The sequence below is a fragment of the Roseivivax halodurans JCM 10272 genome (assembly GCF_000521785.1).
Taxonomy (GTDB): domain Bacteria; phylum Pseudomonadota; class Alphaproteobacteria; order Rhodobacterales; family Rhodobacteraceae; genus Roseivivax; species Roseivivax halodurans.
Map to the genome: position 1 here is coordinate 1 of NZ_JALZ01000013.1, position 100,441 is coordinate 100,441.

Sequence of the window (100,441 nt, forward strand, 5' to 3'; positions counted from 1 at the left end):
GGGCCGGGGCCTGAAAGGTCCCGTCCGATCGCCGACATGTGGGTGCGCCTCCGGGCGCACCCGTCTCTTTACAGGGTTCGATGAAGGGGCCGGGTGGTCCGGTCTCTTCCTCTCAACCCTCACCGCAAGCCGATGAAGGCAAGACAATGCAAAGCCAGAACATTCGCATCCGGCTGAAGGCGTTCGACTACCGCGTGCTGGACTCCAGCACGCAGGAGATCGTCAACACCGCAAAGCGGACCGGCGCGGACGTGCGCGGGCCCATCCCGCTGCCGAACAAGATCGAGCGGTTCACCGTTCTCCGCGGTCCGCACGTCAACAAGAAGTCGCGCGACCAGTGGGAGATCCGGACCCACAAGCGTCTTCTCGACATCATCGACCCGACCCCGCAGACCGTGGACGCGCTCATGAAGCTCGACCTCGCCGCCGGCGTCGACGTCGAAATCAAGGTGTAAGGAGGGCAACCAGTTATGCGCTCTGGAATCATCGCCAAGAAGGTCGGCATGACGCGGATCTTCCAGGAGGACGGGAAACAGGTTCCCGTGACCGTCCTTCAACTCGACAAGCTGCAGGTCGTGGCGCAGCGCACCGTGGATTCGCATGGCTATTCGGCCGTGCAACTCGGCTGTGGCGCGATCAAGCCCAAGAACGTCTCGAAGCCGATGCGTGGCCACTTCGCCATCGCCAAGGTCGAGCCCAAGCGCAAGGTCGCGGAATTCCGCGTCGCGCCGGAGAACATGATCGACGTCGGTGAGGAGATCACCGCGGATCATTACTTCGCGGGCCAGTTCGTGGACGTCTGCGGCACCTCGATCGGTAAAGGCTTTGCCGGCGGCATGAAGCGGCACAACTTCCGGGGTCTCGAAGCGACCCACGGCGTGTCGATCTCGCACCGCTCGCACGGCTCCACCGGCCAGTGCCAGGACCCCGGCAAGGTGTTCAAGGGCAAGAAGATGGCCGGCCACATGGGCGCCGTCCGCGTGACCACGCAGAACCTCCAGGTCGTGAAGACGGACGCGGATCGCGGCCTGATCATGATCAAGGGTGCCGTTCCCGGCGCCAAGGGCGGCTGGGTCACCATCAAGGACGCGGTCAAGAAGCCTGCGCCCGAAGGCATCATCCTGCCCGCCGCGCTGAAATCCGCCGCGGACGAAGCCAAGCGTGCCGCCGAGGAAGCTGCAAAGCAGGCCGAGGAAGAGGCACGTCAGGCCGAAGAGGCGCGCCTCGCCGAGGAAGCGGCTCAGCAGGAAGAAGCCCTGAAGGAAGCCGAGGCTGAAATCGCCGAAGAGTCGGCCGACACCGACAATTCGGACGCCGAGAAGAAGGACGGTCAGGCATGAAACTCGACGTGATCAAACTGGACGGCGGCAGCGCCGGGTCGGTGGATCTCGCGGACGAGATCTACGATCTCGAGCCGCGCGCCGACATCCTGCACCGCGTCGTGCGCTGGCAGCGCAACAAGGCGATGCAGGGCACACACTCGACGCTGGGCCGGTCCGAGACCAGCTACTCGACCAAGAAGATCTACCGCCAGAAGGGCACCGGCGGCGCACGCCACGGTGACCGCAATGCGCCGATCTTCCGCAAGGGTGGCATCTACAAGGGCCCGAAGCCGCGGAGCCACGCGCACGACCTTCCCAAGAAGGTGCGCCGGCTCGGCCTCATGCACGCGCTCAGCGCCAAGGCGCGCGAGGGCAACCTCGTCGTGATCGACAGCGCGGAGACCGACGGCAAGACCAAGACGCTCGCGAAGGCCATCAAGGATCTCGGCTGGAAGCGGACGCTGGTCATCGACGGTGCAGAGGTCAACGGCGACTTCGCCCGCGCCGCGGCGAACATCGACGGTCTGGATGTCCTGCCGTCGATGGGCGCGAACGTCTACGACATCCTCAAGCGTGACACCCTGGTGATCACGAAGGCGGGGATCGAAGCTCTGGAGGCCCGGCTGAAATGAGCGCGAAGGCTGAACATTACGACGTGATCCGCAAGCCGGTCATCACCGAGAAGTCGACCATGGCGTCCGAGCACAACGGCGTCGTGTTCGAGGTGGCGATCGACGCGAACAAGCCGCAGATCAAGGAAGCGGTCGAGGCTCTGTTCGGTGTGAAGGTGAAGGCGGTCAACACGCTGATCGCCAAGGGCAAGGTGAAGCGTTTCCGCGGCCAGAAGGGCCGCCGCGCGGACACCAAGAAGGCCTATGTGACGCTCGTCGAGGGCAACACCATCGACGTGACCACCGGCCTCTGATCCGGCCCGGATCGAGACCCTGAAGGGCCCCCGCCCACGGTGGGGGCCTTTCGTTTTTCCGGGCTCCGGAGCAGGCGCAGATCCGCACTGGACGCGGGCCTGCCTCTGCGTTAGAAGCCCGCAGATCACGCGGCTCCGGATTCGCTCCGGGGCCGCGTGGTCATTTACCACCGGGCACCTACGGGGGCCTACATCCGAAGGCCGGGCCTCGCGCCGCGGCCGACCACATAGGCGGACGCCCCGACCGGGGGCGGGTCGCTGCTGACAACGGAAGACAGAAAGCATGGCACTCAAGTCGTACAAGCCGACGACGCCGGGCCAGCGCGGGCTGGTGCTGATCGACCGTTCGGAGCTGTATAAGGGACGTCCCGTCAAGAGCCTCACCGAGGGTCTGACGAAGAAGGGCGGCCGGAACAACACCGGACGGATCACGATGCGCCGCCGCGGCGGAGGGGCAAAGCGCCTCTACCGGATCGTGGACTTCAAGCGGAACAAGTTCGACGTCCAGGGCACCGTCGCCCGGATCGAATACGACCCCAACCGCACGGCCTTCATCGCACTGATCCAGTACGATGACGGCGAGCAGGCCTACATCCTCGCCCCCCAGCGCCTCGCCATCGGCGACCGCGTGATCTCGGGCAAGAAGGCCGACATCAAGCCGGGCAACGCGATGCCGTTCTCCGGCATGCCGATCGGTACGATCGTGCACAACATCGAGCTGAAGCCCGGCAAGGGCGGTCAGATCGCACGCGCTGCAGGCACCTATGCCCAGTTCGTCGGCCGCGACGGCGGCTACGCGCAGGTCCGCCTGTCCTCGGGCGAGCTGCGGATGGTCCGCCAGGAATGCATGGCGACCGTCGGTGCTGTGTCGAACCCCGACAACAGCAACCAGAACTTCGGCAAGGCCGGCCGCATGCGCCATCTCGGCAAGCGTCCGCATGTCCGCGGCGTCGTGATGAACCCGATCGACCACCCGCATGGTGGTGGTGAGGGCCGGACCTCGGGTGGCCGCCACCCGGTGACGCCGTGGGGCAAGCCCACCAAGGGTCACCGCACGCGGAACACCAACAAGGGCTCGCAAAAGCTCATCATTCGCTCGCGTCACGCTCGGAAGAAGGGTCGCTAAACCATGACACGTTCCGTCTGGAAGGGTCCGTTCGTCGACGCCTACGTCCTGAAGAAGGCCGAGGCAGCGCGCGAATCGGGCCGCAATGAAGTCATCAAGATCTGGTCGCGTCGCTCGACCATCCTGCCGCAATTCGTCGGCCTCACCTTCGGCGTCTACAACGGCCACAAGCATGTGCCCGTGAACGTCTCCGAGGACATGATCGGCCAGAAGTTCGGTGAATACTCGCCCACCCGCACCTATTACGGGCACTCGGCGGACAAGAAAGCGAAGAGGAAATAAGCCATGGGCAAGGATAAGAATCCCCGCCGCGTGGCGGACAACGAGGCGATGGCCAAGCTGCGCATGCTGCGCACCAGCCCGCAGAAGCTGAACCTCGTCGCTGCCCTCATTCGCGGCAAGAAGGTGGATCGCGCGCTGAACGATCTGACCTTCTCGAAGAAGCGCATCTCCGATGACGTGAAGAAGTGCCTTCAGTCCGCCATCGCCAATGCCGAGAACAACCACGGTCTGGACGTCGACGAGCTGATCGTCGCAGAGGCCTATGTCGGCAAGAACCTGGTGATGAAGCGCGGACGTCCGCGGGCGCGTGGCCGGTTCGGCAAGATCCTGAAGCCGTTCTCGGAAATCACCATTCTGGTGCGTCAGGTCGAGGAGCAAGCCTAATGGGTAACAAAGTCAATCCGATCGGCATGCGCCTCCAGGTCAACCGCACCTGGGACAGCCGCTGGTACGCCGACACCAAGGACTACGGCAACCTGCTGCTCGAGGATCTCAAGATCCGCGAGTTCATTCACAAGGAATGCAAGCAGGCCGGCATCGCGCGCGTGATCATCGAGCGCCCGCACAAGAAGTGCCGTGTCACGATCCATGCCGCCCGCCCGGGCGTCATCATCGGCAAGAAGGGCGCGGACATCGAGACGCTGCGCAAGAAGGTCGGCAGCATGACTGCGTCCGAGCTTCACCTCAACATCGTCGAGGTGCGCAAGCCCGAGCTCGACGCCACGCTCGTGGGCGAGAACATCGCCCAGCAGCTCGAGCGTCGTGTCTCGTTCCGCCGTGCGATGAAGCGCGCGGTGCAGAACGCGATGCGCATGGGCGCCCAGGGCATCCGTGTGAACCTCGCCGGCCGCCTCGGCGGCGCCGAGATCGCGCGGACCGAGTGGTACCGCGAGGGCCGTGTGCCGCTGCACACGCTGCGCGCCGATATCGACCACGCGTCGATCGAGGCCGCGACGCCCTACGGCATCATCGGGATCAAGGTCTGGATCTTCAAAGGCGAGATCATGGAGCACGATCCCCAGGCTCGCGACCGCAAGAGCCAGGAAATCCAGGACGGACCGGCGCCTCGCGGCGCAGGCGGCCGTCGCTGAGGAGGGCTGAGACATGCTTCAACCCAAGCGTACGAAGTACCGCAAGCAGCAGAAGGGCCGCATCAAGGGCGAAGCCAAAGGCGGCTCGTCCCTGAACTTCGGCTCCTTCGGCCTGAAGGCGACCCAGCCGGAGCGGATCACCGCCCGCCAGATCGAGGCGGCCCGCCGGACCATGACGCGTCACATGAAGCGTCAGGGCCGTGTCTGGATCCGCATCTTCCCGGACGTGCCCGTGTCGGCCAAGCCGATCGAGGTCCGGATGGGTAAAGGTAAGGGTTCGGTCGACCGCTGGGCCTGCAAGGTCAAGCCGGGCCGCGTGATGTTCGAGATCGACGGCGTCAGCGACGAGGTCGCGCGCGAAGCGCTCCGCCTCGCGTCGATGAAGCTGCCGATCAAGACCCGCATCGTGGTCCGCGAAGACTGGTAAGATCGCCGGGGATGCGCCGCATCCCCCGCCAAGACCCAAGGCTTCCGGTGGCGACACCGGGAGCCTTTTTCATGGGGGGCAATCATGACGACCTTCACGGTGATGTTCGAAGGCTCCGGCTTCGCGCTCGAGGCGCCCGAGGGCCTCGCCCGGGGCTTTTTCGTCACCGTCACGCTCGATGCGCCGGATGCCGAGACCGCCGAGGCGCGAGCCCGGCGCGATGTCTACCGGGCGTGGACGGCAGGCGGCTACGACAAGGCGGCGGGCGGCGTCATGCCGGACCTCGCGGTGGACGATCTGCGCCGCGTCGGCCCGCTGCGCGCTCTCTTCACCCGGAAGGGCACGGGAGGGTTCGTCCTCTTCCCCGAGGAGTAAACCCGTTCCGTTCGGCGCGGCCCTGCGATAGTCAGGCGCTGACCCCATCCCTCCGAGAGTTTCCCATGGCCGACATCCGCTCCCTCTTCGCCACCCGCCTCTACCGCGCCCGGCTGGACGCGTTTCAGCCAGAGGTCGATGCGCGCGAGCTCGAGGCCTCGTGCCTCTCGATCGCCGAGGACGACGAGGCCGGGCAGGATTGGTGCGAGCGCGAGGGCTATCCGGGCTACACCTCCTACGCCTCGCTCACGGACCTGCCGTGGCGCTTCCCGATCTTCGCCGATCTGGTAAAGGCGCTCGACAAGCACGTGATGGCCTTCGCCGAGGACGTTCAGTTCGATCTCGGCGACAAGGGCCTCGTGCTCGAGGACGTCTGGATCAACGTCCTGCCCGAGGGCGGCAGCCACGGCAGCCACATCCACCCCCATTCGGTCATCTCCGGCACGACCTATGTCGCGATGCCCGACGGCACCTCCGCGCTCAAGCTCGAGGATCCGCGCCTGCCGATGATGATGGCCGCGCCGACCCGCACGAAGGAATGCCGCGAGGAGCTGAAGAACTTCGTCTACGTCGCGCCCGAAATCGGTGACGTGCTTCTCTGGGAATCCTGGCTGCGCCACGAGGTGCCGATGAACATGGCCGAGGACGACCGCATCTCGGTCAGCTTCAACTACAAATGGGAATGAGCCTGCCGACGAAATAGGCAGTCGCGCCCTGCCTTGCCCGCCATTGCGGCAGGCGATCACGATTTTCATGATCCCGCATTTGCCGTTTCGTAACGAATTCCCGATCTCGTAGCCTTCCGTGGCGTAAAAGCCATCGCGAAACACGCGGGGGAGTTACAATGACCGGCACATCACTCATGCGGAGGGCCGCCGCGCTGGTCCTCATGGCCGCACCGCTGCCGGCGGCGGCGCAGAACATCGAATGGATCGGCACCGTGCCGCTCGTCGAGGAGGCGCGCGAGGGGTTCGAGCTGCGCCTGCGCACCGACAGGGCGGACGACAAGCTCGGGCAGGCGGGCGTCATGCGGGGGATCTGCAACCACTTCCTCCCGGCCGCCGTTCCGCTCGTCAGGGAACGCACCGTGGTGACGAAGCCCGAATTCGTCGCGCTGACCATCGTCACCCGCAGCTGGGAGATGGTGCTCGGCGCCGGCGGAAGGTGGCAGGCGACCTACGACATCGAGGATCTGAGCTGCGGTCGCGAGCAGTCGGCAAGCGCCCGCTGGTCCGGCGATCCGATGTTCCTGACCCGCTAGACGCCCCGAGCCGCAGCGTCTACGGCATATCCGTGCCGCGCCACCCGCGCGCGGCCGATCAGGGCTTGCGTGACGATCCGATATCGGTTACCCGGCCACCTCATCCACGGACTCCACCGGAATCAGGGTGACCCTGCGCCTTCGGCAGGCAGGGGCCCTCCGGTGATGTTGAAGAAAGGGGCGACATGAACGCCAGCGATCTCCGTGACAAGACCCCGGACCAGCTCCGGGACCAGCTTGTCCAGCTCAAGAAAGAGGCCTTCAACCTCCGCTTCCAGCAGGCCACCGGCCAGCTGGAGAACACCGCGCGCATGAAGCTCGTGCGCCGCGATGTGGCGAAGGTGAAGACCATCCTGAACGAAAAGGCGGCCTCGGCCGCCGCGACGACCGAGTAAGGGGACACAGAGTATGCCCAAGCGTATCCTGCAAGGCACCGTGACCTCGACCGCCAACGCCCAGACGGTGACGGTTTCGGTCGAGCGCCGCTTCAAGCACCCGGTGCTTCAGAAGACGATCAAGAAGTCCAAGAAGTACCGCGCCCATGACGAAGGCGAGGCGGCTACGGTCGGCCAGTCCGTCATGATCCGCGAATGCGCGCCCAAGTCCAAGACCAAGCGGTGGGAAGTCATGACCCCCGAGATGATCGAGGAACAGAAGGCGCACCACGCCGAACTCGCCCGCCTCGATCGCGAGCGCGCCGAGGCGCAGAAGGCGGAAACCGCCGAGTAAACCGGATTTCGGGCCCCGCGGGGCCCGGTCATATCAGTCGAAACCCCGGAGAGTTAACCAGAACAGCTCCGGAAGGTCGGGAGAAACCACATGATCCAGATGCAGACCAATCTGGATGTCGCTGACAATTCCGGAGCCCGGAAAGTTCAGTGCATCAAGGTCCTGGGTGGCTCCAAGCGTAAATACGCCTCCGTGGGCGACATCATTGTCGTCTCGGTGAAGGAAGCCATTCCGCGCGGCCGCGTGAAGAAGGGCGATGTCCGCAAGGCCGTCGTCGTGCGCACCGCCAAGGAAGTGCGTCGTGACGATGGCACCGCCATCCGCTTCGACCGCAACGCCGCCGTGATCCTCAACAACAGCAACGAGCCCGTCGGCACCCGTATCTTCGGGCCCGTCGTGCGTGAGCTGCGTGCGAAGAACTTCATGAAGATCATCTCGCTCGCTCCGGAGGTGCTCTGATGGCTGCGAAACTTCGTAAAGGCGACAAGGTCGTCGTCCTTGCCGGCAAGGACAAGGGCAAGGAAGGCACGATCAGTGCCGTCATGCCGAAGGACGGCAAGGCCGTCGTCGACGGCATCAACATGGCCGTGCGTCACCAGCGCCAGACCCAGTCGAACCAGGGCGGCCGCCAGCCGAAGGCTGTGCCGATCGACCTGTCGAACCTCGCGCTCGTCGACAAGAACGGCAAGGCGACCCGCGTCGGCTTCCGCATGGACGGCGACAAGAAGGTCCGTTTTGCCAAGACCACGGGGGATGCGATCGATGCTTGATGAGGCGACCTACACCCCGCGCCTGCGCCAGCAGTTCCGCGAGGAAATCCGTGCCAAGCTCAAGGAAGAGTTCGGCTACACGAACGACATGCAGATCCCCCGGCTCGACAAGATCGTGCTGAACATCGGCTGCGGTGCCGAGGCGGTCCGCGACTCCAAGAAGGCCAAGTCGGCCCAGGAGGACCTGACCAAGATCGCAGGTCAGCACGCCGTCGTGACCAAGGCGAAGAAGTCGATCGCCGGCTTCCGCGTCCGCGAGGAAATGCCGCTCGGCGCGAAGGTGACCCTGCGCGGCGACCGGATGTACGAATTCCTCGACCGGCTGATCACCATCGCCATGCCGCGCATCCGGGACTTCCGGGGCGTCAAGCCGTCCTTCGACGGTCAGGGCAACTTCGCGATGGGCATCAAGGAGCACATCGTCTTCCCCGAGATCGACTTCGACAAGGTCGACGAGGTCTGGGGCATGGACGTCATCATCGCCACCACGGCGGGGACTGACGCCGAGGGCAAGGCGCTCCTGAAGCACTTCAACATGCCGTTCACGAGCTGAAGGGAACCTAGGACATGGCTAAGAAATCCATGGTCGAACGTCAGAGAAAGCGTGAGCGGCTCGTTGCACAATACGCAGCCAAGCGCGCGTCTCTGAAAGAGATCGCAAACGACGAAACCAAACCGATGGAAGAGCGGTTCAAGGCACGCCTGCAGCTCGCAGAACTGCCCCGCAATTCCTCGCCGACGCGGCTCAACAACCGCTGCCAGCTGACCGGGCGTCCGCACGCCTATTACCGCAAGCTGAAAATCAGCCGGATCATGCTGCGCAACCTCGGCAACAAGGGCCTGCTTCCCGGCATGGTCAAGTCGAGCTGGTAAGGAGGGCATGATATGAACGATCCTATCGGCGACATGATCACCCGCATCCGCAACGGCGCCATGCGCGGCAAGTCCACCGTCCGTACCCCGGGCTCCAAGCTTCGTGCCTGGGTTCTCGATGTGCTGGCGGACGAGGGCTATATCCGCGGTTACGAGAAGACGACCGACGAGCGCGGCCACCCGCAGTTCGAGATCTCGCTCAAGTACTACGAGGGAGAGCCGGTCATCCGCGAGCTCAAGCGCGTCTCGCGCCCGGGCCGCCGCGTCTATCTCGGTGTCGACACCATCCCGCAGGTTCGCCAGGGCCTGGGCATCTCGATCGTCTCCACGTCCAAGGGCGTCATGAGCGATCACACTGCCCGTGCCCAGAACGTCGGCGGCGAAGTGCTCTGCACGGTATTCTAAGGAGGCCTGAACATGTCTCGTATTGGTAAAAGACCGGTCGAGCTGCCCTCGGGTGTCTCCGCATCCGTGTCGGGCCAGACCGTCGAGGTCAAAGGCCCCAAGGGCACCAAGACCTTTCACGCGACCGACGACGTCACCATCACGGTCGAGGACGACAAGATCAGCGTGACGCCGCGCGGCAATTCCAAGCGCGCGCGTCAGCAGTGGGGCATGACCCGCACGATCGTCGCCAACCTCGTCCACGGGGTCCAGAACACCTTCAAGAAGGAGCTGGAGATTCAGGGCGTGGGTTACCGGGCGCAGGTTCAGGGCAACATCCTGAAGCTGAACCTCGGCCTGTCGCACGACGTCGACTTCCCCATTCCGGAAGGTGTCACCGTCACGGCAACCAAGCCGACCGAGCTCGTCGTGGAAGGCCACGACTACCAGCAGGTCGGCCAGGTGGCGGCGAACATTCGCGACTGGCGGCGTCCCGAGCCCTACAAGGGCAAGGGCATCCGCTATAAGGGCGAATACATCTTCCAGAAGGAAGGCAAGAAGAAGTAAGGACGGCGAACATGGCTTACAGCAAGAGAGTGCAGTTCCTGAAGCGCCGTCTGCGCGTCCGGAACAAGCTGCGCGCGGTGAACGAGGGGCGGATGCGCCTCTCCGTGCACCGGTCGAACAAGAACCTGCACGTGCAGCTCATCGACGACGTGAACGGTCACACCGTCGCGGCGGCCTCCACGCTCGAGAAGGATCTCGGCGTGGTCGGCAAGAACTCCGTGGAAGCGGCGCAGAAGATCGGCGCGGCGATTGCGGAGCGCGCCAAGAAGGCGGGCGTCGAAGAGGCGTATTTCGACCGCGGTGGGTTCCTCTACCACGGTCGCGTCAAGGCCGTGGCGGATGCCGCGCGCGAGGCGGGCCTCAAGATCTGATATCGGCGCGGCGGGGCATGTCCCCGCCGCCCGTTTTCATGCGCAGGCGGCCTCCGCGCCGCCTCGATGACCGGGGAGCCGCACGCGGCTCACTTCGGTTGGACGATTTGGCGCCCGAGGCGCTGACAGAAAGGAATGCCTGATGGCAGAACGTGACAACAGACGGGGCGGCCGCCGCGACCGCGACGAGGCCCCCGAATTCGCCGATCGCCTGGTTGCGATCAACCGCGTCTCGAAGACCGTGAAGGGTGGTAAGCGCTTCGGCTTCGCCGCGCTCGTGGTCGTGGGCGACCAGAAGGGCCGCGTCGGCTTCGGCAAGGGCAAGGCGAAAGAGGTCCCCGAGGCGATCCGCAAGGCGACCGAGCAGGCGAAGCGCAAGATGATCCGCGTGCCGCTGCGCGAAGGCCGCACGCTGCACCACGACATCGAGGGCCGCCATGGTGCGGGCCGCGTCGTGATGCGGACCGCATCGCAAGGTACCGGGATCATCGCCGGTGGTCCGATGCGCGCCGTTTTCGAGATGCTCGGCGTCCATGACGTCGTGGCGAAGTCGAACGGCTCGCAGAACCCCTACAACATGATCCGCGCCACGCTCGAAGGCCTGACGCGCCAGCAGTCGCCGCGCCACGTCGCGCAGCGTCGCGGCAAGAAGGTCTCGGACATCCTGCCCAAGCGCGAAGAGAACAACCCGCAGGCGGAAGGCGATCACGTCCGCGTGTCGGAGGAGGCGTAACCCATGGCCAAGACCATCGTCGTCAAGCAGATCGGCTCGCCGATCCGCCGCCCCGCCATCCAGCGCCAGACGCTGGTCGGGCTGGGCCTGAACAAGATGCACAAGACCCGCGTGCTCGAGGACACCCCCTCGGTCCGCGGCATGATCCGCAAGATCCCGCACCTCGTCGAGATCGTCGAAGAGCGCGACTAAAGGTCTGACGCCGGCCCGTCCGGCAGGACAAAAGAAACGCCCCCCGGCCGCCGGCTGGGGGGCGTTTTTCGTTGCGGGGCAGGGGGACCACCGTCAGATCGAGACGGTGATCTTCCCGAAATGCGCGCCGCTCTCCTCGTGGCGGAAGGCATCTGCCAGATCGGCCAGCGGGAAACTGCGGTCGAGGATCGGCCGCAGGCCCGTCGTCTCCATCGCGCGCACCATGTCCTTCTGGTGGCTCCGGCTGCCGACGATGAGCCCCTGCAGCTTCTGGTGCTTGGCCATCAGCTTGGCCGTCGGGATCTCGCCCGCACGGCCCGTCAGCACGCCGATCAGCGCCATGTGCCCGCCGATCCGGCAGGCCTCGATCGATTGCGACAGCGTCGCGGGGCCGCCCACTTCGATGACGTGATCGACGCCGCGCCCGCCGGTCTCGCGGGCGATCTCGGCGCCCCAGGCCTCGGTCTCGCGGTAGTTCACCACCGCCGCCGCGCCCATGTCGCGCAGCCGCTCGGCCTTCTCGCCCGAAGACGTGGTGGCAAAGACGCGCGCGCCCATCGCCCGGGCGATCTGCAGCGCGTAGATCGACACGCCCCCGGTGCCGAGCACCAGCACGTCGTCGCCGGCCTTGAGCCCACCATCGACCACCAGCGCGCGCCACGCCGTCAGGCCCGCCGTGGTGATGGTTGCGGCCTCCTCGTGGGACCAGCCGTCGGGGGAGCGCGTGAACGAGGTCGCCGGAGCCACCACGATCTCGCGGGCGAAGCCGTCGATGCCGTCGCCCGGCGTCGTGGTGAAATCCGCGACGGGCGGCGGCCCGTCATGCCAGCCGGGGAAGAAGGTCGAGACGACCGAATCCCCTGGCGCGAATTCGGTCACGCCATCGCCCACCGCCTCGACCTCGCCGGCGCCGTCCGACATCGGGATGCGGCCGTCCTCGCTCGGCATGGCGCCCGAGACGACGCCGTAATCGTGGAAGTTCAGCGACGAGGCGCGGAGGCGCACCCGGATCTCGCCGGGGCCGGGCTGGCCGGGATCGTCCATCTCCGACAGGGCCAGTTTGTCCAGGCCGCCGGGTTTGGCGAGTGTCATCGCCTGCATGATATCTCTCCGTGTCCGCTTTGGGTTGGAGAGGCACGTAACGACAAAAGCCAAGGGTTCAATGCGGGATGCCGCAATGACAGGGGGCGCGCCGCTCGTCGCGGGCGCGCCCCTCATTGGTCAAAGTCGGGTCCGGATCAGGCCGCGCGGCGTGGCCGCGAGCGGCGCGGACGACGACTGGCGGGCTTGCCGCCACCGCCATTTCCGCCGCCACCGCCGCCGCGGCGTTTCTGCGGGGCGCCGCCGCCGCGCGGTGCGGCCCAGGGCTCGCCTCCGCCGACGGGAATGGCCTTGCCCATCACCTTCTCGATGTCGCGCAGCTCGCCCATTTCGGCGGGCGCGCAGAACGCGATCGCGGCGCCGTCACGGCCCGCGCGCGCCGTCCGGCCGATCCGGTGCACGTAATTGTCCGGCACGTTCGGCAGGTCGAAGTTGTAGACGTGGCGCACCTCTGGCACGTCGATGCCGCGCGCGGCGACGTCCGTCGCCACCAGCACCCGCAGGTTGCCGGTGCGGAAGCCCTTGAGCGCCCGGTCGCGCTGACCCTGGCTCTTGTTGCCGTGGATCGACGCCGCGGAGAAGCCCGCCTTGTCCAGCGTCTTCATCAGCCGCTCCGCCCCGTGCTTGGTGCGGGCGAAGACCAGCGCGCTCTCGTCACGATGCTTGTCCAGCATGTCGATCAGCAGTCCGGTCTTGTCGGTCTGCTCGACGAAATGGACGCTCTGGTCGATCTTGTCGGCCGGCTTGCCCGGAGGCGCCGTCTCGATCCGCACCGGGTTGTCGAGATAGGAATTGGCGATCTCGGTCATCAGCTTGGGCATCGTCGCCGAGAACAGCATCGTCTGCCGCTCTTCGGGAAGCCGCGGCAGGATCTTCCGCAGCGCGTGGATGAAGCCCATGTCGAGCATCTGGTCCGCCTCGTCGAGCACGAGATAGCCGGTAAGGTCGAGCCGCACCGCCTTGCGCTCCAGAAGGTCGATCAGCCGGCCCGGGGTCGCGACGAGGATGTCGACGCCCTTCGCGAGGCGCTGCTCCTGACGGTTCAGGGACGCACCGCCCACGACGAGCTCGCAGCGCACCTGCGTGCCGGCCGCATAGGCGCGGAGGTTGTCGAGGATCTGCCCGGCCAGTTCTCGCGTCGGGGCGAGAACGAGCCCGCGCGCCGATTTCGGCGCCGGACGACCCTCCATCCGCAGGATCGCGGACAGAAGGGGAAGGCCGAAGGCGGCCGTCTTGCCGGTGCCGGTCTGGGCGAGGCCCATCACGTCGCGGCCGTTCATGGCCTCGGGAATGGCCTTGGTCTGGATCGGCGTAGGTTCGTTGATGCCCAGATCGGTGAGGTTCTGGGCGAGGCGGGGCGGCAGCCCCAGCATGTCAAAATCCAAAGGATCGTCCTGTCATGTCGCAGGCGCACCGCAGGCGCCGACGAAAATAAAGAGGCGCTGCCCGTGAAGGGGCAGAGCGGTCGCGTTCGGGTTCGCCTGCCGCAGATCGGCGCGCGAACGCGCCGGAGCAGGCATCGGACCCCCGCGTGAATTGGGAACCATGGAGGATGTTCGCGCTGCGCCCGGGACGTCTCGTCCCCTCATGCGGGCGGCACCTGCTCACGCGGCAGGTCTGGCGCTTGTCTGGCACTTAGGGACTGCGCGCCGACATGTCAATCTCCGACGCTCCCCGGCCTTGATCCCGCAGCCCGTGCCGTCTATACGCCTCCGGCGGTCCCATCCGGGGGCCGCGACTCACTCACGTCAAGCCGTGGTCGGCCCGCTTCCGTCGCTCGGGGGCCGCATCCGGCAAGGAGAAGCGACAATGAAACTTCATGAACTGCGCGACAACGACGGCGCGAACAAGAAGGCCAAGCGCATCGGCCGTGGCCCGGGTTCGGGCAAGGGCAAGATGGGCGGCCGTGGTATCAAGGGTCAGAAATCCCGCTCGGGCGTTGCGATCAACGGCTACGAGGGTGGCCAGATGCCGCTCTACCAGCGTCTGCCGAAGCGTGGCTTCAACAAGCCGAACCGCAAGAGCTACGCGGTCGTCAACCTCGGCATGATCGACAAGTTCGTGCTCGCGGGCAAGATCGACGCAGGCCAGCCGGTCACCGAAGAGGTGCTGGTTGCTTCCGGCCTCGTCCGCCGCAAGCTCGACGGCGTGCGCGTCCTCGCGAAGGGCGAGCTCAGCAAGGCGGTGAACCTCGAAGTCACCGGCGCCTCCAAATCCGCGGTCGATGCCGTGGAAAAGGCGGGCGGGTCGCTGAAGCTCACGGGCGCTCAAGCGTCCGAATAAGGAGTTGTGGGCGGCGGCGCCGCCCTTTACATCTCCGGCAAGGTTTCTGGGCGCCGCCCCGAGCAGGACAAGGCTCGCGGGCGGCGTTCGTCTGAAAGAGAAGGGCGCTTCATGGCATCCGCAGTCGAACAGATGGCCGCCAACACGAGCTGGGCGGCTCTGGGCAAGGCCACCGACCTCCGCAACCGCATCCTCTACACGCTGGCTCTGCTGTGCATCTTCCGGCTCGGCACGTTCATTCCCGTTCCGGGGATCGACGGCGTCGCGCTGCGGGACTTCATGGAAGGCGCCCAGGCGGGGATCGGCGGCATCCTGACGATGTTCACCGGCGGCGCCCTCGGGCGCATGGGCATCTTCGCCCTCGGGATCATGCCCTACATCTCGGCCTCGATCATCGTGCAGCTGCTGACCTCGATGGTCCCCTCGCTCGAACAGCTCAAGAAAGAGGGCGAGCAGGGCCGCAAGAAGATCAACCAGTACACCCGCTACGGCACAGTGCTGCTCGCGGTCTTCCAGGCCTACGGGCTTGCGATGTCGCTCGAGGCGGGCGATCTCGCGCACGATCCGGGCTGGTACTTCCGCGCCTCGACCGTGATCACCATCGTCGGCGGCACCATGTTCCTGATGTGGCTGGGCGAGCAGATCACCCAGCGCGGCATCGGCAACGGCATTTCGCTCATCATCTTCGTCGGCATCATCGCCGAGGTGCCCGCAGCGCTGGCGCAGTTCTTCGCCTCCGGCCGGTCCGGCGCGATCAGCCCCGCCGTCATCATCGGTGTCGTCCTCTTCATGGTCGCGACGATCATGTTCGTGGTCTTCATGGAGCGGGCGCTGCGCAAAATCACCATCCAGTATCCGCGCCGCCAGGTCGGGATGAAGATGACAGAGGCGCAGAACAGCCACCTGCCGGTCAAGGTGAACCCCGCGGGCGTGATCCCGGCGATCTTCGCCTCGTCGCTGCTGCTGCTGCCGACGACGATCTCGACCTTCTCGGGCGAGAGCACGGGCCCGGTCATGTCGACCATCATGGCCTATTTCGGCCCGGGCCAGCCGCTCTACCTGCTGTTCTTCGCCGCGATGATCGTGTTCTTCGCCTATTTCTACACCTTCAACGTCTCCTTCAAACCGGACGACGTGGCAGAGAACCTCAAGAACCAGAACGGCTTCGTGCCGGGGATCCGCCCGGGCAAGCGCACCTCCGAATATCTCGAATACGTGGTCAACCGCGTGCTCGTGCTCGGCTCGGGCTATCTCGCGCTCGTCTGCCTGATGCCCGAGATCCTGAGAAACCAGTTCGCCATCCCGTTCTACTTCGGCGGCACCTCGGTGCTCATCGTGGTGAGCGTGACCATGGACACGATCCAGCAGGTCCAGAGCCATCTGCTGGCGCATCAATACGAAGGCCTGATCCAGAAGTCGCAGCTGCGCGGCAAGGGCAAGGGCCGCAAGAAGGGGGGACCGGCTCGCCGATGAACATCATACTGCTTGGACCGCCGGGGGCCGGAAAGGGCACCCAGGCGCGCCATCTCGAAGAGGCGCGCGGCATGACCCAGCTCTCCACGGGCGACATGCTGCGCGAGGCCAAGGACAGCGGCACCGAGATGGGCGAGATCGTCGCCGACGTCATGGCCCGCGGAGAGCTCGTCACCGACGAGATCGTCATCGGGCTCATCCGCGAGAAGCTCGAGGGCGAGAAGACCGAGGGCTTCATCTTCGACGGCTTCCCGCGCACCCTCGCGCAGGCCGATGCGCTCGCCGCCCTCCTCGAGGAGGAAGGCCAGAGTCTCGACGCGGTCGTCGAGATGCGCGTCGACGACGCCGCCTTGGTGGAGCGGATCACCGCCCGGTCGACCTGCGCCAGTTGCGGCGAGGTCTACAATGACATCACCAAGCCGATCCCGCAGGACGGCAAGTGCGAATCGTGTGGCGGGACCGAGTTCAAGCGCCGCTCGGACGACAACGAGGAGAGCCTCAAGCAGCGCCTCCTCGAATACTACAAGAAGACGTCCCCGCTGATCGGCTATTACTACGCCAAGGGTCAGCTCACCTCGATCGACGGCCTCGGCGAGATCGACGAGGTCAAGGCGCGTATCGCGGGCGTTCTCGACGCCTGAGAGGCTGAAGTTCCGGCTGACCCCACGGCAGCCGGAACTTCTCCGCCGGAGCTCCGTTTCCGGGCCTTGACCCGTCACCTGATTCCGATTACCCACCGCCATCTCCACAGGAGAATCGCGTTTGCCGCGCTCACCGAACACGCGGCAGATCACCTGATCGACCTACGGTCCGAGGGCGCGTGCCCAAGGGCCATATGTTGTGAAAAAAGGTTCTGGAGCTACGGAACCGCAACGAGAGGAATATCGACTTGGCACGTATTGCCGGCGTCAACATCCCCACCGCGAAGCGCGTCCCGGTCGCGCTGACCTACATCCACGGTATCGGACCGTCTGCCGCGAAGGACATCTGCGCGGCCGTCAACATCGACGAATCCCGCCGTGTGAACGAGCTGAGCGACGCAGAAGTCGTCGCGATGCGCGAGCACATCGACGCGAACTTCACCGTCGAGGGCGACCTGCGCCGCGAGCGCCAGGTCAACATCAAGCGCCTGATGGATCTCGGCTGCTACCGCGGCCTGCGCCATCGCCGCAATCTCCCGGTGCGCGGACAGCGTACCCACACCAATGCCCGCACCCGCAAAGGCCCCGCAAAGGCCATCGCAGGCAAGAAGAAGTAAGGGAGAGACAGGCAAATGGCACGTGATCCCCGTCGCGGAGGCAAGCGCAAGGTCTCCAAGAACATCGCAGCTGGCGTCGCGCATGTGAACTCCAGCTTCAACAACACCAAGATCCTGATCTCGGACGTGCAGGGCAACGCCATCTCGTGGTCGTCTGCCGGCACCATGGGCTTCAAGGGCTCGCGGAAGTCCACGCCCTACGCCGCTCAGCTCGCCGCAGAAGACGCGGGCAAGAAGGCGCAGGAGCACGGCATGAAGACCCTCGAGGTCGAAGTGCAGGGCCCCGGCTCGGGCCGCGAATCGGCGCTCCGCGCGCTGGCCGCGGTCGGCTTCAACATCACGGCCATCCGTGACGTGACCCCGATCGCCCACAACGGCTGCCGCCCGCCCAAGCGTCGCCGCGTCTGATCGATCTTTGGTTTCGGCCGGGCCCGCGCATTCCGCGTGGGCCCGGCCTTGCCGCTTTAACCTCGGGCGTCTCCGGTCTTTAGGACATGGGACCGGGACAGGAATGGAGGTCTTACATGATCCATAAGAACTGGGCCGAACTCATCAAGCCCACGCAGCTCGAGATCAAGCCGGGCAACGATCCGACGCGTCTCGCGACCTGCGTCGCCGAACCGCTCGAGCGGGGCTTCGGCCTGACGCTCGGCAACGCGCTGCGCCGCGTTCTGCTGTCCTCGCTCCAAGGCGCCGCGATCACATCCGTCCAGATCGACAACGTCCTGCACGAGTTCTCCTCGGTCGCAGGCGTGCGCGAGGACGTGACCGACATCGTCCTGAACCTCAAGGGTGTGTCGCTGCGGATGGAAGTCGAGGGGCCAAAGCGCCTGTCGATCTCCGCCAAGGGCCCGGGCGTCGTCACCGCCGGTGACATCTCCGAGAGCAACGGCATCGAGGTCCTCAACAAGGACCACGTGATCTGCCACCTCGACGAGGGCGCCGACGTGTTCATGGAGCTCACCGTGAACACCGGTAAGGGCTACGTCTCGGCTGACAAGAACAAGCCCGAGGACGCGCCCATCGGCATGATCCCGATCGACGCGATCTACTCGCCGGTCAAGAAGGTCGCCTACGACGTGCAGCCGACCCGCGAGGGCCAGGTGCTCGATTACGACAAGCTGACCCTCAAGGTCGAGACCAACGGCGCGGTCACGCCCGAGGACGCGGTCGCCTACGCGGCCCGCATCCTTCAGGACCAGCTGTCGATCTTCGTCAACTTCGACGAGCCGGAGAGCGCGAGAAGCGACGACGGCGACGACGGCCTCGAGTTCAACCCGCTCCTTCTCAAGAAGGTGGACGAGCTCGAACTGTCGGTCCGCTCGGCGAACTGCCTCAAGAACGACAACATCGTCTATATCGGCGATCTCATCCAGAAGACCGAAGCCGAGATGCTCCGCACCCCGAACTTCGGCCGCAAGTCGCTGAACGAGATCAAAGAAGTCCTCTCGGGCATGGGTCTGCACCTCGGCATGGATGTCGAGGACTGGCCGCCCGACAACATCGAGGACCTCTCGAAGAAGATGGAAGACACGTTCTGATGTCTTTCGGGGGCGGCAATGCCCGCCCCCGCACGATGGGCCAAAGCGCCCCAAGGTGAGCGGTCGCGCAACGCAAGCGGCCGCCGGACAAAGCAAAACACGACTTTAGGAGACGAGACCAATGCGTCACGGACACGGTTACCGCAAACTCAACCGCACCCACGAGCACCGCAAGGCGCTGTGGGCGAACATGGCCGGCTCGCTGATCGAGCACGAGCAGATCAAGACCACGCTGCCCAAGGCGAAGGAGCTTCGCCGCGTGATCGAGAAGCTCGTCACCCTCGGCAAGCGCGGCGATCTGCACGCGCGTCGCCAGGCGGCCGCGCAGCTCAAGCAGGACATCCACGTCGCCAAGCTCTTCGACGTCATCGGCCCTCGCTACGCCGAGCGTTCGGGCGGCTACGTGCGCGTCCTCAAGGCCGGCTTCCGCTACGGCGACATGGCACCCATGGCGATCATCGAATTCGTCGAGCGCGACGTCGATGCCAAGGGCAAGGCCGACCGCGAGCGCGTCGAGGCCGAGGAATCCGCCGAAGGCTGATCCCCCTCACGCATCGCAGACCTTGCGCCCCGCAGCCCCGCTGCGGGGCGTTTTTCGTCTCTAGGGAAGGCCGCGGTCAGCCCTCGTTTCGCTCCCGCCGCAGCTTCGCGAAATAGTCGACTCGCTTCTTCAGGTCCCGCTCGAAGCCGCGCTCCACCGGCGCATAGAACGCCTCGCGCTCCATGTCGTCGGGAAAGTAGTCCTGCCCCGAGAACCCGTCCTCGGCGTCGTGGTCGTAGGCATAATCCTTGCCGTAACCCTGATCCTTCATCAGCGACGTCGGCGCGTTGAGGATGTGCTTGGGCGGCATAAGCGAGCCCGTGGACTTCGCCGCCCGCCGCGCTGCCTTGTAGGCCACGTAAGCCGCGTTCGATTTCGGCGCGAGCGCGAGGTAGACGATCGCCTGCGCCAGCGCCAGCTCGCCCTCGGGCGAGCCCAGCCGCTCGTAGGTGTTCCAGCTCTCGAGGCACATGCCCTGCGCCTGCGGATCGGCGAGCCCGATATCCTCGACCGCCATCCGCGTGATCCGCCGCGCGAGGTAGCGCGGATCCTCCCCGGCTTCGAGCATCCGCGCAAACCAGTAGAGCGCGGCGTCGGGATCGGACCCCCGCACCGATTTGTGCAGCGCGGAGATGAGGTTGTAATGCCCGTCGCCGGACTTGTCGTATTGCGCCGCCCGCCGCATCAGCCGGGTCCGCAGCGCCTCGGTGTCGAGGTCGCCCTCGACGCGCCACGCCGCCACCTGCTCCACGAGGTTGAGAAGCGCCCGGCCGTCGCCGTCCGCCATCTCGATGAGCGCCCGCCGCGCCTGATCGTCGAGCGGCAGCGCCCGGTCCATCTCGGCCTCGGCACGTGAGGCCATGAGCTCTAGCTCCTCGGCCGAGAGCCGCTCCAGCACCAGCACCTGCGCGCGGCTCAGGAGCGCCGCGTTCAGCTCGAAGGACGGGTTCTCCGTGGTCGCCCCGACCAGCAGGATCGTCCCGTCCTCCATATGCGGCAGGAAGCTGTCCTGCTGCGCCTTGTTGAACCGGTGGATCTCGTCGACGAAGAGCAGCGTGCCCTGACCCGTGCGCCGCCGCTGCTTGGCCGCCTCGAACACCTTCTTGAGTTCCGCGACCCCCGAGAAGATCGCGCTGATCTGCACGAAATGCAGCTCGGTCTCGTCGGCCAGCAGCCGCGCGATGGTGGTCTTGCCCACCCCCGGCGGTCCCCAGAAGACGAGGCTCGACAGCGTCCCCGACGCCAGCATCACGCCGAGCGGCCCGTCGGGCCCGATCACCTTCTGCTGCCCGATCACTTCCGTCAGGCGCGTCGGCCGCAGGCGGTCTGCCAGCGGGCGCGGCGCGCGGCCGGCGGGATCGGGCTCACCCGGGGCAGGATCGAAGAGATCGGCCATTCAGACGCGGAACCGCAGCATGACGCGCCTGCCGTCCCGCTCCGCCTCGATGGCGATCCGCGGCAAAGCCGAGCGCAGGGCGGGGCCCACGTCCCGCGGCGCCTCGATGGCGTAGCCGTTGACGCCCGAAATCACGTCGCCCGCCGCAAGCCCGGCCCGCGCACCCCACGGCCCGGGATCGAGCACCACGACCCCCTCGGTCAGAAGCGGCAGCCCCATCTCGGCGATCACCGCGGGGTTCGCATGGGCCACCGTGAGTCCCGGCAGCACCTCGCGCTCGCCGAGACTTACGGTCTCGCGCGCCGGCTCGTCGGGGGCCGCGATCAGCGCAACCTCAATGTCCCGCGTCTCGCCCCGGCGGGCGGCAGTCACCCGGCTCGTCGCTCCGATCCCGCGCACGGAAAGGCGATAGATCATCTCGGCGGGCGTGTTCACCTCGCTGCCGTCCACCGCCTCGATCACCGCGCCCGCCTCGAGCCCCGCCGCCGCGAAGGGGCTCGCGGGATGGATCGCCGAGATCAGCACACCCGCGGGCCGCATCTGCCCGAGACTTTCCGACAGCTCGGCATCGACCGGCTGGCCGGTGAGGCCCGCCCAGGGCCGCGTGAAGGTCTCGTTCCCGGCCTCCGCCTGCGCCACGAACTGCGCGACGAGCGCCGCCGGGATCGCGAAACCGATCCCGTTCGAGCCACCCGACCGCGACAGGATCGAGGTGTTGACCCCGATCAGCCGGCCTTGCGTGTCGATCAACGCACCGCCCGAATTGCCGGGATTGATCGGTGCGTCGGTCTGGACGAAGTAGCCGCGTCCGCCCTCCGACGCCGCGCCCGACCGCGCCAGACCCGACACGATCCCCGACGTCACCGTCTGCCCGACCCCGAACGGATTGCCGATGGCGAGCACCAGCTCGCCGACCGCCACGTCGTCGCTGTCCCGAAGCGGCAGGTGCGGCATATCCTCCGCGCCCTCGAGCCGCAGGATCGCGAGGTCCGCCTCCTCGTCGGCCAGCAGCACGCGCGCCTCGAACTCCCGCCGGTCGTTCAGCACCACCCGGATGTCCTGCGCACCGCCGACGACATGGAAGTTCGAGACCACGATCCCGTCCTCCGACAGGATCACGCCCGAGCCGAGCGAGTTCTGCACCCGCGGCCGCCCGGCGCCGAAGTTCCGGAAGAACTCGCCGAAGAACGGATCCCCGGCGAAGGGCGAGCGGCTCTGCACGACGCGGCTCGCATAGATGTTGACGACCGCCGGCGCGGCCTCCTCGACGAGCGGCGCGAAGGACAGCGAGATCTCCGCCCGGCTCTGGGGCACCCGCTCGTCTGCCACGAGCGCAGCGGGCAGCGCGGAGAGGGGCAGGGCGGCGATCAGAAGGGCGGTCAGCAGGCGCATCGGTCGGAATTCCTCACGCCCCCGGATATGTCCTTCCCGGGGGCCGATGACAAGCGCCGGCGCCCGCCCTCAGATGGCCGCCTTGCGGCTCTCGTCGAGGTAGATCTCGCGCAGGCGCGCAGCGAGCGGACCCGGCGTGCCACCGCCGAGCGCGACGCCGTCGATCTCGACCACGGGCGTCACGAAGGCCGAGGCGGAGGTGATGAATGCCTCGTCCGCGCCCTGCGCTTCCTCGATGGTAAAGGGGCGCTCCTCCACCTTCATCTGCGCCTCGCGGGCAAAGCGCAGCACCGCCGCCCGGGTGATCCCATGCAGGATGTCGGTCGAGAGCTGCCGCGTCACGATCGTGTCGCCCTTGACGATATAGGCGTTGTTCGAGGTTCCTTCCGTCACCGCCCCGTCCTCGACCATCCAGGCATCATCCGCGCCGGCCTTCTTGGCCATCATCTTGCCCATCGACGGATAGAGCAGCTGCACCGTCTTGATGTCGCGACGGCCCCAGCGCTGGTCCTCGATCGAAATGATGCGGATGCCTTCTTTGGCCGCCGGGCTCTCCGCGAGGCCGGGTTTGGACTGGGTAAACAGGACCACCGTCGGCTCGGTCGTCTCTGGATCGGGGAAGACGAAGTCGCGGTCGCCGGGCGCGCCGCGGGTGACCTGCAGGTAGATCAGCCCGTCCTCGATCTCGTTGAGGCGCACCAGCTCGCGGTGGATCTCGAGAAGCTCGTCCCGCCCCATCGGGCTCGGCATGTCGAGCTCGCTGAGCGAGCGGTCCAGCCGCTTGGCGTGGCCGTCGAAATCGATCAGCTTGCCGCCGAGCACGCTGGTCACCTCGTAGACCCCGTCGGCCATCAGGAAGGCGCGGTCGAAGATCGACACCTTGGCTTCGGTTTCGGGCAGGTACTCTCCGTTCACGTAGACGGTGCGCATGACGCTCTCCTCGAAAGTTGTCGCAGACCTCGCCGAAGCGGCGGAGGCGGTCAAGGTCGGTCGATCAGCCCCAAAGCTCGGCCTCGGGCGGGTGCACGCCCGCCTCGTCGAAGCGCAGGGGCGCCTTCCGGTCCTCGGCAAGCAGCAGCGGCCCGTCGAGATCGGTCACCGCCGCGCCCTGCGCCACCAGCACCGCCGGCGCCATGGCCAGCGAGGAGCCGACCATGCAACCGACGAAGATGCCGAAGCCCGCGCGCTCGGCCTCCTGGCGCAGCGCCAGCGCCTCGGTCAGCCCGCCGGTCTTGTCGAGCTTGATGTTGGCGATGTCGTAGAGCCCGGTCAGATGCGCGAGCGAGGCGCGGTCGTGGCAGCTCTCGTCGGCGCAGATCGGCACCGGGCGGTCGAGCCCGCGCAGCGCCTCGTCCTCGCCCGCGGGCAGCGGCTGCTCGACGAGCTCCACCCCGAGACGCTGCAGATGCGGCGCGAGATCGGCATAGACCTCCGCCGTCCAGCCTTCGTTGGCGTCGATGATGATCCGCGATTTCGGCGCGCCCGCGCGCACCGCCTCGAGCCGCGCCATGTCGTCGGGCGTGCCGAGCTTCACCTTCAGGAGCGGCCGCCAGGAATGCTTCGCCGCCGCCTCGCGCATCAGCGGCGCCTCCTGCAGCGACAAAGTGTAGGCGGTGATCTCGGGCCCTGGCTTCGGCAGCCCGGCAAGCTCCCAGACGCGCCGCCCCTCGCGCTTCGCCTCGAGGTCCCAAAGCGCGCAATCGACCGCGTTTCGCGCCGCGCCCGCCGGCAGAAGCTCCTGCAGCGCGGCGCGGTCGAAGCCGTCGGGAAGCCCCGCGATCTCGGCCTCGACGCTTTCCAGCGTCTCGTCGTAGCGCGCGTAGGGCACGCATTCGCCGCGCCCGGTGACGCCGCCTTCGGTCACTGTCACGGTCAGCACCCGTGCCTCGGTGCGGCTGCCGCGGGCGATGGTGAAGGCCTCGGCCAGCGGGAAGACGTCGCGCGTCACCTCGATCTGCATGTCCTGCCCTTCTTCTTGATGAAAATATCCATACTCCGGCGCGGGCCGTCCCGCGCCGGGGCCGGGGTTCAGAGCGCCTGCAGCGCCTCGACGAGCGGTCCGGTTCCGTGGCGGTAGGGGTCGACCGCCGGCAGGCCCATCCGGTCCTCGACCTGCCGCAGATAGGCCTCGGCCTCGCTGTCATCGAGGGCGGCGGTGTTCACCGACACGCCGACGACCTGGCAGCCGGGATTCGGCACGCGGGCGAGTTCCAGCGCCATGTCGCGCAGGGCCTCGAGCGAGGGCAGCGCGTAGCCCGGCAGGCCGCGCATGTGGGTGCGCGTCGGTACGTGGCAGAGGATCAGCGCGTCGGGCTGCCCGCCGTGGATCAGCGCCAGCGTCACGCCCGAATAGGAGACGTGGAAGAGGCTGCCCTGCCCCTCGATCACGTCCCAGTGGTCCTCGTCGTTGTCAGGCGTCAACCATTCGACCGAGCCGGCCATGAAGTCGGCCACCACCGCGTCGAGCGGGATGCCCTCGCCGGTGATCAGGATGCCGGTCTGGCCGGTGGCGCGGAAGGAGGATTTCAGGCCCGCCTTCTTCATGTCGCGGTCGAGCGCGAGCGCGGTGTACATCTTGCCGATCGAGCAATCGGTGCCGACGGCGAGCACGCGCCGGCCTTTCCGCTTCTCACCGGTCGCGATGGGATACTCGACCTCGGGTACGCGCACGTCGTGCAGCGCGCGGCCGGTCTCCTCGGCCTTTGCCTTGAGGTCGGGCTCGTTGCGCAGGAGGTTGTGCAGGCCCGAAGCGAGGTCGAAGCCCTCGTCGAGCGCCGCCAGCAGCACTTCCTTCCAGGCCGCCGAGATCTTGCCGCCGCGGTTGGCGACGCCGATCACCAGCGTCTTGGCCCCGGCCTCCTTCGCCTCGGCGAGCCCCATGTCGGGAAGGCGCATGTCCGCCTTGCAGCCCTCCATGCGGTACTGGCCGACGCAGTTCTCCGGCCTCCAGTCCTTGATCCCCTGCGCCACCTTCGCGGCCAGAGGGTCGGGCGCGTCGCCCAGGAACAGCAGGTACGGTGTCTCGATCATCAAGGGCCTCCGGGTCTGATGCGCGCGAGCCTCGCGCGCCCTTGCCGGGAGTGTGTCGCAAAATGCGCGGGTTTCCAGTGCCAGACGGGACATCCTGCCCGCAAGTCGTGCTGCCGCCGAAGAAATGTGCACCGGAAAGTGGTCTCCCGACACCCGGCCCGCGACGCTGCAGCTGCAGAAAGCCGCTTGATCCGCGGCGCGCACGCTTCTATCCCTCGAGGCGAGCAAAGCGAAACATTATTGCGCGAGGGTTCCATGTCGTTCCGTATCCAGCCCGCCCCGGTGGCCCGTCTGAACCGCTGCCAGCTCTTCGGACCGGGCTCGCGGCCCGCGATCTTCGAGAAGATGGCCGCTTCGGACGCCGACGTGATCAACCTCGACCTCGAGGATTCGGTTGCGCCGGACGACAAGGCCTCCGCCCGCGCCAACATCATCGCCGCGATCGGCGACATCGACTGGGGCGAGAAGACCCTGTCGGTGCGGATCAACGGGCTCGACACGCCGTTCTGGTACCGCGACGTCGTGGACCTCATGGAGCAGGCCGGCGATCGGATCGACCTCATCATGATCCCGAAGGTGGGCAACGCCGCCGACATCTACGCGGTCGACGCTCTGGTGACCGCGATCGAGCGCGCCAAGGGGCGGACGAAACCGCTCGGTTTCGAGGTGATCATCGAGAGCGCGGCGGGCATCTCCCGCGTGGAGGAGATCGCCGCGGCGAGCCCCCGGATGCAGGCGATGAGCCTCGGCGCCGCGGATTTCGCCGCCTCCATGGGCATGGCGACGACCGGCATCGGCGGCACGCAGGAGAATTACTACATGCACCGCGAGGGCGAGCGCTACTGGTCGGACCCCTGGCACTGGGCGCAGGCGGCGATCGTCGCGGCCTGCCGCACGCACGGGGTGCTGCCGGTCGACGGCCCCTTCGGGGATTTCTCTGACGACGAGGGCTTCCGCGCGCAGGCGCGCCGCTCGGCGACGCTCGGCATGGTCGGGAAATGGGCGATCCACCCCAAGCAGGTGACGCTCTGCAACGAGATCTTCACGCCCTCCGAGGAAGCCGTGGGCGAGGCGCGCGAGATCCTCGAGGCGATGGAGGAGGCCAAGAGGCGCGGCGAGGGCGCGACGGTCTACAAGGGCCGCCTCGTCGACATCGCCTCGATCAAGCAGGCCGAGGTCATCGTGCGCCAGGCCGAGATGATCGGCATGTGAGGGGGCCGGGGGCAGGGGGCTCCACCCCCTTCGCCTTGCGGCGAATTCCCCCGGGATATTTCCATCAAGAAGAAGGGGCGGCGTCAGGCCTCGGGCGCGCGGGTGAAGCCGCGGAAGTAGAGGTAGATCGCACCCGAGACCGCCGCGACGAGCGCGGACTTCGCGAGGAAGTCGGGGTGAAGCCCGCCGCCGAGCGCGGCCGAGATCGCCGAGACGAGATCGCCCACCAGCGTCAGCGCCGCGACGAACATCGCCCCGTGCGCGAGCCAGTCGCGCACCGCCGAGCGGCGCAGCGAGCGGTCCGCACGGGCGGCACTGGCCGTGCGCAGGTTCAGCAGCAGGAAGAGCGGCGCGAAGACGACGAGGCTCGCGAGCGCGCTGCGCTCCCGCCAGTCCGACCAGACGAAGGCGTCGGCCGGATCGCCCAGCCAGGCGTCGATCAGCGCGAAGCCCAGATTGACCGCCTGGAAGACCGAGATCGCCAGCGCAACGAACATGAGCCCGTAGACCAACGCCTCGCGCGCCGAGACGGCAGGTCGCGGCCGCGGGACGGGCAGGGGATAGCTGACCTCGGCCCAGTCCGCGAGCGCCTTGCGCGCCTCGCCCTCCGACCAGCCCGCCTGCGTCAGCGCCGCCGTGATCTCGGGCCGCGTGTGGCCCGCCCTCAACGCGTCCGCGACGAAGGCGCCGAGCCGGTCCGAGGCGCGCATCAGCTCTTCGGGCCGACGTTCTCGGCGAAGCTCTTCTCGAAATCCTGCTGCTTTTCGGGCGAGGCGTCGGTCTGGTGCTTCGCCTTCCATTCGGCCATCGGCATGCCGTAGAAGATCTCGCGTGCCTCGTCCTTGCCCATCTCGATGCCGCGCTCCTGCGCCGCCTCCTGGTACCAGCGCGAAAGGCAGTTCCGGCAGAAGCCCGCGAGGTTCATCAGGTCGATGTTCTGAACGTCCGTGCGCTCTTCCATCAGGTGCTGGCGCAGCCGGCGGAAAGCTGCGGCCTCGAGCTCGATGCGGGTCTGGTCGTCCATGGGATCCTCCGTGATGTCGCCTCAGACATCGGACCTGCCGCGTCCGGGTTCAAGACGTCGGCGGGCGACTGGGGGCTTGCATGGGCCCCCGGAAATCGCGCAGGTCTGGGACAATTGCGGTGCGCCACGCGATCGGGCATAAGTCAGGCGAGCCGTTAGCGATAACGGGCACCGATGCCATGCCACCGCCCGCGCGAGTCCGGGCCACGACCGACAGCAGGGGAATTCCATGAGACGGATGCGCAACGTGAAGATCGTGGCCACGCTCGGCCCGGCCTCCTCGACCTACGAGGTCATCCGCGAGCTGCACGAGGCCGGCGCCGACGTGTTCCGCCTCAACATGAGCCACGGCACCCACGAGGATATAGCCGCCCGCCACGCGATCATCCGGCAGGTGGAGCGCGACCTCGATTCGACGATCGCCATCCTCGCCGACCTGCAGGGCCCGAAGCTCCGCGTCGGCACCTTCGCGAACGGCTCCGAGGAGCTCGAGGAGGGCGCGTCCTTCCGGCTCGACACGGACGATGCGCCGGGAGACGCCAACCGCGTGCAGCTCCCCCATCCCGAGATCTTCCAGGTGCTCGAGCCGGGCGCCTCGCTTCTCGTCAACGATGGCAAGATCCGCCTGAAGGTCGAGCAATGCGGCGCCGATTTCGCCGATTGCACCGTGACCGTGGGCGGCACGATCTCGAACCGCAAGGGCGTGAACGTGCCCGACGTGGTGCTGCCGGTGGCGGCGCTGTCGGACAAGGACCGCAAGGATCTCGAGTTCGTCTGCGAGCTCGGCGTCGACTGGCTGGCGCTCTCCTTCGTTCAGCGGGCCGAGGACGTGACTGAGGCGCGCGATCTCGCCCGGGGCCGCGCCGCGATCCTGTCGAAGATCGAGAAGCCCGCAGCGGTCAAGGCGTTCAACTCGATCCTCGAGGTCTCGGACGGGATCATGGTCGCGCGCGGCGATCTCGGCGTCGAGCTGCCGGTGCAGAACGTTCCCCCGATCCAGAAACGCCTCACCCGGATCTGCCGCGCCGCCGCCAAGCCCGTCATCGTCGCGACCCAGATGCTCGAATCGATGATCGAGAGCCCGATGCCCACCCGCGCCGAGGTCTCGGACGTCGCCACCGCGATCTACGAGGGCTCCGACGCGATCATGCTTTCGGCTGAATCGGCCGCTGGGCAGTACCCGATCGAGGCAGTGACGACGATGGACAACGTCGCCCGCGAGGTCGAGAACGACCCCAACTACCGCCAGATCATCAACGCCCAGCGGGGCGCCGTGCGCGAGAGCGTGGCCGACGCCATCGTCGCCGCCGCCCGCGAGATCACCGAGACGACCGACATCAAGGCGATCTGCTGCTACACCCAGACCGGCACCACGGCGCTCCTTATCGCGCGCGAGCGCCCGCCGGTGCCGATCCTCGCGCTCTCGTCGCAGCAGGTCACCGCGCGGCGGCTGGCGCTGTCGTGGGGCACCAATTGCGTCGTCACTGCCGAACTCGACCGCTTCAAGAGCGCGGTGGTCAACGCCGCCCGCGCCGCGCGCAAGCTCGGCTATGCCGGCCCCGAGGACCAGATCGTCGTGACCGCCGGCGTGCCGTTCAACACCACCGGGACCACGAACATCCTCCGCGTCGCCCCCTGCGACGAGCGGCTGATCTTCAACACCGATCCCGAATAGGGCAGGGCTTGCCAAGCGCGGGCCGCTCCGTTAGAGGGGCGGCTCGCACACCTGCGCGGCCGGCCGGATCGGTATGCCGAGTCGCGTTTTCCCGATCTCTGACGACCAGGAGAGAGTCAAATGCCGAAGATGAAGACCAAGTCGAGCGCCAAGAAGCGCTTCAAGGTGACGTCGAGCGGCCGCGTGGTCGCCGCCCAGGCCGGCAAGCAGCACGGCATGATCAAACGTACCAAGAAGTTCATTCGCGATGCCCGCGGCACGACCACGCTGTCGAAGCCGGACGAGAAGATCGCGAAGGGCTTCATGCCCTACGACCGCTGAAGTAGGCCGAGAGGAGTTTAGACCATGTCCCGTACCAAAGGCGGAACCGTCACCCACGCGCGCCACAAGAAGATCACGAAGGCGGCCAAAGGCTACTTCGGTCGGCGCAAGAACACCTTCCGCACCGCCACGCAGGCGGTCGACAAGGCGAACCAGTACGCGACGCGCGACCGCAAGGCGCGCAAGCGCAATTTCCGCGCGCTCTGGATCCAGCGCATCAACGCGGCCGTCCGCACGCATGACGAGACGCTGACCTATTCGCGCTTCGTCAATGGCCTGTCGCTCGCCGGCATCGAGGTCGACCGCAAGGTGCTCGCCGACCTCGCCGTGCACGAGCCTGAGGCCTTCGGCGCGATCGTCGAGAAGGCGAAGGGCGCGCTCGCGGCCTGATCCGCGACACGAGTTTCGAGACTTGCAGAGGGCCGTCCCGCCGGGGCGGCCCTCTTGCGTTGCCGGCGCGGCTTGCAGTGGCCGCGCGCTGCCGCTAGCTAGGCCCCGGCTCACTCCCTGGAGGCATCCGATGGACGATCTGCGCACCACCTATCTCGGCCGTATCGCAGAGGCCGAGGACGAGGCCACGCTCGAGGCGCTCCGCGTCGAGGCGGTGGGCAAGAAGGGCGAGGTGTCCCTCAAGATGCGCGAACTCGGCAAGATGAGTGCCGAGGAACGTCAGGTGATGGGCCCTAAGCTCAATGCCCTCAAGGATGAGATCAACTCCGCGCTCGCCGCCAAGAAGGAGGCGCTCGCCGATTCCGCGCTCGACGAACGGCTCCGCGCCGAATGGCTCGACGTCACGCTCCCCGGCCGGCCGCGCCGCACGGGCACGATCCATCCCGTCAGCCAGGTGACCGAAGAGGTGACGGCGATATTCGCCGACATGGGCTTCGCCGTTGCCGAGGGGCCGCAGATCGACACCGACTGGTACAATTTCGACGCGCTCAACATCCCCTCGCACCACCCCGCGCGGGCCGAGATGGATACGTTCTACATGCACCGCGCAGAGGGCGACGACCGTCCGCCCCACGTGCTGCGCACCCACACCTCGCCGGTCCAGATCCGGCACATGGAAAAGCACGGCGCGCCCTGCCGCATCATCGCCCCGGGCCGCGTCTACCGCGCCGATTACGACCAGACCCACACGCCGATGTTCCACCAGGTCGAGGGGCTCGCGCTCGACCGCGACATCTCGATGGCCAACCTCAAATGGGTGCTCGAGGAGTTCTTCGCCGCCTTCTTCGAGGTCGACGGCATCAAGACCCGGTTCCGCGCCTCGCACTTCCCCTTCACCGAGCCCTCGGCCGAGGTCGACATCCAGTGCTCGTGGGAGGGCGGCCAGCTCAAGATCGGCGAGGGCGACGGCTGGCTCGAGGTTCTTGGCTCCGGCATGGTGCACCCCCACGTCCTGCGCTCTGGCGGCGTCGATCCCGACGAATGGCAGGGCTTCGCCTTCGGCATGGGCATCGACCGCATCGCGATGCTGAAATACGGTATCCCCGACCTCCGCGCCTTCTTCGACAGCGATCTGCGCTGGCTCCGCCACTACGGCTTCCGCAGCCTTGACGTCCCGACCCTGCACGGCGGGCTCTCGTAATCGCGCGGGTGGGACCGGTCCGAGACGACCGGCCCCATGGCCGCGCCCGTCCGGGGGCTGGCCCTGGCTCCGGTAGCCCGGCAGGAAACCTCGAAGCTTCCGAATTCATTTCCCTTTCGACCGACACCGAAAGGGATTGTTGATGAAGCTCTTCCGCCACGAGACCCGCCAGCAGAGCGCCGAGACCCGCCGCCTCTACGCACGCTACGAAGTCGCGCACACGATCGTCGATTTCCTCGCCGCCTTCCTCTTCCTCGTCGGCTCCGTCCTCTTCTTCTGGAAGGCGCTCGAGACCGCCGCGATCTGGTGCTTCGTGATCGGCTCGGTCTTCTTCTGCGTGAAGCCGACCCTCCGCCTTGCCCGCGAGATCCATCTCTGGCGCATCGGCCGGACCGACACTCTCGCCAGGGCCGAAGAGCAGACCATCGGCTGACCCATCCGTGCCGGAAACGCGCCGAAATTCCGTACGAAACACCCCGAATTTTGTAAGTTTCGTACGAAACCCGTCCGCCCTTTCCGTCCCCGTGCCGATCCGGTAGGAGAGCACCGACCCTGTGACGACCCGAGGCGCGCGCGATGAAGTTCACCCTTTCCTGGCTCAAGGATCACCTCGACACGACCGCAAGCGTGGACGAGATCGCAGAGACCCTGACCGACCTCGGCCTCGAGGTGGAAGGCGTTGAAAATCCTGCCGAACGGCTGGGCGCCTTCACCCTCGGCAAGGTCGTCGCCGCCGAAAAGCACCCCGACGCCGACAAGCTCAAGGTCTGCCGGGTGGAGACGGACGAGGGCGAGCAGCAGATCATCTGCGGCGCCCCCAACGCGCGCGAGGGCATCACCGTCGTCGTCGCCAAGCCCGGCACCTATGTGCCCGGAATCGATACCACAATTCAGGTCGGCAAGATCCGCGGCATCGAGAGCTTCGGCATGATGTGCTCGATGCGCGAGATGGAGCTGTCGGACGAGCACGACGGCATCATCGAACTGCCCTCGGGCGACGTCGGGCAGCGCTTCACCGACTGGCTGGCCGAGCACGACCCCGCCAAGGTCGACCCGGTGATCGAGATCGCGATCACGCCCAACCGCCCCGACGCGCTCGGCGTGCGCGGTATCGCCCGCGACCTCGCCGCCCGCGGCCTCGGCACCATGAAGGCACGCGATTGCGATCCCGTGAAGGGCGCGTTCGAGAGTCCCCTCAAGGTCACCATCGACGACGACGCCCGCGACGGCTGCCCGGTCTTCTACGGCCGCCTCATCCGCGGTGTGAAGAACGGTCCCTCGCCCGAGTGGCTGCAGACCGCACTGCGCGCCATCGGCCTGCGTCCCATCTCCTTTCTCGTTGATGTGACGAACTTTTTCACCTTCGACCGCAACCGTCCGCTGCATGTCTTCGACGCCGGCAGGGTGAAGGGAAACCTGCGCGTGCACCTCGCGCAGGGCGGCGAGACGCTTCATGCGCTCGACGAGCGGACCTACACGCTCGAGCCCGGCATGATCGCCATCTCCGACGATGCCGGCGTGCAGAGCCTCGGCGGCATCATGGGCGGCGAGGCGACCGGCGTGACCGAAGAGACGACCGACGTCTTCCTCGAAGCCGCTTTCTTCGATCCGATCCGCACCGCCCATACCGGCCGCGCGCTCAAGATCAACTCGGACGCCCGCTACCGGTTCGAGCGTGGCATCGACCCCGAATGGACCCCGCACGGGATCGAGCACGCGACACGCATGATCCTCGACATCGCCGGGGGCGAGGCCAGCGAAGTCGTTGTGGCGGGCAAGATCCCCGATCATTCCCGCGCCTATCATCTTGATACCGAACGCTGTTCGTCGCTCGTCGGCATGGACATCCCGGCCGAGACCCAACGCGCCACGCTCGAGGCACTCGGCTTCGAGATGGAGGGCGACATGGCGCATGTGCCGTCCTGGCGCCCGGATGTGATGGGCAGTGCGGACCTCGTCGAAGAGGTCGCCCGCATCGCCTCGCTGACGAAGCTCGAGGGCAAGCCGATGCCGCGCCCGAGCCCGGGCGTGCCGAAACCGATCCTCTCGCCCCAGCAGAAGCGCGAGCAGGCGGCACGGCGGACCATGGCGGCGCTCGGCTACAACGAGTGCGTGACCTATTCCTTCATCGACCAGAAGGCGGCCGAGCTCTTCGGCGGCGGCGGGGATGCGACGATGCTCGCCAACCCGATCTCGTCCGAGATGAGCCACATGCGCCCCGCCTTGCTCCCGGGTCTGTTGCAGGCGGCTGCGCGCAACCAGGCGCGTGGCATGTCGGATCTCGCGCTCTTCGAGCTTGGCCACGCCTTCCAGGGCGGCGAGCCGGGTGAGCAACATCAACTGCTTACGGGACTTATTGTCGGCCGGACCGGTCCGAAGGACGTCCACGGCGCTGCGCGCCCGGTCGATCTCTACGACGTGAAGGCCGACGCCGAGGCCGTCCTCGCCGCCATCGGCGCACCGGCCAAGGTGCAGATCCTGCGCGGCGCGTCCGAATGGTGGCACCCGGGCCGCCACGGCATGATCTGCCTCGGGCCCAAGAAGGTGCTTGGCGTCTACGGCGAGATCCATCCCAAGGTGCTGAAAGCGCTGGATGTGAAGGGCCCCGCGGTCGGTTTCACCATCTGGCCCGCCAAAGTGCCCCTGCCCAAGCAGGCCCGCACCACGCGTCCCGCGCTCGATCTCAACGACCTCCAGCCGGTGGAGCGCGACTTTGCCTTCGTGGTGGACGAGAGCGTCGCGGCGCTCGACCTCGTCAACGCGGCGGCGGGTGCGGACAAGGCGCTGATCGAGGATGTGCGCGTCTTCGACGAGTTCGTTGGCGGTAGCCTCGGAGAGGGCAAGAAGTCCCTCGCGATCACCGTGCGGCTGCAGCCGCGCGACGCGACACTCAAGGAGAAGGACATCGAGGCGGTCAGCGCGAAGATCGTCGAGAAGGTCCAGAAAGCGACCGGCGCGACCCTGCGCGGCTGAAGCTTTGGGCGGTGCGGTGCGCCGCCCTACCTTTTCCTGCGGGACATTACGAAAGGGACAGCCATGGGCCTGACCATCTACCTCTCGGGCGAGATCCACACCGACTGGCGCGACCGGATCATCGACGGCGCGCAGGGGCTCGACGTGACGTTCTCCGGCCCGGTGACCGATCATGCGGCTTCCGACGATTGCGGCGTCGCGATCCTCGGGGCCGAGCAGAGCAAGTACTGGCACGACCACAAGGGCGCCATGGTCAACGCGCTGCGCACCCGCAAGGGCATTGCCGACGCCGACATCGTCGTGGTGCGCTTCGGGGACAAGTACAAGCAGTGGAATGCGGCTTTCGACGCGGGCTACGCTTCGGCGCTCGGCAAGAGCCTCGTCATCCTCCAGCCGGAGGACCACGATCACGCGCTGAAGGAAGTCGATGCCGCTGCGCTGGCGGTCGCCCGCGAGCCCGAGCAGGTTGTCGATATCCTGCGCTACGTGCTGACGGGCCAGCTGCCCGGCTGAGCCGGGTCTGACCTTAGTACATCGCCTCGAAGAGCTCGATGGTGACCGCTCCCCCGGCCTCGACGGAAGCGCTCCCGCGGGCGAGAAGCCAGCCATCCGCCCGTTCGAGCCGCGCGACGATCTGCCCGGTCGACGGCATGTCCGCGGGCATCTCGAAGGCGATCTCGGTCGACTTGCCGTCGCTCGAGACGAGCGCAGGCGTCACCGGACCGTCGCCGTCCGTGGCGATCACGAGACGTCCCTCCGGTATGACCTCCCCGCCGGCATAGGTCACCGTGCCGCGAACGTCTCCGGAGCTTGTCATACCGGGTGCCGCGGCCAGCAGGGCGGCAGCAGCGATGCCGGCGATCAGAAAGGTACGGCGGTCGATGGATCGTGCCATGGCGTGCCTCCTGGCATTGAATATTCCGAAGCAGTCTAGCGGCAAATGCCCGGAATTGGAGTGCGGGAGGGCGCGTATCGGCGCCCTCCCGCATGATCCTCAGATGATGAGGAAGTCCGATCCGGACAACCCGAGGCTGGCATCGAGCTCTGCGAATACGATCGCGTCCTCCTCGCCCGATCCGTCGATGTCGAAGGCGAGGCGTCCGTCGCTGGTGTCGTAAAGCAGGCGGTCGTTCGCATCCTGGGCCGTTCCGCTGGCGCTCGAGTGGAACGCGCCGAAGGAGAGCGGCCCCGCGTCTCCGAGCCCCGCGAAGATTTCGCTGTCGAGCAGGATCAGGTCCTCTCCGACCACGAAGTCGCGGATTTCGTCGACATTGCCTTCGCCGATTTCGGTCGAGAAGCGGAAGGAATCCTCTCCCTGACCGCCGCTGAGCAGATCGGCTCCGAGGCCCCCGTCGAGCAGGTCGTTGCCGCTACCACCGAAGAGCCGGTCGGATCCCGCGGTGCCCGGCTCTGCCGGCGCGGGCGGGAACTCGACCGAGACGTTCAGCTTGTAGGTCGAGCCTTCTGGCACCGAGGGGTCGAAATCGCCGGTCGTCGGCGACCACTGCCCCTCGAGGATGTAGTAGGTGCCGGTCTCCTCAACGCTGTAGACGAGGCTCGAATCCCGGTTCGTGGCCGAGCCCGGATCGCCGCCTGCATCGTCGTTCTGCGCCACGATATCTCCGCCGGCGTCGAGCAGGCGGATCCAGCTGTCATGCACGTCCGGATCGGCGATGCCGTCGATGTCGAGCGAGATGACCGTGCCGGCGGCGAGGTCGATCCTGAAGTAGTCGCCTTGGCCGTTGCCGGTCGATTCCACCGTGGTGTGAAGGACTTCCGTCGAGTCGAAGATGTCCGGATCCTCGGTCAGAGAGAAGTTGTCCGAGATATCGTACGCCGTCTCGAGCGTGTTGTTGTCGGCATCGGCCCCGAGGGTGGCATAGCCGCTGCCCAGACCCGGGCGCGGGATCGCCTCCTGCTGATAGGCGAAGTCGCCGAGGAGGGTGTCGTCGCCGCCCGCCCCAAGGAGAACATCGTCGCCGCCCTGACCGGTCAGGACGTTGCCGCTTCCGTCACCGCGCATCCGGTCGTCGAAGGCCGAGCCTGCAAGGTTTTCGATCGAGGTGTAGCGGTCTCCCTCGAGCTTGTTGCTTCGCAGATTGAGCCTCACCCCGCTCTCGGAGGTCGAATAATCCGCGGTGTCGCTCCCGCGCCCGCCTTCGAGCATGTCGGCGCCGCGCCCGCCGGTCAGGGTGTCGTCTCCCATGCCGCCGGAGAGCACGTTGACGCCATCTCCGCCGATCAGATGATCGCCGTAGATGGACCCCACCGCGTTCTCGATATCGACGAGGATGTCGTGACGGATGGTGGTCCCACGCCCGACGATCTGGACTGGTCCGTCCGCGTCGCCGCCCCGGGCCGTGCCTTCCGAGAGGTTGACCGTCACCGCGTCCGAGCTGCCGCTGTAATCCGCGGTATCGTTGCCCTCGCCGCCGTCGATGACATCCTGCCCGGCGCCGCCGATGATCCAGTCGTCGCCGCCTTCGCCGTAGAGCAGGTCGCCGTCGTTGCCGCCATCGAGCGTGTCGTCGCCATCACGTCCACTGAAGACGTCACCGCCGCCGCGCCCGATGAAGTGGTTCGCGTCTGCGGTGCCGATATAGCGGTCGATCCGGTCGTCAGAGCCGATCAGGTTCTCGATGCTGTAGAACCTGTCGCCCGACCCGGTGCCGCCGCTAGCGGTGTTGGTCTCGAGGTTCACGAGCAGCTGGAACGGGCTCTCCTGGCTGTAGTCCACGGTGTCGATGCCCGTGCCGCCCCTGAAGACGTCCTCGCCGTCCTGGCCGTAGAACACGTCGTCCCCGGCGCCGCCGTCGAGCAGATCGTTGCCCGCGCCACCGACGAGGGTGTCGTTGCCCGCGCCGCCGTAGAGCGCGTCGGCCTCGTCGCCGGTTTCGGTCTGGTCCTCGAGATCCTCGACATCGATCGTGTTGTTGATGTCGCGGCTCGCAAGCGTGTCCCGTCCGCCGATGATGTAGTCGTCACCGCCGAAGCCGAAGATGGTCTGGCCGCCCTCGCCGCCGTCGATCGTTTCGCTCGTCGCGTCCCCGAAGACGATCTCGGATGTCGCGGGCGCGCCCGGAACGTCAGTCTCACCGCCGTCGGCAACCGGCTCGCTACCGGACCCCCCGACATAGACGATGTTCTCCACGTTCTCGATCTCGCCGAGGTCGATGCCGTCGGACATCACGATGACCGTGTCGACGCCGCCGTTCACCTCTTCGCGCACGATGTCGTCGGCGCTGTCGACGAAATACGTGTCGTCGCCCGCGTTGCCGGCCATGCTGTCGGCGCCGCCGCGACCATCGAGCACGTTGTCGCCGTCATTGCCGATGAGGACGTCGGCGTAATCGCTGCCGATGCCGGTTTCGATGTAGTACTCGGTCTGGTCGGCGTTGTGCCCTTCGAAGATCGACACGTTGTTGCTGTGGCCGTTCACGCTCGAGAACTTGCCGGCCCGCAGGTCGAGGATCGTTCCCGCGGTCGAGCCCGAAAAGTCGATCGTGTCGTCGCCGCCGGTGTCGTGGATGACGAAGCCGATGTCGCGCTGCATGCCCGATGAGGTGAGCTCGTAGCCGTATTCGGTGCTGTTGAAGCCGTAGACGTTGTCGCCGGTCATCAGGTCGATCGTCTGGTAGGTGCGCTCACCTGTCTCTTCGTCCACCGTCGAGTAGAAGCGGCGGATGACCGCCTCGATATCGGCCATCAGCGGGGTCGTCGCCGACCAGCGCGAATCCTCACCGACATCGATCCCGTCGAAATAGGACATGACGCTGTATTGCTGGCGGTCGTAGGTCCAGGTCGCGTTGTTGAGATAATTGATCTGGACGCCGCCGGGGCCGCTGTAATTGTAGAGGCCGGGATGATTCAGGCCGAATTCGTGCCCGAACTCGTGTACGAAGCTGTCGAAGACGTAGCCGCCGATATCGGTGAGGTTCGGCTCGGTGTCGTGGAAGCGCTGGCCGATGCTGACATAGCGGTTGGACGAGAACGCGCTGCCGTCCGACGGCTCGCCGAGCTCGGGGCTGACGACCTCCATCCACTGGGTCGCGCGGTCAAACGGCTCGTCGTCGATGATCTCGAACTCGAGCGGCGTGACCGAGGACCACATCTGCAGCGCGCCAATGGCTGCTTCCTTGTATTCGGGATGGTCGTTCAGGTCACTCACATTGATCGCCAGCGGCTCGGACGCGATTTCGGGCGTCAGGCTGCGGTTCAACGCGCCGAGATAATCGAGAAAGGCGTCATAGTCCTCGCTCTTGTCGTAAGGGTTCTCGGGCGTCTGGTCATTGACCCACCATTGATCGGGGGATTGGTCGGGTGTGGGCATTCTGTTCAACTCCCTGAAGTGCAACCTATAGTGGTTCCGCGTGGCTTCGTTCCGAGCCCGGCTGGGGCTCAGAGTGATTGAGGATCCGACTGGGATCCCGAAGTGGTACGGATGTGGTCAACTTAAGCGTGACCGATGAGCTCGATCAGGAAAGGCGCGAAGCCTAGAGAAGGCAATGTTTTTGTTTCCAAAAGATAAGTTTATCAATTTGCGGCGAACTCTTGCTGACCATCGTGAACCGTCGGCGGAACAATGCCTAGTTGTATCATAATGGTGTTAGCAAGTACCGAGATTGGGCTTGCGCCACATCTCGGTAATTCTGGAGCTGCAACCCTAAGGAGATTCTTTCAAACCGCCGCCGGGGCGTTCCTCGACCTCGCTGACGTCATGGATGGCCGGGTCGCCCTCCCGGCGGAATGACCGCATGTCAGCCATCTCGCTCGGCTTCGAGGCGGTCCACCACGGCTGATGTCAGGCGCTGCAGATCGTTCAGCTGAGCGAGATAGGGGCAGGGCTCCTCGAGACGCTCCCGCACCGCGCCCATGTCGAAGACGTTCGGCCCGTCGAGGTCCGGAAGTTCGTCCCAGGTGACCGGGACCGCAACCGGCGCGCCTTCGCGTGCCCTCAGCGAATAGGGCGCGATTGCCGTCGCTCCCCGCTCGTTCCTGAGCCAGTCGATGAAGATGCGGCCCTTGCGCTTTGCTTTCGACATGGTGGCCGTGAAGCGGCCCGGTTCGGCCTCGGCCATCACATGCGCCACGGTCTTGGAGAAGGTCTTGACCAGGTCCCAGTCATGGCTGCGATGGAGCGGGAGCCAGACGTGAATGCCCTTGCCGCCGGTCACCATCGCACCGGACGCGAGACCCAGATCGCCCAGCCGATCGCGCAGATCGCAGGCGGCGGAGCGCACGTCGTCCCATCCCAGCCCCTCGTCGGGATCGAGATCGAAGATCAGGCGGTCCGGTCGCTCGAGCTTGTCGACCCGACTGCCCCAGATGTGGAACTCGACAGTGCCCATCTGGGCTGCAGCGACGAATGCTTCCGTTCGCGTTGCGTAGATGTAGGTTCCGGTGCTGCCGCCCGATTCCTCGATCTCGATCTCTTCCAGTGCGTCGGGAAAGCCCTTGCCTGCGTGCTTCTGAAAGAACGTCTCGCCCTCGATGCCCTGGGGCGCGCGAACGAGCGACAGCGGACGGTGCCCGGCGATCTCGGTCAAGCGCTCGCCGACCCGCTCGTAGTGCAGGGCAATGTCGAGCTTGGTGCAGTGCGAGGAGGGAAACACCTCGCGACCTGGGTGAGAGATGCGCACGCCGGCAACCTCGTCCTCACTCTCGGAATTATCCGGTTTCTCGGGTCTCACGTCTTCGGCTCCCTTGTCGGCGCGCGTCCCCTGGTAGGCGCCGTGGCGGACATGTCCGTCTTCCGTGAGTTCGGTGAACTCGACCTCGATCACAGTCTCAGGGGTGACCCAGACCGCATCTTTCGCGATATCCTGCGGCACGTCCTCGAACGGGGGTGTCTTGCGCGTCTTGAACCCCTGAGAGAGCGTTTTGAGATCGTCCTCGGAATAGCCCGTGCCGACGCGCCCTCGGTAGCGGAGGCCGTCCTTGTCCGCCTCGCCGACCAGGAGCGAGGCGAAAGGGCGATCTTTGCCCGAAGGCGTATAGCCACCCACAACGAATTCCTGCCGGTTTACGCATTTGACCTTGCGCCAGGCTTTCGTCCGGGTGCCGGCATAGGGTGCGTCCGCCTTTTTGCTGATGATGCCCTCGGCGCCGGCCTTGCAGGCCGCCTTGAAGATGTCGGCGCCGCCTCCTCGGACCTGATCGGTGAGCCGCAGGGGCCCGGCCTCCGGCACGCCCCGGAAGAGCTTCTCGAGCCGCTCGCGGCGCTCGGTCTGCGGAGCATCGGTCAGGTCCTCCCCGTCGATCTCGAGGGCGTCGAAGCAGAAGTAGACGAGATCACCACCGCTCGAGAGCGCATTTTGCAGCGACGAGAACGGCGACCCCTTCACCTTCGCCGCCATCACCTCTCCGTCGAGCAGGGCGCTGTCGCAAGGCAGAGGGTCGAAAGCCCCGGCGAGAGCGCCGAACTTCTCGGTCCAATCCTTGCCGTTGCGGGTCCAGAGGGTCACGCCGCCCTTGCCGATCGCCGCCAGCGCTCGGTAGCCGTCGAACTTCGTCTCATGCAACCAGGCGTCGCCGGTCGGTGCCTCTGACACCAGGGTGGCGAGTTGCGGCTTGCGGAACTTCGGCGCCTTGCCCGTTCGCTTCGGGGCATCGTCCTTTCTATTTCTGGCTTTGGCGTCTTTTGCGATCTCTTCGAAGGTGCGCCCGGTCGCGACCGACGTTTCGAACTCCGTGGTCAGCGCGCCGGCGCTGTCGCTCGCGTAGTCGTCCTTCTCCTTGATCAGCAGCCACGCCCCATCGCCGCCCTTCTTGAACCGCACGAGTGCCCATCCGCCCCGCATCCGCTCGCCGGCGATGTCCATCTTGAGATTGCCGTCCGACAGCATCTCTTCGACATCGCCGCGCGGCGTCCAGGTGCCCCTGTCCCAGAGCATGACCGTTCCGCCGCCATATTCCTTCTCTGGGATCGTGCCTTCGAAGTCGCCGTAATCCAGCGGATGATCCTCGGTCCGCTGCGCCAGACGCTTGTCGCCGGTGCGTGGACTCGGCCCCTTCGGAACCGCCCAGGACAGAAGCACACCGTCATGTTCGAGCCGCAGATCGTAGTGGAGGGATGAAGCGTCGTGCTTTTGAATCGAGAACCACCGATCGCCGTCACGCGCCCTGCCGCTCGTGCCTTTCGGCTCCGACGTCTTCGAGAAATCGCGACGCGCTTTGTAGTCCTTGAGGCGGTCGGCCATCACGAAGCCTTCTTCTTCGAGGTGGAGGAGCGCGATTTCGACCCGGACTTGCCCTTGGCCTTCGAACTCGAGGACTTGGATGAGCGCGTGGACTTGGACCCGGATCCGCCCTCGGACGTCTCGACGCTCTTACGCAGCGCGCTCATGAGGTCCACGACGTTGTCTCCGTCATTACCGCCATCGTCGCCCGCCTCGACGGTATCGGTCGTCTTGTCCTTGCGCTTTGCGTCGATCAGCTCCTTGAGCGCCTGATGGTAGCTGTCGGTGAAGGCCGACGCGTCGAAGGGTTTGGTCTTCTTGCCGATGAGCTCCCGGGCAAGCTCGAGCATCTCCTCGTCCGCCTTTTCGTCGGCGATCTTGGAGAACATCGGATCGGCGTCCCGGATCTCGTCCTCGTACCGCAGGGTCTCGAGCAGAAGCCCGTCGCCGCAGGGGCGGATCGCCGCGAGGTGCTCCTTGCCGCGCAGGGTGATCTGGCAGAGTGCCGTCTTACCTTCGGCCCGGAGCGCGTCACGGACCACGCGGTACGCGTCTTCGGCAAGCTCGTCCTGCGGCACGATGTAGTAGGGCCGCTCGAAATAGAGAGGTGGTATGTCCCCGCTCTCGACGAACTGGACGAGCTTGAGCGTCTTCGACGTCTCGACCTTCAGCGCGTCGATCTCTTCGGGCTCAAGGAGGATGTACTCGTCCTTGCCGGTCTCGTACCCCTTCACGATCTCGTCCGCATCGACCGGGCCGACGCCCTTCACGGTCTTTTCGTAATGGACGCGCTTGCCCGAAGGTTCGTGGATCTGCCGGAAAGAGATCCGCGCCCCGGACTTGGTCGCAGGATAAACCTCGATGGCGATGGTGACGAGCGACAGCCGAAGCTGCCCCTTCCAAACGGCGCGTGAAGCCATGGCGCGACCCTTTCGATGACCTCTCGCTCAACGCCGAACGGCGGGGCCCGGTTTCCTCGGCGGCAAGCCCGCTCTGCCGCAAAAAACAGACCCGCCGAGACGCGGATGTTTGATTGGTATCAAAGCAGTCAGCGCTTGAACTCGGGCACCCTGCGAAATGAGCACCGATAATGGAGGACAAGGTGAATCAAATGGCACAACTTCCCGAGCCACAGGCCGCGCAGGATCCGGTCAAATGGTGGTCTAGGTCGATCTCGGCCGCACCGCCAATGACGCTGCTCGAGACGTGGATGGACGTGTTCAGCGAGGTGCAGAGCTTTCTTGCCGAGCGCATCCGCGCGGATGTCGCGACGCAGCATGCGCTTCTGCACTGCACCAATCCCGTGGATGCGCAGGTGATCGGGCTGCGTCATCTCCACAAGCTGGCGGAAGACTACCACCGCGGGGCCGGCCGGGTGACGTCGCTCCTGCATGCGGTTCCCGGCGCAGCTTCGGTCCTAGACGAGTGAGCGGAGGACATGGTCCGTCCCTGCATCGGCGCACGCGACCGGCATGACCGTATGACTGCGATTCCCGTCGAGAGAGGCAGACCTCTAGCGCGACACAAGCATGTAAGGGGCGGGCAATGACCTCGATCCTGATCGTCAACGGCCACCCGGACGGTGCGGAGGCTCATTTCTGCGGCGCGCTCGCCGATGCCTATGCAGAGAGCGCGCGGAAGGCAGGACATGCCGTGGCGCGTATCGACGTCGCCGACGATGCGGTGGGCTTCATCCATTCCAAGAGCGAATGGACCAACGGCGATCCGCCCGATTTCGTGACTGCGGCGCAGAAGGCGATCCTGGCCGCGGATCACATCGTCTTCGTGTATCCGCTCTGGCTCGGGACGATGCCGGCCAAGCTCAAGGCCTGGCTCGAACAGGTGCTGCGTCCTGACTTCATCGGCATGTCCGAGGGCGTGACGTTTCCGAAAGGCCTCGCAGGCCGCTCGGCGCGGATTGTGGTGACGATGGGCATGCCCGCGCCGTTCTACCGGCTCTGGTACGGCGCGCATTCCTTGCGGAGTTTCGACCGCAACATCCTGCACTTCGTGGGCATCAAGCCGGTGCGCTGGACATTGTTCGGTATGGTCGAGGGATCGGCCAAGGCACGAAGGCGCGGTCTCTCGCGGATGGCCGCGCTCGGCCGCGCAGGCCGTTAAGGGCGGGACGACCATGTTCGCGATCGGCCCGAGGGATGGACCACTCTTAAGGTGCGTCCCACATTGTTGTCGCCGCGAGGCGGCGCGTTCTAGCTCTGGTCCGTCCTGAGAGTTCCCCAGCCGCGTGCGGATCCCTTGAGACGCGGCCCGCCGCGGCTCTTGCGCGCGAGCGCCGCCGTCTGCGGTGTGGTCGAGCGGGTGAGAGGCGAGGCCTTGAACGCGATCTTCTCGTCTTGCGGAACCGCGGCGCGTGCGCGCAGTCGGATGAGCGCGAAGAGCACCAGAAGCCCATGGGCTCCGCCGGTGATCCAGAAGAGGCTGGAGCTGCCGAGCGAGGTCATGGCAAGGCCTGCGGCGGACGGGCCGACGATGGAACCGAGCCCGAAGACGAAGAGCAACCCGCCCGAGACCTGGAGCCCCGTGCCCTCGGCCGCGTGGTCGTTGGCATGAGCGACGATCACCGGATACATGGAGAAGACCGCCGCTCCGAAGACCGCGGAGGCGATCAGGATGGTCTGTGTCGCGGTAAATATCCCGGCGATGAAGCTGGCATCCGCCACAAGGCCGAGCAGCGCCACGACGATCAGCACGATCCGCCGGTCGAACCGGTCCGACAGCGCGCCAACGGGCACCTGGGCCAGCGCGCCGGCGACAAGAGGCACCGAGGCGAAGATCGCAACCTCGTCGAGTGTCAGACCGAGCCGCGAGGCGTAGACGGCCGCAAGGGCGCCGAACGCTCCGTTCGAGGTGCCAACCATGAAGACCGAGAAGACCGCGATCGGCGAATTCCGCCAGAGTGCCGGCAGGTCGAGGGAGACCGAGGTCAGCGGGGCCGGGGTCTGGGAGGCACTTACCGCGGTCGGCAGAAGGGCGAGGCAATAGACCATGGCCGCGACGACGAAGAACACGAAGCCCGACGGATCGCCGAGCGTCAGGGCAAGCTGCCCGAGCGTCGTCGCGGCGAGGTTCACCATCGTGTAGACGCCGAAGATGCGGCCGCGCGCATTCTTGTCCGCGCGTTCCGACAGCCAGCTCTCGACGATCATGGCGGCCCCGGCGAAGCAGAAGCCCGAAATGCCTCGGGTTGGGATCCACACCCAAGGCGTGAGGAACAGGAGCGACGCCAGCACCGTGATCGCAGCGAGCGCGCACATGGCGCCGAAGGCGCGCACGTGTCCGACGCGGCGCACGAGCCACGGTGTCGCGACGCAGCCCGCGACGTAGCCGATTGCCCAGCCGGTACCGAGAAGGCCGAGCGAGAAGGCGGTGAAGCCTTCGATCTCGCCGCGGATGGGGAGGAGAAGCCCGTTCATCCCCCCGGCGAAGAGCAGAAAGGCTGAGCCGAGAAGGAGGGCGGCGACGGAGGCGAGACTGCGCAGGATCATGGGCGGGGTAGGCGCGTTTCTTGGCGGGGATCGGTGACGGCCGCGTGCCTACTAGGCCTTTCCTTACGCTGGAAGGCTGAATCGCACATTGACGACAGCAGCTGACGGAACTGTGGTCGACGGGTGCAGGAGCGGGGTCTGTGGACCCCGGCCACGCACTCGGGTAAGCGGGGTCGCGACACGAACATGAGGGGCGTTGAGAGACATGTCTGATCCGAATCTTCCCGACATCATCTACACCAAGGTGGACGAGGCGCCCGAGCTGGCGTCGTACTCGCTGCTGCCGATCATCCGCAGCTTCGCGGACGCCGCCGGTGTGAGCATCGGGCTCAAGGACATCTCGCTTGCGGGACGGATCCTCGCGACCTTCCCGGATTACCTGTCCGAGAACCAGCGCCAGTCCGACGACCTCAAGGATCTCGGCCGGATCGTGAAGGAGCCCGAGGCCAACGTCATCAAGCTGCCGAACATTTCGGCCTCCGTCCCGCAGCTTGTCGCCGCGGTGAAGGAGCTGCAGGGGCAGGGCTACGGCATTCCCGACTATCCCGAGGAGCCGTCTTCGGACGAGGAAAAGGAAGTCCGCGCCCGCTACGACACGATCAAGGGCTCGGCGGTGAACCCGGTCCTGCGCGAGGGCAACTCCGACCGCCGCGCCGCCGGGGCCGTGAAGCGCTTCGCGATGAACAATCCCCATTCGATGGGTGAGTGGTCGAGCGACAGCAAGACGCGCGTCGCGTCGATGTCCGGAGGCGATTTCTACTCGAACGAAGTTTCGGCGACCCTCTCCGCGGCCCAGGCAGGCGACGCGAAGATCGAGCACGTGGCCGCCGACGGCACAGTGACCGAGCTCAAGTCCGGCGTGTCCTTTCCCGAAGGCACCGTCGTCGACGCGACCTTCATGAGCGCCAAGAAGCTCGACGCCTTCCTTGCCGAGGAGATCGAGAAGAGCAAAGAAGAGGGCGTCCTCTTCTCGCTGCACATGAAGGCGACGATGATGAAGGTCTCGGACCCGATCATCTTCGGTCACGCGGTGAAGGAGTTCCTCAAACCCGTCTTCGATAAATACGGCGACGAGTTGAAGGCCGCTGGCGTGAACCCGAATTCCGGCATCAAGGACATGCTCGCGCGGCTCGACGACACCGGCAAGGGCGACGAGATCCGCGCCGAGATCGACAAAGTTATGTCCGAGCGTCCGCCGATGTACATGGTCGACAGTGGCAAGGGCATCAGCAACCTGCACGTGCCCTCCGACGTCATCATCGACGCGTCGATGCCCGCGGTGATCCGCGCCGGCGGCAAGGGCTGGGGGCCGGACGACGGGCAGCACGACGTGAATTGCGTGATCCCCGACAATTCCTACGCGCCGGTCTATGACGAGACGATCAAGGTCTTCAAGGAAAGCGGCCAGCTCGACCCGACGACCTGCGGTACGGTGCAGAACATCGGCCTGATGGCGCAGAAGGCCGAGGAATACGGCTCGCACCCGACGACCTTCGAGATCCCGAGCGCAGGCAAGGTGAGGCTGGTGCTTGCCAATGGCGACGTGCTGCACGAGCACGAGGTCGAGGCGGGCGACATCTGGCGGTCGGCCTCGGCCAAGAAGGCACCGATCGAGGACTGGGTGAAGCTCGCCATCGAGCGTCAGAAGGCCGAGGGCTGCGAGGCGATCTTCTGGCTCGACGAAAGCCGCGCGCATGATGCCGAGCTCATCAAGTTCGTGAAGCCGATCCTTGAGGAGAAGGGCGTCGCGGACAAGTTCAAGATCATGGCCCCGCGGGAGGCGACGCGGCAGACCATCGAGACGATCCGGAAGGGTAAAAACTCCATCGCGATCACCGGCAACGTGCTGCGCGACTATCTGACGGATCTTTTCCCGATCCTCGAGCTCGGCACCTCGGCCAAGATGCTCTCGATCGTGAAGCTGATGAATGGCGGCGGGCTCTTCGAGACCGGCGCGGGCGGGTCGGCACCGAAGCACGTCCAGCAGTTGGTGGAAGAGAACCACCTGCGCTGGGATTCTCTCGGGGAGTTCTGTGCGCTCGGCGAGAGCCTCAAATTCCTCGCCGACCAGCGGGGCAACGAGAAGGCGCGAGTGCTCGGCAAGGCAGTCGAGACGGCGACGCAGGGCGTGCTCGACAACGACCGCTCGCCCTCGCGCAAGGTGGGCCAGCCAGACAACCGCGACAGCCATTTCTGGTTCGCGCTCTACTGGGCCGAGGCGCTGGCGGCACAGACCGACGATGCCGACATCGCGGCGCATTTCAAGCCGATCGCCGATGCCATGAAGACCAATGCCGACAAGATCACACAGGAGCTTGCAGAAGCGCAGGGGTCTAAGGCGGATATCGGCGGCTATTACCACCCGGATGCGGACAAGACCGCGAAGGTGATGCGACCGTCGGCGACGCTGAACGATCTGATCGGCTGAACGGCCAGATCGACAAACTGGAAAGGCTCGGCAGATGCGTCGGGCCTTTTTCGTTCGCGCCAGACTTCTTTACCGGTTGTAAACGAATTCAGGGCAGTTTCGGCGCAAGTCGGCCCCGCTGATCCCCCGCACAGGTTCCGCCGATCTCTTCGACACTAGCCTCCTACGGGTCCGACGCAAGTTGGGCCCGCACTCACGGAACGATACGCCAATTTTGGGCGTGCGCTGGCCCGGTCCGTTGTTGAAGCTCGCCCCCTCCGCACGGGAGGAGGTGCTGCCCCGGCCGCTACCACCCAGATACCGAATGACATGCGATGGGACCGGCAATCTACCGGGCCGGTCGCCATGCCGGACCCCGCCCCGTCGCCGAAAGCAGCTCCGTCGACACTATCCGTTTGCGAGCCCTGAAACCTCCGGCTGACAGGTCGTGTCGAGCGCGCGGATGCAGAGTAGCGGCGGGCTGCGACGGGGAACAGCAAGGCACCACGGTGATTCAAGCCGGCACCCCTGAAAATTCAAAGCTTGCCGCAATGGCTGTGAAAACATCCAAGCGCACCGGCGCCGCGCCGCCGGAAGCACTCTTCGGCACGTCCTGGACAGGCAAAGCACGAAAACGTTGACGCACGGATCTTGAATTACTTGCAAACCGTTCTCATTCCAACTTCAGTATTGCGAACCAGTCGCAACAACTCCCGCAGGTGGAACAGAATGCTGAAGATCCGACCGCTCGTCCTGTCGCTGCTCCTAGGATTGCCGGCGGCAGCCGCGCATGCGCAGGACAAGCCGAAGGTGGTGACGACATTCACGGTGATCGCGGACATGGCGCGCAACGTGGCGGGCGGCGAGGCGGAGGTCGTCTCGGTGACCAAGCCCGGCGCCGAAATCCACGGCTACGAGCCGACGCCCGGCGACATCGTCGCGGCGCAGGATGCCGATCTGATCCTCTGGAACGGCCTGAACCTAGAGCTCTGGTTCGAGCAGTTCCTGTCGAATCTCGGCGATGTGCCATCGGCCACGGTCTCGGACGGCATCGCGCCGATCCCGATCGCGGAAGGCGCCTACGAGGGGCAGTCGAACCCGCACGCCTGGATGGGTCTCGACAGCGCGCTCGTCTACGTCGACAACATTGCATCCGCGCTCAGCGAGATCGATCCGGGCAGCGCCGAGGTCTATGCGGCCAACGCCGACGCATACAAGGGCAGGATCAGGGCGACGCTCGAGCCGGTAAGACACCGGATCGCGTCGATCCCCGAAAGCCAGCGCTGGCTCGTCACCTGCGAGGGGGCGTTCTCGTATTTCGCCCGGGATTTCGGGCTGAAGGAGCTCTATCTCTGGCCCATGAACGCCGACCAGGTGGGCACGCCGCAGCAGGTGAGGACCGTCATCGACGGCGTGCGGGAGCATGACGTCCCGGCGGTCTTCTGCGAAAGCACCGTCTCGACCCGTCCGGCCGAGCAGGTAGCGCGCGAAACGGGAGCCGAATTCGGCGGCATCCTCTATGTTGACAGCCTGAGCGAGGAGGGAGGCCCGGTGCCGACCTATCTCGACCTCCTCCGGGTGACCGCGACGACCGTGGCCGACGGGCTCGCATCGCGGGATGGGTCGTGATGCTCGACAGGTTCGCCGATACGGGCCAGGTGCAGGCAGACGAGGGCATCGTCGCGCGGGACGTCGCCGTCACCTACCGCAACGGCCACACCGCGTTGAACGGCACGAGCTTTGCAGTTCCGAAGGGCACGATCACCGCGCTCGTTGGTGTGAACGGCGCGGGCAAGTCCACGCTCTTCAAGGCTATCATGGGGTTCGCGCCCGTGGCGCGCGGAGAGATCCGCCTGCTGGGCATGTCGGTGACCGAGGCGCTCAAGCGCAACCTCGTCGCCTATGTGCCTCAAGCCGAAGAGGTCGACTGGGCCTTTCCGGTCCTCGTCGAGGACGTGGTGATGATGGGCCGCTACGGGCACATGGGCTTTCTGCGGCGGCCGAAGCCCGCGGACCGGGCGGCGGTCGACGTGGCGCTCGAACGCGTGAGCATGTCCGAGTTCCGGCACCGCCAGATCGGCGAGCTGTCGGGCGGGCAGCGTAAGCGCGTCTTTCTGGCGCGGGCCCTGGCGCAGGAGGGGCAGGTGATCCTGCTCGACGAACCCTTCACCGGTGTCGACGTCACAACCGAGGAGCAGATCGTCGCCCTCCTGCGGGATCTGCGGGCGGAAGGTCGCGTGATGCTGGTCTCGACCCACAATCTCGGCTCGGTTCCCGAATTCTGCGACAGGACGGTGCTCGTGAAGGGCACCGTGCTTGCCCATGGCCTCACCCGGGACGTCTTCACCAAGCGCAATCTCGAGGCGGCTTTCGGCGGTGTCCTGCGACAATTCACACTCGGCGGGGAAGCCCTGCACGCGGATCACGACGCGGATGCGCGCTCAGTGTCGATCTTCACGGACGACGAGCGGCCGCTGGTAACTTATGGCGAGCGGCAGCAGACAAGCGGGGACGGATCGTGATCGTCCTTCTGGAGCCCTTCACCTACGGCTACATGACGAACGCGATGTGGGTCTCGGCTCTCGTCGGCGCGGTCTGCGCGTTCCTGTCCGCCTATCTGATGCTGAAGGGATGGTCGCTGATCGGAGACGCGCTGGCCCATTCCGTCGTGCCGGGCGTCGCCGGAGCCTACATGCTCGGACTGCCCTTCGCCCTTGGCGCCTTCATCGCGGGGGGCCTCGCCGCCGGCACGATGCTTGTCCTCTCGGAGCGATCGGGCCTCAAGGTCGACGTGATCATCGGTCTCATCTTCACCGCTTTCTTCGGCCTCGGCCTGTTCCTCGTCTCGCTGAACCCCATGGCGGTCAGCGTGCAGACCATCACCATGGGCAACATCCTCGCGATCACCCCCGCGGACACGCTGCAGCTGGCGATCATCGGGATCGGCTCGCTGGCGGTGCTTCTGCTCAAATGGAAAGATCTTCTTGCGGTATTCTTCGACGAGACGCATGCCCGTTCCATCGGCCTCAGGCCCGGACGGCTCAAGGTCCTGTTCTTCACGCTCCTTTCGCTGGCCGTAGTGGCCGCCATGCAGACCGTGGGTGCCTTCCTCGTCATCGCCATGGTGGTGACGCCGGGGGCGACCGCCTACCTCCTTTGCGACCGTTTCCCGCGGCTTCTCGCGCTCTCGGTTGCGATCGGATCGGGAACGAGTTTCATCGGTGCCTATGCGAGCTTCTTCCTCGACGGCGCGACGGGTGGGATCATCGTCTGTCTGCAGACGCTGATCTTCCTCGCCGCGTTCGTCTTCGCTCCGAAACACGGATTGCTCGCAGCGCGCGCCCGCGCTGCGGATACGCTGGCCCGAACCGCGCCCATGCAGGAGCCCGCGGAATGAGCTTCGATCTCCTCCTGCCGTTTCAATTCCCGTTCATGCAGAACGCCTTTCTGATCGGGCTCATCGTGGCGGTGCCGACGGCGCTCCTGTCCTGCTTCCTTGTCCTCAAGGGTTGGGCCCTGATGGGCGATGCGGTCAGTCACGCGATCCTTCCCGGCGTCGTGCTCGCTTGGATCACCGGTCTGCCGCTGATCCTAGGGGCCTTCGCGGCCGGGATGGGCTGCGCGCTCCTGACGGGCTATCTCGCCGAGAATTCCCGGGTGAAGCGCGACACCGTGATGGGCGTCGTCTTCTCGGGCATGTTCGGTCTCGGGATCGTTCTCTATACCCAGGTGAACACGACCCAGCACCTCGACCATATCCTCTACGGCAACATGCTGGGCGTGGGGCCGCGGGATCTCTGGACAGCGGGGCTCATCTCCGCCGCGGTTGCGCTGGTCCTGCTGCTGAAATGGCGAGACTTTCTGTTGCACGCCTTCGATCCGGCGCAGGCAAAGGCGTCGGGCCTGCCCGTCGCATTCCTGCACTACGCGCTTCTGTCTATCCTGTCCCTCACCGTCGTTGCGACCTTGTCCGCAACGGGCCTCATCCTTGCCGTTGCGCTTCTCATCGCCCCGGGCGCGATCGCGTTCCTGACGGTCCGCAGGTTCGGCGCAATGCTCGCTGTCTCGATTGTCGTTTGCGCCTTGTCGATGTCCGCTGGCACTTACCTGAGCTTCTGGATCGACAGCGCGCCCGCGCCGACGGTCGTGCTGATCCTCACCACGGTCTTCATAGTGGCCTTTGCGCGGCGCCTCTGGGCAACTAAGCGCGCGTCACGCCGGGCCGCGGCCTGATCTCGTCGGCGGCCATTGATTTTCCACATCCTCCGTGGCCGAGAGCGTCCCGCACCCTAGGTCCGTTGCGAAGATTGCACGCACCGTACCGGGGGAGACACACCATGATCCGTACGCCGTTCGCCGCCGCGCTCGCCACATTCGCGTTCGCCGCCCCGCTCCATGCCGACATCGTCGTGTCGTCCAAGATCGACACTGAGGGGGGCCTCCTCGGAAATATCATCGCGCTGGCGCTCGAGGACGCGGATCTGCCTGTGACGCGCCGCCTGCAGCTCGGCGGCACGCAGGTCGTGCGCGAGGCAATCCTGTCGGGCCAGATCGACATCTACCCCGAATACACCGGCAACGCGGCGTTCTTCTTCAACGAGGCCGACAAGGACCTCTGGAAGAACGCAGAGGAGGCTTACGCCCGGGCCAAGGAGCTCGATGCCGAAAACGACGTCACGTGGCTGGAGCCGGCCTCGGCGAACAACACATGGGCAATCGCGGTGACCGGCGACGTGGCCGAGGAGAACGAGCTCTCTACCATGTCCGACTTCGGCGCGTGGGTCTCGGAGGGCGGCGAGGTGAAGCTCGCGGCATCGACCGAATTCGTCTCCTCGCCGGCCGTTCTGCCCGCAATGCAGGAGACCTACGGGTTCGAGCTTTCCGAGGACCAGACCGTGATCCTGTCGGGTGGCGACACCGCCGCGACGATCCAGGCCGCCGCACGCGGCACGTCGGGCGTTAACGCGGCCATGGTCTACGGCACCGATGGAGGCGTCGCGGCAACCGGGCTCAAGGTGATGGAAGACGATCAGGGCGTGCAGCCCGTCTATGAGCCGGCGCCGATCGTGCGGGCCGAGATCCTCGAGGAATATCCGGAGATCGAACAGGTGCTGAACCCGATCTTCACGAGCCTCGACCTTGAAACTCTGCAGGAACTCAACGGTCGCATCCAGGTCGGCGGCGAGCCGTCCGAGGCGGTCGCCCGCGATTACCTGACACAAGCCGGAGTGCTCGACGGATCGTGACCGAGGCAACCATGAAGCGCGCCGCGGGCTCGGTATCGCCGACGGGGCTCCTGTTCGCCGCGATCGGTGGCGCGGGGCTTGCGCTGCCCTTCGTCACCTTTCGCGAGAACCGCATCGTTCTGGGGGAGGGAGTGGCGGCATGGGCAGCCGTCCCGCCCGGTGCCGCGGCCTTCTGTATCGCCGCGATCCTCGGAGGTCTGATCATCGGTCTGGCGACAGATCGGCCCTGGCCGCGCTTCGGAGGCAGCCTCGTCGGCCTCGCCGGGCTTTTGGCACTGCTCTCCGCCTCCGCAGAGGCGCTGCTCGCCGATGCGCTTGACCTCGCGCGTGTTGCGCCCGGGGCAGGCGTCTGGATGCTGCTCCTCGCGCTCACGCTCCTGATGGCAGACGCGCTCTCGGCGCTGAAGCCCGGCCCGTCCGCGCGCGCGGCTATTCTCGTTGTGCTCCTTGGCGCGCTTGCGGCGGTGCTGGCCTCGGGTCTTCTGGCCGATATCTCGACCATGCAGGAATACCGTGCGCGCGCGGCGAGCTTCCGGGCCGAGACGATACGCCATCTCTGGCTTGCATTCGGCTCTCTCGGGGCGGCGGCGCTCATCGGCTTCCCGCTCGGGATCCTGTGCCACCGGCGGGCCTCGCTCCGCGCCGCGACGCTGCCGACATTGAGCCTGCTTCAGACCATCCCGTCGCTGGCGATGTTCGGGATCATGATCCCGATCCTTGGATGGGTGGGTGCGACGGTGCCGGGGGCACGGTCTCTCGGTATCGCCGGTATCGGGTTCGCCCCGGCCTTTGTCGCGCTGCTTCTCTATTCGCTTCTGCCCGTCGTCTCGAACACGGTCGCCGGTCTCGACGCCGTGCCGCGCGCGGCGCAGGAGGCGGCGCGCGGGATGGGCATGACGGTGGCGCAACGTCTGCGCACGGTCGAGTTGCCGCTCGCGCTACCGGTCATGCTGGCGGGCATCCGGATCGTGCTCGTCCAGAATATCGGCCTCGCAGTGATCGCGGGGCTCATCGGCGGCGGGGGCTATGGCACTTTCGTCTTTCAGGGGCTGAACCAGACCGCGACGGACCTCATCCTGCTCGGCGCGCTGCCGACGGTACTGCTCGCCATCGTTGCAGGCGTCGTCATGGACATCCTCGTCGATGCCACCCGAAAGATCCCCGAGGAAAGCGCATGATCGAGATCGACGCACTCACCAAGATCTACGGCGAGACCCGCGCGGTCGACGCGGTGTCGATGACGGTCGAGACCTCCTCGATCACCGCCATCGTCGGCACCTCCGGCTCGGGCAAGACGACGCTCCTGCGTATGGTGAACCGGCTGGTGGAGCCGTCCTCGGGCGAGGTCCGCATTAACGGCGAGCGCACCGCCGACATGGCCCCCTACAAGCTGCGCCGCCGCATCGGCTACGCGATCCAGGGGCACGGGCTCTTCCCGCACCATTCCGTCGGCCGCAACATCGGTGCCGTGCCGCGGCTGCTCGGCTGGTCCAAGAAGGACATCCGCGCGCGCGTGGACGAGCTTCTGGAGCTGTTCGGGATGGAGCCGGACGCCTTCCGCGACCGCTTTCCCCACGAACTCTCGGGCGGTCAGCAGCAGCGCGTCGGCGTCGCCCGTGCGCTCGCGTCCCGACCCGATCTCATGCTGATGGACGAACCCTTCGGTGCACTCGATCCAATCATTCGCGCGCGGGCCCAAGAGGATCTGCGCCGCATCCAGCGCCAGCTCGGCTCGACGATCATGCTCGTCACCCACGACATGGACGAGGCGATCCGGCTCGGCGACCGGGTTGCGGTGATGGATGGGGGCAAACTCGTCCAATACGCCCCTCCCGAGGAGATCGTCTCGCGCCCGGCCTCGGACTTCGTTGCCGAGATGGTTGGCGACAACGAGCGGCCCATCCGCCTGCTCGCGCTGATCCCGGTCGCTGACGCGATGGAGGAGGGAAATGCGGAGGGTCCGGCCGTGGCCGCGACTGCAAGCCTCCGCGATGCGCTCGCGATGGGGCTCTGGTCCGCCCGTGACGCGCTCCCCGTGGAGCGGGATGGCGAGGTGGTCGGACGGGTGACCATGGACGCGATCCGCGCCCGGGCAGAGCGGCCGGAATGACGTCATGGCCCGGTCTTGTCCTGCGCGGTGTCATCCTCGCGCTGGTGGTCGCCCTCGTCACCGTGCCCGAGGCGTTCCGCCCGGTCTTTGCCCCCGTCGCACCGACACCGCAGCAAGCGATCTACACCCGCACCTCGATCCTGTCGCTTGCGATGTCGCATCTCGCGCTTGTCGCCATCGCCTGCGCCGCGGCGACCATCGTGGCGGTCACGCTGGCGATTGCCGTGTCGCGCCCCGGTGGGGCCGCATTCCGACCGCTGTCGCGCACCATCGCCAATGTCGGCCAGACCTTTCCGCCGGTTGCGGTGCTGGCGCTGGCCGTACCCGCTCTTGGCTTCGGGTCAGGGCCGACGCTGGTGGCGCTCTTCCTCTACGGGTTGCTGCCGGTCTTCGAGAACGCCATGACTGCCTTCGCGACGCTGCCTAAGACAACGCTCGACGCCGCCCGCGGCATGGGACTCACCCGGGCGCAGAGGCTATGGCAGGTGGAGCTTCCGCTCGCCCTGCCGGTAATCCTCACGGGCGTGCGGCTGTCGGTCGTGATCTCGCTCGGCACCGCGACGATCGGCTCGACCGTGGCTGCCTCGACGTTGGGAGAGGTCATCATTGCGGGCCTTCTGACCAACAACACCGCCTTCGTTCTGCAGGGCGGCCTGATCGTCGGGCTCTTCGCGGTGTTGATCTACGACGCGTTCGTGCTGCTCGAGGTCTGGCTCGCCCGCAGGACGGGGCGAGCCACAACCCGCTGAGCAGACAAAGTAAAACCCCCGAAGGCATCCGCCCCGGGGGTCGTCATTCTCATCGCTGTTCGGAAGTGCCGCTCCTCAGAGCATGCCTTCGCGCTGCGCCTTCTTGCGTGCCAGTTTACGGGCACGGCGGATCGCTTCGGCCTTCTCGCGCGCTTTCTTCTCAGACGGCTTTTCGAAATGTTGCTTGAGCTTCATTTCACGAAAGACGCCTTCGCGCTGGAGCTTCTTCTTCAGGGCCCGGAGGGCCTGATCGACGTTGTTGTCGCGAACGCTAACCTGCATGTGGTTGTCACCACCTTTCTGAGTTGGAGTTGCAAGGAAATGCAGGAGGTGGCCGTATAGCAAAGCATCGCTAGCTTGTCCAGTGCCCGGCCCGGGCACCCGAAGCGAGGCCAGAGGAGCGAAAGATGACAGAAGATCCGAAGGATGCGCTGATCGATGCGGCGCTGATGCACGTGCCGTTCGACGGCTGGTCCGAGACGACCTTTCGCGCCGCTGCCGAGGATGCCGGGGTCGCGCCCGCCGTGGCGCGCGGACTCTTCCCGAGAGGCGCGGTGGACCTCGCACTCGCTTTCCATGCGCGGGGCGACCGGCGCATGGTGGAGCGGCTCCAGTCCATGTCGCTCGACGGCCTGCGATACCGGGACAAGGTCGCCCGCGCGGTCCGGACCCGGATCGAGGCGAGCGAGGACAGGGAGGCCGTTCGACGCGGCATGACGTTGTTTTCGTTGCCGATGTACGCGGCGGACGGAACGCGGGCGCTGTGGAACACGGCGGATGCGATCTGGACCGCGCTCGGCGACACGTCGGAGGATTTCAACTGGTACACCAAGCGGGCGACGCTCTCGGGGGTCTATTCCTCGACCGTGCTCTATTGGCTGGGGGACGATTCGCCCGGAAGTCACGAGACGTGGTCGTTTCTCGACCGGAGGATCGACGACGTGATGCGGATCGAGACGGCCAAGGCGAGTGTGCGGAAAGTGCCGTTTATGGGAAAGCTGATGGACCTGCCGAACAGGTTCGTCGGGCGGCGTCCGAAGCCGCGGGACGATATTCCCGGGCAGCAGCGGCAGTAAAACTTCCTGATAACAAGCGCATACGGTGGCGCGGTGACGTGACGAGGGTCACGGCTTGTCGGTGTGGCGTGAAAGAGAACGAGGAGACGAGCGGTGAGCGAGACGATGCGAGTGGTGGAAATCAGCCAGTCCGGCGGGCCCGAGGTCCTGAAGCCAGCGGAGCGCGAGATACCGGCTCCGGGTCATGGCCAAGTCCTTATCAAGATTGCCTATTCCGGCGTGAACCGGCCTGATGCGTTGCAGCGGGCGGGGATGTACGCGCCGCCGCCCGAGGCGAGCGATCTGCCCGGGCTCGAGGCGGCGGGAGAGATTGCCGCGGTCGGGCCGGGTGTCGACGATCTCGAGGTCGGAGACGAGGTCTGCGCGCTTCTGCCGGGGGGCGGATACGCCGAGTACGCTGTCACGCCGGCGGCGCATTGTCTGAGCGTTCCCAAGGGGATGGACCTCAAGCTTGCGGCGTGCCTGCCCGAGACGTACTTCACCGTCTGGTCCAACGTCTTCCAGCGCGGACGTCTTCAGGCGGGGGAGACGTTCCTCTGCCACGGCGGCTCGTCGGGGATCGGGACGACGGCGATCCAGCTTGCCCGGCATTTCGGCGCGCGGGTCTTCACCACCGCCGGATCACCCGAGAAATGTACGAAATGTAAGGAACTCGGCGCGGAACGTACGATAAATTACCGCGAAGAGGACTTCGTCGAGGTTCTGAAGGCCGAAGGCGGCGCCAACCTCATCCTCGACATGGTCGGGGGCGGCTACATCAAGCGCAACCTGCAGGCTCTGGCCGTCGAGGGGCGGCTGGTGATGATCGCCTTCCTGTCGGGGCCGAAGGCCGAGATCAATTTCGCGCCGGTGATGGCCAAACGGCAGACGATCACCGGATCGACGCTGCGGCCGCAGAGCGATCTGGCCAAGGCGCGGATCGCCGAGAGCCTCAAGGCGCATGTCTGGCCGCTGCTCGAGGCGGGGACGGTGGGGCCGATCATGGATCTGGAATTCCCGCTCGAGAAGGCGGCGGAGGCCCATGCGCGGATGGAAGGGTCGGACCATATCGGCAAGATCGTTTTGAAGGTCGCGTGAGCGAGGGAGGACAAGACATGGCAAAGACGGTGATCATCGAGGAGCCCGGCGGGCCCGAGGTTCTCAAGGTCGTGGACCGCGAGGTGGGCGAGCCGGGACCGGGCGAGATCCGCATCCGCCACGAGGCCTGCGGACTCAACTACATCGACGTCTACCAGCGCACGGGGCTCTACAAGATGGAGATGCCGCACGCGCTCGGCATGGAGGCGGCGGGCATCGTCGAGGCGGTGGGCGAGGGGGTCACGCATCTCGCGCCCGGCGACCGCGCGGCCTATGCCTCGGCGCCTCCGGGCGCCTATTGCGAGGCGCGGGTGATGCCCGCCACTCAGGTCTGTCCGCTGCCCGAGGCGATCTCCTTCGAGGACGGCGCGGCGATGATGCTCCAGGGCATGACGGTGCAGTACCTCTTTCACCGCACGACGCCCCTCGGGCCCGGCGACACGGTGCTGTTTCACGCCGCGGCGGGCGGCGTCGGGCTCATCGCCTGCCAGTGGGCGAAGTCCGAGGGCATCCGGCTGATCGGGACGGCTGGGACGGACGAGAAATGCCGGCTGGCCGAGGAGCACGGCGCCGATACCTGCATCAACTACCGCGATGCCGACTGGGTGCAGAAGGTGAACGAGCTGACCGATGGCAAGGGCGTGCAGGCGGTCATGGACGGTGTCGGCAAGGACACGTTCATGGGCTCGCTCGACTGCCTCGCGCCGCTCGGCATGATGATGTCCTTCGGCAATGCCTCGGGGCCGGTGCCGCCGTTCGAGATCGCGACGCTCGGCGCGAAGGGGTCGCTCAAGATCACGCGGCCGACGCTCTTCACCCATATCGCCGATCACGAGACCTGTCAGGAGATGGCGCGGATGCTCATGGAGAAGGTCGGCAGCGGTGCGGTGAAGATCCGCGTCGATCAGCGCTTCCCGCTCGACCAGGTGGCGGAGGCGCACCGTGCGCTGGAAGCCCGCAAGACCACCGGCTCGACCATCCTGACGGTCTGAGCGCGGCGGTCACAAGCGCGTCAGCGTGGCTGGCGCGGACGACGGGGCGGGATAAGAAAGGTCCCATGCGACTGATCCGCCTCGTTCTTGCGACCGTTCTGATGGGTGCCCTGCTGCCGTGGGGCGCTCTCGCGCGCGATCTCCCGCCGCAGGCGCGGGCCGTCTCCGTAGCCGCCGAAGACGCCGCGGTCGCCGCCCCCTCGGTGGCGCATGAAAAACGGTGCCGGCTTGCAGGCTCTCTCGGGGCGGCCTGCACCCCGGCGGTCCTGTCCGATCCGGCAAGGGTGGAGGATCCATCGACCTTCGCCCCCGGACATTTCGTGGCGGAGGGTGCCTGGCCGGCCCGGTCGCGCGGCGATGCGCCGCCACGAGATCCGCCCCGCCCGGTCTGAACCCACAATCGCGCGACCGCTCCGGTCGCGCCAGCCGTTCAGACCCTGAAGGATCCCCATATGAACCGTAGAAGCTTTGTCGCGCTCGGCGCGGCGTCGGCCCTTGTCGCCTGCGCCCGTCCCGAGCCCGCCCCCATCCCATCGGTGGCCGAGGCGCCGCCCACCCGAAGCCTGCCCGCGCATTACGGTGCGATAACGGATGAGCCTTTTCCGATTGCGGCGATCGATCCCGCTGCCTTGCCGCCCGAGCACTGGCGGCGCGAGGTCGTAAATCCGTGGCCGGACCGGCCGCGCGGCGACATCGTCGTAGATCCCGACCGGGCGGTGCTGCACTTCGTCGAGAGCCGCGACCGGGCCATGCGCTATTCCTGCAGCGTCGGCGCCCAGGGGTTCGACTGGGAAGGGACCGCGCGGCTGCAATTCCGCCGCGAATGGCCGCGCTGGAAGGTGCCCGAGACCATGATCGCGCGGCAGCCCGAGCTCGAGCCCTATTCGGCCGCGAACGGGGGGATGGATCCGGGCCCGGGCAACCCGCTCGGGGCGCGGGCGCTCTATCTCTTCCGCAACGGCAAGGACACGCTCTACCGGGTGCACGGGGATGCCGTTCCCGAGGAGCTCGGGCACGCCGTGTCGTCGGGCTGCATCCGGATGCTGAACCACGACGTGATCGAGCTCTACGAGCGCGCGGTTCACGGGGCCTCGGTGACGGTGCTGCCGTCGATGCGGCCGAAGGGGATGGCGTCGGTCTACTGACCGGCGGGGCAGGGCGCTCAGCCGAGCGCCCGCCACCCGATGTCGCGGCGGAACATGCCCTCGGGCCAGTCGACCGCATCGACGAGCGCGTAGGCGCGGTCGCGCGCCTCGGTCAGGGTCGTGCCGCGGGCGGTGCAGTTGAGCACGCGGCCGCCCGCAGCGACGACGCGGTCGCCGTCTCTCGCGGTGCCGGCATGGAAGGTGACCTGCCAGCTGTCCTCGGGCAGGTCCCCGAGGCCGCCGATCGCGCTGCCCTTGACGTAGGCGCCGGGATAGCCCTTGGCGGCCATCACCACGGTCATCGCGTGATCCTCGGCCCAGTGCACCCGGGCCTCGGCGAGCCGGCCCTCGGCGCAGGCATGGATGAGGTCGAGCGCCTGCGCGCCGAGCCGCATCATCAGCACCTGGCATTCGGGATCGCCGAAGCGGACGTTGTATTCGACGAGCCGCGGCGCACCGTTCTCGATCATCAGGCCCACGTAGAGCACGCCGGAATAGGGCGTGCCGCGGCGGGCCATCTCGGCCATGGTGGGCTCGACGATCTCGCGGAGCGCGCGGGCCTCGACCTCGGGCGTCATGACGGGGGCCGGGGAATAGGCGCCCATGCCGCCGGTATTCGGCCCGGTGTCGCCCTCGCCGATGCGCTTGTGATCCTGAGCGGTGCCGATCGGCAGGCAGGTCTCGCCGTCGACGAGGACGAAGAACGAGGCCTCCTCGCCGGTCATGAACTCCTCGATCACCACTTCCGCGCCCGCCGAGCCGAGGCTGCCGCCGAACATGTCGTCTATGGCGGCGAGCGCCTGCGCTTTGGTCTCGGCGACGACGACGCCCTTGCCCGCGGCGAGGCCGTCGGCCTTGACGACGATGGGGGCGCCGTGCGCGCGGATGTGGGCGCGGGCGGCCCCAGCGTTGTCGAAGCGGGCATAGGCGGCGGTGGGAGCGCCCACAGCGGCGCAGATCTCCTTGGTGAAGGCCTTGGAGGCCTCGAGTTCCGCGGCGGCGGCGGAGGGGCCGAAGACGAGGAGGCCCGCCTCGCGCAGCCGCTCGCCGACGCCCGCGGCGAGCGGCGCCTCGGGGCCTATGATGACGAGGTCGATGTTGTTCTCGCCAACGAATTCGGCGACCGCGCCGCCATCCTCGATGTCGAGCCGCGCGCAGGTCGCGATCTCGGCGATGCCCGCGTTGCCCGGCGCCACGATCAGCTTGTCGCATTTGGGGTTCTGCAGCGCTGCCCAGGCGAGCGCATGCTCCCGTCCGCCGCCACCGAGGATGAGGATGTTCATGGGGGCCTCCGTCTTGCCTGCGCCCGTCTCCTAGCGGCGGGGGTGGTGCCGCACAAGACGACGTGACCGGCTTTCGCCCCGGCGTCGGCGGCGTTACCCTGCGCGCGAACGGGCGCGGAGGCGACATGGACCTGATCGAGGACGAGGGCGGCAACACGCCCGAATTCACCGTCTCGGAGCTTTCGGGCGCGGTGAAGCGGGTGATCGAGGGCGAGTTCGGTCATGTCCGCATCCGCGGCGAGATCGGACGGGTGTCGCGGCCGCGCTCAGGGCACATCTACCTCGATCTCAAGGACGACCGGTCGGTCATCTCGGGCGTGATGTGGAAGGGCGTCGCCGCGCGCGTCGAGACCCAGCCCGAGGAAGGGCTCGAGGTGATCGCGATCGGGCGGCTGACCACGTTCCCCGGCCAGTCGAAATACCAGATCGTCATCGAGGAGATCCGCCCCGCAGGGCAGGGCGCGCTGATGGCAATGCTGGAGAAGCGCAAGGCGATGCTGGAGGCCGAGGGGCTCTTCGCCCCCGAGCGCAAGCGCCCGCTGCCCTACCTGCCCGAGGTGATCGGTGTGGTGACCTCCCCCTCGGGCGCGGTGATCCGCGACATCCTGCACCGGCTGCGCGAGCGGTTTCCGCGCAAGGTGCTGATCTGGCCGGTGGCGGTGCAGGGCGCGGCCTGCGCGCCGGAGGTCGCGCGCGCCATCGCCGGGTTCAACGCGCTCTCGCCGGGCGGAGCGCTGCCGCGGCCCGACGTGCTGATCGTCGCGCGCGGGGGCGGGTCGGTCGAGGACCTCTGGGGCTTCAACGAGGAGGTGGTGGTCCGCGCCGCCGCTGCGTCGGAGATCCCGCTGATCTCTGCGGTGGGCCACGAGACCGACACGACGCTCATCGACTTCGCCTCCGACCGCCGCGCGCCGACGCCGACGGCCGCGGCCGAGATCGCGGTGCCGGTGCGCCGCGATCTGCTGGCCTGGACCGGCGAGATGCAGGTGCGGATGGCGCGGGCGGCGAATTACCGTCTGGAGGTGCGCGGCCAGCGACTGCGCGACCTCTCCCGCGCGCTGCCGCGGCCCGAGACGCTGCTCGACGCGGCGCGCCAGCGGCTCGACTGGAGCTCCGAGCGGCTGCCCGCGGCGCTTGTCCGCGGCGTGCAGACCCGCAGGCTTGCGCTCACCGAAGCGGCAGGCTCGCTGCGACCCGGATTGCTCCGCGCCCGTGCCACCGAAGGCGCGCGGAGCGTCTCGCAATGGAGCGCGCGCCTCGCTCCCGCGCATCTGCGCCTTGTTGCGGCGAGACGCGAGCGCCTCGGGCGCGTCTCGGACCGGCTCGGCGGACGCGCGATCCGTGCCGAGATCGGGCAGGGCGCGGAGCGGCTTGCAAACCTTTCGCGCAGGCTCGACGCCGTTTTTGCCGAAGGGACACGCACGCAGCGCAGCCGGCTCGACGCGCTCGACCGCCTCCGCGAGACGCTGGGCTATCGCGAGACCTTGCGGAGAGGCTACGCGGTCGTGCGGGGCGACGGACATGTGGTGACCGGAAAGGCCGCGGCCGAGGCCGCTTCGGGCCTCGAGATCGAGTTCCATGACGGCCGTCTGCGCCTCGGCGGCGGCAGCCCGCCGAAGAAGGCGGCACAGAAGGGCAAGGCGCCGGAGCAGGGGTCTCTTTTCTGACGCCGGCTTGCCGGCCGCTGACGTCGAACCGCCTCCGGCGGGAGTATTTTTGCCAAGAAGAAGGAGGGGTGTCCTTTGGCAATGCCACAGGGCAACGTCAGGGTCACGCGTGCCGGAACCTATCGTTCACGCGTGAGAAATCGGAACCGGGTTCCGTGAGTCTCGTTGAGGTCGGACGAAAAAAGAGCCCCGGATGGGGCTCTTAGCTCTTCTTCTTGGCGAAAATACTCCGGGGGTCCGGGGGCAGAGCCCCCGGCCTTCGTTCGGGTCAGGCGGCTTCGGCGCCTGCAGGGGCGAAGCGGCCGTAGAAGGTCTGGTTCTTCTCGGCGAGCTCTCGCAGGAGCGCCGGGCATTCGAAGCGCTTGCCGAACTTTTCAGTGAGCCGGTCGCAGGTCTCCGCCGCGAAGGGCGCGTCGATGATGTCGAGCCACGAGATCGGGCCGCCCGACCACGGCGCGAAGCCCCAGCCAAGGATCGCGCCGACGTCGCCCTCGCGGATGTCGAGGAGGACATTCTCCTCGAGCGCGCGCACGGCTTCCAGCGCCTGCGCGAACAGGAGGCGGTGCTGAACCTCGGTCACGTCGGGTTGCTCGTCCGCGAGTGCGAACTTCTGGCCCAGGCCCTCCCAGAGGCCCTCGCGCTTGCCCTTCTCGTCGTAGGCGTAGAAGCCGGCGTTCGACTTGCGCCCGAGACGGCCCTCGCCCTCCATCCAGAAGATGATCTCGTCGACCGCCTCGTCCGGGTAGTCGTTGCCCATCGCCGCCTTGGTGGCCCGCGCGATCTTGGCGCCGAGGTCGATCGAGGTCTCGTCGACGAGCTGCAGCGGACCGAGCGGCATGCCGACCTGCTTCGCCGCGTTCTCGATCAGCACCGGGTTCACGCCCTCGCCCACCATGCGGATCCCCTCGTTGATGTAGGGGATGATGCAGCGGTTGGCATAGAAGAAGCGCGCGTCGTTCACGACGATCGGCGTCTTGCGGATCTGGCGCACGAAGTCGAGCGCCTTGGCAACGGCCCGGTCGCCGGTCTCGCGGCCCTTGATGATCTCGACCAGCATCATCTTCTCGACGGGCGAGAAGAAGTGGATGCCGATGAACTGCTCCGGACGCTTCGAAGCCTTGGCGAGATCCGTGATCGGCAGGGTCGAGGTGTTGGTGGCGAAGATCGCATCCTCGCCGAGCACCGCCTCGACCTTTTGCGTCATCTCGGCCTTCACCTTCGGGTCCTCGAAGACGGCCTCGACGATCAGGTCGCACGCCTTGAGGTCGTCCACGTTGTCCGTGGGCGTGATGCGGCCCAGCACCTCGTCCTTTTTCTCGGGTGTCGCCTTCTTCTTCTGGATGCCCTTGTCCATGAAGCTCTCGGAATAGGCCTTGCCCTTCTGGGCGTTCTCGACCGACTGGTCGAGCAGGACCACCTCGATCCCGGCCTGAGCCGAGACGAGCGCGATGCCGGCGCCCATCATGCCCGCACCGAGGACGCCGACCTTCTTCACCCGCTCGTCGGCGACATCTGGGCGGTTCGCGCCCTTCTCGAGCGCGCCCTTGTTGATGAAGAGCGAGCGGATCATCGCGCCCGAGGACGGGTTCATCAGCACATGCGTGAACCAGCGCGCCTCGATCTTGAGCGCGGTGTCGAAGGGCACGAGCGCGCCCTCGTAGACCGCCGAGAGCAGCGCCTTGGCCGCCGGGTAGACGCCTTGCGTCTTGCCGTGGACCATCGCGTTCGCGCCGACGAAGGTCATGAAGCCCGCCGGGTGATAGGGCGCGCCGCCGGGCATCTTGTAGCCCTTCTGGTCCCACGGCTTGACGATGTCGGCATCGCCCGCCTTCAGCACCCACTCCTTCGCGGCGCCGACCGGATCGGCCACGACCTCGTCCACGAGGCCGGCCTTCTGCGCCTTGATCGGGTCCTGCGTCTTGCCCTCGAGCAGGAAGGGCGAGGCCGCCATCGCGCCCATCTTGCGCACGAGGCGGGTGGTGCCGCCGCCGCCGGGGAAGATGCCGACCATGATCTCGGGCAGGCCGATCCTGGCCTTGGGATCGGGCGTGACGAAGATGCGGTGGCAGGCGAGCGGCAGCTCGAGCCCGATGCCGAGCGCGGTGCCGGGCAGGGCGGCGGCGATGGGCTTGCCGCCCTTCTGGGTCTTGGGATCCATCCCGGCGAGCTCGATCTTGCGCAGCACGCGGTGCAGGCCCATGACGCCGTCGAAGAGCCCCTGCGCGGGGTTGTCCCCGGCGGCGTCCTTCATCGCGGCGATGGCGTTGAGGTCCATCCCCGCGGCGAAGCTGTCCTTGCCGGAAGTGATGACGATGCCCTTGACCGCGTCGTCGGCGAGCGCGTCGTCGATCAGGCTCTCGAGGTGGTTCCCGGCCTCCATCGAGAGGACGTTCATCGACTTGCCTTCGCAGTCCCAGGTGATCAGAGCGACGCCGTCGGCGCCCTTGTCCATGGTGAAATCGGTCATTGTCTTGATCTCCCTTACACGCGCTCGATGATGGTCGCGGCGCCCATGCCGGAGGCGACGCAGAGCGTGGCGAGGCCGGTCTCGCGGTCCGACCGTTCCATCTCGTCGAGGAGCGTGCCGATGATGATGACGCCCGACGCGCCGAGCGGGTGGCCCATGGCGATGGCGCCGCCGTTCACGTTGAGTTTGCCGTGGTCGACGTCGAAGGCCTGCATGAAGCGCAGCACAACCGACGAGAACGCCTCGTTCACCTCGAAGAGGTCGATGTCGCCGATCTGCATGCCGCTCTCGCGGAGGATCTTCTCGGTCGCGGGCACGGGGCCGGTGAGCATGATCGTGGGGTCGGTGCCGATCTTGGCGGTCGCCCTGATGCGCGCGCGGGGTTTGAGCCCGTGCTTCTCGCCCCATTCCTTCGAGGCGACGATGACGCCGGCGGCGCCGTCGACGATTCCGCTCGAGTTGCCGGCGTGGTGGATGTGGTTGATGCCCGCAAGATGCGGGTATTTCAGCATCGCGATCTTGTCGAAGCCGGGCATGGTCTCGCCCATGTCCTTGAACGAGGGCTTCAGCGCGCCGAGCGACTGCATGTCGGTGCCGGGGCGCATGTATTCGTCGTGATCGAGGATCGGCAGGCCGTTCACGTCGCGCACGGTCAGGATCGACTTGGCGAATCGCCCGTCTTCCCAGGCGGCGGCGGCGCGCTTCTGACTCTCGACGGCAAAGGCGTCGGCGTCGTCGCGGCTGATGCCGTACTCGGTCGCGATGATGTCGGCCGAGATGCCCTGCGGCACGAAGTAGCTCGACATCGCCACCGACGGATCGACGGCGATCGCGGCCCCGTCCGAGCCCATCGCGACGCGGCCCATCATCTCGACGCCGCCGGCGATGTAGGCCTCGCCGGCGCCGCCGCGCACCTGATTGGCGGCAAGGTTCACGGCTTCCATGCCGGAGGCGCAGAAGCGGTTGATCGAGAGGCCCGGGATGCGCTCGTCGAGGTCGGAGGCGAGCACCGCGGTGCGCGCAAGGCAGCCGCCCTGTTCACCGACCTGGGTGGCGTTGCCCCAGATAACGTCCTCGAAATCGTATCCGTTCAGGTCCGAGCGCTCGCGGAGCCCGTTGAGCACCTGCGCCGAGAGCGAGACTGCGGTCACTTCGTGCAGCGCGCCGTCCTTGCGGCCCTTGCCGCGCGGCGTGCGGATGGCGTCGTAGATATAGGCGTCGGTCATGGTGCCTCCTTGGTCAGTTCGCGGGCGCGTCGGCGCGCGGCAGTCATTGCGCGGGCGGGAAGGCCCGCGGCATCAGATCGTAGGGCGACGCCCAGCCGGGCTGCTCGGAGAGCCGCGTCAGCCAGGCGTCGATATGGGGCCAGTCGGTGCGGTCGAAGCCGAAGGGCTCGGGATAGTAGAGATAGCCGCAGCAGGTGAGATCGGCGTTCGTGACGCCGGTTCCGACGATCCAGTCGCGGGGCTCGAGATGTGCGTCGAGCACCTGGTAGGCGCCCTTGAGCCGGTTCCTGGTGAAGTCGATCACCTCTGCCGGGCGCTTCTTCTCGGGCAGGAAGTTCATCAGGAACCGCAGCATGCCCGCCTGGCTCGAGAGCTTGTGGTTGTCCCAGAACTGCCAGCGCAGGATCTCGCGCGACTCTTCCGGGGTCTCGCCGCCGAGGTTGCCGGTCTTTTCCGACAGGTATTGCTGGATTACGGCGGACTGCGTGAGGTGGATGTCGCCGTCGACCAGCACCGGCGCCTCGCCCATCTCGTTGACGTCGCGCCGGTATTCCTCGCCTCGGGTCTCGCCGCTGAAGAAGTCGATGAACACGGGCTCCCAGTCGAGCCGCTGCATCGAGAGCGCGAGCGCAGCCTTGTAGGAATGGCCGGATTCACCGAAGCAGTGCAGCTTGAGCGTCATGCGATGTCCTTTCCGGAGCGCCCGTGGAGTCTTCGGGATGCCTCCGGCGGGAGTATTTTTGCCAAGAAGAAGCGGGGGCGCGGTGTCGCTAAGCACGTCTTAACTTCGAGGGCGCAATCGTACGGATACGGTACAGGCTGGAGAGCCGATGGCCGTCCAAGGAGAAGCCCTGCCGGCCCGCCCGCGTTCCGTTCAAGGGCCGTGCCGGCCGGCGGGGTGGACCGGCTGCTGCCCGCGCTGCACCAACAGGGTTCGATGTCCGGTCCGCCTTCTTCTTGGCAGAAATACTCCCGCCGGAGGCGGCGAGAGATCGCGGGGACGCGCCACGCCGGGGCAGCGTCTCCGGATCGAGCTCTATGGGCATTTATCTTCACCGGCTTGCCCCCTCCCAAAGGTCCTCACCCGAGCTGTCTCGCCAGTCCGGCTCCCTCCTCGGGAAGCCGGACTAGTCGGCCGTAACGAGGCCTGCCGCGGCGAATGTGAGCGGCCCGCGCGGCACCTCTTGCGAGGCTGTCCCGGGCACTCACCGATTGGCACCGCGGTCCCGGAGCCGAGAGTTTCGCCTCGCCCGGGTCTCAAAAGCTCGCCGCGTCGAGCTCCATGACCGGGTCCGCGCCGCTCTCGATCCGCTTCAGGAGCGTTGCGGTCTCGGGCAGCTGGCGGGCCATGTAGTAGCGGCCCGTGGCGAGCTTGGCCTTGTAGAAGGCCTCGTCCGAGGTGCCGCCGTCGAGCGCCGCCTTCGCCGCGATCGCCATCCTGGACCACATCAGGCCGAGGCAGACATGGCCGAAGAGGTGCATGAAGTCGTAGGAGCCCGAGAGCGCGTTGTTGGGCGCCTTCATGCCGTTCTGCATGAAGTACATGCCCGCCGCCTGCAGGTCCTTCGACGCCGTCTTGAGCGGCTCGAAGAATTGCGCGTCGAGCGTCTCGTCCGCGCCCTTGTTCTCGGCGATGAAGCTCTTGACCATGTCGAAGAAGGCCATGACGTGCTTGCCGCCGTCCGCGCCCAGTTTGCGGCCCACGAGGTCGAGCGACTGGATGCCGTTGGTGCCCTCGTAGATCATGGTGATGCGCGCATCGCGGACGAACTGCTCGAGCCCCCATTCCTGGGTGAAGCCCGACCCGCCGAGGGTCTGCTGCGCGAGCACGGTCGTCTCGAAGCCCTTGTCGGTCAGGAAGCCCTTGATGACCGGGGTCAGCAGGGAAATCATGCCCTCGGCCGCCGCGTCCTCGTTGCGGCGGGCGCGGTCGATCATCTGCGCGCCCCAGAAGGCGAAGGCGCGGGCGCCCTCGACGAAGCTCTTCTGGTGCAGCAGGTTCCGGCGCACGTCGGGATGCACGATGATCGGATCGGCCGGGCCGTCCGGGTTCTTCGCGCCGGTCACGTCGCGGCCCTGCAGGCGGTCCTGCGCGAAGGCGAGCGCGTTCTGGTAGGCGACGGCGCCCTGCGCGTAGCCCTGCAGGCCGACGCCGAGGCGGGCCTCGTTCATCATGGTGAACATCGCACGCATGCCCTTGTGCAGCTCGCCGATGAGAAAGCCCTTGGCGCCGTCGTAGTTCATGACGCAGGTGGCGTTGCCGTGGATGCCCATCTTCTCCTCGAGCCCGCCGCAGGAGACGCCGTTGCGCTGGCCGAGGCTGCCGTCCTCGTTGACGAGGAATTTCGGCACGATGAAGAGCGAGATGCCCTTCACGCCTTCGGGGCCGCCGGGGACCTTGGCGAGGACGAGGTGGACGATGTTCTCGCTGAGGTCGTGCTCGCCGGCCGAGATCCAGATCTTTGAGCCGGTGATCGAGTAGCTGCCGTCGTCCTGCGGCTCGGCCTTCGTGCGGATGAGGCCGAGATCGGTGCCGCAATGGGGCTCGGTGAGGTTCATGGTGCCCGACCAGATGCCGTCCACCATGTTGGGCAGATAGGTCTCTTTCTGCTCGTCGGAGCCGTGCGCGTGGATCGCCGCGTAGGCGCCGTGCGTCAGGCCCTGGTACATGTTGAAGGCCATGTTGGAGGAGACGAACATCTCTCCGACGGCGATGTTCAGGACATAAGGCATGCCCTGACCGCCGTATTCGGGATCGGCGTCGAGGCCCATCCAGCCGCCCGCGCGCATCTGCTCGTAGGCGTTCTTGAAGCCTTCCGGCGTGCGCACGACGCCGTTCTCGAGGGTGCAGCCCTGCTTGTCGCCCACCGGGTTGAGCGGCGCGAGGACGTTTTCGGAGAGCTTGCCGGCCTCCTCGAGGATCGCCGCGGTGGTCTCGGCGTCAAGCTCCTCGTAGCCGGGGATATCGGCTTCGTGGATCTTGAGGACCTCGTGCAGGACGAAGCCCATATCCTTCGTGGGGGCGTTGTAGATCGGCATTGTCGTCTCCTCCCTCGGGAACGGCTCTGGTTACTCGGCGGCCCGCTTGGGCTCCTTCAGCGAGGCGAGCATCTTCTCGCCCCACCGCATCTGCTCCTCGAGCTCGGCGATGGCGGTGTCGAGCTCGGTGCGCTGCGCCTTCATGTCGGCGAGACGGCCCTCGGCCACCTCGTAGGTCTTCTCGATCTGCGTCGCCTGCGCATCGCCCATGTGGTAGAGATCCAGAAGCTGGCGGATCTCCTCGAGGCTGAAGCCGAAGCGCTTGCCGCGCAGGATCAGCTTGAGCCGCGCGCGGTCGCGCCGGGTGAAGAGGCGCTTCTGACCCTGACGGATCGGGAAGATCAGCTCCTTGGCTTCGTAGAATCGCAGGGTCCGCGGGGTCACCTCGTAGGCGTCGCACATCTCGCGGATCGTCATGGTGGCGTCGTCGGTCATCTTTTTCCTTGGCTCATTCGCAGCAGGGTCGCAGCGAGATGCAGCACGTGGGTGTGTCCTACAACGGGGCCCGAAGTTGACGTAAGCGATACGTCGCGTCACTCCGTAGTTGACGTAACATCAATCAAGGTAACCTGGGGTCAGGCGACATTTTCTTGATGGGGGAGTCACGTTTTCAGGCCGCGAAGCGGACGCCACAGTGCGGTGCGTCTCGCCGGATTCGGGGGTTATGCCTCGCTCGGGTCTTCCTCGAGCGAGGCGGCGGTTTCATCGCGCAGGGCGCGCAACTCGTCCATGGCGGCATCGAGCTGGCGGCGCTGGTCCTCGAGCTCGCTCATCTGCCGGTCGGCTAGCGCGATCCAGGCGCGCATCTGTGCCTCGGTGCCTTCCTTCTCGTAGATCAGCAGCCATTGGCGGATGTCCTCGAGCTGGAAGCCGAAGCGGCGGCCGCGCATGATCAGGGTCATGCGCGCGATTTCCCGCGGGCCGTAGTAGCGTGACCGGCCGGCCTTCTCGGGCTGCAGGAGCTCGATGTACTCGTAATAGCGCAACGTGCGCGGAGTTACGTCGAACCGTGCGCACATCTCTTTGAAACTGAGGCGTGTCTCGTCGGTCATGTCCGGTTCCGTCAGGGAAGTCGCACCCCATCTATGCGGTCAGGTCGGGCTCGGCAACCACTGCGCGCGGAGCGCTGCCGGTCGGCTCCCCTGAAGCGTGCGGTTACTTGCGCGCCATATTCTGTGCGGAAGGTGGGGCTGCCGTGGTCGATGGCCGCTCCGGGGCTGCTTCGGCGGTGGCTTGCCGGGAGCGTGCCGGCATGGTGAAACGGATCCGAGACTTTCAGGACGTGATGCATGACAGCGGACAAGACCCGGATCGCCCGGCAATTCATCGAGACGATTCCCCATGCGCGCGCGCTCGGCATGACGATCACCGAGATCTCGGACGGATTCGCGCGGATCGAGATGGCCTATGACGAGCGGTTCGTCGGCGATCCGCAGACCGGGGTCATCCATGGCGGCGCGGTCTCGGCGCTGATGGACACCTGCGGCGGCGCCGCGGTAATGAGCCATCCCGAGGCGCCCGCGGGGACGGCGACGATCGATCTGCGCATCGACTACATGCGCGCGGCGGTCCCGGGTCAGACCATCGTGGCGGAGGCGACCTGCTACCATGTCACGCGCTCGGTCGCCTTCGTGCGGGCGACCGCGACCGATGACGACCGCGACCGGCCCGTCGCCACCGCGGCGGGCGCGTTCACCGTGGAGCGCAATTCATGAGCCGCCGTCCGCCCGAACCCGTGCAGGTGATCAAGCAGCGCCGCGATGCAGCTCTCACCGCGCTCGTCGGGGGCGTGCCCTACATCAACTTCCTCGGGATCCGGTTCGACCGGCGCGGCGACGAGCTGACCGGCGTAATGCCCTTCGGCGAGAATCTCATCGGCAATCCGTTCCTGCCGGCGATCCATGGCGGGGTGACGGCTGCGTTCCTCGAGGTGACGGCGCTCATCTCGCTCTCCTATCTCTGGCTCTGGGAAGACGTGGAATCGGGTAAGATCGAGGTGGCGGATCTCGAGGCGGGGCAGCTCCCGCGGCTGCCGAAGACGATCGATTTCACCGTGGATTACCTGCGCTCGGGCCTGCCACGCGATTCCTACGCCCGGGCCCGCGTCACGCGGTCGGGGCGGCGCTACGCGAGCGTTCAGGCCGAGGCGTGGCAGGACAACCGAGACCGGCCCATCGCGCAGGGCGCCGCGCATTTCCTGATGCCGCGCGGCGATGGCTGAGGTCCTGCAAGCCGCGGCGCCGCGGGACATCACCCACGGGCGCGTGCTGAAGATCGCGCTGCCGATCGTGCTGTCGAACGCGACGGTGCCGATCCTCGGCGCGGTCGATACCGGCGTCGTCGGGCAGATGGGCCTCGCGGCACCGATCGGCGCCGTCGGGATCGGCGCGGTGATCCTGTCGGCGATCTACTGGGTCTTCGGGTTCCTGCGCATGGGCACGACGGGCCTTGCCGCGCAGGCGGCGGGGCAGGGCAACAGCGCCGAGGTCGCCGCGATCTTGACGCGCGTGGTGATGATCGGACTCGGCGGCGGCGCGGTGCTGATCGTGCTCCAGCCCCTCCTTTTCTGGGCGGCCTTCGCGATCTCTCCGGCGAGCGCCGAGGTGGAGGATCTGGCTCGCGGTTACATGGCGATCCGGATCTGGTCGGCGCCGGCGGCGATCGCGATCTTCGGTCTGCTCGGCTGGCTGATCGCCAAGGAGCGCACCGGCGCGGTCCTGGTGCTGCAGGTCTGGATGAACGGCGTCAACATCGTGCTCGACCTGTGGTTCGTGCTCGGGCTCGGCTGGGGCGTGAACGGGGTCGCGGTGGCGACGTTCATCGCCGAATGGTCGGGGCTGGTCCTCGGTCTCTGGCTCTGCCGGGCGGCGTTCCGGGTGCCGGACTGGCGCGACTGGGCGCGAGTCTTCGACCGCGAGAAGCTCGTCCGGATGGCGCAGGTCAACACCGACATCCTCGTGCGGTCGCTGCTGCTGCAATCGATCTTCCTGTCGTTCCTGATGTTCGCGTCCGATTTCGGCGACGTGACGCTCGCCTCGACGCAGGTGCTCGTGCAGTTCCTGCAGATCACCGCCTACGGGCTCGACGGCTTCGCCTTTGCCGCCGAGGCCATGGTCGGGCAGGCGCTCGGCGCGCGCGCAATCGTCGCGCTCCGGCGGGCGGCGTGGATGTCGTCGCTCTGGGGGCTGATCGTGAGCGTCGGGCTCGCGGCGTTCTTCTGGGCTTTCGGGCCCTGGATCATCGACGTGATGGCGGACAATGCCGACGTGCAATCCGAGGCGCGGGTGTATCTTCCGTGGATGGTGGCGGCGCCGGTGCTGGGACTGGCCTCGTGGATGCTCGACGGCATCTTCATCGGGGCGACGCGCACCGGCGACATGCGCAACATGATGGTGCTGTCGGCCGCCGGCTACTTCGCCGCCGTCTTCGCGCTGATGCCGGCCTTCGGCATGCACGGGCTCTGGGCGGCGATGAGCCTGTCCTTCGTGTTCCGCGCGATCACCCTCGGGGCCCGCTACCCGGCGCTGGAGCGGGCCGCGCTCTAGAGCGTGTCGAGGGCGCGGGCGAAGGTGGCCGCATCGACGTTGCCGCCCGAGACGGTGACGATGACCGTGTCCGCCTCGAGCGCGTCCCCGTGGAAGAGCGCGGCGGCGAGGGCGACGGCGCCGCCCGGTTCCGCGACGATCTTGAGCCGCTGAAAGGCGAGGGCCATCGCGCGCATCGCCTCGTCATCCGAGACCGCGAGTCCCGGACCGGCAAGCCGCTTCAGGATCGGGAAGGTGAGCTGCCCCGGCGCGGGCGTCAGGATCGCGTCGCAAAGCCCCCGTTCGGGCTGGCCGTGGGGGGTGATCTCACCGCTCGCGAGCGACCGGGCGGTATCGTCGAAGCCCTGTGGTTCCACCGGGCGTACGCGCATTCCCGGGGCGTCCGCCTCGAGCGCGAGAGCGATCCCGGAGGTGAGGCCGCCGCCGCCGCAGCAGACCAGGACCTCGGCGCTCTCGATGCCGAGCGCGCTTGCATCCTCCGCGATCTCGAGACCGGTGGTGCCCTGTCCGGCGATCACCTCCGGGTCGTCGAAGGGTTTGACGAGGGAGAGCCCGCGCTCCTCGGCGAGCCGCGCGCCGAGCGCGTTGCGGTCCTCGGTCGCGCGGTCGTAGAGCACGACCTCGGCGCCGAGGCTGCGGGTGTTGGCGATCTTGAGGGCAGGGGCGTCGGCGGGCATCACGATCACCGCGGGCACGCCGAATTCCTGAGCGGCGCGGGCGACGCCCTGCGCGTGGTTGCCGGAGGAATAGGCGAGAACGCCCCTGGCGCGGACGGCATCGTCCATCGCCGAGAGGGCGGACCGGGCGCCGCGATACTTGAAGCTGCCGGTATGCTGGAGGCATTCGGGCTTTACCAGAACGCGACGGCCCGCGATCTCGTCGAGGAAGGGCGAGGAGAGGAGCGGCGTGCGGCGGGCATGGCCGTCGAGGCGCGCGGCGGCAGCGCGGATGCGGTCGATGTCCATGGGGGTCACTCCGCGCGCAGCATGTCGAGCCAGCGGCCGAGCGCTGTCAGCGCCTCGGGCTCGTCGAGGAAGGGAACGTGGCCGCGGCCCGGGATGGTCGCGGCGATCATGTCGGGGCGGCGCTCCTGCATCTCGGCGAAAGTCGCCTCGCTGAGAAGGTTCGAGTTCGCGCCGCGCAGGGCGCAGAGCGGCAGACCCTTGAGCGCGTCGAAGAGCGGCCAGAGATCGGGCATCGGCTGCGCGCCCGAGTTCAGGACCGCATCGCGCAGGAGCGGGTCGTAGCGGATCGAGAGCCCGTCCGGGCCTTCGCGGTAATGTTTGCGCACCTCGGCGTCCCAGCGCTCGGGCGGGACGTCCTCGAAGCCAGCCATGACCCCGGGCCGCGCCTCGGCGGCCTCGGCATAGCTGGTCCATGTCGGATTGCGGCCGAGATAGCCGCGGATGACCTCCATGCCCTCGTCGGCGATCTCGGGGCCGATGTCGTTGAGGGCGACGCCGCTGATGCGTGGCTTGGCGGTAGCGGCGAGCATCATGGCGATGAGGCCGCCGCGCGAGGTGCCGAGGATCGCGGCCTGCTCGAGCCCGAGATGGTCGAGAAGCTCGACCGCGTCGCGCGCCTCGACGGGGATGGTGTAGGTCTCGTGCGGTCCCCATTCCGATTGCCCGCGGCCGCGATAGTCGAGCCGGATCAGCCGCACGTCCGAAAGGTGCGGGACGAGATAGTCGAAATCGTGGTGGTCGCGGGTGAGGCCGGCGAGGCAGAGAAGCGGCAGGCCCTCGCCCTCGTCGGTGTAGAAGAGCGACAGGCCGTCGGAGGTGGTGAAGTTCGGCATCGGGTGGCTTTCTGGGGAGCGGGACGTCAATCCGCGAGTTCGGGGATCGGGCGGAGGTCGTCGAGGACGTGGCGCGGCCGCGCGGGCAGGCGATCGACGGGCTCGCCGCCGCGATTGGCCCATGCGGTGTCGAAGCCGTAGCCCGCGGCCGAGCCGACGTCCCAGCCATTCGACGACACGAAGAGCACCTCATCGCGCGCGCAGACGAAGCGTTCTTCCACCATGTCGTAGACGCTGTGGTGGGGCTTGTAGACGCCGACGCTGTCGACCGAGAGCACGTCGTCGAGATACTCGCCGAGCCCCGCCGCCTCGACCGAGCCCTGCAGCATCTCGGGATTGCCGTTCGAGAGGATGGCCGTGGTCTTGCCCGCCGCCTTGAGACGCGCGAGGACCTCGGGCACCTCCTCGTAGGCATCGAGTTCCCAGTAGAGCTGCAGCAGCCGCTCGCGCAGCTCGGCGTCGCCCTGCAGGCCGCGGCGCTCGAGCGCCCAGTCGAGCCCGTCCTGCGTGACCTGCCAGAAGCTCACGTATTCGCCGGTGATCTGGCGCAGCCAGGTGTATTGCAGCTGCTTCTGGCGCCAGTCGGCGGCCAGCGCCTGCCAGTGCTCTGCGAGAGCCTCGCGCCCTGGCTCCGAAGCAGCGCCGCGCGCGGCGGCGCCCACGTCGAAGAGCGTGCCGTAGGCGTCGAAGATGCAGGTGGTGATGGCCATGTGCGGTCCTTGCCGGGGGTAGGGTCGGGGCGACACTGGCACGGGCCGCCGCTGTCGGAAAGGGCGGGACTTCCCCCCGGGCCGTGCGGTCTGTAGCAGGACCGGGGCCGAAGGGAGGGCGGAGCATGCAGGACGACACGGAAGGCGAGGTTCTGGCGGTGGTGCGCGCCTCGGCCGCGCGGCGCGTCGTCGGGGTCGGCGCGGTGGCGGCGCTCGGTGTGCTGCTCGTCGCTCTGGCTTTGTCGCAGCCGCTCGGGTTTGCCTGGCGGCTCGGGCTCCTTGCCATGGCGGCGGTGGCGCTCTGGGGCGCGCGGCAAATGCAGATCGCGACGAGAGCGGTGCTCGAGCTGACCCGCGCGGAATTGCGCGAGCGCGGCGGCGAGACGCTCGCGCGGATCGACGAGGTGGCGCGGGTCGACCGCTCGGCCTTTGCAATGAAGCCCTCGAACGGCTTCGTGCTGACGCTCGACCGGCGCCGGGAGCGGGCCTGGCGGCCGGGCCTTTGGTGGCGCCTCGGTCGCAGGGTCGCAGTCGGCGGAGTGACCTCCGGCTCTCAGACGCGGCCGATGGCGGACATCATCGCGGCCCTGACCGCGGAGCGGTGAGCTGCCTCACGAACACCACCACCAGTAGACCTGGCAGACGGAGGGGCCGCCCGGACTGTCGTCAAAACCGCTGTCGCCGCCGGCGCTCGCGGTCTGCTCTTCTTCGGCGCCGAACTTGACCTGCGGCGCGAAGCGGGGGCGGGTGAAGGAATAGGACGCGATCTCGTAGGGCAGAAGTCCCGCCTCGAGCACGGGCGTGTAGTCGCGCCAGGTCTCAACGACGATGACCTGGTCGTTGCGGGCCATCAGCGGCAGCCGGTCCGACATCTGGTTGATGCTGCCCGAGAGCGCCTCGCGCGCACCGCGTGCCTCGCTCCAGACGATTTCGTAGTTCTGGTTGCCCGAGCTCAGCTTTTCGGTCTGCCTGACGACGCTGATCCGGACGTCGCTGCGCTCGGACGTGCTGTCGAGCATCGCCAGTGCGAGGTTGTAGGTCGCGTCGATATAGCTGTCGTCGATCGGGTTGGTCTCGCGCGAGATCATGTCGCCGATCGTGTAGTTGATGCGCTGTTCGAGCGTTTCCTGCCGGCCGACGTCGTGCCAGACCCAGAGCGCCCCCAGGACGAAGAAGAGTCCCGGCATCACGATCACGCTCTCGACGGTGGCGTCGCCCTCGTCGCGCGTCAGGAAGCGGCGGAGTGCGGTGGCGATACGATGTACCATTCCCTGTTCCCCCTCAAAGCGGTTCGTGAACGAAGGCAGCCTTGGCCACCAGGTTGGTATAGCCGTCCACATCCGTCTGCAGATTGGCGCCGAACATGGTCAGTGGCGAGATCGGCTCGTATTTGAAGCACGCCCGGAGCATCATCAGCTCGTTCTCGCGGCCGTAATCGAAGGCGACCTGAGGCAGCACCTCGTCGGACGGGCCACCGTCCGAGCCGCTCTGGGTCGCATCGATGGTCATGTCCTTGCACTGGATCTCGCGCGGCGGCGTCTGCCAGTCGCGAATGTCGAGCCTGACCATCTCGAGCTGCAGCGTCTCCAGGCAATCCGGCAGGATCGTCGCGTGTTCGCAGATCCTCTGCTTGAGCGACTGGCGGTCGTAGGCCGTCCCCGTCCCGAGCCGAACGTCGCGGGTGGTCTTGTCGAGGGCCTGTTCGAGCTGCGTCTCGCGCGCCGTGACGATGCCGATCTCGACGCCCGAGGTCAGCAATCCGAGGAAAGCGGCCGTCCACAGCACTGTCGGGATGGTGACGGATCCGTCGTCCTTCCGGGCAAAGCTCCGGAGGCCTGCGATACATGCGGCGATCATTGGATGAGCCTCAGCTGGTTGATGGCGCGGGCGATCGAGTAGAACGCGGTCTCGATCTCGGTGCCCTCGACACGGAAGAAATGGGCGGGGGACGAGGCGCAGTTCTTCATGACTTCGGCCCCGTGATCCTGCACTTCGAAGCCGATCGACCAGATCACGATGTCCCTTTCCTTGGCGGCGTCGCAGATCCGGCCGAGCAGCTCGTCCCCCTCGCTCTTGCTGTATTTCGGCTCGTAGAAGTACTGGCGCTGGGAGCTGCTGAGATACTGGTTCCGCCACCACGTCGCGTTGTAGAGGTTCCAGTGCTCGTATTCCGACGGTGAATTGTACCATTGCTCGTAGATCCGGTGGGACCTGTCGTGTTCGCCGTCGGTCATCAGCACGATGGTCTTGAGCGTGTTCACGTCGTTCCAGTCCGCCGGGCGACCGGCGAAGACACCGTCGACCTGGCCGTCACCGATCATGCCGTCGATCAACGGTCGGTGCGCGGGGTCGAGCAGGGCCGCCGCCCATTTCATGCCCATGAAGATCGACGTTCCGGCGCGGGGCGTGAACTGCGCGATCTGGCCCTTGAGGGCCTCCGCGTCCTTCGACATCGTCCGGATCCGCTCGTAGGAATATCGGGGGCAGACCGTGTTCTCGACCGTATTCCGGGAGGCGGAATTGTACTGGAAATGCTGCGCCTGCTCGTAGCGGACGGTCATGTCGAAGGCGGTATCGTCGAATTGCGAATTGTCGACTTCGAGGCAATGGGAATAGGGGTGGCGCCAGGCGACGTCGAAACGGCTCGTCAGCTCCGGACCGGCATTGACGTGTTCGGAATAGGGCACGAGCGAGATCGAGATGAGATCCTCGTTCTCATCGGTGAGCACGGTGTCGATGAACGTGTCGGCCGCGGACCTGAGGTTGGCCATCTTGGCGTTCTGGGCCATCGACCCCGATATATCGAGCACGAGGGAGATCTCGACATTCGCGATGCGCTCCTCGGCCCGGCTGCTGGCGGAGGCGTTGAGCGATTGCACGCCGAGAATGCTGGTGAAGTTCGACGCGAGCTCGGTCGAGGCCTCGCCGCTGACGTCCTTGAAGTTGACGCCCTGCTCGGAGGTCACCTTCGTCAACGCGTCCCCGAGGGACATCTTGCTCAGATAGTCCACGACCACGAGATCGGGTTCGACCATCTGTTCGAGGTCGGCGGCGGCGAGGACCGCCCGGTCGAGCGTGTTCTGCAGGTTCGTCCGCTTGTATTCGGCGACCATGTAGTCGATCCCGATCCCGCCGATGGCGACGAGCGAGAGCGCGGTGAAGAGCGCGAAAATCGACATGGAGCCGTCCTCGCTGCGCAGGAAGGAGAAAACGCGCCCCTGTTGGAGCGCCCGGGTCTCACGGGCCGTGCCATGGGGACGTGCGGGGACATGCGTCCGGAGCGTGTTATCGGACATGCCGTACCTTTCTGCCCGGATCCGATCCGGGGGAACTCGAAAAAGCCGTCTTACTCGTCTGTGTTCGGAGGGGCGCGGGGTCAGGTGCCGGCGGAGCCACGACCGATCGGGAGAGACCCCACATATTCAAATCGGCGAAATTGCGTCAGGCGAGTATGGTTTCGATCGGCTAATGTGCGATCTCGTGAACGGTCTCTGCCGGACCCGCCTGATTGTCTTCAAAGCGGCGACGGGAATGTGCCGGACCGAGTCGCGCTCAAAATTTGGGCTTGCGCACGTGTCCCCGACCGGCAGGCGGGCTAGGCTATGACCTGACGGCGGAGGCGACCCCGCAGCCGGCCGCCGGAACAATGACGAGGGACGGGAGCCGAGGAGAGACCATGGTACTGCCGACAAACGAGCCGACGTTCCGCGAGAGCGTGGACATGATGTTCAACCGCGCGGTCAAGCTTTGCGACCTGAGCCCCGGGCTCGAGGAGAAGATCCGGGTCTGCAACGCGACCTACACGGTGCGTTTCGGGGTGCGCCTGCGCGGGTCGATCCACACCTTCACTGGTTACCGCTCGGTGCATTCCGAGCACATGGAACCGGTCAAGGGCGGCATCCGCTTCGCGATGAGCGTGAACCAGGACGAGGTCGAGGCGCTGGCGGCGCTGATGACCTACAAATGCGCGCTGGTCGAGGCGCCGTTCGGCGGCTCGAAGGGCGGTCTGCGCGTCGATCCGCGCGAATGGGACGCCCACGAGCTCGAGCAGATCACCCGGCGCTTCGCCTACGAGCTGATCAAGCGCGACCTCATCCATCCGAGCCAGAACGTGCCCGCGCCGGACATGGGCACGTCGGAGCGCGAGATGGCGTGGATCGCCGACCAGTACAGCCGGATGCACACGACCGATATCAACGCGCGCGCCTGCGTCACCGGCAAGCCGCTCAATTCCGGGGGCATTGCCGGGCGGATCGAGGCGACCGGGCGCGGCGTCCAATATGCGATGCGTGAATTCTTTCGCCATTCCGAGGACGTCGCGACGGCCGGGCTCGAAGGGGGGCTCGACGGCAAGCGGGTCATCGTGCAGGGCCTCGGCAATGTGGGCTACCATGCGGCGAAGTTCCTCAGCGAGGAGGACGGCGCCAAGATCACAGCGGTGATCGAGCGCGACGGGGCGGTCATGAACCCCAAGGGCCTCAACATCGAGGCGGTGCGCGCGCATATCCAGGAGACCGGCGGCGTCGCGGGCTGCCCCGATGCCGATTACACCCAGAACGGCAACGCCGTGCTCGAGCACGAATGCGACATCCTCATTCCCGCGGCCCTCGAGGGCGTGATCAACCTCTCGAACGCGCACGGGATCAAGGCGCGGCTCATCGTCGAGGCGGCGAACGGGCCGGTCACGGCGGGCGCGGACGACATCCTGCGGCAGAAGGGCGTGGTCATCATGCCCGACATGTACGCCAATGCCGGCGGCGTCACGGTGTCCTATTTCGAATGGGTGAAGAACCTCAGCCACATCCGCTTCGGCCGGATGGGACGGCGCCAGGAGGAGGCGCGCCACCAGTTGATCGTCGACGAGCTCGAACGGCTCGACCACTATCTCGGGGGCGCGTGGTCGATGACGCCGGGCTTCAAGGAGAAGTACCTGCGCGGGGCCGACGAGCTCGAGCTCGTGCGCTCGGGCCTCGATGACACGATGCGGATCGCCTACCAGTCGCTGCGCCAGCCGTGGCGCGAGCGCTCGGACGTCACCGATCTGCGGACCTCCGCCTATATGGTGGCCATTCAGCGGGTCGCCGCGTCCTACCGGGCCAAGGGCCTTTGATCCGCGAAACTTCGCCGGTTACCCCCTCGTAGCTTTCACGAAGGCGGTGCCGGCTCTATCTGGTGCCGCAAACCATGACGGAGGATACGTTATGAAGATGATCATTGCCGCGGCACTCGTAGCCGGCGGGCTTTCGGCGGCGCCAGCGCTGGCGCAGGACGAAGAGAAACAGACGGATTGCCAGGCGCAGGCCGATGTCGTCATGCAGGTGGTCGCCAGCCGCTCGGACGGCGCCGATCAGGCGCAGACGGTCGAGGCGGTCCAGAGCAGCCTCAGCGACGAGCGTGCGACCTATGCCCAGGTGGTCCCGGCGATCGCGGACTGGGTCTACACTCTGCCGGAGGACCAGCTCGGGGACGCGGTCGGAGAGAGCTGGATCGAAGCCTGCCTCGAGCGCTGAGCCATGCGCACCACATGTCGCGAAAGGGCGGTTGTCACGGAGTGGCGACCGCCCTTTTTCGTTGAGCAGCAGGTTCATGTGGGGGCGGTGACGGACCGCTCCGCCATTGCTGATCCTCTGCACCTCCCCTGAAAGGCCGCGGAGCTTGAAGACGCGAGCGAGGTCGTCTTGGGGAAGCCACCGAGAGGAAGTGCGGAACCGGATGGTTCCCTAACTCAGCCTTGGCACGGCGCGCGCACTCCCTCGACTCCGCGCGCTGGGCCGCCCATATTTCCGCTCATGAGTCTGCCCCCCGGTTTCCTGGACGAATTGCGCAACCGCACGAGCCTGAGCCAGGTCGTGGGGCGCAAGGTCATGTGGGATCAGCGCAAGTCGCAGCAGGGCAAAGGTGACATGTGGGCACCGTGCCCGTTCCATCAGGAAAAGAGCGCGTCGTTCCACGTCGATGACCGCAAGGGCTTCTACTATTGCTTCGGCTGCCACGCGAAGGGCGACGCGATCTCGTTCATCCGCGAGACCGAGAACGTCGGCTTCATGGAGGCGGTGGAGATCCTCGCAGGCGAGGCGGGCATGCAGATGCCCGCGAAGGACCCGCAGGCCAAGGAAAAGGCCGACCGCCGGACGCAGCTCGCCGAGGTGATGGAGGCCGCGGTGCGGTTCTACCGGATGCAGCTCGGCACCGGCGCGGCGCAGGAGGCGCGGGCCTATCTCGACCGGCGCAAGCTCGGGCCTGCGGCGCGGGATACCTTCGAGATCGGCTTCGCGCCGCCGGGCTGGCAGAGCCTCTTCGACCACCTGACGGGGCAGGGGATCGCGCCAGAGTTGATCATGGCGGCGGGCCTTGCGCGCGAGAGCCAGAAGGGCGGCAAGCCCTACGACGTCTTCCGCCACCGCATCATGTTCCCGATCCGCGACGGGCGGGGGCGGGCGATCGCCTTCGGCGGACGGGCGATGGATCCGGACGACAAGGCGAAATACCTCAACTCGCCCGAGACCGAGCTCTTCGACAAGGGGCGCAACCTCTACAATCTCGCCCCGGCGCGGGAGGCGTCGGGCAAGGGCGCGCCGCTGATCGTAGCCGAGGGCTACATGGACGTGATCGCGCTGTCCGAGGGCGGGTTCCCGGCGGCTGTCGCCCCGCTCGGCACCGCGGTGACGGAGGCGCAGCTGCAGACGCTCTGGCGCGTGTCCGACGAGCCGGTGATCGCGCTCGACGGGGATGCGGCGGGCATCCGCGCCGCCTACCGGGTGATCGACCTCGCGCTGCCGCTCCTCGAGGCGGGGCGGTCCTTGCGCTTTGCGATCATGCCGCCGGGCAAGGACCCGGACGACATCATCCGCGGCGAGGGGCCGGAGGCGATCCGCCGGATCCTCGACGAGGCGGTGCCGACCGTGTCGCTGCTCTGGCGGCGCGAGACGGAAGGGCGGAGTTTCGACACGCCCGAGCGCAAGGCGGCGCTCGACAAGAGCCTGCGGGAGACGGTCAAGCGCATCCCCGACGAGACGCTGCGCTACCATTACGGCGAGGAGATCAAGCATCTGCGCTGGGAGCTGTTCCGTCCGGCGGGGCAGGGCGGGCAGCGCAAGCGCGGCGCGTGGAAGACAGGCTGGAAAGGCGCGAACGCCCCGGCGGTGCCCTCCGCAGAGACCAAGAACTCGCTGCTCGTAACGGGACAGGACCGGGCCGACCAGCTGATTCGCGAGGTCGTGATTCTCGCCGCGCTGATCTCGACGCCGGAAGTGCTGCCGGACTTCGAGGGGCAGGTAGAGGAGATGCCCTGCCTCGATCCGACCCACGCCGCCATGCGCGACGCGCTGCTGCGCATTCGGCCGGCAAACGGCGCCGAGGCGCGGGAGGCGGTCGCGGCGGCGATCGGGGCGGAAGCCCTTGAAACCGCGCTCTCGGCACCTCATCTGGCGATCGTGCCGTGCCTGCGCCGCCCCGGCGACGCCGAGTTCGCCGCCCTCACCATCGGCGAGGAGCTGGCGAAGGTGACGGCGCGCTTCGGACGGCACGCCGCCGAGACAGAGGCGGTCGAGGATCTCGAGGCGCATGGCGACGAGGTCCTGACCTGGCGGCTGCGTCAGGCCTCCGAGGAGTTTGCACGTGCCCAGCGGGCCGTGCGAGAGGACGACATCGAATACGATCTGGGCGACAACGGTGCCCGAATCGACAGAGGCGAGCGCAACGCCTTCGCAGCGCTCATGGACACGATCCGGTTTGACAAGGGGCGTAAATAATCACGTGCCAATGCAATCGGGAAAAGAATCGGGCCCGTCGGGTGTGCGAATCACTTCATCGCGCTATCGATTCGGGTTAGTCGAATCGCCGTTACGCGAACCGGCCCCTCGAGAGGAGAGCTGACTATGGCAGCCAAAGATACCGACGACACCAAGACCGAGGTGCAGGAGGAGGAGGTGTCGCTGGACATGAGCCAGGCCGCGGTCAAGAAGATGATCGCGGAGGCCAAGGAACGCGGCTACATCACCTACGACCAGCTCAACTCGGTCCTGCCGCCGGATCAGGTGTCTTCGGACCAGATCGAGGACGTCATGTCGATGCTCTCGGAGATGGGCATCCAGGTCACCGAGGAAGAGGAAGACGGGGACGACGACGACCAGAACAAGGGGTCGACCGACCTCGTTCAGACGTCGTCGAACAAGGATGTCGCGGTCTCTTCGGGCGGCAGCGAGAAGCTCGACCGCACCGACGATCCGGTTCGCATGTACCTGCGCGAGATGGGCTCGGTGGAGCTTCTGTCCCGCGAAGGCGAGATCGCCATCGCCAAGCGCATCGAGGCCGGCCGCAACACCATGATCGCAGGCCTCTGCGAGAGCCCGCTGACCTTCCAGGCGATCACGATCTGGCGCGACGAACTTCTCGCCGAGGAGATCCTGCTGCGCGACGTGATCGACCTCGAGACGACCTTCGGCAATCAGGTCGAGGAGGACGGCGAGCTCGCGCAGGCGGTCGTGTCCTCCGAGACCGCGGGCGGCGCGGAGCTGCGCAAGGAGAAGCCCGCCGAGCCGGAATACGACGCCGACGGCAACCCGATCCGCCGCGAGGACGATGTCGAGGGCGAGGACGAGGACGAGCAGGCGAACATGTCGCTCGCCGCGATGGAGGCCGCGCTGAAGCCGCGCGTGCTCGAAACGCTCGACCGCATCGCGCAGGATTACGAAGAGCTCGCGGCGATGCAGGACAACCGCATCTCGGCGACGCTCAACGAGGACGGATCGTTCAGCGAGGGCGACGAGGCGCGCTACCAGAAGCTCCGCGGCGAGATCGTGGAGCTGGTGAACGGCCTGCACCTGCACAACAACCGCATCGAAGCGCTGATCGACCAGCTCTACGGCATCAACAAGCGCATCATGGCGATCGACAGCTCCATGGTGAAGCTCGCCGATCAGGCGCGGATCAACCGCCGCGAATTCGTCGACGCTTATCGCGGCTACGAGCTCGACCCCAACTGGATGGAGCGGATGGGGCAGAAGCCCGGCCGCGGCTGGCAGGGCTTCATCGAACGTTCGGCCGACAAGGTCTCGGAGCTGCGGGGCGACATGGCCCAGATCGGCCAGTATGTCGGCCTCGACATCAGCGAGTTCCGCCGCATCGTCCAGCAGGTCCAGAAGGGCGAGAAGGAGGCGCGCGCCGCGAAGAAGGAGATGGTCGAGGCCAACCTGCGCCTCGTGATCTCGATCGCCAAGAAGTACACCAACCGCGGACTGCAGTTCCTCGACCTCATCCAGGAAGGCAATATTGGCCTGATGAAGGCGGTGGACAAGTTCGAGTACCGCCGCGGCTACAAGTTCTCGACCTACGCGACGTGGTGGATCCGGCAGGCGATCACCCGCTCGATCGCGGACCAGGCGCGCACGATCCGCATCCCGGTGCATATGATCGAGACGATCAACAAGCTGGTGCGGACCGGCCGCCAGATGCTTCACGAGATCGGCCGCGAGCCGACGCCCGAGGAGCTGGCCGAGAAGCTGCAGATGCCTCTCGAGAAGGTCCGCAAGGTGATGAAGATCGCCAAGGAGCCGATCTCTCTAGAGACGCCCATCGGCGACGAAGAGGATTCGCAGCTCGGCGACTTCATCGAGGACAAGAACGCGGTGCTGCCGCTCGACGCGGCGATCCAGGACAACCTCAAGGAGACGACGACGCGCGTGCTGTCGTCGCTCACGCCGCGCGAGGAGCGGGTTCTGCGGATGCGCTTCGGCATCGGCATGAACACCGACCACACGCTTGAGGAGGTCGGCCAGCAGTTCAGCGTGACACGCGAGCGCATCCGGCAGATCGAGGCGAAGGCGCTGCGCAAGCTCAAGCATCCGTCGCGCTCGCGCAAGCTGCGCTCGTTCTTGGATCAGTAAGGAGCGGATATGGCTGGATTCTTCTCGAACCTGTTCGGCGGCGGCAACAAGGACGGCAGGCCCGCGCCGGCCGAGACCGTCGAATACAACGGCTACCACATCACGCCCGAACCGTTGGCGGATGGTGGTCAGTTCCGTATCGCCGCCCTCATCGAATGCGATGTCGGCGGCGAGCGGAAGTCGCATCAGCTGATCCGCGCGGACGTGCTGAGCGACTACGATGCCGCCGTGGAGGCGTCGCTGTCCAAGGCGCGGCAGGCGATCGACCAGCAGGGCACGGCGCTCTTCGACTGAGGGGGCGCGTGGCTCAGCGCGCGCGCCAGTAGCGCCACGCCACCTTCGCGAGGTAGAAGGCCAGCGCCGCGGCTGCCACCAGGACCGGCAGGCGCGGCGACCAGACGTATCCCCAGACCGCGGAGACGAGCCCGCCGATCTTGTCGCCGATGCTGACGAGCAGGGTGGCCCAGACGATCGCCGCGGTGAAGGTGATCGGCACGTAGGCGGCGGTTTTCACCTTCGTGCCGGTGGCGATCAGCACCGGCGCGAGGAAGCGCGCGCCCGGCAGGAACCGGAAGATCGCGGTCAGCAGGAGAGGGCGCGAGAGGAAGCGCTGCATCAGCCTTTGCGCGAAGGGGTGCGAGAGCGCCTTCAGCACACGCCTGTGCTCGCGGAAGTAGCGGGCGCCATAATAGGTCACGAGGTCGGTGGTCCAGCCCCCGGCCGCGACGGCGACGACAGTCCAGAAGAACGGAAAGATGCCGCGATGCGAGAGCACGCCCGCGGTGATCGCCACGGTGTCGCCCTCGAGGGCGCAACCGAGCCAGACGGCGATGAGGCCGTATTCCGAAATCAGGCCCTCGATGTCGCGTCCTTTCCCGCCATTGCGATTGACCGCGGTGCGGCGCTGGCTAGCTCAATGCCCATGCCTGATTTTCGCACCACCTGCCATATCAATGCCGCGGTCCTTGTCGCGCTGTTCCTCGTCTACCTCATCCTGCCGGGGCTGCCGCTGGTCGCCTTCGACCAGACGGTGACGCCGGAGACGCGGTTCGTGACCCGTCGATCCGGGATCGTATTCCTCGGCCTCGCGGCGATGCTGATGCTCGCGCGGGACGCGCCGGCCTCGGTGTCGCGGCAGGCGATCGCCATAGGAATGATCGTGATCTGGGGAGGGCTCGCGATCTTCGGCGCACAGGCCATCCTGCGCGGGATCGCCGGATGGATGACCTGGGGCACCGTGGTGGTCGAGGTCGTACTGGCCGTTCTCTTCGTGCCGCACCTGCGCTCGGGCGTCGCCGAGCGCTAGGCGCATGCCCGGCGCGGGGCCGGGCGGTGCTGCGGCGTGGCCGGTCAATTGACCGGCATGAGGTAGACTTCCTGCACGTTGGCCCGGGGATCCGCCTCGAGCGCGTACATCACGCCATCGGCGACATCCTCGGGCTGAAGCTTGTCGGGCTTCGCCTCGTCGAAGAACGGCGTGTCGACCATGCCGGGCGCGATCACCGTGCAGCGGCCGCCGAACTCGCGCATCTCCTCGGCGAGATTGCCTCCATAGCCGTGCACGAACCATTTCGTCGCCGAGTAGACCGAGCCCTTGATGTGCTTGCGGCCCGCCGCGGAGCCGGTGAGCACGAGATGGCCCTTGCTCTCGTGCAGGTGGGACATCGCCGCCTTGGCGGTCCAGAGCAAGCCGAGCACGTTGAGTCGGATCATCTGCTCCCATTCCTCGGGATCGCCGCCCTCGGTGCCGCCGCCCGAGGAGCCGGTCCCGGCGTTGGCGAAGGCCGCATCGACGCCGCCATAGGCCTCGGCCACGGAGGCGATGGCCTTCTGCTGGTCAGCGAGGCTGGTCGCGTCACCGGGGACGGCCATCGCCCGGTCGCTGCCGATCTCTTCCACCAGCGCGTCGAGCTTGTCCTTCGAGCGTGCGAAAAGACCGACATTCCAGCCCTTGGCGGCAGCGGCGCGGGCGGTCGCGGCGCCGATCCCGCTCGAGGCGCCGGTGATGAAGAGCGTGCGTGCCATGAGATGTCTCCTTGTCCCTGGGGCCCGGTGTCCTCCGGGGTCGGCAGGACAACGCAGCAGGTCGCTCCGAAGTTGCCGGCGCGGTGGACAGCGCCGCGAACGTCACGTCGCGGCAGGCAGGAAGTGAAACTTTTCCGTCAGTTGCGGGGTTGGGTCTGCAAGAACAGGAGATGATCCCATGCCCCGCATTGCCCTCGCCACCCTCGGACTTGCCAGCATCGCGGCCGCGTCCATCGCGGCAGCGGGTGTTCTCGAACGCCCCGAACAGGACGTGATCGAGATCGAGGTAGCGCTCGATGAATTGAAGGAATGCCGCGAGACGCTAGCGCAGGTGGCGCAGATGCCGGCCGTCTCCGACAACGGCTCGCCGATCTTCTTCGACAGCGCGCAGGACCTGCCCGGCGTGCGCTGCGTCGTCGCCGACGTCTGAGCATGAGCTTGTCTGGGCTCGTCCGCCGCAGGGTGCGGCCGCTCGATGACCGAGGCGCGGGATGACCCCTCAGCAAACGACGTTCCAGATCCAAACGCGCGGGCCAGGTCTTTACGAGATGACGCGCGACGTCTCGGCGTGGGCCGGTCCGACGGGAACGACGGGTCTTCTCACTCTTTTCGTGCGACATACATCCGCCAGCCTTCTCATTCAGGAGAATGCCGATCCTGACGTGAGGCACGACCTCGACGCGTTCTTCTCGCGCCTCGTGCCGCGGGCCGACGAGCCTGCGATGTCGTATCTCACGCACACGATCGAAGGGCCGGACGACATGCCGGCGCATATTCGTGCCGCACTCCTTCCGGTTTCGCTGTCTATCCCGGTCGAGAACGGGGCTCTCTCGCTCGGTACGTGGCAGGGGATATACCTGTTCGAGCACCGCGACGCGCCGCACCGCCGCAATGTGGTCGCGCATCTCTCTGCCTGAGACCGCAGGAAACCCCTTATCTTGCGGCGGAAAATCGCCCCTACCCAAATTCTGGACAAGCTCCTATAGTGAATGTGGATAACTGGGGTCCGCCCCCATTTTGACGCGATTGATTTGAGACGACACGAAGGGGAACGGCCATGCGCTGCCCGTTTTGCGGCAATATCGACACGCAGGTGAAGGATTCGCGCCCGGCCGAGGATCACGTCTCGATCCGCCGGCGCCGGTTCTGCCCGGCCTGCGGCGGTCGCTTCACCACCTACGAGCGCGTGCAGCTGCGCGACCTCGTCGTCATCAAGTCGAATGGACGGCGCGAGGATTTCGACCGCGACAAGCTCGAGCGCTCGATCCGCATCGCGATGCAGAAGCGCCCGGTGGAGCCCGAGCGGATCGACCAGATGATCAGCGGCATCGTGCGGCGGCTGGAATCGATGGGCGAGACCGACATTCCCTCGAAGCAGATCGGCGAGATCGTGATGGAGGCGCTGGCCCGGATCGACACCGTCGCCTATGTGCGCTTCGCGAGCGTCTACAAGAACTTCCAGGCCGCGGACGATTTCGACAAGTTCGTCAGCGAGCTGCGCCCGGGGGCGCACGCGGAGAAGTGAACCGAGGGGCGATGAGCGCCGATGTGCGCCACATGGCCCATGCACTGAGCCTCGGGCGACGGGGCATGGGCAAGACCTGGCCGAACCCGGCGGTGGGCTGCGTGATCGTTTCGGACGACCGGATCGTCGGGCGGGGGTGGACCGGCGACGGGGGACGGCCCCATGCGGAGACCCAGGCGCTTGCGATGGCCGGCGCGGCGGCGCGGGGCGCGACGGCCTACGTGACGCTGGAGCCCTGCGCGCATCACGGACAGACGCCGCCCTGCACCGAGGCGCTGATCGCGGCCGGCATCGCGCGGGTCGTTGCGCCCGTCGAGGACAGCGATGCGCGGGTCGCGGGGCAGGGCTTCGCGGCTTTGCGCGCGGCGGGGATCGAGGTGGTGACGGGAGTGCTGGCGGGCGAGGCCGACGCCGACCATGCCGGGTTCTTCATGCGGGTCGAGCAGGGGCGACCACGGGTGACGCTGAAGCTCGCCACCAGTTTCGACGGGCGCATCGCCACCGCCACGGGCGAGAGCCGCTGGATCACCGGGCCGGAGGCGCGCGCCGTCGTGCACGGGATGCGCGCCCGCCACGATGCCGTTCTGATCGGGGCAGGCACCGCGCGCGCGGACGACCCGAGCCTGACGGTCAGGGGCTGGGGCGAGATCCGCCAGCCGGTTCGGATCGTTGCCTCGCGCCTCCTCGACGTGCCACTGATGAGCCAGCTCGCGCAGACCGCAAAGGACGTGCCGGTCTGGATCTGCCACGGTCCGGACGCGCCGCACGAGATGCATCGGGCATGGCAGGGCGTCGGCGCGACGCTCATCGGGTGTCCGCTGTCCGGACGAACGCTCGATGCGCGGGCGCTTCTGACGAAGCTCGGTGAGCAGGGACTCACGCGGGTCTTCTGCGAGGGCGGCGGATCGCTTGCGGCGACGCTCCTTTCGGCGGATCTGGTGGACGAGCTTGTGGGCTTCACCGCCGGGATCGCGCTCGGCGCCGAAGGGCAGCCGAGCCTTGGGGCGCTCGGCCTCGACCGGCTGCACGAGGCCCCGCGGTTCCGTCTCGTCGAGACCGGCGCGGTGGGGGGCGACGTCATGCACCGCTGGCTGCGCGGGCCCGAAGAGGGGTAGCGTCCGGTTCGACCGCGGAACGCGCAAACGCCCGAGGCGAGGCACGCTGAGGCAGAAAAACAGGCGGCCGCGAGGTTGCCTTGGCCGCGGTGCGTGAGTATTGCCCGACACGTCCGCGAGGCGCGATCGCCGCGGGGACGATCGGCGCAAGAAAGGCCCGCGTCATCGGCGGGTCAGCCCGGAAGGGGGCATCCATGTTTACCGGAATCGTCACCGATGTCGGAGAGATCCGCGAGCTCGAACAGCGGGGCGACCTGCGCGCGCGCATCGCCACGGGCTACGACACGAACGGCATCGAGCTTGGCGCCTCGATCGCCTGCGACGGGGTCTGCCTGACAGTCATCGGCACCGGGACCGACTGGTTCGACGTGCAGATCAGCGCCGAGACCGTGTCCAAGACCAATCTCGGGGCCTGGAACGTCGGGTATCGCATGAACCTCGAGCGGGCGTTGCGGGTCGGCGACGAGCTTGGCGGGCATATCGTTTCCGGTCATATCGACGGCGTCGCCGAGATCGTGTCGATCCGCGACGAGGGCGACAGCACGAGGGTCACGCTGCGCGCGCCCAAGGAGCTGGCGAAGTTCATCGCGCCGAAGGGTTCGGTTGCGCTCAACGGCACGTCGCTGACGGTGAACGAGGTCGATGGGCGGGAGTTTGGGGTCAACTTCATCCCGCATACCAAGACGGTGACGACCTGGGGCGAGGTGCACGAAGGCGACCGCGCCAATCTCGAGATCGACACGCTCGCGCGCTACGTCGCGCGGCTCGCCGAGGCCGGCTAGGACCGGCGCGCCCGCGCAAGGATGGCGTGGGCGGTCGCGCCGGCGACGTAACAGCCGGCGATGGCGGCGAGCGCGGCCCGCGGGCCCGCCGCCGCGATCAGCATCAGGAGCAGGGGCGTTCCGGCGAGGTTGCCGAGATTGCCCATCTGCGCGACCGCGCCGTTGGCGAGCGCACGCTCGCGGAGCGCAGGGTTGAGCTCGGGTATCGAGGCGAAGCTGCCCGCCTGCACGATTCCGAGGCAGAGGAAGAGCGCGACGGTCGGGAATGGCGCGCCGCCCGTCGCGAGGACGACCAGCGCGACGAGCGCCGAGGCCGTGAAGGCGCCGATGGTGACGGGGATCGCGGGGAGGCGCTTCAGCAACACGACCCCGAGCGACAGCGACGCGACGATCGAGGCGAGCGGCAGCGCCGAGGGCAGCCATGCCGGCATCTGCGGCCCCATGACCTGCGGCAGCAGCGTGAGGAGCGCGACGAAGGTCAGCGTGTAGAAGAGCCAGCCCCAGGCGGGCGCGGAGAGCCGCGCGTCGCCATAGAGGCGCAGGGGATTGACCGTGACGCGCCCGGCTTTCGGATCGGGGCGTGGTGCTGGCAGGAGCAGAACGAGGATCAGCGCCATCGCGCCCATGTAGACGGCGTGGCCGCCGATCAGCGCGCCTAGGCCGTGCGACGCGATGATCCCGGGCCCGATCCAGGCGAGGAGGGCGAAGGCGACCCCGAAGAAGGTGCTCCAGAGCGTCATCGCGGCCGCGCGCCAGCGGTCCGGTGCGAGTTCCGCGATGAGCGTCGGGGCGGCGACGACAAGGCCGAGATGCGAGATACCTTCGACGACGCGAGCGGCGAGAAAGAGCGGCAACGGCGGCAGGAACGCCTCGAAGGCCGAGAGCATCGCGCCGAGGACGAGCGCGCCGACGAGCACTTGCTTTGCGCCGCGCCTTGCCACGACCGATCCCGCGACGAGGCCGAGCAGCAACCCCGAGAGCGACAGGAACGACACCGCGAAGCCGAGGAGTTTGCCGGCCTCGGGATAGGCGGCATCGAGCGCGCCGAAACCGACGGCGAGCTTGGCGAATTGCGCGGCGGCGCCGAGGCCCGCGGCCCAGAGCGCGAAGATGGTGACAAGGTTGCGCAAAGACGGCCCCCCGGTTGCGGTCCGGTGCGCTCATCGCACGGGCGCCGGGTGGGGCCAAGGGAGGGGCGCGGAGGTGTTGCCTCCCGCAACGTCGACGGCAGGGCCTTGACCTTCCCGCACGGGAAGGCGCAGGTCGGAAGGTGTCGCTTGAAACGGAGACGCCCCAGTGCCGCACGATCACGGACATCACCACCATCATCATCACGTCGATCCCGAGAGCGGCGACGCCCGTGTCGCCGCGGCGGTCGGGGTGAACCTCTTCCTGACGGTGGCGCAGATCGTGGCGGGGCTCGTATCGGGCTCGCTCGCCATGATCGCGGATGCGATCCACAACCTCTCGGATGCGGCGTCGCTGGCGATCGCCTATGTGGCGCGCAAGATCGCGCGGCGTCCGGCCGATGCGTCCATGACCTTCGGCTACCGGCGGGCCGAGGTGGTGGCGGCGCTGATCAACTACACGACGCTGGTGGTGATCGGGCTCTGGCTCGCCTGGGAGGCGGTGGCGAGGTTCTTCGCGCCCGAGCCGGTCGCGGGCTGGATCGTGGTGATCGTGGCCGGGATCGCGCTGGTGGTCGATCTCGCCACGGCGGCGCTGACCTATGCGATGTCGAAGGACAGCGTGAACATCCGGGCGGCCTTCATGCACAATCTCGCGGATGCCGCGGGATCGCTGGCGGTCATCGTGGCGGGCGTGCTGATCCTGCTCTTCGGCTGGATGTGGGTGGACCCGGCCCTGACGCTGATGCTGTCGGCCTACATTCTCTACATGAGCCTCTCCGAGATGCCGGGCGTGATCCGCATCCTGATGCTCGGCAGCCCGCCGCAGATCGAGCCCGAGGAGGTGATCGCGGAGGCGCGGGGCATCTCGGGGGTTGCCGACGTCCATCACGCGCATCTGTGGCAGATGGACGAGCGCCGCGTGTCGCTCGAGGCGCATGTGGTGGTGGAGCAGGGCGCCTGGGACCGGGCGGACGCGATCAAGGCGGACGTGAAGGCGCGGCTCTCGGAGCGGTTCGGGATCGGGCACACGACGCTCGAGATGGAATGTTCGCATCATGCCTGCGAGGGCGAGCAGGTGTTCGGGGCGGCCTGAGAGCCTCAGCGCGCCTGCACGCCCTGCGTCGCCGCGATCAGCTCCGGGATATTGCTCCTGAACTTGAAGAAGCCCGCAGTGGCGTAGGGCCACGCGCGCCGGTCCCAGTCGCGCAGGAGGCGGGTGACGGGGAGCGTGTCGATGCCACGGACGATGTCCGCAACCGGTCCGACGGGGGGATGCAAGGTCACGATCCGGGTGGCGTTCTGCGCCTTGGCCCAGTCCTCGATCTGCCGGGCGCTGGTCAGGTCGCGGGTGACGGGGCCGAGGTGATCGGCTTCGCGGGTGAGGCAATCCTCGATGGCTCCGGTCTTGAAGCGCGTCACGTGCTCGGCCGGCTGCAGGATCGAGAGGCCGCCCGACGCGTCGATGACGCCCGTCGCGACCGGGGCGAGACCCTTATCGAACATCCAGCCGGGCGAAAGGTCGTCTTCGTGGAGGAGCAGCACGACGCGGCCGGACCTGTCCAGCTCGTGGCCTTGCGGCGCCTCATTGCGCTCGGGGTTCGGCGGGCCGTCCACCGGCTTTGCCTCTCGCGCGAGTTCCCCTTCGGGATCGAAGCGGCCTTCGGTGCAGTCCCGGATGGCCGCGGGCTCGGCGAGATATGTCTTGCCGGGGGTGTGGAGCCCCGCGACCCAGCGCCACCCGAGGGTGTTGGAGGCGGGATCGCCGTCGCAGAGATGCCTCAGGAAGAAATCCTGCCCGAGCGCAAGCGGTAGATCGAGCGTGTAGAGCCAGATCGAGGCGAACCACATGCGCGCGTGGTTGTGCAAGTAGCCGGTCTCTACGAGCTCGTGTGCCCAGGCGTCGAAACATGCGATGCCGGTCCGCCCGAGGCAGGCCTCCTCCCAGCGTCTTCGCAGGCCGCCCTGCGTCTGCACGTCGTCCCAGGCCACCGACAGCTCCGCCCGGCAATCATCCCATGCGGAGGGGCGCATCTCGAGCCAGCCCTTGTTGTAGGTGCGCCAGAAGAGCTCGTCGACGAACTTGGCCGCGTCGTCGCGGCTGTGGTGATCGAGAACGGTCTTCAACACCTCTTCCTCGGTCACGAGGCGGTGACGGATATAGGGAGAGAGCGTCGAGACATGCGCGTGACAGCCGGGACCGAACACGCGGGCCCGCAGGCGCCGGTACTCCGTCCCGGCCTTCGGGGCGAAGCGCTCGAGACGGGCGAGACCGGACGCGCGGTTCGGCGGAAACTGCTCCAGCGCCTCCATGATCGTCCTCCTCGCGACTGCCTCGCGCGCGATTTAGCCGGGCAGGGACGGGGATCAACGCAGCGATGCGCGATGCCGGCGGGGGTGGCGGAAACGGCGGGGCGGCCCCTTGCGACTGCCCGGGGCCGTCACTAAGACTCTGGCAACGCCGATCGGCGATACATTCCCCAGACGTTCGAGGCAGGCCCCGATGATGACCGATCCCTACGAGACCTACATGAACACCCTCGTTCCGATGGTGGTCGAGCAGACCAGCCGCGGCGAACGGGCCTACGACATCTTCTCGCGCCTGCTGAAGGAGCGGATCATCTTCGTGAGCGGCCCGGTCCATGACGGGATGTCCTCGCTGATCGTGGCGCAGCTGCTGCACCTCGAGGCGGAGAACCCGTCCAAGGATATCTCGATGTATATCAACTCGCCCGGCGGCGTGGTGACGTCGGGCCTGTCGATCTACGACACGATGCAGTACATCAAGCCGAAGGTCTCGACCCTCGTGATCGGCCAGGCGGCGTCGATGGGCTCGCTCCTGCTGACGGCGGGCGCGACCGGCATGCGCTTCTCGCTGCCGAACAGCCGGATCATGGTCCACCAGCCCTCGGGCGGCTACCAGGGCCAGGCGACCGACATCATGATTCATGCCGAGGAGACGATCAAGCTCAAGCGGCGGTTGAACGAGATCTACGTCAAGCATACCGGCCAGACGCTCAAGAAGGTGGAGGCCGCTCTCGAGCGCGACCACTTCATGTCGCCCGAGGATGCCAAGGAATGGGGCCTCATCGACGACATCGTCGACAGCCGCGAGGCCCAGCAGGACGCGACGTCCTGAGCATTAAGCAGACACGGGGCATGACGGCCCCGTGACAACTTTTCGGATTGTGACTGGCAATCCTCTGTCCTAGTCTCTTTGGACAGGCGTTCCCGGCCCGTGGGGCAGCCCTGAGGGGCCCCCGGGGCCGATACAAGACGAAGGCCGGGAAAGGTTTGATATGGCGACGAACTCTGGCGGCGACAGCAAGAACACGCTCTACTGCAGCTTCTGCGGCAAGAGCCAGCACGAGGTCCGCAAGCTGATCGCCGGTCCGACCGTGTTCATCTGCGACGAATGCGTCGAGCTGTGCATGGACATCATCCGCGAGGAGACCAAGGGCTCCGGGCTCAAGAGCCACGACGGCGTGCCGACCCCGCAGGAAATCTGCAAGATCCTCGACGATTACGTCATCGGGCAGCGGGTCGCGAAGCGGGTGCTCTCCGTCGCGGTGCACAACCACTACAAGCGTCTGAACCACGCGGCGAAGTCTTCGGACATCGAGCTGTCGAAGTCGAACATCCTGCTGATCGGCCCCACGGGCTGCGGCAAGACGCTGCTGGCGCAGACGCTGGCGCGGATCCTCGATGTGCCCTTCACGATGGCGGACGCGACCACGCTGACAGAAGCCGGTTACGTCGGCGAGGATGTGGAGAACATCATCCTCAAGCTGCTGCAATCGTCCGAGTACAACGTCGAGCGGGCACAGCGCGGCATCGTCTATATCGACGAGGTCGACAAGATAACCCGCAAGTCCGAGAATCCCTCGATCACCCGCGACGTGTCGGGCGAGGGCGTCCAGCAGGCGCTGCTGAAGCTGATGGAAGGCACCGTCGCGAGCGTTCCTCCGCAGGGCGGGCGCAAGCATCCGCAGCAGGAATTCCTGCAGGTGGACACGACGAACATCCTCTTCATCTGCGGCGGCGCGTTTGCCGGCCTCGACAAGATCATCGCGCAGCGCGGCAAGGGCTCGGCGATGGGCTTCGGTGCCGACGTGCGCAATGTCGAAGACCGGAACGTGGGCGAGGTGCTGCACGATCTCGAGCCCGAGGATCTGCTGAAGTTCGGCCTGATCCCGGAATTCGTCGGCCGTCTGCCTGTTCTGGCGACGCTCGAGGATCTCGATCAAGATGCTCTGGTGACCATCCTCACCGAGCCGAAGAACGCCCTGGTCAAGCAGTACCAGCGCCTCTTCGAGCTCGAGGACACGGAGCTGAGCTTCACTGACGACGCGCTCAAGGCGATCGCGCTGAAGGCCATCGCCCGCAAGACCGGCGCGCGGGGCCTGCGGTCGATCCTCGAGGATCTGCTGCTCGACACGATGTTCGATCTGCCGGGCATGGACGACGTGGTCGAGGTCGTCGTGAACGACGAGGCGGTGAACTCGGATGCAAAGCCGCTGATGATCTATGCCGACCAGAAGAAGGAACCGGCATCGGCGGGCTGATCCGCGCCGGATCTCGGAACCGAGAGGGTGCGTCCGGACACGGGCGCACCCTTTTTCGTCAGGGGCCTGCGCCACCACGCCCACTGGACCTTCGCGCCTCGCTGCGTCATATACGGGGGCAACAGACCGGGAGCCGTCCATGTCGTTTCTGAAGACCCTTCTGCAAGCCGTGACCTGGTGGAACGGCAGCACGCTCAACACCGCGATCTACACCCGCCGCAACGGGCAGAAGGTCGGTGAGGACGCGCAGGGCAACATCTTTTACCAGACCAAGGACGGAAAGCGGCGCTGGGTGATCTTCAACGGCGAGGCCGAGGCCTCGCGCGTGGATCCCGACTGGCACGGCTGGCTGCACCACACCTGGAAGGAGCCTCCGACGGAGCGTCCGCTGACCCACCGCAAGTGGGAGAAGCCGCATCTGGAGAACCTGACGGGCACGGCGCTTGCCTATGCGCCCGCGGGCTCGATCCGGCAAGAGCGCCCGGTCGAGCGCAGCGACTACGAGGCGTGGAGCCCGGAATAATGCGTTTCGGATTGGCGGTGCTGGCCCTCTGCGCATGTGCGTCCGCAGCCTCTGGCCAGCAGGCGACCTCGAACGGGACCGGTGCGGAACTGCGCGCCCTCGACAAGCTGAACGGAACCGTGCGCGACGTGGTGCTGCCCGAGAGCGGGGTTGAGCGGATCGGCCGGATCGAGATCGAGATCCGCGAGTGCCGCTATCCCGAAGGTGACCCGGCGGGCGATGCCTTTGCCTTCCTGACGGTGCGCGAGGCGGGGCAGGCCGATCCGGTGTTCCGCGGCTGGATGATCGCGACGGCGCCGGCGCTCAACCCGATGGATCACCCTCGCTACGACGTCTGGGTGATGCGCTGCACGACCTCCTGACCGCTCGCGGCGAGGGGTGTGCCGTGGAAATCACCCTCTGCTGACAGCGCCTCGGACAGAAGAGCGAGGTAGTCGCGTCGCGGGATCTCGATCGCGCCGAGCGAGGCGAGGTGATCGGTGATGAACTGCGTGTCGAAGAGCGTGAATCCGGTGCGGCGCAGGTGGTCCACCAGCCACGCCAGCGCGATCTTGGAGCCGTCACGCATCACGCTGAACATGCTCTCTCCGCAGAAGGCCCGCCCGAGAGCGACGCCGTAGACGCCGCCCGCAAGCCTCCCCTCGGTGTCCCAGATCTCGATCGAGTGTGCATGCCCGCGCTCGTGGAGAGCCGTGTAGAGCGCGATGATCTCTTCGTTGATCCAGGTCTCGTTGCGGTCGGCGCAGGCCCGCATGACGTCTCCGAACGCGGTATCGAGGGAGACGCTGTAGCGCCCACGCCGGATTGTGCGCGCGAGGCTGCGCGACAGGTGGAAGCCGTCGAGTGGGATGATGCCCCGGTGCCTCGGATCGACCCAGAAGATCTCCGGGTCGTTCCGATGCTCCGCCATGGGAAAGACGCCGACCCTGTAGGCCTGAAGCACGAGGTCCGGCGAGATGCTCAATTGGGATCCGGGACGCTCTGCGCGAGCCAGTGCTCCAGCCAATGGATGTTGTAGGCGCCGCGCTGCACGGCCTCTTCCTGAAGGAGGGCCCGGAAGAGCGGGATCGTGGTGTCGACACCGTCCACGATGAGCTCGCCGAGCGCGCGGTTCATGCGCGCCAGAGCCTCCTCGCGGTCGCGCCCATGCACGATCAGCTTGCCGATGAGGCTGTCGTAATAGGGCGGGATCCGGTAGCCGTCGTAAAGCGCGCTGTCGATCCGAACGCCGAGCCCGCCGGGCGCGTGGTACTGCGTGATCCGCCCCGGCGAGGGCGAGAAGGTCGGCAGCTTCTCGGCGTTGATGCGCGCCTCGATCGCGTGACCGTTGAGCTTGAGATCCTCCTGCACGAAGGACATCGGCAGCCCGGCGGCGACGCGGATTTGCTCGCGCACGAGATCGACGCCGTAGACGGCCTCCGTCACCGGATGCTCCACCTGCAGGCGGGTGTTCATCTCGATGAAGTAGAACTCGCCGTCCTCGTAGAGGAATTCGATCGTGCCCGCGCCCGCATAACCAAGGTCCGCTACCGCGTCGGCGCAGATCTTGCCGATCCGGGCGCGTTCCTCTTCGGTGATGCTGGGCCCGGGCGCCTCTTCCAGCACCTTCTGGTGGCGGCGCTGGAGCGAGCAGTCGCGCTCGCCGAGATGCACCGCGCGGCCCTTGCCGTCGCCGAAGACCTGCACCTCGATGTGCCGGGGCGTGGTGAGGTACTTCTCGATATAGACCTCGTCGTTGCCGAAGGCGGCCTTCGCCTCGGACCGGGCGGTCTGGAAGGCGCGCTCGAGGTCGTCCTCGCCATGGGCGACCTTCATGCCGCGCCCGCCGCCGCCGGCGGTCGCCTTGATGATCACGGGATAGCCCATGTCCGCGGAGAGGCGCTTGGCCTCGTCCATGTCGGTCACGCCGCCCTCGGAGCCCGGAACGCAGGGCACGCCGAGGGTCTTCATCGTCTCCTTGGCGGTGATCTTGTCGCCCATGACGCGGATGTGCTCGGCCGAGGGGCCGATGAAGGTGAGGTCGTGGTCCTCGACGATCTGCACGAAGCGGGCGTTCTCGGACAGGAAGCCGTAGCCGGGGTGAATCGCCTGCGCGCCGGTCACCTCGCAGGCGGAGATGATCGCGGGAAACGACAGGTAACTGTCGGTCGAGGAGGCGGGGCCGATGCAGATGGTCTCGTCGGCCATGCGCACATGCATGGCGTCGGCGTCGGCGGTCGAATGCACGGCGACGGAGGCGATGCCCATCTCGCGGCAGGCGCGGATGACACGGAGGGCGATCTCGCCCCGGTTGGCGATCAGGATCTTGTCGAACATGCCGCGCTCACTCGAGGATCACGAGGGGGGCGCCGTATTCGACCGGCGCGCCGTCCTCGACGAGGATCCGCTTGACCACCCCGGCGCGGGGCGCGGGAATGTGGTTCATGGTCTTCATCGCCTCGACGATGAGCAGCGTGTCCCCTTCGGAGACCTGCGAGCCCACCTGGATGAACGCGGCGGTCCCGGGTTCGGGCTGCATGTAGACGGTGCCGACCATGGGCGAGGTCACGGCGCCCGGATGCTGGGCGGGATCGTCCATCTCCTCGGGCGCGGGCTGCTGCGCGGGGGCCGCTGCGGCGGGTTGCGCCGGAGCGGCGGGCACGCTGACCGGTGCGGGCTGTGCCTGGGGGAGGGACCGGCTGACCCGAACGTTGAGGCTGTCGTTGTCCCCGTATTCGCGTTTGACCTGCAATTCCGTGAGATCGTTTTCGCGCAGCAATTCGGCGAGCGCCTGAATGAAGGCGACGTCCGTTTCGTGCTTGTTCTCTGCCATCTGATCCTCGACCTTCTATGTCCGCCGCTCGGGGCCTCATCGGAGTTGCGCGGCTTATAGGCGAAGGGATGAGCCGTGAAAAGCGGTCCAACTCAGGGAGGTGGGCCGCTTCCGGCCGGGATCAAGTGGCGCCGGTCAAGGTCGATCGAGAGCGCGGCCGTAACCCGATCGAGCCTCGTCCGAAGCGGCTGCGGTTTCGGGCGCCGAGCCGCCGTCCTGAAGGGCCGCGATGCGCAACTGCATGATCGAGGGAGGGGCGACGTGTTTGGCGGGATGTTTGAGAACCGCCTCCAGTTCCTCGTCCGGCGAAGCGGCAAGGCGGCGATTGGCGGCCATGTCGGCCGCCTCGGATTTGGCGGCGGCCTCTACGCGTCGCGGGTCGGGTAGCCGGCGCTCGGCGTCCGGAACTCCGAGGGGATGACCCGAGACGAGCGGGGCCGCCGGAGGTGCAGGCATGGTGATCTGCATGGCGGTCTCCGCAGAATGGATACGATCTCCCAGAGAGTATCACGGGCCTGAGCCGCCTTCGGAGACCAATCTGACGCCATGGTTAAGGTTGGCGGCCGGGTCGCTCGGGGGACCCGGCCGGACCCGAGGCTTACCCCCTGTTTTCGCGGTGTTCG

Annotated in this window: 111 protein-coding genes; 75 read left to right on the forward strand and 36 right to left on the reverse strand. The window is 66.9% G+C overall.

All coding sequences use genetic code 11. The features are described from left to right. The first annotated feature begins 146 nt into the window (after nucleotides 1-146). The 23 genes from rpsJ (at nucleotide 147) to rpmD (ending at nucleotide 11,428) form a co-directional block, all read left to right on the forward strand. The gene (rpsJ, locus tag OCH239_RS12635; RefSeq protein ID WP_037263226.1) at nucleotides 147-455 is read left to right on the forward strand and encodes a 30S ribosomal protein S10; all 309 of its coding nucleotides are present in this window, start codon (nucleotides 147-149) and stop codon (nucleotides 453-455) included. 15 nt (nucleotides 456-470) lie between these two features. Next, complete coding sequence (gene rplC, locus OCH239_RS12640) at nucleotides 471-1,340, forward strand: 50S ribosomal protein L3 (RefSeq protein ID WP_037263229.1); 870 nt, start codon at nucleotides 471-473, stop codon at nucleotides 1,338-1,340. Next, the gene (rplD, locus tag OCH239_RS12645) at nucleotides 1,337-1,954 is read left to right on the forward strand and encodes a 50S ribosomal protein L4 (protein ID WP_037263231.1); all 618 of its coding nucleotides are present in this window, start codon (nucleotides 1,337-1,339) and stop codon (nucleotides 1,952-1,954) included. The genes rplC and rplD overlap by 4 nt, the downstream gene beginning before the upstream one ends. Continuing rightward, entirely contained in the window at nucleotides 1,951-2,247 is a 297-nt protein-coding gene (locus OCH239_RS12650) for a 50S ribosomal protein L23 (RefSeq protein WP_037263233.1), read from the forward strand. The genes rplD and OCH239_RS12650 overlap by 4 nt, the downstream gene beginning before the upstream one ends. Before the next feature lie 283 nt (nucleotides 2,248-2,530). After that, nucleotides 2,531-3,373 (forward strand): 50S ribosomal protein L2, encoded by an 843-nt coding sequence (rplB, locus tag OCH239_RS12655; RefSeq protein WP_037263236.1) that lies wholly within the window; start codon nucleotides 2,531-2,533, stop codon nucleotides 3,371-3,373. Nucleotides 3,374-3,376: 3 nt separating this feature from the next. After that, nucleotides 3,377-3,655: a 30S ribosomal protein S19 gene (gene rpsS / locus OCH239_RS12660; protein ID WP_037263239.1), complete on the forward strand. Its 279-nt coding sequence runs from the start codon at nucleotides 3,377-3,379 to the stop codon at nucleotides 3,653-3,655. Between the two features lie 3 nt (nucleotides 3,656-3,658). Beyond that, nucleotides 3,659-4,039, forward strand: a complete 381-nt coding sequence (rplV, locus tag OCH239_RS12665) for a 50S ribosomal protein L22 (protein WP_037263242.1) — start codon at nucleotides 3,659-3,661, stop codon at nucleotides 4,037-4,039. Continuing rightward, the gene (rpsC, locus tag OCH239_RS12670) at nucleotides 4,039-4,746 is read left to right on the forward strand and encodes a 30S ribosomal protein S3 (protein WP_037263245.1); all 708 of its coding nucleotides are present in this window, start codon (nucleotides 4,039-4,041) and stop codon (nucleotides 4,744-4,746) included. Before rplV ends, rpsC begins: the two co-directional genes overlap by 1 nt. 13 nt (nucleotides 4,747-4,759) lie before the next feature. Next, complete coding sequence (gene rplP / locus OCH239_RS12675) at nucleotides 4,760-5,173, forward strand: 50S ribosomal protein L16 (protein ID WP_037263248.1); 414 nt, start codon at nucleotides 4,760-4,762, stop codon at nucleotides 5,171-5,173. A gap of 84 nt (nucleotides 5,174-5,257) precedes the next feature. Further along, nucleotides 5,258-5,548, forward strand: a complete 291-nt coding sequence (locus OCH239_RS12680) for a hypothetical protein (protein ID WP_037263250.1) — start codon at nucleotides 5,258-5,260, stop codon at nucleotides 5,546-5,548. Nucleotides 5,549-5,613: 65 nt separating this feature from the next. Continuing rightward, a complete protein-coding gene (locus OCH239_RS12685; protein ID WP_037263253.1) occupies nucleotides 5,614-6,234 on the forward strand; it encodes a TIGR02466 family protein in 621 nt (206 codons plus the stop codon). A 158-nt stretch (nucleotides 6,235-6,392) separates the two neighbouring features. Beyond that, nucleotides 6,393-6,809, forward strand: a complete 417-nt coding sequence (locus OCH239_RS12690) for a hypothetical protein (protein ID WP_157577868.1) — start codon at nucleotides 6,393-6,395, stop codon at nucleotides 6,807-6,809. Nucleotides 6,810-6,994: 185 nt separating this feature from the next. After that, nucleotides 6,995-7,204, forward strand: coding sequence for a 50S ribosomal protein L29 (rpmC, locus tag OCH239_RS12695; protein WP_037263259.1), 210 nt, complete (start codon nucleotides 6,995-6,997; stop codon nucleotides 7,202-7,204). Between the two features lie 13 nt (nucleotides 7,205-7,217). Continuing rightward, a complete protein-coding gene (rpsQ, locus tag OCH239_RS12700) occupies nucleotides 7,218-7,538 on the forward strand; it encodes a 30S ribosomal protein S17 (protein ID WP_037263261.1) in 321 nt (106 codons plus the stop codon). A 90-nt stretch (nucleotides 7,539-7,628) separates the two neighbouring features. Next, complete coding sequence (gene rplN / locus OCH239_RS12705; protein WP_037263264.1) at nucleotides 7,629-7,997, forward strand: 50S ribosomal protein L14; 369 nt, start codon at nucleotides 7,629-7,631, stop codon at nucleotides 7,995-7,997. Further along, nucleotides 7,997-8,308, forward strand: coding sequence for a 50S ribosomal protein L24 (gene rplX / locus OCH239_RS12710; protein WP_037263266.1), 312 nt, complete (start codon nucleotides 7,997-7,999; stop codon nucleotides 8,306-8,308). The genes rplN and rplX overlap by 1 nt, the downstream gene beginning before the upstream one ends. Further along, on the forward strand, nucleotides 8,301-8,861 hold the full coding sequence (gene rplE, locus OCH239_RS12715; protein ID WP_037263269.1) for a 50S ribosomal protein L5: 561 nt from the start codon (nucleotides 8,301-8,303) through the stop codon (nucleotides 8,859-8,861). The genes rplX and rplE overlap by 8 nt, the downstream gene beginning before the upstream one ends. 14 nt (nucleotides 8,862-8,875) lie before the next feature. Then, on the forward strand, nucleotides 8,876-9,181 hold the full coding sequence (gene rpsN, locus OCH239_RS12720; RefSeq protein ID WP_037263271.1) for a 30S ribosomal protein S14: 306 nt from the start codon (nucleotides 8,876-8,878) through the stop codon (nucleotides 9,179-9,181). A 12-nt stretch (nucleotides 9,182-9,193) separates the two neighbouring features. After that, complete coding sequence (rpsH, locus tag OCH239_RS12725; protein ID WP_037263273.1) at nucleotides 9,194-9,586, forward strand: 30S ribosomal protein S8; 393 nt, start codon at nucleotides 9,194-9,196, stop codon at nucleotides 9,584-9,586. A 12-nt stretch (nucleotides 9,587-9,598) separates the two neighbouring features. After that, the gene (gene rplF, locus OCH239_RS12730) at nucleotides 9,599-10,132 is read left to right on the forward strand and encodes a 50S ribosomal protein L6 (protein ID WP_037263275.1); all 534 of its coding nucleotides are present in this window, start codon (nucleotides 9,599-9,601) and stop codon (nucleotides 10,130-10,132) included. Between the two features lie 11 nt (nucleotides 10,133-10,143). Further along, nucleotides 10,144-10,503, forward strand: a complete 360-nt coding sequence (gene rplR, locus OCH239_RS12735) for a 50S ribosomal protein L18 (protein ID WP_037263278.1) — start codon at nucleotides 10,144-10,146, stop codon at nucleotides 10,501-10,503. Nucleotides 10,504-10,645: 142 nt separating this feature from the next. Continuing rightward, complete coding sequence (gene rpsE / locus OCH239_RS12740; protein ID WP_037263280.1) at nucleotides 10,646-11,236, forward strand: 30S ribosomal protein S5; 591 nt, start codon at nucleotides 10,646-10,648, stop codon at nucleotides 11,234-11,236. Between the two features lie 3 nt (nucleotides 11,237-11,239). Next, complete coding sequence (rpmD, locus tag OCH239_RS12745; protein ID WP_037263281.1) at nucleotides 11,240-11,428, forward strand: 50S ribosomal protein L30; 189 nt, start codon at nucleotides 11,240-11,242, stop codon at nucleotides 11,426-11,428. Nucleotides 11,429-11,521: 93 nt separating this feature from the next. On the opposite strand, the gene OCH239_RS12750 is transcribed toward rpmD, so the two are convergent. Beyond that, nucleotides 11,522-12,529, reverse strand: coding sequence for a zinc-dependent alcohol dehydrogenase family protein (locus OCH239_RS12750; protein ID WP_037263284.1), 1,008 nt, complete (start codon nucleotides 12,527-12,529; stop codon nucleotides 11,522-11,524). A gap of 137 nt (nucleotides 12,530-12,666) precedes the next feature. Beyond that, complete coding sequence (locus OCH239_RS12755; protein ID WP_244430354.1) at nucleotides 12,667-13,914, reverse strand: DEAD/DEAH box helicase; 1,248 nt, start codon at nucleotides 13,912-13,914, stop codon at nucleotides 12,667-12,669. Nucleotides 13,915-14,338: 424 nt separating this feature from the next. Between OCH239_RS12755 and rplO the strand changes: the two genes are divergently transcribed. From rplO to rplQ, 7 genes are all read left to right on the forward strand, one after another. Further along, the gene (gene rplO / locus OCH239_RS12760) at nucleotides 14,339-14,812 is read left to right on the forward strand and encodes a 50S ribosomal protein L15 (RefSeq protein ID WP_037263286.1); all 474 of its coding nucleotides are present in this window, start codon (nucleotides 14,339-14,341) and stop codon (nucleotides 14,810-14,812) included. A 111-nt stretch (nucleotides 14,813-14,923) separates the two neighbouring features. Then, complete coding sequence (gene secY, locus OCH239_RS12765; RefSeq protein ID WP_037263288.1) at nucleotides 14,924-16,285, forward strand: preprotein translocase subunit SecY; 1,362 nt, start codon at nucleotides 14,924-14,926, stop codon at nucleotides 16,283-16,285. Further along, nucleotides 16,282-16,926, forward strand: coding sequence for an adenylate kinase (locus OCH239_RS12770; protein ID WP_037263290.1), 645 nt, complete (start codon nucleotides 16,282-16,284; stop codon nucleotides 16,924-16,926). The genes secY and OCH239_RS12770 overlap by 4 nt, the downstream gene beginning before the upstream one ends. Nucleotides 16,927-17,174: 248 nt before the next feature. After that, nucleotides 17,175-17,543, forward strand: a complete 369-nt coding sequence (gene rpsM, locus OCH239_RS12775; protein WP_037263291.1) for a 30S ribosomal protein S13 — start codon at nucleotides 17,175-17,177, stop codon at nucleotides 17,541-17,543. Nucleotides 17,544-17,558: 15 nt separating this feature from the next. Beyond that, nucleotides 17,559-17,951: a 30S ribosomal protein S11 gene (gene rpsK / locus OCH239_RS12780; RefSeq protein WP_037263294.1), complete on the forward strand. Its 393-nt coding sequence runs from the start codon at nucleotides 17,559-17,561 to the stop codon at nucleotides 17,949-17,951. Nucleotides 17,952-18,067: 116 nt separating this feature from the next. After that, a complete protein-coding gene (locus OCH239_RS12785; RefSeq protein ID WP_037263296.1) occupies nucleotides 18,068-19,084 on the forward strand; it encodes a DNA-directed RNA polymerase subunit alpha in 1,017 nt (338 codons plus the stop codon). Between the two features lie 121 nt (nucleotides 19,085-19,205). Further along, nucleotides 19,206-19,625, forward strand: coding sequence for a 50S ribosomal protein L17 (gene rplQ / locus OCH239_RS12790; protein WP_037263298.1), 420 nt, complete (start codon nucleotides 19,206-19,208; stop codon nucleotides 19,623-19,625). Nucleotides 19,626-19,701: 76 nt separating this feature from the next. Here rplQ and OCH239_RS12795 read toward each other — a convergent pair whose 3' ends face one another. The 5 genes from OCH239_RS12795 to dgcN form a co-directional block, all read right to left on the reverse strand. Next, nucleotides 19,702-21,021: a replication-associated recombination protein A gene (locus OCH239_RS12795; RefSeq protein ID WP_037263301.1), complete on the reverse strand. Its 1,320-nt coding sequence runs from the start codon at nucleotides 21,019-21,021 to the stop codon at nucleotides 19,702-19,704. Then, nucleotides 21,022-22,413 (reverse strand): trypsin-like peptidase domain-containing protein, encoded by a 1,392-nt coding sequence (locus OCH239_RS12800; protein ID WP_037263303.1) that lies wholly within the window; start codon nucleotides 22,411-22,413, stop codon nucleotides 21,022-21,024. 69 nt (nucleotides 22,414-22,482) lie between these two features. Next, the gene (locus tag OCH239_RS12805) at nucleotides 22,483-23,343 is read right to left on the reverse strand and encodes a D-amino-acid transaminase (protein ID WP_037263305.1); all 861 of its coding nucleotides are present in this window, start codon (nucleotides 23,341-23,343) and stop codon (nucleotides 22,483-22,485) included. Nucleotides 23,344-23,407: 64 nt separating this feature from the next. Next, nucleotides 23,408-24,373: an N-acetyl-D-Glu racemase DgcA gene (dgcA, locus tag OCH239_RS12810; protein ID WP_037263307.1), complete on the reverse strand. Its 966-nt coding sequence runs from the start codon at nucleotides 24,371-24,373 to the stop codon at nucleotides 23,408-23,410. Between the two features lie 68 nt (nucleotides 24,374-24,441). Continuing rightward, nucleotides 24,442-25,443 (reverse strand): N-acetyltransferase DgcN, encoded by a 1,002-nt coding sequence (gene dgcN / locus OCH239_RS12815; protein ID WP_037263310.1) that lies wholly within the window; start codon nucleotides 25,441-25,443, stop codon nucleotides 24,442-24,444. A gap of 255 nt (nucleotides 25,444-25,698) precedes the next feature. On the opposite strand from dgcN, the gene OCH239_RS12820 reads away from it, so the two are divergent. Next, nucleotides 25,699-26,655, forward strand: coding sequence for an L-malyl-CoA/beta-methylmalyl-CoA lyase (locus tag OCH239_RS12820; RefSeq protein WP_037263313.1), 957 nt, complete (start codon nucleotides 25,699-25,701; stop codon nucleotides 26,653-26,655). An 83-nt stretch (nucleotides 26,656-26,738) separates the two neighbouring features. On the opposite strand, the gene OCH239_RS12825 is transcribed toward OCH239_RS12820, so the two are convergent. After that, complete coding sequence (locus tag OCH239_RS12825; protein ID WP_037263315.1) at nucleotides 26,739-27,365, reverse strand: DUF5671 domain-containing protein; 627 nt, start codon at nucleotides 27,363-27,365, stop codon at nucleotides 26,739-26,741. Continuing rightward, entirely contained in the window at nucleotides 27,365-27,679 is a 315-nt protein-coding gene (locus OCH239_RS12830; RefSeq protein WP_037263318.1) for a DUF1244 domain-containing protein, read from the reverse strand. The genes OCH239_RS12825 and OCH239_RS12830 overlap by 1 nt, the downstream gene beginning before the upstream one ends. A 229-nt stretch (nucleotides 27,680-27,908) precedes the next feature. On the opposite strand from OCH239_RS12830, the gene pyk reads away from it, so the two are divergent. The 7 genes from pyk to OCH239_RS12865 all read left to right on the forward strand — a co-directional run bounded on the left by pyk (nucleotide 27,909) and on the right by OCH239_RS12865 (nucleotide 34,752). Then, entirely contained in the window at nucleotides 27,909-29,354 is a 1,446-nt protein-coding gene (gene pyk, locus OCH239_RS12835) for a pyruvate kinase (RefSeq protein WP_037263321.1), read from the forward strand. Between the two features lie 120 nt (nucleotides 29,355-29,474). Beyond that, entirely contained in the window at nucleotides 29,475-29,675 is a 201-nt protein-coding gene (gene rpmI / locus OCH239_RS12840; RefSeq protein WP_037263324.1) for a 50S ribosomal protein L35, read from the forward strand. A gap of 24 nt (nucleotides 29,676-29,699) precedes the next feature. Continuing rightward, a complete protein-coding gene (gene rplT / locus OCH239_RS12845; RefSeq protein WP_037263328.1) occupies nucleotides 29,700-30,065 on the forward strand; it encodes a 50S ribosomal protein L20 in 366 nt (121 codons plus the stop codon). 130 nt (nucleotides 30,066-30,195) lie between these two features. Further along, nucleotides 30,196-31,266, forward strand: a complete 1,071-nt coding sequence (gene pheS / locus OCH239_RS12850; protein ID WP_037263329.1) for a phenylalanine--tRNA ligase subunit alpha — start codon at nucleotides 30,196-30,198, stop codon at nucleotides 31,264-31,266. Between the two features lie 142 nt (nucleotides 31,267-31,408). Next, nucleotides 31,409-31,699 carry a YrhK family protein gene (locus OCH239_RS12855; RefSeq protein ID WP_037263331.1) on the forward strand — a complete coding sequence of 97 codons (291 nt, stop codon included), beginning with the start codon at nucleotides 31,409-31,411 and terminating at the stop codon, nucleotides 31,697-31,699. 143 nt (nucleotides 31,700-31,842) lie between these two features. After that, nucleotides 31,843-34,239: a phenylalanine--tRNA ligase subunit beta gene (gene pheT / locus OCH239_RS12860; protein WP_037263333.1), complete on the forward strand. Its 2,397-nt coding sequence runs from the start codon at nucleotides 31,843-31,845 to the stop codon at nucleotides 34,237-34,239. A gap of 63 nt (nucleotides 34,240-34,302) precedes the next feature. Next, nucleotides 34,303-34,752, forward strand: a complete 450-nt coding sequence (locus OCH239_RS12865) for a YtoQ family protein (protein ID WP_037263334.1) — start codon at nucleotides 34,303-34,305, stop codon at nucleotides 34,750-34,752. A 13-nt stretch (nucleotides 34,753-34,765) separates the two neighbouring features. Here OCH239_RS12865 and OCH239_RS12870 read toward each other — a convergent pair whose 3' ends face one another. The 4 genes from OCH239_RS12870 to ku form a co-directional block, all read right to left on the reverse strand. Beyond that, nucleotides 34,766-35,134: a hypothetical protein gene (locus OCH239_RS12870; RefSeq protein ID WP_037263337.1), complete on the reverse strand. Its 369-nt coding sequence runs from the start codon at nucleotides 35,132-35,134 to the stop codon at nucleotides 34,766-34,768. A 99-nt stretch (nucleotides 35,135-35,233) separates the two neighbouring features. Further along, nucleotides 35,234-38,569, reverse strand: a complete 3,336-nt coding sequence (locus tag OCH239_RS12875; RefSeq protein WP_037263339.1) for a M10 family metallopeptidase C-terminal domain-containing protein — start codon at nucleotides 38,567-38,569, stop codon at nucleotides 35,234-35,236. 427 nt (nucleotides 38,570-38,996) lie between these two features. Beyond that, nucleotides 38,997-41,438 (reverse strand): DNA ligase D, encoded by a 2,442-nt coding sequence (gene ligD, locus OCH239_RS12880; protein WP_037263341.1) that lies wholly within the window; start codon nucleotides 41,436-41,438, stop codon nucleotides 38,997-38,999. Beyond that, a complete protein-coding gene (ku, locus tag OCH239_RS12885) occupies nucleotides 41,438-42,337 on the reverse strand; it encodes a non-homologous end joining protein Ku (protein ID WP_037263343.1) in 900 nt (299 codons plus the stop codon). The genes ligD and ku overlap by 1 nt, the downstream gene beginning before the upstream one ends. Nucleotides 42,338-42,528: 191 nt before the next feature. Between ku and OCH239_RS12890 the strand changes: the two genes are divergently transcribed. Both OCH239_RS12890 and OCH239_RS12895 read left to right on the forward strand, forming a co-directional pair. Further along, complete coding sequence (locus tag OCH239_RS12890; RefSeq protein WP_157577869.1) at nucleotides 42,529-42,846, forward strand: hypothetical protein; 318 nt, start codon at nucleotides 42,529-42,531, stop codon at nucleotides 42,844-42,846. 116 nt (nucleotides 42,847-42,962) lie between these two features. Next, the gene (locus tag OCH239_RS12895; protein WP_037263347.1) at nucleotides 42,963-43,538 is read left to right on the forward strand and encodes an NAD(P)H-dependent oxidoreductase; all 576 of its coding nucleotides are present in this window, start codon (nucleotides 42,963-42,965) and stop codon (nucleotides 43,536-43,538) included. An 89-nt stretch (nucleotides 43,539-43,627) separates the two neighbouring features. Here OCH239_RS12895 and OCH239_RS12900 read toward each other — a convergent pair whose 3' ends face one another. Further along, a complete protein-coding gene (locus tag OCH239_RS12900) occupies nucleotides 43,628-44,923 on the reverse strand; it encodes an MFS transporter (RefSeq protein WP_244430355.1) in 1,296 nt (431 codons plus the stop codon). A 205-nt stretch (nucleotides 44,924-45,128) separates the two neighbouring features. Here OCH239_RS12900 and OCH239_RS12905 point away from each other — a divergent pair, with 205 nt between their 5' ends. The 9 genes from OCH239_RS12905 to OCH239_RS12945 all read left to right on the forward strand — a co-directional run bounded on the left by OCH239_RS12905 (nucleotide 45,129) and on the right by OCH239_RS12945 (nucleotide 55,435). Beyond that, nucleotides 45,129-47,351, forward strand: a complete 2,223-nt coding sequence (locus OCH239_RS12905; protein ID WP_037263348.1) for an NADP-dependent isocitrate dehydrogenase — start codon at nucleotides 45,129-45,131, stop codon at nucleotides 47,349-47,351. A 708-nt stretch (nucleotides 47,352-48,059) separates the two neighbouring features. Further along, the gene (locus OCH239_RS12910) at nucleotides 48,060-48,959 is read left to right on the forward strand and encodes a metal ABC transporter substrate-binding protein (RefSeq protein WP_037263350.1); all 900 of its coding nucleotides are present in this window, start codon (nucleotides 48,060-48,062) and stop codon (nucleotides 48,957-48,959) included. Further along, complete coding sequence (locus tag OCH239_RS12915) at nucleotides 48,959-49,852, forward strand: manganese/iron ABC transporter ATP-binding protein (RefSeq protein WP_037263352.1); 894 nt, start codon at nucleotides 48,959-48,961, stop codon at nucleotides 49,850-49,852. Before OCH239_RS12910 ends, OCH239_RS12915 begins: the two co-directional genes overlap by 1 nt. Continuing rightward, nucleotides 49,849-50,727: a metal ABC transporter permease gene (locus OCH239_RS12920; RefSeq protein WP_037263354.1), complete on the forward strand. Its 879-nt coding sequence runs from the start codon at nucleotides 49,849-49,851 to the stop codon at nucleotides 50,725-50,727. Before OCH239_RS12915 ends, OCH239_RS12920 begins: the two co-directional genes overlap by 4 nt. Beyond that, the gene (locus tag OCH239_RS12925; RefSeq protein WP_037263355.1) at nucleotides 50,724-51,563 is read left to right on the forward strand and encodes a metal ABC transporter permease; all 840 of its coding nucleotides are present in this window, start codon (nucleotides 50,724-50,726) and stop codon (nucleotides 51,561-51,563) included. The genes OCH239_RS12920 and OCH239_RS12925 overlap by 4 nt, the downstream gene beginning before the upstream one ends. Before the next feature lie 104 nt (nucleotides 51,564-51,667). Next, complete coding sequence (gene osmF / locus OCH239_RS12930) at nucleotides 51,668-52,576, forward strand: glycine betaine ABC transporter substrate-binding protein OsmF (RefSeq protein ID WP_037263356.1); 909 nt, start codon at nucleotides 51,668-51,670, stop codon at nucleotides 52,574-52,576. Continuing rightward, nucleotides 52,573-53,754: an ABC transporter permease gene (locus OCH239_RS12935; protein ID WP_244430356.1), complete on the forward strand. Its 1,182-nt coding sequence runs from the start codon at nucleotides 52,573-52,575 to the stop codon at nucleotides 53,752-53,754. The genes osmF and OCH239_RS12935 overlap by 4 nt, the downstream gene beginning before the upstream one ends. Next, complete coding sequence (locus OCH239_RS12940) at nucleotides 53,751-54,686, forward strand: ABC transporter ATP-binding protein (protein ID WP_037263359.1); 936 nt, start codon at nucleotides 53,751-53,753, stop codon at nucleotides 54,684-54,686. Before OCH239_RS12935 ends, OCH239_RS12940 begins: the two co-directional genes overlap by 4 nt. Continuing rightward, entirely contained in the window at nucleotides 54,683-55,435 is a 753-nt protein-coding gene (locus OCH239_RS12945; protein ID WP_037263360.1) for an ABC transporter permease, read from the forward strand. Before OCH239_RS12940 ends, OCH239_RS12945 begins: the two co-directional genes overlap by 4 nt. A 75-nt stretch (nucleotides 55,436-55,510) precedes the next feature. On the opposite strand, the gene rpsU is transcribed toward OCH239_RS12945, so the two are convergent. After that, nucleotides 55,511-55,717: a 30S ribosomal protein S21 gene (gene rpsU, locus OCH239_RS12950; RefSeq protein ID WP_008207378.1), complete on the reverse strand. Its 207-nt coding sequence runs from the start codon at nucleotides 55,715-55,717 to the stop codon at nucleotides 55,511-55,513. A 125-nt stretch (nucleotides 55,718-55,842) separates the two neighbouring features. On the opposite strand from rpsU, the gene OCH239_RS12955 reads away from it, so the two are divergent. The 5 genes from OCH239_RS12955 (at nucleotide 55,843) to OCH239_RS12975 (ending at nucleotide 59,725) form a co-directional block, all read left to right on the forward strand. Further along, nucleotides 55,843-56,511, forward strand: a complete 669-nt coding sequence (locus OCH239_RS12955; protein WP_037263362.1) for a COQ9 family protein — start codon at nucleotides 55,843-55,845, stop codon at nucleotides 56,509-56,511. Between the two features lie 93 nt (nucleotides 56,512-56,604). Then, nucleotides 56,605-57,588 (forward strand): NAD(P)H-quinone oxidoreductase, encoded by a 984-nt coding sequence (locus tag OCH239_RS12960; RefSeq protein ID WP_037263363.1) that lies wholly within the window; start codon nucleotides 56,605-56,607, stop codon nucleotides 57,586-57,588. A gap of 17 nt (nucleotides 57,589-57,605) precedes the next feature. Next, nucleotides 57,606-58,580, forward strand: a complete 975-nt coding sequence (locus OCH239_RS12965) for a quinone oxidoreductase family protein (protein WP_037263365.1) — start codon at nucleotides 57,606-57,608, stop codon at nucleotides 58,578-58,580. Between the two features lie 65 nt (nucleotides 58,581-58,645). Then, nucleotides 58,646-58,972, forward strand: a complete 327-nt coding sequence (locus OCH239_RS12970) for a hypothetical protein (RefSeq protein ID WP_037263366.1) — start codon at nucleotides 58,646-58,648, stop codon at nucleotides 58,970-58,972. Nucleotides 58,973-59,032: 60 nt separating this feature from the next. Beyond that, nucleotides 59,033-59,725 carry a L,D-transpeptidase gene (locus OCH239_RS12975; RefSeq protein ID WP_037263368.1) on the forward strand — a complete coding sequence of 231 codons (693 nt, stop codon included), beginning with the start codon at nucleotides 59,033-59,035 and terminating at the stop codon, nucleotides 59,723-59,725. Nucleotides 59,726-59,742: 17 nt separating this feature from the next. Here the strand turns inward: OCH239_RS12975 and purD are convergent, their stop codons facing one another. Further along, entirely contained in the window at nucleotides 59,743-61,008 is a 1,266-nt protein-coding gene (gene purD, locus OCH239_RS12980) for a phosphoribosylamine--glycine ligase (RefSeq protein ID WP_037263369.1), read from the reverse strand. Nucleotides 61,009-61,133: 125 nt separating this feature from the next. Here purD and xseA point away from each other — a divergent pair, with 125 nt between their 5' ends. Beyond that, nucleotides 61,134-62,675 carry an exodeoxyribonuclease VII large subunit gene (xseA, locus tag OCH239_RS12985; protein ID WP_037263371.1) on the forward strand — a complete coding sequence of 514 codons (1,542 nt, stop codon included), beginning with the start codon at nucleotides 61,134-61,136 and terminating at the stop codon, nucleotides 62,673-62,675. 268 nt (nucleotides 62,676-62,943) lie between these two features. On the opposite strand, the gene OCH239_RS12990 is transcribed toward xseA, so the two are convergent. The 6 genes from OCH239_RS12990 to OCH239_RS13015 form a co-directional block, all read right to left on the reverse strand. Beyond that, nucleotides 62,944-65,142 (reverse strand): 3-hydroxyacyl-CoA dehydrogenase NAD-binding domain-containing protein, encoded by a 2,199-nt coding sequence (locus tag OCH239_RS12990; RefSeq protein ID WP_037263373.1) that lies wholly within the window; start codon nucleotides 65,140-65,142, stop codon nucleotides 62,944-62,946. Between the two features lie 14 nt (nucleotides 65,143-65,156). After that, nucleotides 65,157-66,368: an acetyl-CoA C-acetyltransferase gene (locus OCH239_RS12995; protein WP_037263376.1), complete on the reverse strand. Its 1,212-nt coding sequence runs from the start codon at nucleotides 66,366-66,368 to the stop codon at nucleotides 65,157-65,159. 43 nt (nucleotides 66,369-66,411) lie between these two features. After that, nucleotides 66,412-67,050 (reverse strand): glutathione S-transferase family protein, encoded by a 639-nt coding sequence (locus OCH239_RS13000; RefSeq protein WP_037263379.1) that lies wholly within the window; start codon nucleotides 67,048-67,050, stop codon nucleotides 66,412-66,414. A gap of 575 nt (nucleotides 67,051-67,625) precedes the next feature. After that, on the reverse strand, nucleotides 67,626-69,407 hold the full coding sequence (locus tag OCH239_RS13005; RefSeq protein ID WP_037263381.1) for an acyl-CoA dehydrogenase C-terminal domain-containing protein: 1,782 nt from the start codon (nucleotides 69,405-69,407) through the stop codon (nucleotides 67,626-67,628). A 30-nt stretch (nucleotides 69,408-69,437) separates the two neighbouring features. Then, nucleotides 69,438-69,842 (reverse strand): MerR family transcriptional regulator, encoded by a 405-nt coding sequence (locus OCH239_RS13010; protein ID WP_037263384.1) that lies wholly within the window; start codon nucleotides 69,840-69,842, stop codon nucleotides 69,438-69,440. Nucleotides 69,843-70,069: 227 nt separating this feature from the next. Next, nucleotides 70,070-70,459 (reverse strand): MerR family transcriptional regulator, encoded by a 390-nt coding sequence (locus tag OCH239_RS13015; protein ID WP_037263387.1) that lies wholly within the window; start codon nucleotides 70,457-70,459, stop codon nucleotides 70,070-70,072. A 237-nt stretch (nucleotides 70,460-70,696) separates the two neighbouring features. Here OCH239_RS13015 and OCH239_RS13020 point away from each other — a divergent pair, with 237 nt between their 5' ends. The 3 genes from OCH239_RS13020 to OCH239_RS13030 are packed head-to-tail and all read left to right on the forward strand — an operon-like array spanning nucleotide 70,697 to nucleotide 72,952. Next, entirely contained in the window at nucleotides 70,697-71,122 is a 426-nt protein-coding gene (locus OCH239_RS13020; protein ID WP_037263389.1) for a PaaI family thioesterase, read from the forward strand. Beyond that, nucleotides 71,119-71,628, forward strand: a complete 510-nt coding sequence (locus OCH239_RS13025) for a PaaI family thioesterase (protein ID WP_037263391.1) — start codon at nucleotides 71,119-71,121, stop codon at nucleotides 71,626-71,628. Before OCH239_RS13020 ends, OCH239_RS13025 begins: the two co-directional genes overlap by 4 nt. Further along, the gene (locus OCH239_RS13030; protein ID WP_037263394.1) at nucleotides 71,621-72,952 is read left to right on the forward strand and encodes an MATE family efflux transporter; all 1,332 of its coding nucleotides are present in this window, start codon (nucleotides 71,621-71,623) and stop codon (nucleotides 72,950-72,952) included. Before OCH239_RS13025 ends, OCH239_RS13030 begins: the two co-directional genes overlap by 8 nt. Here the strand turns inward: OCH239_RS13030 and OCH239_RS13035 are convergent. The 3 genes from OCH239_RS13035 to OCH239_RS13045 are packed head-to-tail and all read right to left on the reverse strand — an operon-like array spanning nucleotide 72,949 to nucleotide 75,460. Further along, the gene (locus tag OCH239_RS13035; protein ID WP_037263397.1) at nucleotides 72,949-73,917 is read right to left on the reverse strand and encodes a threonine ammonia-lyase; all 969 of its coding nucleotides are present in this window, start codon (nucleotides 73,915-73,917) and stop codon (nucleotides 72,949-72,951) included. The genes OCH239_RS13030 and OCH239_RS13035 overlap by 4 nt on opposite strands. Nucleotides 73,918-73,922: 5 nt before the next feature. After that, nucleotides 73,923-74,750, reverse strand: coding sequence for an alpha/beta fold hydrolase (locus tag OCH239_RS13040; protein ID WP_037263399.1), 828 nt, complete (start codon nucleotides 74,748-74,750; stop codon nucleotides 73,923-73,925). Nucleotides 74,751-74,776: 26 nt separating this feature from the next. Further along, nucleotides 74,777-75,460 (reverse strand): haloacid dehalogenase type II, encoded by a 684-nt coding sequence (locus OCH239_RS13045; RefSeq protein WP_037263403.1) that lies wholly within the window; start codon nucleotides 75,458-75,460, stop codon nucleotides 74,777-74,779. A gap of 125 nt (nucleotides 75,461-75,585) precedes the next feature. Between OCH239_RS13045 and OCH239_RS13050 the strand changes: the two genes are divergently transcribed. Next, nucleotides 75,586-76,065 carry a hypothetical protein gene (locus tag OCH239_RS13050; RefSeq protein WP_037263406.1) on the forward strand — a complete coding sequence of 160 codons (480 nt, stop codon included), beginning with the start codon at nucleotides 75,586-75,588 and terminating at the stop codon, nucleotides 76,063-76,065. Nucleotides 76,066-76,071: 6 nt separating this feature from the next. On the opposite strand, the gene OCH239_RS13055 is transcribed toward OCH239_RS13050, so the two are convergent. Genes OCH239_RS13055 through OCH239_RS13065 form a run of 3 tightly spaced genes read right to left on the reverse strand, consistent with a single transcriptional unit; the run spans nucleotide 76,072 to nucleotide 78,756 of the window. After that, complete coding sequence (locus tag OCH239_RS13055) at nucleotides 76,072-76,728, reverse strand: TadE/TadG family type IV pilus assembly protein (protein ID WP_084782438.1); 657 nt, start codon at nucleotides 76,726-76,728, stop codon at nucleotides 76,072-76,074. A gap of 13 nt (nucleotides 76,729-76,741) precedes the next feature. Beyond that, a complete protein-coding gene (locus OCH239_RS13060) occupies nucleotides 76,742-77,317 on the reverse strand; it encodes a TadE/TadG family type IV pilus assembly protein (RefSeq protein WP_037263409.1) in 576 nt (191 codons plus the stop codon). Further along, entirely contained in the window at nucleotides 77,314-78,756 is a 1,443-nt protein-coding gene (locus OCH239_RS13065) for a TadE/TadG family type IV pilus assembly protein (protein WP_051489459.1), read from the reverse strand. The genes OCH239_RS13060 and OCH239_RS13065 overlap by 4 nt, the downstream gene beginning before the upstream one ends. Before the next feature lie 380 nt (nucleotides 78,757-79,136). Between OCH239_RS13065 and OCH239_RS13070 the strand changes: the two genes are divergently transcribed. The 5 genes from OCH239_RS13070 to OCH239_RS13090 all read left to right on the forward strand — a co-directional run bounded on the left by OCH239_RS13070 (nucleotide 79,137) and on the right by OCH239_RS13090 (nucleotide 85,638). Beyond that, nucleotides 79,137-80,570, forward strand: coding sequence for a Glu/Leu/Phe/Val family dehydrogenase (locus OCH239_RS13070; RefSeq protein ID WP_037263411.1), 1,434 nt, complete (start codon nucleotides 79,137-79,139; stop codon nucleotides 80,568-80,570). A 91-nt stretch (nucleotides 80,571-80,661) separates the two neighbouring features. Further along, the gene (locus OCH239_RS13075; RefSeq protein ID WP_037263414.1) at nucleotides 80,662-80,970 is read left to right on the forward strand and encodes a hypothetical protein; all 309 of its coding nucleotides are present in this window, start codon (nucleotides 80,662-80,664) and stop codon (nucleotides 80,968-80,970) included. A gap of 279 nt (nucleotides 80,971-81,249) precedes the next feature. Next, on the forward strand, nucleotides 81,250-83,211 hold the full coding sequence (dnaG, locus tag OCH239_RS13080) for a DNA primase (protein ID WP_037263416.1): 1,962 nt from the start codon (nucleotides 81,250-81,252) through the stop codon (nucleotides 83,209-83,211). A 126-nt stretch (nucleotides 83,212-83,337) separates the two neighbouring features. After that, entirely contained in the window at nucleotides 83,338-85,344 is a 2,007-nt protein-coding gene (gene rpoD / locus OCH239_RS13085; RefSeq protein WP_037263419.1) for an RNA polymerase sigma factor RpoD, read from the forward strand. A gap of 9 nt (nucleotides 85,345-85,353) precedes the next feature. Next, nucleotides 85,354-85,638, forward strand: a complete 285-nt coding sequence (locus tag OCH239_RS13090) for an HlyU family transcriptional regulator (protein ID WP_037263421.1) — start codon at nucleotides 85,354-85,356, stop codon at nucleotides 85,636-85,638. A gap of 13 nt (nucleotides 85,639-85,651) precedes the next feature. On the opposite strand, the gene OCH239_RS13095 is transcribed toward OCH239_RS13090, so the two are convergent. Continuing rightward, entirely contained in the window at nucleotides 85,652-86,137 is a 486-nt protein-coding gene (locus OCH239_RS13095) for a VTT domain-containing protein (protein WP_037263424.1), read from the reverse strand. A 129-nt stretch (nucleotides 86,138-86,266) separates the two neighbouring features. Here OCH239_RS13095 and OCH239_RS13100 point away from each other — a divergent pair, with 129 nt between their 5' ends. Then, the gene (locus OCH239_RS13100; protein ID WP_051489460.1) at nucleotides 86,267-86,650 is read left to right on the forward strand and encodes a hypothetical protein; all 384 of its coding nucleotides are present in this window, start codon (nucleotides 86,267-86,269) and stop codon (nucleotides 86,648-86,650) included. A gap of 44 nt (nucleotides 86,651-86,694) precedes the next feature. Here OCH239_RS13100 and OCH239_RS13105 read toward each other — a convergent pair whose 3' ends face one another. After that, nucleotides 86,695-87,369, reverse strand: a complete 675-nt coding sequence (locus OCH239_RS13105) for an SDR family oxidoreductase (protein ID WP_037263426.1) — start codon at nucleotides 87,367-87,369, stop codon at nucleotides 86,695-86,697. 178 nt (nucleotides 87,370-87,547) lie between these two features. On the opposite strand from OCH239_RS13105, the gene OCH239_RS13110 reads away from it, so the two are divergent. From OCH239_RS13110 to OCH239_RS13130, 5 genes are all read left to right on the forward strand, one after another. Then, nucleotides 87,548-87,799: a hypothetical protein gene (locus tag OCH239_RS13110; protein ID WP_037263428.1), complete on the forward strand. Its 252-nt coding sequence runs from the start codon at nucleotides 87,548-87,550 to the stop codon at nucleotides 87,797-87,799. 61 nt (nucleotides 87,800-87,860) lie between these two features. Further along, nucleotides 87,861-88,286 carry a secondary thiamine-phosphate synthase enzyme YjbQ gene (locus OCH239_RS13115; RefSeq protein ID WP_037263430.1) on the forward strand — a complete coding sequence of 142 codons (426 nt, stop codon included), beginning with the start codon at nucleotides 87,861-87,863 and terminating at the stop codon, nucleotides 88,284-88,286. 140 nt (nucleotides 88,287-88,426) lie between these two features. After that, complete coding sequence (gene nrdR / locus OCH239_RS13120) at nucleotides 88,427-88,894, forward strand: transcriptional regulator NrdR (protein WP_037263431.1); 468 nt, start codon at nucleotides 88,427-88,429, stop codon at nucleotides 88,892-88,894. 11 nt (nucleotides 88,895-88,905) lie between these two features. Then, on the forward strand, nucleotides 88,906-90,009 hold the full coding sequence (gene ribD / locus OCH239_RS13125) for a bifunctional diaminohydroxyphosphoribosylaminopyrimidine deaminase/5-amino-6-(5-phosphoribosylamino)uracil reductase RibD (protein ID WP_037263434.1): 1,104 nt from the start codon (nucleotides 88,906-88,908) through the stop codon (nucleotides 90,007-90,009). Nucleotides 90,010-90,203: 194 nt separating this feature from the next. After that, nucleotides 90,204-90,791, forward strand: coding sequence for a riboflavin synthase (locus tag OCH239_RS13130; protein ID WP_037263436.1), 588 nt, complete (start codon nucleotides 90,204-90,206; stop codon nucleotides 90,789-90,791). Here the strand turns inward: OCH239_RS13130 and OCH239_RS13135 are convergent. Then, nucleotides 90,788-91,921, reverse strand: a complete 1,134-nt coding sequence (locus OCH239_RS13135; protein ID WP_037263438.1) for an MFS transporter — start codon at nucleotides 91,919-91,921, stop codon at nucleotides 90,788-90,790. The genes OCH239_RS13130 and OCH239_RS13135 overlap by 4 nt on opposite strands. Nucleotides 91,922-92,087: 166 nt before the next feature. Between OCH239_RS13135 and OCH239_RS13140 the strand changes: the two genes are divergently transcribed. Beyond that, nucleotides 92,088-93,014, forward strand: a complete 927-nt coding sequence (locus OCH239_RS13140; RefSeq protein ID WP_037263439.1) for a cation diffusion facilitator family transporter — start codon at nucleotides 92,088-92,090, stop codon at nucleotides 93,012-93,014. Between the two features lie 5 nt (nucleotides 93,015-93,019). On the opposite strand, the gene OCH239_RS13145 is transcribed toward OCH239_RS13140, so the two are convergent. Continuing rightward, nucleotides 93,020-94,231, reverse strand: coding sequence for an FAD-binding domain-containing protein (locus OCH239_RS13145; protein ID WP_037263441.1), 1,212 nt, complete (start codon nucleotides 94,229-94,231; stop codon nucleotides 93,020-93,022). Nucleotides 94,232-94,424: 193 nt separating this feature from the next. Between OCH239_RS13145 and OCH239_RS13150 the strand changes: the two genes are divergently transcribed. From OCH239_RS13150 to OCH239_RS13165, 4 genes are all read left to right on the forward strand, one after another. Beyond that, the gene (locus OCH239_RS13150) at nucleotides 94,425-95,057 is read left to right on the forward strand and encodes an ATP-dependent Clp protease proteolytic subunit (RefSeq protein WP_037263467.1); all 633 of its coding nucleotides are present in this window, start codon (nucleotides 94,425-94,427) and stop codon (nucleotides 95,055-95,057) included. A 160-nt stretch (nucleotides 95,058-95,217) separates the two neighbouring features. Next, nucleotides 95,218-96,483 carry an ATP-dependent Clp protease ATP-binding subunit ClpX gene (clpX, locus tag OCH239_RS13155; RefSeq protein WP_037263442.1) on the forward strand — a complete coding sequence of 422 codons (1,266 nt, stop codon included), beginning with the start codon at nucleotides 95,218-95,220 and terminating at the stop codon, nucleotides 96,481-96,483. A 139-nt stretch (nucleotides 96,484-96,622) separates the two neighbouring features. After that, complete coding sequence (locus OCH239_RS13160; RefSeq protein WP_037263443.1) at nucleotides 96,623-97,006, forward strand: NADH:ubiquinone oxidoreductase subunit NDUFA12; 384 nt, start codon at nucleotides 96,623-96,625, stop codon at nucleotides 97,004-97,006. Continuing rightward, nucleotides 97,006-97,368, forward strand: coding sequence for a DUF2155 domain-containing protein (locus OCH239_RS13165; protein WP_037263445.1), 363 nt, complete (start codon nucleotides 97,006-97,008; stop codon nucleotides 97,366-97,368). The genes OCH239_RS13160 and OCH239_RS13165 overlap by 1 nt, the downstream gene beginning before the upstream one ends. Here the strand turns inward: OCH239_RS13165 and aat are convergent. The 4 genes from aat to OCH239_RS13185 all read right to left on the reverse strand — a co-directional run bounded on the left by aat (nucleotide 97,332) and on the right by OCH239_RS13185 (nucleotide 100,286). Beyond that, the gene (gene aat / locus OCH239_RS13170) at nucleotides 97,332-97,970 is read right to left on the reverse strand and encodes a leucyl/phenylalanyl-tRNA--protein transferase (RefSeq protein ID WP_037263446.1); all 639 of its coding nucleotides are present in this window, start codon (nucleotides 97,968-97,970) and stop codon (nucleotides 97,332-97,334) included. The genes OCH239_RS13165 and aat overlap by 37 nt on opposite strands. Continuing rightward, nucleotides 97,967-99,322 (reverse strand): acetyl-CoA carboxylase biotin carboxylase subunit, encoded by a 1,356-nt coding sequence (accC, locus tag OCH239_RS13175; RefSeq protein WP_037263449.1) that lies wholly within the window; start codon nucleotides 99,320-99,322, stop codon nucleotides 97,967-97,969. Before accC ends, aat begins: the two co-directional genes overlap by 4 nt. A 7-nt stretch (nucleotides 99,323-99,329) precedes the next feature. Continuing rightward, on the reverse strand, nucleotides 99,330-99,818 hold the full coding sequence (gene accB, locus OCH239_RS13180) for an acetyl-CoA carboxylase biotin carboxyl carrier protein (RefSeq protein ID WP_037263451.1): 489 nt from the start codon (nucleotides 99,816-99,818) through the stop codon (nucleotides 99,330-99,332). A 135-nt stretch (nucleotides 99,819-99,953) separates the two neighbouring features. Continuing rightward, a complete protein-coding gene (locus OCH239_RS13185) occupies nucleotides 99,954-100,286 on the reverse strand; it encodes a hypothetical protein (RefSeq protein WP_037263453.1) in 333 nt (110 codons plus the stop codon). Nucleotides 100,287-100,441 lie beyond the last annotated feature (155 nt).

Coding starts and splice junctions, on each gene's coding strand:
- rpsJ (WP_037263226.1), top strand. CDS start 147: ATGCAAAGCCAGAACATTCGCATCCGGCTGAAGGCGTTCGACTACCGC.
- rplC (WP_037263229.1), top strand. CDS start 471: ATGCGCTCTGGAATCATCGCCAAGAAGGTCGGCATGACGCGGATCTTC.
- rplD (WP_037263231.1), top strand. CDS start 1,337: ATGAAACTCGACGTGATCAAACTGGACGGCGGCAGCGCCGGGTCGGTG.
- OCH239_RS12650 (WP_037263233.1), top strand. CDS start 1,951: ATGAGCGCGAAGGCTGAACATTACGACGTGATCCGCAAGCCGGTCATC.
- rplB (WP_037263236.1), top strand. CDS start 2,531: ATGGCACTCAAGTCGTACAAGCCGACGACGCCGGGCCAGCGCGGGCTG.
- rpsS (WP_037263239.1), top strand. CDS start 3,377: ATGACACGTTCCGTCTGGAAGGGTCCGTTCGTCGACGCCTACGTCCTG.
- rplV (WP_037263242.1), top strand. CDS start 3,659: ATGGGCAAGGATAAGAATCCCCGCCGCGTGGCGGACAACGAGGCGATG.
- rpsC (WP_037263245.1), top strand. CDS start 4,039: ATGGGTAACAAAGTCAATCCGATCGGCATGCGCCTCCAGGTCAACCGC.
- rplP (WP_037263248.1), top strand. CDS start 4,760: ATGCTTCAACCCAAGCGTACGAAGTACCGCAAGCAGCAGAAGGGCCGC.
- OCH239_RS12680 (WP_037263250.1), top strand. CDS start 5,258: ATGACGACCTTCACGGTGATGTTCGAAGGCTCCGGCTTCGCGCTCGAG.
- OCH239_RS12685 (WP_037263253.1), top strand. CDS start 5,614: ATGGCCGACATCCGCTCCCTCTTCGCCACCCGCCTCTACCGCGCCCGG.
- OCH239_RS12690 (WP_157577868.1), top strand. CDS start 6,393: ATGACCGGCACATCACTCATGCGGAGGGCCGCCGCGCTGGTCCTCATG.
- rpmC (WP_037263259.1), top strand. CDS start 6,995: ATGAACGCCAGCGATCTCCGTGACAAGACCCCGGACCAGCTCCGGGAC.
- rpsQ (WP_037263261.1), top strand. CDS start 7,218: ATGCCCAAGCGTATCCTGCAAGGCACCGTGACCTCGACCGCCAACGCC.
- rplN (WP_037263264.1), top strand. CDS start 7,629: ATGATCCAGATGCAGACCAATCTGGATGTCGCTGACAATTCCGGAGCC.
- rplX (WP_037263266.1), top strand. CDS start 7,997: ATGGCTGCGAAACTTCGTAAAGGCGACAAGGTCGTCGTCCTTGCCGGC.
- rplE (WP_037263269.1), top strand. CDS start 8,301: ATGCTTGATGAGGCGACCTACACCCCGCGCCTGCGCCAGCAGTTCCGC.
- rpsN (WP_037263271.1), top strand. CDS start 8,876: ATGGCTAAGAAATCCATGGTCGAACGTCAGAGAAAGCGTGAGCGGCTC.
- rpsH (WP_037263273.1), top strand. CDS start 9,194: ATGAACGATCCTATCGGCGACATGATCACCCGCATCCGCAACGGCGCC.
- rplF (WP_037263275.1), top strand. CDS start 9,599: ATGTCTCGTATTGGTAAAAGACCGGTCGAGCTGCCCTCGGGTGTCTCC.
- rplR (WP_037263278.1), top strand. CDS start 10,144: ATGGCTTACAGCAAGAGAGTGCAGTTCCTGAAGCGCCGTCTGCGCGTC.
- rpsE (WP_037263280.1), top strand. CDS start 10,646: ATGGCAGAACGTGACAACAGACGGGGCGGCCGCCGCGACCGCGACGAG.
- rpmD (WP_037263281.1), top strand. CDS start 11,240: ATGGCCAAGACCATCGTCGTCAAGCAGATCGGCTCGCCGATCCGCCGC.
- OCH239_RS12750 (WP_037263284.1), bottom strand. CDS start 12,529: ATGCAGGCGATGACACTCGCCAAACCCGGCGGCCTGGACAAACTGGCC.
- rplO (WP_037263286.1), top strand. CDS start 14,339: ATGAAACTTCATGAACTGCGCGACAACGACGGCGCGAACAAGAAGGCC.
- secY (WP_037263288.1), top strand. CDS start 14,924: ATGGCATCCGCAGTCGAACAGATGGCCGCCAACACGAGCTGGGCGGCT.
- OCH239_RS12770 (WP_037263290.1), top strand. CDS start 16,282: ATGAACATCATACTGCTTGGACCGCCGGGGGCCGGAAAGGGCACCCAG.
- rpsK (WP_037263294.1), top strand. CDS start 17,559: ATGGCACGTGATCCCCGTCGCGGAGGCAAGCGCAAGGTCTCCAAGAAC.
- OCH239_RS12785 (WP_037263296.1), top strand. CDS start 18,068: ATGATCCATAAGAACTGGGCCGAACTCATCAAGCCCACGCAGCTCGAG.
- rplQ (WP_037263298.1), top strand. CDS start 19,206: ATGCGTCACGGACACGGTTACCGCAAACTCAACCGCACCCACGAGCAC.
- OCH239_RS12795 (WP_037263301.1), bottom strand. CDS start 21,021: ATGGCCGATCTCTTCGATCCTGCCCCGGGTGAGCCCGATCCCGCCGGC.
- OCH239_RS12800 (WP_037263303.1), bottom strand. CDS start 22,413: ATGCGCCTGCTGACCGCCCTTCTGATCGCCGCCCTGCCCCTCTCCGCG.
- OCH239_RS12805 (WP_037263305.1), bottom strand. CDS start 23,343: ATGCGCACCGTCTACGTGAACGGAGAGTACCTGCCCGAAACCGAAGCC.
- dgcA (WP_037263307.1), bottom strand. CDS start 24,373: ATGCAGATCGAGGTGACGCGCGACGTCTTCCCGCTGGCCGAGGCCTTC.
- dgcN (WP_037263310.1), bottom strand. CDS start 25,443: ATGATCGAGACACCGTACCTGCTGTTCCTGGGCGACGCGCCCGACCCT.
- OCH239_RS12820 (WP_037263313.1), top strand. CDS start 25,699: ATGTCGTTCCGTATCCAGCCCGCCCCGGTGGCCCGTCTGAACCGCTGC.
- OCH239_RS12825 (WP_037263315.1), bottom strand. CDS start 27,365: ATGCGCGCCTCGGACCGGCTCGGCGCCTTCGTCGCGGACGCGTTGAGG.
- OCH239_RS12830 (WP_037263318.1), bottom strand. CDS start 27,679: ATGGACGACCAGACCCGCATCGAGCTCGAGGCCGCAGCTTTCCGCCGG.
- pyk (WP_037263321.1), top strand. CDS start 27,909: ATGAGACGGATGCGCAACGTGAAGATCGTGGCCACGCTCGGCCCGGCC.
- rpmI (WP_037263324.1), top strand. CDS start 29,475: ATGCCGAAGATGAAGACCAAGTCGAGCGCCAAGAAGCGCTTCAAGGTG.
- rplT (WP_037263328.1), top strand. CDS start 29,700: ATGTCCCGTACCAAAGGCGGAACCGTCACCCACGCGCGCCACAAGAAG.
- pheS (WP_037263329.1), top strand. CDS start 30,196: ATGGACGATCTGCGCACCACCTATCTCGGCCGTATCGCAGAGGCCGAG.
- OCH239_RS12855 (WP_037263331.1), top strand. CDS start 31,409: ATGAAGCTCTTCCGCCACGAGACCCGCCAGCAGAGCGCCGAGACCCGC.
- pheT (WP_037263333.1), top strand. CDS start 31,843: ATGAAGTTCACCCTTTCCTGGCTCAAGGATCACCTCGACACGACCGCA.
- OCH239_RS12865 (WP_037263334.1), top strand. CDS start 34,303: ATGGGCCTGACCATCTACCTCTCGGGCGAGATCCACACCGACTGGCGC.
- OCH239_RS12870 (WP_037263337.1), bottom strand. CDS start 35,134: ATGGCACGATCCATCGACCGCCGTACCTTTCTGATCGCCGGCATCGCT.
- OCH239_RS12875 (WP_037263339.1), bottom strand. CDS start 38,569: ATGCCCACACCCGACCAATCCCCCGATCAATGGTGGGTCAATGACCAG.
- ligD (WP_037263341.1), bottom strand. CDS start 41,438: ATGGCCGACCGCCTCAAGGACTACAAAGCGCGTCGCGATTTCTCGAAG.
- ku (WP_037263343.1), bottom strand. CDS start 42,337: ATGGCTTCACGCGCCGTTTGGAAGGGGCAGCTTCGGCTGTCGCTCGTC.
- OCH239_RS12890 (WP_157577869.1), top strand. CDS start 42,529: ATGGCACAACTTCCCGAGCCACAGGCCGCGCAGGATCCGGTCAAATGG.
- OCH239_RS12895 (WP_037263347.1), top strand. CDS start 42,963: ATGACCTCGATCCTGATCGTCAACGGCCACCCGGACGGTGCGGAGGCT.
- OCH239_RS12900 (WP_244430355.1), bottom strand. CDS start 44,923: ATGATCCTGCGCAGTCTCGCCTCCGTCGCCGCCCTCCTTCTCGGCTCA.
- OCH239_RS12905 (WP_037263348.1), top strand. CDS start 45,129: ATGTCTGATCCGAATCTTCCCGACATCATCTACACCAAGGTGGACGAG.
- OCH239_RS12910 (WP_037263350.1), top strand. CDS start 48,060: ATGCTGAAGATCCGACCGCTCGTCCTGTCGCTGCTCCTAGGATTGCCG.
- OCH239_RS12915 (WP_037263352.1), top strand. CDS start 48,959: ATGCTCGACAGGTTCGCCGATACGGGCCAGGTGCAGGCAGACGAGGGC.
- OCH239_RS12925 (WP_037263355.1), top strand. CDS start 50,724: ATGAGCTTCGATCTCCTCCTGCCGTTTCAATTCCCGTTCATGCAGAAC.
- osmF (WP_037263356.1), top strand. CDS start 51,668: ATGATCCGTACGCCGTTCGCCGCCGCGCTCGCCACATTCGCGTTCGCC.
- OCH239_RS12940 (WP_037263359.1), top strand. CDS start 53,751: ATGATCGAGATCGACGCACTCACCAAGATCTACGGCGAGACCCGCGCG.
- OCH239_RS12945 (WP_037263360.1), top strand. CDS start 54,683: ATGACGTCATGGCCCGGTCTTGTCCTGCGCGGTGTCATCCTCGCGCTG.
- rpsU (WP_008207378.1), bottom strand. CDS start 55,717: ATGCAGGTTAGCGTTCGCGACAACAACGTCGATCAGGCCCTCCGGGCC.
- OCH239_RS12955 (WP_037263362.1), top strand. CDS start 55,843: ATGACAGAAGATCCGAAGGATGCGCTGATCGATGCGGCGCTGATGCAC.
- OCH239_RS12965 (WP_037263365.1), top strand. CDS start 57,606: ATGGCAAAGACGGTGATCATCGAGGAGCCCGGCGGGCCCGAGGTTCTC.
- OCH239_RS12970 (WP_037263366.1), top strand. CDS start 58,646: ATGCGACTGATCCGCCTCGTTCTTGCGACCGTTCTGATGGGTGCCCTG.
- OCH239_RS12975 (WP_037263368.1), top strand. CDS start 59,033: ATGAACCGTAGAAGCTTTGTCGCGCTCGGCGCGGCGTCGGCCCTTGTC.
- purD (WP_037263369.1), bottom strand. CDS start 61,008: ATGAACATCCTCATCCTCGGTGGCGGCGGACGGGAGCATGCGCTCGCC.
- xseA (WP_037263371.1), top strand. CDS start 61,134: ATGGACCTGATCGAGGACGAGGGCGGCAACACGCCCGAATTCACCGTC.
- OCH239_RS12990 (WP_037263373.1), bottom strand. CDS start 65,142: ATGACCGATTTCACCATGGACAAGGGCGCCGACGGCGTCGCTCTGATC.
- OCH239_RS12995 (WP_037263376.1), bottom strand. CDS start 66,368: ATGACCGACGCCTATATCTACGACGCCATCCGCACGCCGCGCGGCAAG.
- OCH239_RS13000 (WP_037263379.1), bottom strand. CDS start 67,050: ATGACGCTCAAGCTGCACTGCTTCGGTGAATCCGGCCATTCCTACAAG.
- OCH239_RS13005 (WP_037263381.1), bottom strand. CDS start 69,407: ATGCCGATCTACAACGCCCCCACGAAGGATATGGGCTTCGTCCTGCAC.
- OCH239_RS13010 (WP_037263384.1), bottom strand. CDS start 69,842: ATGACCGACGACGCCACCATGACGATCCGCGAGATGTGCGACGCCTAC.
- OCH239_RS13015 (WP_037263387.1), bottom strand. CDS start 70,459: ATGACCGACGAGACACGCCTCAGTTTCAAAGAGATGTGCGCACGGTTC.
- OCH239_RS13020 (WP_037263389.1), top strand. CDS start 70,697: ATGACAGCGGACAAGACCCGGATCGCCCGGCAATTCATCGAGACGATT.
- OCH239_RS13025 (WP_037263391.1), top strand. CDS start 71,119: ATGAGCCGCCGTCCGCCCGAACCCGTGCAGGTGATCAAGCAGCGCCGC.
- OCH239_RS13030 (WP_037263394.1), top strand. CDS start 71,621: ATGGCTGAGGTCCTGCAAGCCGCGGCGCCGCGGGACATCACCCACGGG.
- OCH239_RS13035 (WP_037263397.1), bottom strand. CDS start 73,917: ATGGACATCGACCGCATCCGCGCTGCCGCCGCGCGCCTCGACGGCCAT.
- OCH239_RS13040 (WP_037263399.1), bottom strand. CDS start 74,750: ATGCCGAACTTCACCACCTCCGACGGCCTGTCGCTCTTCTACACCGAC.
- OCH239_RS13045 (WP_037263403.1), bottom strand. CDS start 75,460: ATGGCCATCACCACCTGCATCTTCGACGCCTACGGCACGCTCTTCGAC.
- OCH239_RS13050 (WP_037263406.1), top strand. CDS start 75,586: ATGCAGGACGACACGGAAGGCGAGGTTCTGGCGGTGGTGCGCGCCTCG.
- OCH239_RS13055 (WP_084782438.1), bottom strand. CDS start 76,728: ATGGTACATCGTATCGCCACCGCACTCCGCCGCTTCCTGACGCGCGAC.
- OCH239_RS13060 (WP_037263409.1), bottom strand. CDS start 77,317: ATGATCGCCGCATGTATCGCAGGCCTCCGGAGCTTTGCCCGGAAGGAC.
- OCH239_RS13065 (WP_051489459.1), bottom strand. CDS start 78,756: ATGTCCGATAACACGCTCCGGACGCATGTCCCCGCACGTCCCCATGGC.
- OCH239_RS13070 (WP_037263411.1), top strand. CDS start 79,137: ATGGTACTGCCGACAAACGAGCCGACGTTCCGCGAGAGCGTGGACATG.
- OCH239_RS13075 (WP_037263414.1), top strand. CDS start 80,662: ATGAAGATGATCATTGCCGCGGCACTCGTAGCCGGCGGGCTTTCGGCG.
- dnaG (WP_037263416.1), top strand. CDS start 81,250: ATGAGTCTGCCCCCCGGTTTCCTGGACGAATTGCGCAACCGCACGAGC.
- rpoD (WP_037263419.1), top strand. CDS start 83,338: ATGGCAGCCAAAGATACCGACGACACCAAGACCGAGGTGCAGGAGGAG.
- OCH239_RS13090 (WP_037263421.1), top strand. CDS start 85,354: ATGGCTGGATTCTTCTCGAACCTGTTCGGCGGCGGCAACAAGGACGGC.
- OCH239_RS13100 (WP_051489460.1), top strand. CDS start 86,267: ATGCCTGATTTTCGCACCACCTGCCATATCAATGCCGCGGTCCTTGTC.
- OCH239_RS13105 (WP_037263426.1), bottom strand. CDS start 87,369: ATGGCACGCACGCTCTTCATCACCGGCGCCTCGAGCGGGATCGGCGCC.
- OCH239_RS13110 (WP_037263428.1), top strand. CDS start 87,548: ATGCCCCGCATTGCCCTCGCCACCCTCGGACTTGCCAGCATCGCGGCC.
- OCH239_RS13115 (WP_037263430.1), top strand. CDS start 87,861: ATGACCCCTCAGCAAACGACGTTCCAGATCCAAACGCGCGGGCCAGGT.
- nrdR (WP_037263431.1), top strand. CDS start 88,427: ATGCGCTGCCCGTTTTGCGGCAATATCGACACGCAGGTGAAGGATTCG.
- ribD (WP_037263434.1), top strand. CDS start 88,906: ATGAGCGCCGATGTGCGCCACATGGCCCATGCACTGAGCCTCGGGCGA.
- OCH239_RS13130 (WP_037263436.1), top strand. CDS start 90,204: ATGTTTACCGGAATCGTCACCGATGTCGGAGAGATCCGCGAGCTCGAA.
- OCH239_RS13145 (WP_037263441.1), bottom strand. CDS start 94,231: ATGGAGGCGCTGGAGCAGTTTCCGCCGAACCGCGCGTCCGGTCTCGCC.
- OCH239_RS13150 (WP_037263467.1), top strand. CDS start 94,425: ATGACCGATCCCTACGAGACCTACATGAACACCCTCGTTCCGATGGTG.
- clpX (WP_037263442.1), top strand. CDS start 95,218: ATGGCGACGAACTCTGGCGGCGACAGCAAGAACACGCTCTACTGCAGC.
- OCH239_RS13160 (WP_037263443.1), top strand. CDS start 96,623: ATGTCGTTTCTGAAGACCCTTCTGCAAGCCGTGACCTGGTGGAACGGC.
- OCH239_RS13165 (WP_037263445.1), top strand. CDS start 97,006: ATGCGTTTCGGATTGGCGGTGCTGGCCCTCTGCGCATGTGCGTCCGCA.
- accC (WP_037263449.1), bottom strand. CDS start 99,322: ATGTTCGACAAGATCCTGATCGCCAACCGGGGCGAGATCGCCCTCCGT.
- accB (WP_037263451.1), bottom strand. CDS start 99,818: ATGGCAGAGAACAAGCACGAAACGGACGTCGCCTTCATTCAGGCGCTC.
- OCH239_RS13185 (WP_037263453.1), bottom strand. CDS start 100,286: ATGCAGATCACCATGCCTGCACCTCCGGCGGCCCCGCTCGTCTCGGGT.